Consider the following 82,777-nt stretch of genomic DNA (forward strand, 5'->3'; position numbering starts at 1 on the left):
GTATAAATACTAAGACGTTATGAGTCTTAATGGAGCGCTCTGTGCATCACGATCGAATGAAAGAAATAGGGAAAGTAGCAGTTCCTCGTGAAGGAACCCCTGAGTGGCATATTTTACAAAAGCACATTAAAAAAAATGAGAACAATCCGTTTGTAAAAGAGTATACGAAGAAAATATTCAACGAAGCTGTAGCCACTTGCGAAGTACAAGAGTTAAATGGAGCTGGCTTGCCAGCCGATACTTTATTACGAGAATACAATACCGAATATAACAATAGAGTTTTCAATCATTCTTTACATCAACTCCCTAGCTCATTCAATGTAGTTGAGGCTTTCAATACTTTTATCCCGCCATCAGCAACTTTTATTATTAATAATGAAATTGATTGTATTTTCTCTTTCGATGATTTTCTTGATTTTGTTACTTCGGAAGACTGCCCCAGTGATCTAAGTAACCTAAATGAATTTGTTGAAGATGGTACAATTTATTCATTTAATTCTGTTGATGATCCTTCTAACTCTTTGTTTTCCACTACTGCAGATGAAGAATTTGGCATTTTATCTATATCACTTGTTAAGCATAAAAATGAAGTGTCAGTTGCTATGTTAGCAGGGCAAAAATGCGACCTGAATGAAAAGACTAAATCTTTAGATATTGATATGTCTAAAGCACAGTGTTTTAACGGAATAAACCCTGACGAATCCTTAAAAGTTGAAGCCGTACCTTTGCTTCCAAATAGTAATTTATGGAGAACTATAGTTCTAGTTCGCTTTGATCTGGAGTCATCAACTATCGATGCGCGTTATATATATCAAGATGCGGGTAGAAGTTTTACTGGTTTCAGTGATGATATGGATTGTTATCTAGATCATGATGGAAACTTTCATTCTGAAGAGCTTGAAGATGCGTTTAAAAAACAAAATACCAAAATTGAAGAATACAATCCATTATTCGAATTGTGTAAAACAGCATTATTTCTCCCTGTTTTTAGAAATGAATATGAAGATACAATTTCCATAGAGAGGCACCCGACTGAATTTGGCCAAAAAAGAAATAAACCAAGTTTTAAAAAAACTAATAAACTAGCCAAAATTGATTTGAAGATAGCTTTTAGAAACGTTGAGAGCATTCAGCCTATTAATCGTAATTCTCCTTCACGCAGAGAATTTTTAGCCCCAGAATTAAGAGTTGAAACGTCCGGTTACTGGAAAAAATTACCTTTTCAATCTAAAGGTGAGGATAAAAACAATTCACCAATACAGGGGCGTACTTGGGTTAATAAAACCCTCGAATGGAAAGAAACACCTAATAAACCTATTTCAGTTAAAGTTGTGTCAAATTCATCTAACACAAATAATGAAGGGTTTATATATGTTATGCGCTCCGCAGTACATGATAAAAATGTTTTCAAAGTTGGTTTAACTAGAAGGACTCCCGAAGAAAGATCGAAGGAGCTTTCTCGTAGCACCAGTTCTCCAGATCATTTTCACGTCATGCAAGAATGGGATGTTAATGACTGTGTTCTTGCAGAAAAGCTTATTCATGAGAAGTTAAGCGATTTTAGAGTTAATCCAAAACGAGAGTACTTTAAGGCACCTTATAAAGAAATTTTCAAAGTGATTGACGAGGTTATTGATAGCCTAGAAATCGACTCATATCAAGTCGTTTAAAAGGACAAAAAACAGTTGGCTTTTGCTCCTTCGTCGCTAATTTTAGCCAACAATTTTTTGCCTCTTAACGAGGCGTTGAAGCTGTAGAATTACCCTTTTTAGGAGCGCACTCTACTATTTCTAATTGATTGCTTTTTAACCTTGAATCTACCTATTCGCTGTGATCTAATAGGTATTATTCACCCACGGTAAACTGTTATGGCCAACTACAAGCCAGACTTATCCTGCCAAAACAAATTCATTCCTATCAATTTCGCTGAGCAAATTTTGCCGGGAACATTTGAATATGCCCTTTGTTATATTGTCGAAAATAAACTCGACTTGTCGGGCTTTGACGCGTGGTATAACAACGACAAAACAGGTGCTGCTGCGTATCCGCCTTCAGTGATGCTAAAAATTATTTTACTCGGCTATGCACATGGTTTGATCAGCAGTCGTCGAATTGCGAAGGCGTGTGAGAATAATATTTTGTTTATGAGTGTGTCGGGGGATATTCAGCCGCATTACACATCAATAGCAAGTTTCGTGGCCAAAATGCATGAACAGATTGAACCACTATTTACGCAAGTATTGATGATATGCGATGAAGAAGGTTTGATAGGCTGCAATATGTTTGCCATTGATGGCTGTAAGTTAAAGTCGAATGCGAGCAAAGAATGGAGCGGGACATTCGATGAGCTAGGCCGCAAAAAAGCCAAGTTAGAACGCGCAAGCAAACGTATTATTGAGCGTCACCAATCACAAGATGGGCTGGGCGAGGAGTTCATTGAACAGGACTTAAAGCAAAAAGAGAAACTAGATAAAAGTGCAGCTAAAATAACTGAATTCTTAGCGACCCACGAAGAAAAAACAGGCAGTAAAGGCAAGCCTGTTAAAAGTAATATCACCGACCCCGATAGCGCGAAAATGACCACCTCAAAAGGCACAATCCAAGGCTACAATGGCATTGCGATAAATGACGACAAGCACCAAATTATATTGCAAGCACAAGCGTGGGGCTCAGTGGGTGAACAGCAAACACTACAGCCAGCCGTTGAGCAATTAAAACGACAACTTGATAAATTAAACACCGATAAAATCACAGACGAACACACAATTAAGTTCACCGCAGACAGTGGGTTTAACAGCGAAGCGAATCTAGAATTCATGGCGCAAAGTGGCTTTGATATCTACATTGCTGATAACCAATTTAGAAAACGAAATCCGTTATTTAAAGACAGCGAAACCTACGGAACAGAGCAAGAAAAGCGCCGATTAAAAAGACGGAATGGTAAGCCACGCTTATTTACTTCAGACGACTTCCATTATGATGAAGCAACACAAACCTGCCGCTGTCCCGCAGGCAATGAGATGTGGCGAAGTGGTATCAATGTAAAAAGCCACAACCAGCTATACACGCGATTCTGCGGTTACTTAAAAGATTGCAAAGTATGCCCACTACAACAGCAATGCATGCGAAATCCACCTATAAAAACAGGACGGCAAGTACAGTTTAAAAATGATGAATCACGTAAAAAACTCAGCTATATCGACAAAATGAAGGTCAAAATAGACAGCCCAATGGGACGACGGCAGTACAGCAAAAGACTCGGGTGTATAGAGCCGGTGTTCGGGAATATTACAGTCAATAAAGGCATGAATAAACTGACCTTGCGCGGACAAACGAAAGTGAATGCCCAATGGCAACTGTATTGCTTAGTTCATAATATAGAAAAGCTGCAAAACAGGCTACATTAAAAAAGGGGAGCCTTTTTAAGCCGAAATATAGCGACTCAAGCACCTGTCATACCTTCCAAAACGCCAATTAAAGCAACAGCAAACCCTCTTTTTATATTTTACGTAAAATCGAAGTAACTAATTGAATCAAAATGGGAACTCGGCTATGGTTAATGCATCAATAAAAATAAATTAAAACGAGTTATTCTACAGGCTCGTTATAAGCCTTAGGTAATCATGAGTACTAGATATTTGGATCAAGGGTTTCCGCTTCTACATTGGGCAACAGAAATTGAAGCTATCTGTCCGAAGTGTAACTGTGTTGGTGTTGTCAATGGGAACCCATATTGGCGGGACTGGCGTGCAACATTCTTGTGTTATGGCTGTTCGCACTCATTGAAAACGGACCGCGATGGTTGGCATGGACCTGTCCTAGGGATAGGTCGTCGACCTTGTGGTACTTGTGGATTTCAGTGGGTGCATGTAGAAAAAGTATTTGATGATGCTTCGAAGGTAATGGGAGATTCTGCTAAATCAAAATGTCCTCAGTGTAAATCAGAAAATGAAGTATCGATAAAGTTCACCCGTTCTGAACCCGTAGATCATGCCATTGACCCATTTTTTGGATTAGAGCTAGCGTTAAAAGAAAATACTCGTCACGGTACTGTTTGGGCTTATGGGGCAACGCACTTGCAACAACTTAAACTTTATACCGCTGCCCAGCTAAGAGAGGGGGATGGTACAAAGTGGTCCTATTTTACTAGGCTACCTAAGTGGTTGAAAACATCAAAGAATAGAGAGTTGGTCTTAAAGGCCATCACTAAACTAGAGAAACGGCTTATAACAAAGCCATCAATTTGACCGCCTTACGCTGCGCTTCAGGCGGCAAATTATGGCGGCGTTAGGTGAAAAGGAGGTTCAGTGTCTGCCGAAAAAGTAATGTTCGCTTTAGATATCGAAAACGGTTGGCCTCCAGTAAGTGCCGAAGGTGCTTGGTGTAAGAGAATTAATGGTAACTATAAACTGGTTAATGCGCCTTTCTTTATCCCTGACCTGGCTTATGGCGATATATTTTCAGCTATTCCTGATGAAGTAAATGAACATATATTTGAATTTGAAGTTATAAAAGAATCTGGTCATTCTGTTATCTGGGTAATGAATAATAATGACATAGATACCACCTTTTTCATCGACATGCTTAAAAAGCTAGGTTGTAAAGTTGAGACTCTCAACCAGTTTTCTTTAATGTCAGTCGATGTACCGCCAGAATTAGATCTTGATGCACTAGATCCGCTTTTAGACTTACATGAAAAACAAGGTTTAGAGTATGCTTTTCCTGTCTGGAGGCACGGTGATTAATTTCACCTAACACATATGAGCCTTAACCCTGTCAATAGGCACTAGTTGCATATTCTTTTTGACCGTTTCTTAAATTGACGGTCAATTCAAAATCAATAAACAAACCCGTTTACTTCGTCTGTCGATGCGGCTGTTGTGCAAGTTGCTTACGGCAAAAACTTATTAATCCCTTATTGCGATCACATCGCAGCCAGTGAGAATAAACTAGACACCCATCTTAACACTGGTATTTCTAGTGTGTTTATGACGTTTAATTCGCATGAATATTGAATAAATAGTAGATACAAAAAACTCCGTAACAACGGAGTTTGCTATTTGAATACTTTAAAAGATCAGTCTAGTAAATCGAGGATCTCAAGTCGTTCTTTTGCTAGGGAATACCTTGTGTGAACATCATCAATTTGCTGTTGGGTTAACTTCTTGCCAAAAGTGCGAAGCCCGCCAGTTAGATCATTATGATGAATGCCAAAAGCAAACTTAAGGTATTCTAAAAGTAATGGCTGTGCATCAAGGTAGGATAGGGAGTTCATCGCCTGAGATATTTTATTTGCCTCAGTCCACTCTCCACTATTTACATACTCTTGCATAGTAATACTCGCTTTTGGGAATATGCACCCAACACCTGTAATGCCACCACATGCGCCAGCAAGGCCTGCATGAACAGTCACAGTGTCAACACCGGCCAATACTTTTAAGTCTTTGTTCTCTAGCATCATTGTTTCAATAACTGACACGTCGATAGTCGATATTTTAAGTGCAGTGACTTCCGGCAGGGCGGCAAGTCTTGTAAGTAGATCCGTTGAGAGCGCATGATAGCCGGCTGCGTCAGGGTTGTTATAGGGCATTATTGTTATGCCCGCTGCTTTTGCAGCCGCTGCTGCAAGTGCGTAATACGCATACATTTGTTCATCACAAGGCGCTTCCTTCGTTTTTGGTGGCATCACCATAACGGTATCCACGCCAACAGTCGCAAGCTCTGTAACTATTTTGGCAAGTTCTTCTTTTGTCTCAGCCGCCGCGCCACTGATCAATGGCACATTGTACTCTTTCGCAACGCTTGATAGGGCTTTTAGTAAAGAAAGGCGCTGCTCCGCGCTTAGATAGCTATTTTCACCGAGTGTACCTGAGCCGACTAGTCCACCCATGCGAGTGCCACCCTTTCCTTGCACTTTTAAAATATCTGCAGCGTATTTTTGTGTTGCTTCAAGGTCAATTTCAACAGTGCCGGATTCAGTTTCTTTTAGCCATGTAAATACAGCTGGCATAACAGTGTATCGCCAATCTTTACTATTCGTTTCCATTATCATTCCTCTTATAAATATATATTGTATACATTATACAGTTTGAGTGTATCAGTTAAATTAGCTTTGGCAAAGCCGAGATAAAAATAAATCTGACACCTAGTTTAGAGTTTAGTAAGAATTAACAGAGCAGCAGTGTTCCATAAAGCTTGTGTATAAAAGTACTTAGAAAGTAAAAACGGCAGAGCAAACATGAGCCACGTTAAAGTGACTTAACTCGCATTTTATGTTTAAGGCCGATTTCGCTGTTGTGAAAATATGAATATAAAGATTAATAATGAATGCTTGGCAAGACAAAAGCTGCGCGAGAAACTTGCAGCTATAAATAGGTGCTAGGCTTAGCCAATTTCAAAAGAAGTTATACCAAACACTTTACTTAAAGGGGTCGTGGGGGGTTGCTGTGTATACATTCTGGCTGTTTCAAACGATGGCTGCATACTATAGCGTTGCGCTAAAGCCATTGCGGCTTGGTTTATATTAGGCACATCTAAGTAGATAGTTTCACCTGTAGGAACTGATGCCTTTAATGCGAGAAACAACGACTCAGCTAATTGAGGAGTGTTCGCGTATAGAGGGCCAATTTTAAACCCTTCGCGACACGCTCTGATCACACCGTAACCGGCTAATTTATCGTTGTCTAAAATTCCTAACGCGTGCGAGTTAGCTTGGCTTATCCAACTTTGTAAAAAGTCAGCTCTCGCAGCGGGAAATAAGGGTTTTTCGTAATCGGCTATTGCAGAAAATGGTAACCTTGCAAGCTCAATGATATGGTCGTTTTTTGCTAGTTGACCATCAGCGATTCCGGCAAACCTAATGTTATTGTAGGCGAATGAAAACCCTGATTTTTTATAATTAGTTTGTTGTTCAATTACCCCATCAAGGGCAATGTTGCACCCTTTTAGGTAGCTCAGTCCTGCTTGCCAAATTTGCATTCCATAACCCTTGCCACGGTATTCGGGCTTAACGATATAAAAGCCTAAAAAAGCAAAGTCACTATTATATTTAACTACAGAAATGGTTGCCACAGCCTCATCACCAAGGTAGCCAATTAAGAAGCCATGCGGATCTGCTTGGTAATAGCTATGTGCGTCATGCAGACCTGGGTTCCAGCCCTCTAGCGCGGCCCATTCAACGGCAATATTCACTTCTTCTTTAGACATGACTTTGATGGTTAAGCGCTGCTCTTGCATGTGAGTCCTTTTAATTTTTGCTGATTCTGCACTTTTTGTTGAGCGTATAAGCTTAGAACGAAGCGTGTAAATTGCACAGTTATTTCACACAAGTGTTTAATAACAGGCTTTTTTAATTTTTTTCATGGTGATGTTTCAGCACAGCTTGCGATTAACAACATGGTATTTTAAGACGAGCTTAAAAAATAAATGTATATTTAATATTGTATACAATATGTAATGGGTGTATATTTTTTGCGTCAGAGGTTAGACAGACAACAAAAAATTAACAGGATCAAAGGAACATTTTCATGTTTACATATAATAAAAAGCAAACTCGGGGAGCGGGTGTAAAAACCCTATTAGCAACGGCGGTTACTGCTGCATTAATGATGGCGCCTGCTGCGCAAGCCGTTGATGGCAGTAGTATTGTAAAAGGTCATATTGTGGCGCAATCTGGCAATGATTTGATTGGTGCAAAAATTACCCTTAAACACAAAACGAAAGGTCTTGTGTATACCATTACAAGTAATGCTGAAGGCGATTATTTACTGCGTAATGTGCCAGTGGGTACTTATGATGTCACTATTGTGAAAGATGGTTATCAAACAATGGTTGAAGAAGATGTGGCTGTGACCATTGGTCAATCCATTATTCTTGATGTACAACTTTTTCAAGCCGGAACAGATATGGAGCGTATCGCTGTAACTGGTGCTGCTATACGTCGTGTTGATATGGCCTCTTCTACCTCTGGGCTAACTTTTAGCGATGCTGAACTTAAAGCAATGCCAGTAAACACAGGCTTTGAAAGCATTGCTTTATTAGCGCCGGGTACAGCAGCCCCAGGTGGCTCAAGCTTTAATGGTGCGTCAAGTTTTGGTGGTTCATCTGCGGCTGAAAATGGCTACTATTTTAATGGCTTAAACGTAACGAGTATTCGTACAGGCTTAGGCTCTATTCGCCTACCTTGGGAAGCGATTTCGCAAACACAAGTTAAAACGGGTGGTGTAAGCCCTGAATTTGGTGGCGCGTTAGGTGGTATTGTCAATGCAGTTTCAAAATCAGGTGATAATGATTTTAAATTTGGTGCTGAGGTGCGTTGGGATCCAGACAGCTTGCGCAGTCAGCATGACTCAATATTTCAAGACAGCGGTACTATAAGTACTAATACACAACAAAGCAGTTACGACTTTAAAGAGCTACAACTGTGGGCAAGCGGTGCAATTATTGAAGATACCCTGTTCTTTTATGGTTTATTTGCACCGCGACGTGAAGAATCAACGGGCGCAGGGCAAACGACTTTCTCTGATTTTGAGCGTGATGAAGACCGTTGGTTTACCAAGGTAGATTGGTTTATAAACGAAGACCATTCTGTGGGTTTCTCTGCGATGAATAATAAACGCACTTGGACTGACAAAACATTCGCTTATAACTGGCAAGATAATGTGGTAGGTGACCAACAAGGCGTGGATGCGCCAGGCGAAGATGGCGGCAATGTATATAGTATTAACTATAACGGTTACCTTACAGATACGTTTTCGGTATCAGCGGTGGTTGGTCGTGTAACTGAAAATGTTGAAAATGTTGTCGCTTCACCTAATCCTGGTGTTTGGGATGAGAGAAATGGTTTTGTAACGTTAAGCCAGCACACAAACTCATCTGTCACTGAAGAAGAGTATATCCGTGATCAAGCCCGCATTGACTTCAATTGGGATCTGGATATGCATTCAATTCAGTTTGGTATTGACTACACCAACGTGAAAGTTGATTACTTTGAAGGTCAAAACGGGGTGGGTGATGCACAAGGCTGGTGGACAATAAAAACCGCAGGTGAGAATGATATCTCGGGTGCAGCGCTGGGCAGTGACTTTATCGAGCGACGCGTTCGTAGCCGTGAAGTTGATTCAGATACCACTTCGTTAGCGTTTTATATTAATGACTCATGGCAAGCAACTGATAATTTAGTGCTTAATATGGGCTTGCGTTACAGTCAGTTTGAAAACACCGTATCGGATGGCCGCGCTTTTGTTGATATTGATAACCAAATAGCACCGCGCTTACAAGCTATCTATGATGTAAGTGGTGATGGTAGTGCTAAAGTATTCGCAACTTTTGGGCGCTACTTTCAGCCTGTCTCGGCCAACATGAATATTACTCAAGGATCGGCATCTATTGAGTGGTTTGAGTATTTCGAATTAGATCAATTAGAAGGCAATGGCTCACCTACTTTATTAGCGGATGGTTCACCTAGCAGAGGTGATATGTTACGTGATAGACGCTGGCGTCAACGTGGCATTACAGAGCCTGGACTTATTGCTTCTGCTTCTTTGAAGCCAATGTACAGTGATGAGTTTACGATAGGCTATCAGCAAGAAGTGTTTGATACTATGTCGGCGGGTGTACGTGCAATCTATCGTGATTTAGGTCGCAGTGTTGAAGACACCGATGTGGGTCCTGTACTTGCTAAAAAACTAGCCGAGATGGGGATCACCGATAACGTAGGTCAAGGTTCATATTATGTGCTTAATAACCCAGGTGAAGCGATCCAAATGTCGTATGATTTTGATGGCGATGGGCAAGTTGATAACGTGAATTTAAGTGCTGAAGAGCTAGCATTACCTGAAGCACAGCGTAAATATTTGGCGCTTGAATTTACTTTAGATGGCAATGTAACCGATGATTTACGGATCAACACATCATACACATGGTCACACAGTTACGGTAATACTGAGGGCTTAGTGAAAACCGACAACGATCAAGCTGATCCGGGCTGGACAACTTCTTATGACTATGGCGATTTGATGGATCATGGCTATGGTAATTTACCAAACGATCACCGCCATGCGATTAAATTTAGCGGTGCCTACAATATTACCGACTCATTAACCGTTGGCTTAGTTGCGCGAACAACATCGGGTCGACCAAAAAGTTACTTCTCAGTTCACCCTGAAGGTGTAGATAGCTGCGAGCAAGGCAATCCTTGGGATGCGTGTATTAGTAAATACTACGACCAAGCATCGCATTATGATGAAAACGGTAACCCAGCGCCTCGTGGTAGTAAAGGCAATTTACCTTGGTTAACTAACGTAGATATGTCGCTTACTTATTACACTGACTTTTTTGGCTCTGATATGACACTCAAAGGCACCGTTTATAACTTATTTGATGGTGATAGCGCACTATCAATAAATGAGGAACGCGCTCAGTACGGTGATAATGGCTTAGAGCTTAACCCTGATTATGGTTTAGTTACAGGCCGACAAGGCGCTCGGTATGTATCGTTAACCGCGCGTATAGAATTTTAAGTTCCCTGGTAAGTGGCTGTAAGTTGTCGTTTTAGTACATATCACCTAACAAGCGAAAGCTAAAACTGACAAAATGTTTAAGCACATTCTCATTGTGAGTAACACAGTCCTGATGCTGAGTAGGTAACTACTTGGCATTTTTCTTATTACTAGAGTTGAAACGATTGCAGTATAAATATAAAAGATATACTGTATACAAAAAAATAAAAAGAGTGACATATGACCCATACTTTATTCTCTCACTGGCAACAGCCAAATAATGATTGGTTATCAATAAATACACTTGATATGCACACCGGTGGTGAGCCCCTTCGGATTATTGTTGATGGTTTTAGCGATGTGCAAGGGCAAACTATGCTCCAGAAGCGTGCTGATTGTTTGGCGCGTTTTGATGACTTACGAAAAGCATTGATGTTTGAGCCGCGCGGGCACGCTGATATGTACGGTGCATTAATTACGGCTCCTGAGCGTGAGAGTAGCCACTTTGGCGTACTTTTTCTGCATAACGAAGGTTATAGCACCATGTGCGGGCATGCCATTATAGCCTTAGCAACGGCTGCAAAAGACAGTGCTATTGCTCATTTTAACGATGGAATTAATGAGTTACGTATTGATACCCCAGCAGGGCTGATCACTGCGTATGTTGAGCTTAAAAATGCTCAGTTACAGCAAGTATCTTTTGATAATGTAGCCAGTTTTGTCGATAAGCTCAACGTGAAAATTACATTGCCTATGGTTGGGGAGGTTAGCTGTGATATTGCATTTGGTGGCGCCTATTATGCGTTCGTTGACGCTGATACTGTTGATTTAAGCTTAGCAGCAGATAATCATGAACAGATCATTAGTCTGGGTAAAGCGATTAAACAGCAGGTAACAAAACAATATCAACCAAAGCACCCAACTGATCAGGCACTTGGTTTTTTATACGGGGTTATTTTTTACTCTAATAGTCAGGTATCACAAAGCAATCATTTTAGCCGACATGTATGTATATTTGCAGAAGGTGAGCTTGATAGAAGCCCAACTGGTACAGGCGTCAGTGCCCGCGCTGCACTTGCGTTCGCAAAAGGTGAGTTGGCGGTAGGGCAAAGTGTTAACATTGAAAGTATTTTGGGCTCAGTGTTTAACGTGAGCATTCAACAGTCATGCAATGTTAAAACACATACTGCAATTATTCCACGTGTTACAGGCACAGCTTTTGTTACAGGCAAACATACATTCTTAATTGATCCAACAGATCCCCTAAAGCAAGGATTTATTTTTCGATGAATAATCATTTTTTAGCACGCCAACAATTAATAAAACAATGTATGGCAGAGCAGAATTTAACGGCGTTATTAGTGTTAGGGCATGAGAACATTCGCTACTTGAGCGGGTTTAGTGGTAATGCCGCGTATGCAATTGTGACGCAAGCTAGCTGCATACTTATTACTGATTATCGTTACTTTGAGCGCGCACAATCTGAGTGCCAAGGTTTTGAAGTGATAAGCCGCGACCGTGATAATGAAAGTTTGGGCCATTGTATTAATCGCTTTTTACCTGCTAACAGCCATTTGGGCTTTGATGCCGCATTTATTAATGTGGCGGTGTGGCAGCAAGTGGCTGATGAATTATCGAGTCACACTACGGTGGCGGTGCAAGGCTTGGTTGAGCGCTTAAGAATGATCAAGAATGAGTGGGAAATTGCACAAATTAAAGCGGCTGCTGCAATCGCAGATGAAGCGTTAGCGCAAACCCTGCCATATTTTAAAGAAGGGGTGAGTGAGCGAGATTTGGCACTAGAGCTGGAATTTAGAATGCAAAAACTAGGTTCAGAAGGCATGGCGTTCGCTACAATTTTAATGTTTGCAGAGCGTACATCGCTACCCCATGGCAGCCCAAGTAATCGCGTACTTAAAGAAGGTGATTTTATTACCCTCGATTTTGGCGCTGTTGTTAACGGCTATCGCTCAGATATGACCCGTAGCTACGTTTTAGGTCAGGCATCAACTAAACAAGCGAAAATCTACAATACAGTAGCGACAGCGCAGCAAGCTGCGATTGATTTAATTAAACCTGGCGTTCATTGCATTGACTTACAAAATGCATCACAACGCATACTCGATGGATCTGGTTTTGGGGATTATGCTGGGCAAGGGCTTGGTCACGGAGTAGGGCTTTTCTTACACGAACAGCCATTTATCAATAGCAATTGCAAGCACATATTAGAGGTTGGCAATGTGATCACTATAGAGCCGGGTATTTATATCCCTGATTTTGGTGGTGTGCGTTTAGAAGAAGACATCTTAATTACCAACACGGGCTATGAGATTTTAACACATGCCCCTAAACCTTTTGAGTTGGAGCTATAACAATGCAAGTTATAGAACAAGCACAGATCGATAACGCCCTTAATTTTGAGCGTTTATTAACCGCAATGCAGCAAGGTTTTGCTCGCGATTTTAGTATGCCTAAGCGAAATGTGTATGAGCTTGATAATAGTGATTTAAACCATGATGCGTTTGCGGTATTACCTGCATGGAACGAGCACGTAATTGGTGTTAAAGCCTTTACGTATTTTCCTAAAAATAGCCAAGCTGGCTATGAGTCTTTGTATTCTAAAATTATGTTGTTTTCGCGAGAGCATGGTGAGCCGTTAGCTTTAGTTGATGGTACGCGTATTACTTTATGGCGCACAGCAGCTGTGTCTGCACTGGCCAGCCATTATTTATCCCGTGAAAATAGTAAACATTTAGTCTTTTTTGGCAGTGGTAACTTAGCCGAGTATATGGTGCGAGCGCATTTGACTGTACGCAATTTTAAACGAGTCACTTTAATTGCTCGCAATCAAGAAAAGCTGTTAGCTTTACAAAGTCGCTTGCAAGGGGCATTTACTGAAGTCGAATTTGTAATAGGGCAAAGTAACGAGGCCACAATTTACAGTGCAGATGTGATCAGTTGTGCTACGGGCTGTGCAACCCCATTATTTGATGGCAATTGGTTAAAATCAGGTACCCATATTGATTTAATTGGTAACCACCATAGTGACGCAAGAGAATGCGATACGGCAACAATTACGCGTAGTCGCGTTTACGTTGATAGCAAAGCAAATGTATTAGGCGAAGCCGGTGAGTTACTTATTCCAATAAAGGAAGGGGTATTCAACGAGCAGCAACTATGCGCCGAATTAGCTGAGTTAGCGAAAGCAAACGTCTATGCTCGTATTAATGAAACCGATATTACGGTGTTTAAATCTGTGGGTACGGCGTTGAGTGATTTGATAGCCGCATATCAAGTGTATCAATCTTTACAAGGTTAATAATAATGAGCACCATGCTTTTTATTTTGGGTGGTTGTTTTGTTGGTGCAGGCTTATTGCCTATTTTTAGGTGGTTAAAATGTAAAGTCAGTAAGCAGCGTTGGCGAGTATGTGAAATTGATGATATTACCAATGCAGTTAATGTGCGTATTGGCGCACATGAATTACTGCCACAACAGTCAATGTTAGTTAGTTTTAGATTTAATAGCCACTTACATAGCGTGTTGATAAGTTATGATAAAACGCTATTTTCTCGATTTAAACAAGGTCTGCCCTGTTGCGTATTGGTTGATAAAAACAACCCACAAAAGGTTTATAACAATGCACAGTTGTGGCAAAACTATGCATTGTGCTGGTTGCTCAGTGGTATTAGTTTGTGGATCGGAAGTTATTTTTTTGCGTAAGGTAAGCGGCTGAGTGCTTGCGTTGTGTGGTAGCTATCAAGGCCACTGACGGCTACCGTTTGGATCGACATTAAATCAATAAAACCGTCTTCTTGCACTGCAGCACCGTCGACATGTAAATCGATGATTTCACCAATCACCAGCTCGGTACCATTAATAGCTAGATGTTGATGTTCAACTAACTTAACGGCGTATTTTAAGCGGCTCTGTAAAACAAATGGGGCATCGAAGTCATTCAAATACTCTGTTTTTAAACCGGTTGCATCGAACTCTGACTCATCCCTATCATAGCGGGCTGAGGTTTGGTGGGCTTGGCTGTAAATCTCGCTATTCACTTGATTTATAGTATAAACACCGGTCTCTATAATATTTTCAAAAGTATGACGCGGTACGCTGTGCGGGCGCATGATCATACCCACCAAAGGTGGGTGCGCGCCTAAGTGGAATACCGAACTGACAATAGCTAAGTTGGTGTTACCGAGCTTATCTTGTGTGCCAATGAGGTTAGCACTTTTAAAGCCTGATAACGAGTTGATTAATTGAGTACGAAAACGCGGCGCTAGCTCGTTAAGCTGTTGTTTTGTGAAATGCATAAAAATCCTTACCAATTGATATGTTTGCCTTGCCAATCAATATAAGCAGGTTGGCCTATATCCGTTAGCTGCTCTGGTTGCTGTAAGAGGGTATAAAGCTGCTCAGCCACAAATTCAGGGGGGAAGAGTTTGCCTTTGGCAACATTTCTTTGAAATGGTTTTGATAACTCAGTATCGGTTGTACCCGGATGAAATAACACCAACCTCGTTTGTTTTGCTCTGCGAGCCAGTTCAATCGCCGCTGTTTTAAACAACATATTTAACGCCGCTTTGGAGGCACGGTAGCTATACCAACCGCCTAGTTGGTTGTCGTCGATACTGCCTACACGGGCGCTGAGCGCAGCTATTGTGCAGGGCGTTTGTTGATCAAGTAATGGCAATATGGCTTGTATGCATAAAATTGGGGTTAGTGCGTTACTGCTTTGCAAGGTAGAGAAGTACGTTTCGTCTATGTCTTCTAATTTTTTCTCTGGCATTGCCTGAGCATAGTGGAGTAAACCATTAAAGATAATCACCTGTGAAGGGATAATATGATGAGAGCGTAAGTGCTCACTTATACTCTGTAAGCTGGAACGAGAGTAATCGCTTTGTAACTGGGTAACCTGCAGTGTATTTTGTGATAGCGCAAGTGATGAACGGCTAATACAAATCACGTTTGCGGTGGGCGTATTTTCAGCTATGCGGGCAATGTAAGCTTTAGCAATGGCACTGCTTGCGCCAAATAAAATATAGCTTGCAGGCATTATTTTATACCACATGTAGATTTACACGTTAATCGGGCAATCGGTGAGCGGTATTTTGCAAACACTTTATAAATCTGATCTGCCATAAAACGTATACCAGGTAGCTGCAATATTGTTAACCATTTATGGCGGCCAACCGTTTGCCATGCGGCAAAAGTAACATCTAAGCCATAAATCATTTCACCGTTGTCTTGCTGACCATGTAAAAAAGCCAGTGCATCTTCGTGCTTTATGTAATTAAAACGTTGTTCAAAGTCATTGGTATTAATGTCTTCTAACGTTATTTTATTATATATATCAGCCTCTTTTAACAAGCGCATTTCTTTGGTGCACAATGGGCAGTTACCATCGTAAAAAATGATCATGATTTACCTAAAATTGATCGGTACATTATTTCTTGTTACGAAATAGAATAAGCCTTGGATCTGTTAAATTAGCCGCTAGGATGATATTAATAGGATCTTACAAATATAAAGGTAAGCAAAATGCCGATTTTTAGCACATCTCACACTCCACATTTTAAAAATCGTACATTGCTTATTAAGAATGCCTTTATGGTATAAATATCAACAACGGAGTATCAGGAATGAGTGAACAATATGCCGCCTTGCGTGGGAACGTTAATTTATTGGGTCAATTACTTGGCCAAACAATTAAAGACGCCCAAGGACAAGCGATTTTAGATAAAGTAGAAGAAATTCGTGCTTTAGCAAAATCATCACGCACAGGAAACGAGCAAGACCGCCAAGCCTTAATTGATGTTCTGCATGCTTTAACCGATGAAGAGTTACTACCGGTAGCTCGTGCTTTTAATCATTTTTTAAATTTAGCTAACGTTGCAGAGCAATTTCACACTATCTCACGTTTTAATGATGTTGGTTTTTGCCAATTAAGCCCGCTTACGCAAACCTTAAAAGTATTGGCTAGCCAAGCACAATCAGGGAAAGTGAATCCAAATCAAATAGCAGACACGCTCGCAAAACTGCATATCAATTTAGTGCTTACTGCGCATCCAACAGAAGTAACCCGCCGTACAATTATAAATAAACACGTTGAATTAAGTGACTGTTTAGCGGCGCTTGAGCGTACCGATAATTTACCGTATGAGCGGGAAAATATTTTAAATCGTATTGCTCAGTTGATAAGCCAAGCCTGGCATACTGATGATATTCGCCGCTCACGCCCAACCCCAATAGACGAAGCAAAATGGGGTTTTGCAGTAATTGAAAATAGTTTATGGCACGCTGTGCCGCGTTTTTTACGTGATTTTAGTAAAGAAGTTAAACAGCATCTGGATTTAGAGTTACCTAATGATTATAGCCCAATAGAGTTTACTTCTTGGATGGGCGGCGATCGCGATGGTAACCCATTTGTCACTGCCCAAGTTACTCAGCAAGTACTTGATCATGGGCGTTGGATGGCACTTGATTTGTACAGCCGTGACATCGAGACCCTCAGTACTGAACTTTCAATGTCGCAAGCCAGTGATGAACTTATTGAATTAGCAGGGCAAGATTTTGAACCGTATCGTGCTGTACTAAAAACACTCAAAGCACAAGTGAGCGAGACTGTTGCTCACCTTGGCGCTAAGATCATGAATAAGCGCACCGATGCACAAGATGTCGTGACTGATATTGACCAGTTAAAGCAGCCGCTTGAAACTTGTTATCGCTCATTGCTACAAACCAACATGGGCGTGGTTGCTAATGGTTTACTACTTGACGTATTACGCCGTATCAATAGTTTTGGGATCCGTTTAGCGAAATTAGATGTACGCCAAGATTCATCACGTCACAGCGATGTGTTTTCAGAATTAACCCGTTATTTAGGGTTAGGTGATTACGACCAATGGCAAGAAGAAGATAAGCAAGCATTCTTACTGGCAGAGCTTAACTCGCGACGTCCACTTATTCCTAAACATTGGCAACCAAGTGCAGATGTCAAAGAAGTGCTCGACACGTTTGATGTGATCGCTAAGCAAGATGCCTCAACATTTGGTTTGTACATCATTTCTATGGCGCGCACAGCCTCTGATGTATTAGCTGTACAACTGTTACTAAAAGAAAGTGGGTGTAGCTTTAAACTCCCTGTAGCGCCATTGTTTGAAACTTTGGATGACTTAAACGCTGGTAGCGATGTGATCACGCAGTTATTAGATAATAACTGGTATCGTGGTCAAGCTGAGGGCGTGCAAAACGTGATGATCGGCTATTCTGACTCAGCCAAAGACGCAGGCATGATGGCAGCTGGTTGGGCTCAATATGAAGCGATGGATAAGCTAGTACATTTAGCAGAAGAACGCGGTATCGAGCTGGTATTATTCCATGGTCGTGGTGGTACGGTTGGCCGCGGCGGTGCACCTGCTGCCCAAGCCCTACGTTCACAACCACCGGGTTCACTCAAAGGCGGCTTACGTGTTACTGAGCAAGGTGAAATGATCCGCTTTAAGTTTGGTTTACCAAATGTTGCGCTTGAGAGCTTAAACATTTACGCCGGTGCCGTGCTTGAAAGTAACTTATTACCACCGCCAGAGCCGAAAGAAGAATGGCGTGATGTGATGGCGCTGATCAGCGAAAAATCATGCGAGCATTATCGCAATGTCGTGCGTTTTGACGAAGATTTTGTTCCTTACTTTAGAATGGCTACACCGGAGCAAGAGCTGGGTAAGTTACCTTTAGGTTCGCGCCCAGCTAAGCGTAATCCGCATGGTGGTGTTGAGAGCTTACGTGCAATTCCGTGGATTTTTGCATGGAGTCAAAACCGCCTTATGCTACCTGCATGGTTAGGTGCGTTAACAGGCTTACAAGCTGCACTTGAAAAGTATGGTGTGGAGACTCTAAATGAAATGAGTCAACAATGGCCGTTTTTCCGCGCTCGTTTAGAAATGCTCGAAATGGTATTTAGTAAGGCGGATAGCTGGTTAAGCGCGCATTATGACGATGCTCTTGTTGAGGAGCAATATAAGCCGCTGGGTGACAAACTACGCCAAGAGCTTAAGCAGGCGATTGCACTCGTGCAATCATTAAGCCCGCAGCAAAGCTTACTGGCTGATCAACCTTGGATCAAAGAGTCTATTGGCTTACGTAACCCGTATACCGATCCGCTAAATGTACTGCAAGTAGAGCTGCTTAAACGTTCTCGTGAAGCACAAGAAGGTGCCTCGGGTGATATTGATAATGCACTGATGATCACTATGACAGGCATCGCTGCAGGTATGCGTAATACCGGTTAGTGCCTTTATTTTATGGCTTCATTGTGCTCTTTTGCAGCTTTGGGGCCATCAATTGGTAATGTGATCACAAACCGTGCGCCGTTCTCACAAGGCTCGGCGCATATATTACCAAATAAATTAGATTTTACCGCATTAAACACCACGTTCAGTCCTAACCCTAAATGATTTCCGCCTGGGTTGGTGGAATAAAACGGCGTAAAAATATCTTTTAAGATAGCGTTATCTATCCCGCTGCCATTATCTTGGAAAACAATGATCACTTGGTCATCACGCTGTTGAATATCAATGCTGATTAATGCATTGTCAGTATTATTAAAGCCATGTTCATAAGCATTAATGGCTAAGGTTTTAAATATGTCACCCAGGATCGATGGGTACGTAGTAATGCTTAACTCTGCACCACTAAACTCACATGTAATTTCTTTAGAAAGATAACTTTGTAATGTGCTCATTCGTTCAGTGAGAAAGCTGTTCAGCTCAATCTTGCTCATCGGTTTATCTAACGCAATGGAGACATTTAACGCTTTAAATTCTTCAATCATGGTGGCTAACCGATTAATATTGCTGATCACTAAATCTTTAGCTGTATTACTTTGTTGAATAAAAACATTAAAGTCACTAGGAGAGAGTGTTTTATTATGAAACTTTTGTTCAAGTAGTTGTAAGTTGTCTTGAATAAACGAACTGGCCGTAACAATAGTGCCAATGGGTGTATTTAACTGATGAGCCATACCGGAAACCAGTGCTGTGAGCGAAGCCATTTTTTCAACCTCGATTAAGTGAGATTGTGTGTTGGTGAGCACCTCTAAGGTATTTGCCAGTTCTTTCTTTTGATTATGAACACTGCGAATGGCGTACATGGCACCAAGCAGTAGTACCACTAATGAAATTGTGATGGTTAAAGATAGCTCTTTGAATGCTTTTGCTTCTGTTGCTTTAATTTGTTGCTCTTTGGTTAGATTAGCTATTTTTAACTCTTTACCTGCTATATCCACTTCAGCGATTGCTTTGGCTAAATTTACATTAGATTGGCGCAGTAACAGCGCTTGTTTACTTTGGTTATATTGTTTGTAGGCGATTAAAGCAGTTTCAAAGTCCCCGGTCGACTCTGAGAGTGAGGCTGAAAATTCGCTTACAGTGGCGGTTAAACTTAAATTTTTGAGTTGCTTAGCTTGCTGTTGTATTTCTTGAGTTAACAGCTTTGCTTTCTCTGTTTCGCCCATTTGATGGTAAGTTTTAGCAAGCGATAGCTTAGCGTTGATCAGCTCAACAGGCGTGCCACTATTGGTAAATAATAAAATAGCTTGTTGTATATAATTTACCGAGCTTGGATAGTTTTCAGTTTCTCGTTCAATTTGACCTAATAATTGATAGCTCCACGATAAATGGTAATCAAATTGATTAGCCCGTTGTAATGTTATTGCACGATCAAGTAGCTCTTTTGCTGCTTGGTACTGTTGTTTTGCCACCATCACTTTCGCTAAATTGGTCATTGCAATCGAGAAATCTAACGGCTTATTGAGTGTTTTAGTGTATTCATAGTATTGAGTAAAAACATGTTCAGCTTCATCAAGCTTATGTAATGCAAGGTATACTTCGCCAATGTTATTTTCAGTTTGATGCACTAATTCTTTTTTTCGTAAATTGGCTTGTTCAAGGGCCTGCAAAAAGTAATTAAGTGCTTGTTCGTACAGAGCAAGTTTAGAGTAAATTCCACCGCTAATATTATAATATCCATAGATTAAAGTGGGATCATTTGAACGTAAGGTCATGGCTTTATAAGTGACCAAAGTACGCATTGCTTCTTCAAGTTGATCAGTTTCTAGTTGGAACCAAGCTTTGTAATTGAGTACTTTAATTTGTTGTTCAAGAGTGAGCTCTTTGGTATCTAGAATAGTGTTAGTGAAATCTATTGCAGTGACCGGGTTCTCAGCATAAGCAGTGCGAATATTTTGCCTGAGTTCTTCATATTCAGAGTCAGTAAGAGGCGCTGCAAAAAGTGTTGCGCTAAAAATTAGTAAATATACACATGCGACGATACGAAAAAAGAACGACAGTATCATAATGAGGGGCTTACCTTGTATACAGCATTTACTTAGTATAGCGAAGAATTGTTATTTTTCACCGCGCCATTAGTATCATTTCAGCAACAAAACTAATCCTTTGGGTTGGTTTTGCGCTCTGGTCAGACCTGATTTATTGTTAGATATTGACTGTTTTTATATTTTATCTAGAATGTCGGCTGTTTTGCCATTGGGGCAAGTGTGTTAATTACCGAGTAGTAAAATGTCGAATGTGTCTACTTGCATCACCTATGATGCATCCACGTCGTTGATCATGATGACGCTCAGAGGGACAGCAAGTGCACAGGATGTGATAAATTTTTATCAAATAGCGCAGCAGTATGTGTCTATGTATGGCAGCAATAAATTATTGGTTGATGTGTCCGAGTTGACCCATAAATTTCCCGCAAGTGATTTGATAACGATAATGCCAGCAATTTCAAATTGGTTAGCTCGTTGTTTTGTTGCGCGAGTAGTAAGCTTTGATGGCTTTATGCACGATTTGTTTTTGCAAAAGGCAAAACGTTTCGATATTAAAGCCGAAAACTTTGATTGTTTTAATAGCGCTAAAAATTGGTTAGTAAATCAACCTAGCATTTAAGCGTTGAACATTTTAGACTAGTTAGCCATTAAATTATGAAACTAGTCTATGCCTACAACATCTCTTCAAACAGCCACTGCTTTTAGCTTTAGTGCTGGGCAACAACAACAGTTGTATCTAACAATAAAACGCCATGCGGGTATTTTACCCAGCACTGATGTGGCAGCTCTGTGTCAACAGTATAACCAGCCGGTGGATGTAATTTTACGTGCTTGTCTTCCTATTGCGGCACAGTTTGCCGTTGCACCTATTTCGCAATTTTTTGTAGGTGCAATAGTGTGCGGTCTTGATGCACAAGGTGAGCAACATTTTTATTTTGGCGCGAATGTTGAATTTACCCAGCAGGCATTAAGCCTTGTGGTACACGCGGAGCAATCTGCTATTAATAATGCGTGGCTCAATGGGGCGAAAAAAATTGTAAAAATTGCTATCAGCGATGCACCATGCGGCTATTGCCGCCAATTTATGAATGAATTGGCAGATGCACAGAGCTTTGATATTTTACTGCCAAAACAGCAGTTTAAATTAGCCGAGTTATTACCTTATGCATTTGGCCCACAGGATTTAGGTAATGCATATAGCCTCTTTAATCCTGCACCTCAATTGCATGGGTTTGCTGTAACGACTGAGTTTGATGAGCAGTTACTCAGTTGCGCGTTGGCAGCGTACGTTCCTTACTCGGGAAATTATAGCGCGGTTAAAATTAGCACGTTCGAAAATGGTGATTTTTATGGCTGTTATGCTGAGAATGCAGCGTATAGCCCAAGTTTATCGCCACTACAAAGTGCAGTAAGCCAACTACATTTAGCTGGTTTGACAATGAGTAAAGAGGTTGTCAAAGGGATTGAGTTATTGCAAACGCAAGGCAAGGAAAATCAGTTAACTGCCAGTCAAGCAGTACTGGCAAGTTATAATGACTTACCAGCACTGCAAAGCATCAGTTTACCATTGAAGATTAAACCAACAGTAATTTAGCAGCTTCGAGTACCACGGCGACGGACTTCTTCTCAATCTCGCCGTGATCTACATTTGGGATCTCTTGACGCGTACGATTGACTAATACCCCTGCGACACAAGCGGCTTTTAAACCAAGGGCAGCACACATAGTGAATAGTGTTGCTGATTCCATCTCATAGTTCATGACTCCCAGTTTTTGCCATTCTTCACAGCTACCTTGAAACGCTTTTGGTACATAACCTGAGTAGGTATCGTAACGTTCTTGCCCTGGGTAGAAAGTATCGCTTGATGCAGTAATACCAATATGAAAATCAATCCCTAAATTACCACAAGCTGTAACCATTGCTTGAGTGCTAAAAAAGTCGGATACAGCTGGAAAGCTAAGTGGTGCAAAGTGCTGGCTTGCGCCATCTAAACGCACAGAAGCTTGGCTAATTAAGATATCACCTTCATTTATATGTGGTTGAATAGCGCCTGTTGTGCCAATACGTAAGAACGTATCAACACCTAACTGTGCCAGCTCTTCCACAGCAATAGATGTTGAAGGGCCACCTATACCGGTTGAGCAAATCACCACAGAGTGACCATTGAGTTGCCCTAAATAAACGTGAAACTCACGGGTTTTAGCAAGACATGTGGGGTTTTCAAGAAACGTAGAAATACGGGCTGCACGATCTGGATCGCCTGGCACAATTGCCAATGTCGCGCCTTGTAAGTCGTTACGTGTGAGCCCTAAGTGAAATACCTTTTCCATAGCGAAGCCTTATTATTACTTTTGCTTTTAACGTGATAGCCACGTTAATTTTTAAAGAGTCGTTGTCAATTTAGCATAATTACCAGAATGTTAAATGCTGTACAGGACGGATGTCCGTTTTTATAAAATAGGGGGTGCTCTGTCTGATAACCAACTGCTTAGCTACCCGTTTAATCTTAAAAAATAAATAGACTTTAAGGTTTATTCATTGCATTTGAATAATCAAGCAGTCAGCACAGCGATGCAATAGCCAAGCCGGTTGACTTGTCTGTATAGACACTATATCTATCTTACTGAGTATATAATTTGAATTTATACGCTGTTTGAAAATAAAAGTTAAGCTTATGTTTTATATTAAGTAAATTGTTTTTTAGAAGGTGAGGCTGGTTTGGCTATTTGCACTTTTTTTGGGCCAACAACGCTAAATGAAGCTTTTATTAAATTTATTTTTTAGCAGTTTTCTTTTTGCATAATTACGCAAAAGAGCAAAGTGAGGAATCGTTATGAGCACACAATGGCAAACATTTAAAAGCAAAGTTGAGCACTGTTTATGCCCACCTGGTGATGGTGTTTTTACGGTGAATACCGCAAAAGAACGTAAAGCTGCACTGCGCATGAAACTCTATGGACAAGAAGATAATGTAGATACTTTGTGGCGTGACTCGTTAGACACTTTATCAAAGAGCCCATACAAAGCTGTTACGCTTGGGATCAGCTCTGATTGTGGTGGTGGAATACTACGTGGCGCTAACTGGGGGCCGTTATTTTTACGTTCCACCTTAATTGATCAACAGCCACAGGCTAAATCATTTGATTTAGGCGATGTGCGGGTTATTCCCCATTTATTGCATGATAAATACTTAAATGATGCAACTATCAGCAATTGCCAAAAAGCATTGTACGACAACCCAAACAGTGAGTATTACGTAAGCCCTTTATCTATTACGGAAGATGTCTGCGACAGCTTTTACGCAACCTTTAAAGATAAAGGTATTTTTGGTATTGGAGGCGATCACTCAATTAGTTACCCACTGACAAAAGCTTATTTAAAAGCCAAGCGTGAGCAAGGTAAACGTACTGCGATTATTCATTTTGATGCACATACAGATTTACTTGTTGAGCGTTTAGGTATCGATTTATGTTTTGGCTCATGGTGTACTCATATTTTAGAGTTCTTGCCTGCACCACATCACCTTATTCAATTTGGTATTCGTTCAAGTGGTAAACCTAAGGAGCACTGGGAATCGACATTCGGTATTAAGCAACATTGGGCGCATGAGATCATTGAACGTGGTGCACCAGCGGTTGCGGCTGAGGTGATTGCTCAGTTAAAGGCAGATAATGTGGATGAGCTTTATGTTAGTTTTGATATCGATGCTTTGGATGAAGAGTTTGCATCGGCAACGGGTACACCTGAAGGTAACGGCTTAACACCTAATCATGCATTAGATATATTAGTGGCATTAGCTGATGAGTTTCCGATAACTGGCGCAGATATGATGGAAATCGCACCATTTACAGATAGCTCGCTTGTTGGTCAATCAAGCTCTGAAACCACGCTGAGAGAAGGTGCGAAAATTTCCGCTTTTTTAATTAATGCGATGAATCAAGTAAAATAAAAATAAGCAGCATGCAATGACATGCTGCTTTTTTAATTCACAAATCAGTGATTCCCCGTTATATTTAATTTACGCTCAATCAAAACTTAAAATAATAATTTGTGGGGAAATAGTGGCTAAGTGGTGTTGTTTTTTATTCATAATTATTAGTAGTCAAAGTGTCGCTAAATTAAATATAGTGACTGAGCACTTTCCACCTGCCCAATACCTTGATGAAAATAACCAACTAGTGGGGGATATTGCTGATAAAGTACGCCGAGTGTTAGATGCTTCAGCGCTTGATTATGCAATATCAGTCAATGGCTGGAGTACAGCATTTAACATGGCGCTGCGTGATCCGCAGACATGTATTTTTTCGATGACGCGTTCAATTTCCCGTGAAAATAAATTTGTTTGGATTGCTAAATTAGCCGAGTTAGACGCTTATTTATATGCCTTAAACTCCAAAAATATAGCGATTACTTCCTTGGAGCAAGCAAAGCAATATCGGATTGCGGTATTAAAAGATAATTACAGCCACCATTACTTATTATCACAAGGTTTTGAAGAAGGTAAAAACCTGATGTTAATGAGTAGCTTTGATAATATTTTCCAAATAGTTCAAAACCGTAAAAACAGCATCGATATGGTTGTTTTACCCGAGCAACGTGCGCAATACGAACAAGCAAAAGGTGATATGGCTGATAAGTTATTACCTGTTTTACGATTGGATCTGGAGCAACCAGGGCTTTACTTTGCGTGTAATAAACAATTAGACAATCCTACCAAAACGAGACTCAGCAGCGCATTTAGTACCTATCAATAAGCTTTAAATAACTTTTAGCTTACTGATATTAAAAGCTTTTTAATATTACTTAAATTTCAATTGCCGAACCTTTAAAAGGGGCTATAATCCAGCTGCTTTTGCTTATAAAAGCGCTTATTTTTGGAGTTATAAATGGGTGACTTAATCGGGATTGGTTTGTTGATCTTGATCAGTGCGTTGTTTGCGATGTCGGAAATCGCCATTGCTGCATCGCGTAAAATTAAATTAAGAGTTATGGCTGATGAAGGGAATGCAAAAGCGGCTGCTGTTTTAAAACTGCAAGAGCAACCCGGCGCTTTTTTTGCCATGATTCAAATAGCCTTAAATGCGATCGCCATTTTAGGTGGTATTGTTGGTGAACAGGCACTTTCACCTTATGTAGAAAGTGTGTTGGTGATGGTTTACCAAGGGCCGCTGTTAGCACAAATTAGTTTTTTAATTTCGTTTTTCACGATTACCTCATTATTTATTCTATTTGCTGATTTAATGCCAAAGCGTTTAGCGATGATCATGCCAGAAGCTGTGGCTGTCAGGCTGGTTACCTTAATGCGTTGGGTTACCTTTGCATTAACTCCATTAGTGGTGTTTTTTAACGGCTTAACGAACGTCATTTTAAGAATATTTAAAGTACCCGCCGAGCGTGAAGATATCGTCACCACCGAAGATATTGTTGCGATGATGGACGCTGGTGCTGAATACGGCAGTTTACAGCAGCAAGAGTATGACTTAATTGGTAACGTATTTGACTTAGAAGCGCGCTTTTTATCGAGTGTTATGTCACCTAGAGACCAAATCGTTTATTTTGATATTAATGAAGCGAGTGCGGACATTGCCAGTAAAATTATTGAGCACCCTCATAATCATTTTTTAGTGTGCAATGGTAACTTAGATAAATTAATCGGCTCGGTCGAGTCGAAAGATATCTTACGCCAAGTACTCAAGGGAGATGCAGCAAAGATCAACAGCGAGATGCTTGAGAAAGATATTTTTTATTTACCAGAAACACTCAGTTTATCTGAAGCGCTAAACGCATTTAAAGCGGCAGCTAAACCGTTTGCTGTGGTGGTTAATGAATATGCGCTAGTGGTAGGTATTGTAACAGTAAAAGATTTAATGAAAGGGTTTATGGGCGATTTGATAACTCATACCGGAGATGAACTGATCATTGAGCGAGACGAAAACTCGTGGTTAGTCGATGGCTTAACCCCTGTTGTAGATCTGGCAAAAGTTTTGGAGATCGACGAATTTCCCGATCAAATGCATTACGAAACCGTGGCTGGGTACTTAATTTACTCAATGAAGCGTATTCCAAAACGCGCTGAATACATCCAATATGCGGGTTTTAAGTTTGAAGTGGTTGATGTCGAAGGCATAAGGGTTGAGCAGTTGTTAGTGTCAAAAGTAACTTCGTTGGCGACTAGTAACAATGACGCACAGTGAGAAAAATAAGGTTGGTTATTTAAAACGTTGCTTGTTGTTGCAGATTAGATAGTTAACAATATAAGCCGTGTTTAATTATTTTTTCAAGGTATTTCATGCCGCTTTTTTCGCGTGTATTGCTTTTGTGCTTTAACAGCAGCGCTTTGTTTTTGTTTGCTTTACTAAAATCGCATGTAACGTTTGCCGATAATAAAGAACAAACGTTGATCATTATGGGCAGTGCAATTGAAACCTGCACTAGCTTAACTCCCCAGTTTTGTAATATTGATACTCCATTAGGGAATGAAAAAGGGGCAGTGTACTTATTAACTTCGCACGTAATTGATGATGTACAGAGTCACTGGCCAACGGCAGATAAAAGCCGTTTGGCGCCAACAGTGAGCAGTTTAAAGCGATTGTTAACAACACATCCATCAGCGCTTAGTAAACAAGAATTGCTCTGGGCGTGGCGCGATATAGCAAGTGAGCAGTTAAGCCAGTTATCGCAAGCTGAATTTGAGTACGTTGTTGATATGCTTGAAATTGCTAAGCCGAATGGGCAAAGTAGGGTGTTTAATATTGATATTGAACACAGCAAGCAAGCTCAAGGGTGGTTAACCGACAGCTATAAATTTATTGCGGCGAGTTTAAAAGTTAAATCACAGCAACCCAGCTTATTAGTACTGACGACGGGTGCTCGAGACCCTTATGCTGATGCTAATTATTATGAAACGGTATTATCACAAACAGGAGTGGCAATTGAATGGCTGCCTTTAACTCCTTCGCTTGTATCAGCATTACAAGAAAAGCAATGTGATCAATTAACAACCTACCGAGCACAGGCGAATGTTTATAATCGTGAGCGTGTATATCCAACGCGTATTGCCCAAGAGCAAGCAGCCTGCTCGCAGGGTGTAGCGCACCTTACGGCGCGGATCAAAGCAAGCACGGGCATTATGTTAGTCGGGACTGAATTTGATAATGCTACAGAGCAGCGTTTAACGGCTGCTTTATTTGATTCTCGCGGGAATGCTTACCCGTGGACTGATGCAATTGCTGATGCGCCAGTATTAATAACCTCGGGCTTTAGTGGCAACTTTTTGTCAGGAAAGCAGGAGCAGACAGGCAACAGTGTTACTGTTAAACCAATTTCTAGTTTAGCTGCGTTGCAAGGCCAACAAAGCGTTTTAGGACATGGGTTAGGCAGTGTCCCATTTGCTTTACTGGATACGTATTTTAGCGAGAAGAACCGCAGCGTGGGACTTGCTACTTCTTTATCAGCCAGTAAGCAAACAGATGGATTAGGGATTGACGAACAGACTAGCTTAGTGGTGATAAAATCGGCCCAAGGTAATGTATTAACTGTGTTAGGTGAGCGCGGTGTGGTGCATGTGAAATCAAAAGCGAAACAGCAATTTCAATTTGATTATTGGCCTTCAGGCGCTGTAATTGAAATAAAGAATGATGCCTTTTTATTAAGTCAGCGTAGTATTGATAATGCGTTACCTGCAATTAAAATGCCGCCTTTACCGATGCAGCGTTTTAGTAATATTTTAATGGATGCTAAGTTGCGCTCCCTTACTCAAGCGATGTGTTTAAGCCAAGACAAAACGGCTGTCGGCCAACAGGATCAGTTTTTAGTAACGCTAACGGCGAGTAAAAATACCCAATATCATCGCTTAAATTCAAGTAGCACAGGTTGTGCAATTACCCAGCTTAATGTGAATATTTCAACAATTCAGTAAGTTTCTTCATTTTATAAATGAGCTACTTGTGCAGTAGTCAGTCGCTCATTTTAAATTGATGCCCTTGCGCAATTCATGCTTATCTAAACAGCGCCAATAATGCCATGTCATTTGGCACATAAATAATTTTAAATTACCTTTTAGTGGTTTCTATTCTCTGTATTTAAGTGTTTTCATATACTTAATTTTACAGCACCTAAGAAGTAGCCGTTATGACACAGTGCGGCTATTTAAGCTATTGAGTTGTACTGACTTAGAGCGCACAGTCAAGCATTTTTACAAGCCTTTACACCCCCTTATACCTTTTAAAAATAATTCTCAATTAACGTTGGAAAATGCAATAAATTAATTTAGAATGATCGTTCATTCTAAATTAAGGGTAGTTAACATGCAGCGTTCACGCGTCGTTCTTTTTACTGTTACCGCTTTGGCAAGTGTAGTTGCTTTATCCGGTTGCGATCAAAGTCCTCAAGTCAGTCAGCAAGCTAAACAAGCAATTCCGGTTGGGGTGATCACTTTAAAGAGTCAACCATTAACCTTGACTAAAGAGTTACCGGGCAGAGTTACCGCTTCGCAAGTGGCTGAAATTCGTCCGCAAGTAAACGGGATTATCCAATCGCGTTTATTTACTCAAGGGGCTGAAGTTAAAAAAGGACAGGCGTTATATCAAATAGACCCGTCGACGTTTGAAGCGCAGGTTGCAACGAGTAAAGCGGCGATCACCAAAGCGCAAGCGAGTATCGCTAACGCTAAAGCAAAATCAGAGCGTTATGATGAGCTGTTAAAAATAAAAGCCGTAAGCCAGCAAGACTTTGACGAAGCTGATGCAAGCTATAAAGGTGCTCAAGCTGATTTATTAACTGCACAAGCGCAACTAAAGACTGCACAAATTAACCTAGAGTACAGTAAGGTTAAGTCACCAATCAGTGGTCAAATTGGCAAATCTAATGTGACCGCAGGAGCGTTGGTTAGTGCTAACCAAGCGACGGCACTTGCTACAGTCACGCAGCTTGATCCTATTTATGTTGATTTAACCCAATCAAGCAGTGAATTAACACGTTTGAAAAAAGCCATTGCTAATGGTGAGCTCAACAAAGATCTTGCTATCCATTCAGCGGTTGAATTAAAAATGGAAGATGGCTCAGTGTATCAACACAAAGGTACCTTACAGTTTTCTGAAGTGACGGTTGACCCAAGTACAGGTTCAGTGACGTTGCGTGCTGAATTTCCAAATCCTGAAAAACTATTATTACCAGGCATGTATGTGAGAGCTGTGATTGTTGAAGGCGTCAAAGCTAACGCTATTTTAGCGCCGCAACGTGGCATTAGCCGTAATACCAAAGGTGAGCCAACTGCCATGGTAGTTAGTAAAGACAACACTGTAGAGCCTCGGGTATTAAAAACAGATCGTACTGTCGGTGCTAATTGGTTGATCACCGATGGTTTAAATGATGGTGACAAGTTAATTGTTGAAGGCTTACAAAAAATAGCGCCGGGCGCACCTGTTAATGCAGTGCCAGCCGAAACTGCTAAAACTCAATAACGGAGTATTTTAATGTCACGATTTTTTATCGACAGGCCTATTTTTGCATGGGTATTGGCCATTGTAGTTATGTTGGCGGGTATACTTGCAATCAAAGGGCTACCTATTGCTCAGTATCCTTCTATTGCGCCGCCAGCCATTAGCATTCAAGCAAATTATCCTGGGGCATCAGCGCGTACTTTAGAGGATACGGTAACACAAGTTATTGAACAAAAAATGAAAGGCTTGGATGGCCTGTTATATATGTCATCAACGTCGGAATCAAACGGCTCAGCCACGTTAACGCTGACGTTTGATGCTGATACCGATTCTGATATCGCACAAGTTCAAGTGCAAAACAAACTTGCTTTAGCAACGCCATTATTACCGCAAGAAGTGCAGCGCCAAGGTGTATCGGTGGCTAAATCTGCCCGTAACTTTTTAATGGTGGTTGGTTTTGTATCTGAAGATGGCAGCATGAATAACATCGACATTGGTGATTATGTTGCATCGAACGTGCAAGACATTGTCTCGCGGGTTAATGGGGTAGGCGAAGTACAGCTATTTGGTTCGCAATATGCGATGCGTATCTGGCTTGATCCTAATATGCTGCAAAAATATAAACTGACACCGTCTGATGTTAGTGCTTCGATCAGCGCGCAAAATGCGCAAGTATCAGCTGGCCAATTAGGTGCGTTACCGGCTATTTCGGGTCAGCAGTTAAATGCCACAGTGACGGCACAAAGTCGTTTGCAAACCCCAGATCAATTTAGAGATATTTTTGTAAAGACCAATCCAGATGGCTCGGTTGTGCGTCTAGGCGACGTAGCTAAAGTTGAACTCGGTGGTGAAAATTACGGTGTTGTTGCCCGTTTTAATGGTAAACCCGCCTCTGGATTAGGGGTAAAACTGGCAAGTGGTGCAAATGCGCTTGATACAGCCGCTGGTGTAAAAGCTGCATTAGCTGAGTTAGAGCCATTTTTCCCGGAAGGTTTAGCCAGTGTTGTGCCTTACGATACAACGCCATTCGTATCCTTATCAATTGAAAAAGTAGTCAGTACATTAATTGAAGCCGTTGTGTTGGTATTTTTGGTTATGTATCTGTTTTTACAAAACTTTAGAGCAACGCTAATTCCGACCATTGCCGTACCTGTGGTTTTGCTAGGGACGTTTGCTGTGTTGCAAGTATTGGGCTACTCAATTAATACCTTGACCATGTTTGCCATGGTGTTAGCGATTGGCTTGCTGGTGGATGATGCCATCGTTGTGGTGGAAAACGTAGAGCGGGTAATGACTGAAGAGAAGCTGTCACCGCTTGAAGCAACACGTAAATCAATGGATGAAATCAAAGGGGCATTGGTGGGTATTGCGATGGTGTTGTCGGCAGTATTCGTACCGATGGCGTTCTTTGCGGGTTCAACTGGGGTAATTTACCGTCAGTTTTCGGTGACTTTAGTCACTGCGATGAGTTTATCTGTGTTAGTGGCACTTATTTTAACCCCAGCATTGTGTGCAACTATGTTAAAGCCAAGTCACGTTCATAATGACAAGTCATTGTTTGGTCGTTTCTTTATTGGTTTTAACCGCGGCTTTGATAAAACTAATAGTGGTGCGCAAAGCTTTGTTGGGCGCATGATCAAACACAGCAAACGTTACCTTTTATGTTATGGCTTAATTGTAGGCGGTATGGTGTTTATCTTTTCACAATTACCTTCTGCATTTTTACCAGACGAAGACCAAGGCATTTTGTTTAACCAAGTAAGTTTACCTGCGGGTGCGACAACGGAGCAAACGCTCAAAGTTGTGGAAAAAATGGAAAAGCATTTCCTAGAAGATCAATCTGAAGCGGTACGTTCAGTGTTTAGTGTTACAGGCTTTAGTTTTGCAGGATCTGGTCAAAATGCGGCGATTGGCTTTGTTGGTTTAAAACACTGGGATGAACGTCAACGCGACGATTTATCAGTGGGTGCGGTTGCAGGTAAAGCCATGGGCTATTTCTCAACCATAAAAGAAGCGTTTGTGTTTGCCTTCCCACCACCTGCGGTTGTAGAACTGGGTACTGCTAATGGCTTTACTATGTTTTTACAAGATCGTGTAGGGCTTGGTCACGATAAGCTACTCGAAGCGCGTAATATGTTGTTGGGCATGGCTGCACAAAGCCCAGTGCTCGCTGGTGTACGTCCCAATGGTCAAGAAGATAAACCAGAGCTGGAGCTTGATATTGATTTAGCCAAAGCAGAAGCGCTGGGCCTTAAACAGGTTGATATCAATAATACTCTGTCTACAGCGTGGGGTAGTAGTTATGTCAATGACTTTATTGACCGTGGCCGTGTGAAAAAAGTTTACCTACAAGGCACACCTGAGTCACGTATGGTGCCAGAAGATTTAGATAAATGGTATGTACGTAATAGCAGTGGTGAGATGGTGCCATTTACAGCATTTGCTCAGTCATATTGGACTTATGGTTCTCCTCGTCTTGAACGTTATAATGGTTTTTCAGCAATGGAAATTCAAGGCTCAGCAGCGCCTGGTTACAGTACTGGTCAAGCGATGGATGAAATGGAGAAACTAGTTAAACAGTTGCCATCAGGTATAGCGTTTGAGTGGACGGGTATTTCATACGAAGAACGTTTAAGTGGTGGCCAAGCTCCAATGCTGTATGCGTTATCATTACTGGTGGTGTTTTTATGTTTGGCGGCGCTTTACGAGAGTTGGTCAGTGCCAGCTGCAGTAATGATGATTGTACCTTTAGGGGTGTTTGGTGCTGCAATGGCGGCCTTTGTTGCTAATTTATCGAATGACATCTACTTACAAGTCGGTTTATTAACGACCATCGGGCTTGCATCTAAAAATGCTATTTTGATTGTTGAATTTGCTATTCATAAAATGGATGAAGGAATGGGCCTAGTTGAGGCTGCAATTGCGGCAGTACGGTTACGTCTTCGTCCTATCATGATGACATCGATGGCGTTTATTTGCGGCGTATTGCCACTGGCTATTGCTTCAAGTGCAGGTTCTGGTGCGCAAAATGCGCTGGGTATCTCTGTTATTGGTGGCACACTTGCGTCATCAATTATTGTGGTGGTGTTTGTACCATTGTTCTTTGTATTAGTCAGACGAGTTTTTCCTGGCAAACACAAGGCTGTAGCGCAGGAGCAAGCAAATGAAGTTTAAAGCATTGAGCCTAGCAAGCATGAGTGTGTTGGTACTAAGCGCGTGTCAGATGGCCCCAGAGCTTGAAGACATTCCATTACCAGTACCTGATAATTACGCAGTGGAAGCTGGGCAAGGTAATGTTGCTGATTTAAAATGGCAGCAGTTTTTCAATAATGAAAAACTACAAGCTCTAATTGAACAGACCTTAATCCATAATAAAGATATCAAACTCGCTGCACTTAATGTGCAGCAAGTAAGAGCTTTGTACCAAATTGAAGACTCAGCTTTATACCCTTCGATTGATTTTTCAGCTTCGGGGACGCGTCAGCGCCTGCCTGCGGATTTATCATCAACGGGGAGTGCAAATATAAGCGAAAGTTATTCAGCTACAGTGGGGATGACTGCTTACGAGTTAGATTTGTGGGGTAAGGTTCGTAATCAATCAGATCAAGCTTTACAGACTTTATATGCCTCAGAGCAAACACAAACCAGTGTAAGAATTAGTTTAATTTCTGAGCTGGTGAATGCATGGCTCAATTATGCGGCGGACAAAGAATTGTTAGCCCTTGCCTATGAGACGCTTACAAGTCAGCAAGAGTCATTGGATCTAATGGAAAAAACTTATGCACTTGGTGCGGCGTCTAAACTCAGCCTTGCCCAAGTGCAAAGTACGGTTGCTACTGCCAAAGTGGATATTGCTAATTATCAGCGTTTATTAAAACGCGATAAAAACGCATTGGATTTATTGGTTGGCCAAGTTGTAGAGCCTGATTTACTGCCTGTTGAGAGTTTAGATGAAGTTTTAAACTTTCCCGCAGTGCCGGTTGGTATGCCATCTGAATTATTGGAGCAACGCCCAGACATTAAAGCGGCTGAGTATCGTTTACTAGCAGCAAATGCCAATATAGGTGTAGCAAAAGCCGCGTTTTTTCCTAGCATAAGCCTGACAGCAAATGCCGGTACTGCATCGGCCGAGCTAGATAACTTGTTTTCATCTGGCTCTGGGACTTGGAGTTTTGTGCCATCCATTAATTTGCCTATTTTTAATATGGGTCGAAATCAAGCTAATTTAGATGTGGCGCAAACGCAGCAACAAATCGCTTTAACGACCTATGAGCAGACCATTCAACAGGCTTTTAAAGAAGTTTCAGATTCGTTGGCTGACAGAGAAGGGTATATGCAACAGTTGGCAGCGCTTGAAGAGCTTTATAATAGCAATCAAGTAACGTTTACTCTGTCGCAAGCTCGATTTGAAAAAGGGGCGGACAGTTATCTACAAGTACTCGATGCCCAAAGAAACTGGGTGAGTGCAGGGCAGCAGTTGATTACTGGGAAAAAAGCATTTATTGCCAGTCAAATAAGCTTGTACAAGGCAGTAGGTGGTGGCTGGCAGCGTTCTGAATAACGCTTGTATTGGCTTATTTTAAAGCTAGTTTGCATGGTTTTAGTTGTATAGCAACAGACCAGTAGTTAAGATCATGTAAACTAGTTTAAATTTATCAGGTTAAAAAAGAAAAGCAGCGCTTTTCGAGGACACCATGAATACCAAAACCAAAAGAAAAACAGATCCCGCTTTGGCACATGCTCGTAGGGAGCAAGTTTTAGCAGCTGCCGCAGATTGCTTTAAGCGTAGGGGCTATCATGGCGCAGGCATGGCTGAAATATCAAGAACAGCGGGCATGAGCGCGGGTCATATTTATAATTACTTTGCTAGTAAAGAAGCGATTATTGAGTCTATTATCGAACGAGATATGGAGGAAATGTTTTCTATATTTCAAGAGTTTGAGGATCAACCAGGTGATCTCGTCACCATTTTATTGGATGGACTTGATCATGGTGTAGAGCGCCATACTGATATAAATCAAGGTGCACTTGATTTAGAGATGCTAGCTGAAGCAGCCCGTAATGAAAAAGTAGCTCTATTACTTAGAGAGTCAGACAAGCTGGCGCGAGAGAAGATGCGCAGCTTGCTGATTGGTGAAAGGAGCCCGTTAAAATTAGCCTCAATGGCTGAGATAGACAGCCGTATAGAAGTGATGTTTGCTGTAATGAGCGGGCTGTTATTACGCAAAACACTTAACCCTTCGATTAATAAAGCGGGGTTACTCGTTGCATTACGTCCAGCGATGAAAACATTACTTACGCCCTTTGAGTCACTAGAGCCGCTCAATTGACCATTGCATGGCGATAAGTGCAATCGCGAATGAACCTGCAGGCATTAACCATTTTTGATACCAAGAGTGGTTTCTTGCCCAAATAAGTAGTGGCAGTGCGACAATTAAAATAGCCAATTGGCCTACCTCGACACCTAAATTAAAGGCTAACACACTAAGTAATTGATAGTCATTAGATAAGCCAAACTCCCCCAATACACTGGCAAACCCCATTCCATGTAGCAAGCCAAAACCAAAGGTGATCCAGCCTAATCGCAGTATGAGCGGCCAAATATTATTAAGTGCTGCAAATAATACAGAAACAGCAATACCTAACTCTACCCAGCGGCTACTAGGTGAGAGTAAATCCATGGCTGTTGCAGTTAGCGTAATTGAGTGTGCTAACGTAAATGCAGTCACAATCCAGGCTGTGTGCTTAAAAATAGCGATTTTCGAATCAATACCTTGCCATGTGTTGTTTTTGCGAACCAATACACAGGTTAGTAATAGTGCGATTAAAAATAAAATATGATCAGGGCCCATCCAAATATGCAATATGCCTTGATATACATATTGGGTAAATGTTTCGGCATAACTGCTGCCAGTTAAGTCAAAGGTTTGCGTAGAATATCCCGCACTTAACACCCGAGTTTGGTTTTCTATAGTGGTTATTGCTTTATGGTTTGCATCAAGGTTAAAAAATGCCTTGTAATTAAGGGTGAAAGTACTGTCAGCGGCGCAATTAAAGTTCAGTGGGATCACTACAAACGGTTGATTAAAATGAGAATCAAGCTTTAAAGATGCGCTGCTAGAGATTGTGCATGGCTGCTCATCTAGAGTTGTGGCATTTAATGAGGCTGCGCTAAACGCATCGATAGCCGTTCGCTTTGCGGTTATTTCTTGCCATGTGATATAGCCATCTGCATTTAAGTCAAAAGCAATTTCTTGTTCTAAATCGGCCAGCTCTACTTGCCAACTCCCCGTGAAGTGACGCTTTTCATCGTTTGATTCAACTAAGTCTAAATTTAAGTAACTGGTACTGAGTTGGTGACTATACGCAACATTACTGAGTATAAAACAAACACTATAGAGAAGTATGATAAATAGCTGTTTCATAGCGATGCTCCCTGTGCACGTTTAAGTAATTGTTGGTCAGACTCAAGTTTAGCGTGCTGCCAATTAACTTTTGCCCAGTACAAGGCTTTGTCTGGCTGTTTATTAAGATCTAAATAATAGCGAGCAAGATCACTGGCATGATACTCATCCTGACGTAACTCTCTTAACTCTACACGCTTCGCCATGATTTTTTGCCAGTTGTTTTGTGGGTTTTTTGTATTGTTTTGTTCAGCAATTGCTAGGCGCAGTAACAGTGCATCCTCTAGGTTTTGATTATCATTCGTTAGTGAAGGGATGGTATTAAGTATTTTTTGATAATGACCTAGAGCTAGCTGAATATCCGCCCAAAGCACCACCAGGCTTACCGGTGCGTTAGCTAAAGAAAGTGTATTTATATGGTTTAGTGCGGCCTTTGGGTTATTTAATCGAAGTGCCATTTCGCCTAATACATGGCGTGTAGTATCACTTTGTTTGTGCGGCACACTACTATTTTTCAAGCTTTGGTAACTTTGTGCTAATTGCCCATTTTGGCTTAATACATCAAGCGCACAGGTGTTAACTACATCGATTGTTGTCAGGCCCACAAGTTGCAAGCACTGCTCTTTAGCTGCAGAAAATTTACCTTGTACCATTAACATATTAGCGCGTAGTAGCCGTGTATTAATATGATCAGGGTGTTGCTGTAACACCTCTTGAGTAACTAATAATGCTTTTGGAAATAAGTGCTCGCGCTGTAATACACGTGCATACATGTAACCAATATCCGCTGTTGGTGATTGTATAAAGCGTTCATGCAGTTGTGCCTTTAGCAGTCCTTGGTTGGTTTCTGTTTGTCCTACTTGCTGACTGCGAAGTAGCAGTGCCATGAGTTCATTTGTACTGAGTGTAGCAATATTAGTTGAACGTGCTTTAGTAATTACAGTTTCACCGCTAGGAATATAAGGTTCAGCCCATATATGAAAAGGCACGATTAAAGTTATGTAAATAAGCACACGAGTGATCATAGTGTTCTCCTAAAATGGCCATCCGTGGCCGGCAAGTTTTTTGAAATAAAGCTTAATTATCTGTTAATAGCTCATCAAAGTTAGCTTGTTCATCCGCGTTGGTGAATATCCGCCCATTTACACTCAATGGTTTATCTGTTGCAGTTTGGTTAAATGCAGCACGGCCAAATTGCGCAAAATCCACTTCTAGTGCTTCGATGGTGATATCGACCATTGCTGTTACTTGGCTGTTTACACCATCACTTACTGCAAAGGTAAAGCTGTCTGAACCGGTAGTTTCAAGGTTAGGTGTGTAGGTATAGCTGCCATCATTGTTGACTACCACTGTGCCTAACATTGGTTCCGTCACTAAGCTAAACGTTAGGTTGTCACCTTCAGGATCAGAGCCTTCAAGCATGTCTGTAATTGCGACTTCAGTTTGTGTGGTCACCATAGCAGCGGATGCTGTAGGTGCTTTATTGACTTTAGGTGGTGTAGTGACTTTGTCACTGTCGTCATCGTTACAGGCGCTGAGCGTAAGCGCAGCAAGCAGTAACCCTAGGTGTGATAATTTAAAGTGTTGCATGAGTGTTCTCCTTATTTAGACCCAGCAAGCGGTGTTGCTAAGTAAGGGAAGCTTGCATCCATCATGGTTGCGTTAAGTGGCGCACCATCTGTAAACGGTACATTACCAACACTGGCTTGATCAGAAGTACATAGGCCTAAATCTGTGTCAGTACCGTTAACTGGGATTGGGTAACATAGACGACCCATCACCACACGAAGTGCAATATCAACCACGTCATCACCAGGGCGACGACCATTTGGGAAACCTGCTAAATCATCACCTGCTACACCAAAGGCAGATTGATCTGCCTGCGCTTTTGCTGCGATTGCAGTATTCAAACGTAACATTTCCGCACCGGTTACCGTCGCTAACTGATTTACACCCGGGAAGCCCGTTAAAAACGCAGTAACTAAATCATTACGTGGGAAATTAGTCGGTGCTAGCGTTTCGAGGTTGGCACCTAAGGTGCTGTTAACTGCATCTTTGAATAAAATGTTTAACAGCTCAGGTAAAGATGGGTGGGTGACGTAGTCAATAAATTGTCCGTCATCTTTAGGTGCAGAGGTAGAGAACGTATCTTTATCTTTCAAGCCAATAACTAACTCATTAACAAGCGGATTTCCTAAGCGAGAGACTTGAGTTAATGCACCACCATTAGCAGCATTGCTAGCAAATTTAGCATTTGGGTTTAAAATACGCGCTTGAGGCAGGCTGGCTGTAGTCCATGTACCAATCGTGCCATTACCTTCACCAGTTACACAGGTTTTAGGTACTTCGACTGCAATAGCCGTGACATTTTTATCCGCTAAGTCATCGTTTGCTACATCTTGGGTGATGCCACCAGGGAAACCTTCACCATCACCGGCGCCTGGCGCACTGTCGCCTTCAACAGGTACATAGTTTACCAAATCGAAGGTTTTGCCAAGGTTCACCACAAATGGGTCTTTGCGCTGGCCAACAAACACTTTTGCCATACCCTCACAACCAGGAATGGCAACTTGATAAACAAATTGCGCTGCGTAGCTTTTATAACCATCCATTGATGAGAATGTTTTATCGCCAATATAATCTAGCGGCTTATGAAACTCATTAGTGCTGGTCATTGTATTAGTCAGCATGGTTTTACTGCCTGTGCGCTGCTCACCGGTGATCATGGTCATAGTGTATGATTCACTAAAGTTCACCGCTGCATTGTTACCCGCAGCAACCCCACCAACATTTTTCAATGGCACTGCCACTGTACGTTGATTATCTTCAGGGCCTACAGTTAATGCCACCCCTTGGTTTTCATTTGGCAGCATACTTTTAAAGTTAAATGCGAAAGTGATATCTTCAACAGCATCACCATCATTATCAATATGAATGCTATAAGTGGCATCAGGGTCCATTGCAAAGTAGTTTGGCCCGCCATAGCCATCTTGTAATGGAATATAGTTGGCGATAAGCGTAACGTAGTCGCCACGGCCTTGTTCATAGCTATTAAATGCATAAAAATCGGTTGAATCTAACGTTGGAAAGCGACTGATATTCGGTGCTTCACGGTGGCTTGACGCCTCAGTTGGGGCGCTTACAAAGGTACTGCATACTACAACTGCTAATATTGATGGAGTTAAAGCTTTCATGACTTTTTCCTTTAGTTTTAGAGAGTGGTCATAGCTATAACGGTTAGCAAATTCGATTGGATGCAAAGAAACGTAAATTAGTTTAATTAAATGTAAAACTCAATGTGCAGATTTGAGTGGTTTTAGAGTATTTTTTATTTTCTTGTTATTTAACCGCGTTATAAAAAAGCCAGCTTGCGCTGGCTAAAGTGTAGGAATGTATTCAGTTATGGCTTCACAATAATATTAGTTCAGTTGTGAAAACAACTTCAGTAGGTAGGCCATTGGGTGAGCCACCTATCGGCTCTAAACTGATAGCTAAAAGTGCAATGTCTTGAGCATTAAAGCGACTATCTTTTAATAGCGATTTAACACCACTTTTCGGCAGTAAACCAAGCGATATAGGTGTGTCTTGACCTTTTAAAATCATCCATAATTCGTAATCTTTGTCTGTTCGGGCAATCAGTTTGTCGCTGGCTTTAATGGATAAATTCTGCTCATCAATATCAATAAACCAAAGGGGCTGCTCTGATGCATCTTTAAACAAAGCTATTTGCTGAGTTTGCTGTTGTAGCGGCGCTTGCGGTTGCCAAATAATTAATGCTAATACAATACTCGCCGCAGTTGCAATTAACGACCATGCTTGCCAAATACTCGCTTTTGGTTTGATCACATTAGATTCAGGTACGACTTTTTCTATGCTTGGCTTAGCGTCAATCCGTTGAGAAATAATTTGCCAAACAGCATCACTTGGTGGCTCTGATTTTATCGAACTGGCTAAATTATTTAAGTGCTGCTCCCACATCCATGTTGCTTCTCTGACTCGATTAGAAGTGAGCATTAAGCGTTGAAAGCGTTTGCGCGCAGGCCCTTTAAGGGTGCCTAATACATACTCTGCAGCAAGCATATCGATGAGTTTTTGGTTGTCATAATTCATAGCGTTAAGCACCTTTGCAACTGTTGCAAGCCACGTCTGATCCAGCTTTTAACTGTACCAAGCGGGGTCTCAATATGATCAACTAACTCGCTGTGAGTTAAGCCTTTGTAATAGGCTAAGTGGATCGCTTGTTTTTGCTGTTCATCTAGTTGCTCTATGCAATCAACGAGTTTACTGCCATCTTCATAATCAACTTCTAATGGCAGATCACTGATATCGTCGGCGCTAGCATAGTCGTCATCTAAAGCCTGCTCTTTGCGTACCTTGTGATAGCGCAATGAGTCTAAGCTTCGGTATCGAACAATGCTGATCATCCAACTGATCACAGTCCCTTTAGTCACTTGATATTCTGATGCGTTATGCCAAATCTTTACAAATGCATCTTGTAATGCTTCCTCTGCATGAGCACGATTACTGAGCATTTTTAAACTAATCGCAAAAAGTTTTGGACTAGTCGCATTATATAGTTTGGCAAATGCTTGTTTATTGCCCTGAGCGGTTGCGCTTAGCAAAGGTAACAATTCGTCGGTTTCCATAGAGTTCCTATTTTTCTTTTCATTAAGTAAACGTTTGATAACGTCAAGTGGATGCAAAAAACGAATATGATGAGGGCTTAACTTTATTTTTCATCATTTAGCCTAGCAGCTAAATACGGCTTAGCAAGTTGCTAGGATCAACTTTAAGTTGACATTAATATTGCTTACTATTTATCCATTCAGGCGTGTTGCATACTGCAATTTCAGCAAGAAACACTATTTCTTCGAGCAAACCATAAAAAAATCACCTTTTCATAGTAAATGCCTTGTTTTAGTGATGGTTAAACGGTGCATGAATGTCATACAATGGAGGAAAAATAGACCACATAAGAGAGATTAAAATGGCCGCATTCGGTACAGTATTTATGCCGCAGATGATTCAAGCTCATTTTACTGATAATGCATGGAGCGCAAGCTCAGTTGTTCCTTCAGATAAAATTGAACTGCATGCTGGGGCACATGTTCTGCATTATTCAAGTACGTGTTTTGAAGGTTTAAAAGCATTTCGCCATGAAGACGGTTCAGTCTATATTTTCCGCATGGATGCTAATATTGCACGTATGAAGCAAAGTTCGCATTTATTAAGCTTGCCAGAAGTTGATGGCGCAATGCTTGAAAAGATGATTATTGATATTGTGCGTCAGTATGCCGATGAAACACCCTTGCCACCTGGCTCTATGTATATTCGTCCGACTCATATCGGCACCGAAGCTGCGATTGGTAAAGCGGCTGTTCCTTCACTTAGCTCATTGTTGTATGTATTATTATCGCCAGTAGGTGATTACTTTGCTGGTGGGGCGACTGCTCTGCGAGTATTGTTAGAAGAAGATGGAATGCGCTGTGCACCTCATATGGGGATGATCAAAAGTGGTGGCAACTATGCGAGTGCATTAGCGCCGATCACAGCAGCTCGTATACAACATCAAGCCGATCAAATCTTATTTTGCCCAGGTGGCGATGTACAAGAGACCGGTGCTGCAAACTTTATCTTAATTGATGGTAATGAGATCATTACCAAAGCACTCGACAGTACATTTTTACACGGTGTTACCCGCAGCAGTATTCTAACAATTGCTAAAGATTTAGGGATGACAGTATCGGAGCGTAACTTTACCGTGACTGAGTTATTAGAGCGTGCTGCAAAACCTGGCACCGAAGCTGCGTTATCAGGCACGGCGGCGGTACTCACTCCTGTTGGTACTTTTATCCATAATAATAAAGAGTATAAAGTTGGCACTGGTGAAGCAGGTCCAACAACGATGCGTTTACGCCAAGCGTTGAATGATATTCAGTGGGGCAAAGCAGAAGATAAGCATGGTTGGTTGACTAAAATCGACGTTTAACGGCGCAGCCCTAATACCATAAAAAAACCTAGGTTATTTATAAGCTAGGTTTTTTTATGGCTGGTAGCAATTTATGCTCTATGCTTTTAACTATGTAAGTTTGTTGTATAAGCGTGTAAAAATAACTTATGTTAACAAAGTAAGCAATCACAGTATTAAATAGGTGATAGTTTAAAGTTATGAAAAGTAAGATAAATTTACTTTTCTCTGTTAGTGGCGTACAGATTGCATTGTCTATACGCTAAAACTAATAAAAAAAGGAATAGGTATGTGGGCAGCAATCAGCTATTTAGTATTGGCAATTGTATTTATTGTTATGGGCTGGCAGGTGAGTCCTAGTTACTTTGCCGTTTTGTTTTATTGGGCTGCACTGTCTTTATTACTGGTTAGCGGTGCCTATATTTTTAATCTCGCAAAAATCTTCCGTAAACGTGAAAATGGCGTTATTCCGTTTTATATTCGCTGGGCATTTATTCCATTTTTACTGGGCGCACAAGTCTACAATGCGTGGAGCCGAAAACAGGATAAAGTACCGCCGTTACAGCAAATTAATGAGCATTTATTTCTTGCTTGTCGTTTGTTCCCTTCAGATATTGATAGTTTAAAAGATAACGGTATTACGGCTATTTTAGACGTAACTTGTGAATTTGATGGACTGGAATGGTCATCAACGCAAGAAAATATAAATTATTTAAATATCCCTGTACTTGATCACCGTGCGCCAACGTCTTCACAGTTAAATCAAGCAATTAATTGGATTGCCCATCATATCAAAAATGACCGCCGAGTTGTGGTGCACTGTGCTCTTGGGCGTGGGCGCTCAGTGTTTGTAATGGCCGCTTATTTATTGAGCCAGGATAAAAATGCTGATGTACATCAAGTACTGGCGCAAATAAAAGAAACGCGAGCAACAGCAAATTTAAATAAACATCAATTGCGTCAACTTGTTAAGCGTCATAGAAATGGTGAGTTATTAATAAAAAATAAAGCGGTGTTAATTGCAAACCCAGTCTCTGGGACTAAATTATGGCAACAAAAAGAGCATCTAATTGTTGCACGCTTATCTGCTTACTATGATTTAAAAGTACTTTGCACATCACAAGAACAAAACGGTATTGTGCTGGCCAAACAGGCTATCGCTGAATCCCCTGATATGGTCATTGCTTGTGGTGGGGATGGTACAGTGGCAGAAGTTGCTAGTGTACTCGTTAATAGTGACTGCAAGCTCGGTATTATTCCGCTGGGAACGGCCAATGCGTTGGCACATGTATTAATGGGTATTAAGTCTAAGCTGATCCCTGTTGAAGTAGCTTGTGACTTGATTATAGACGGACAGACTAAGCTAATGGATACAGCATACTGTAATGGTGAGCTGATGTTGCTGTTAGCTGGCATTGGTTTTGAACAGCATATGATTGAAAAAGCTGATCGTGATACTAAAAATGAACTTGGTCAGTTCGCATATTTACAAGGGTTTTGGCAGGCTTTAGGTGAACAAAAAGCTCAAGACTTTACTGTACAGCTTGATGATAATCAGCCACAGCAAATACATACCAATAGCTTAATTGTCGCTAATGCAGCTCCTTTTACTACATTACTAGCACAAGGCGGGGGACAGCCCGATCACTATGATGGTTTACTCGATGTAAATTGGCTTACACCAAACCAAGACGCATCAGCCAATGTGTTAAGTATTGCCGAATTAGTCTTTAGTAGTATCACTCAGGCGCACTTTGCTATTAATTCACATCATACTAACGCGCGTCGTGTTGAAATATCGGCAGCGGAGGAAATAAAATACGTGCTTGATGGCGAAGTTAAAAGCGCCGATAAGCTCATAATTGAAATTACTCCGCAATCACTGGCAGTGATCTGCACAGAGCAGATAGAATAACGCGCGAGTTATTTCTTTTTAATACTTGGCCAAACAAAACCACCGCTTGGTGCCTGTGAGTCTACGCAGTGATCTAAGTATAACTGCTCAACTTTGCTGCGGGCCCAAGGGGTTTTACGTAAAAATTTAAGGCTTGATTTAACGCTCGGATCTGATTTAAAACAGCGAATATCAACGTGCTCACCCATTGTTCTCCAGCCAAGAGTCTGCTCGAGTTTTACGACTATTTGTTCAAGTGTAATACCATGTAATGGGTTGTTTGCTTGTTGATTCATAATTCACTATTGTTTGTTAAAAGTCGCGCTATTGTAGCGTAACCCGGCGTTGATACCAATTAGTTCTGCGCGTGGTTATTAGTTCACTCGAATTGTTTTAGGCATACTTGGGTAAATGATTTCATTTTGCTCATTGAGCATGAGCCAAGTCAATGGACTATTATTATGGCTTGGGGTTTTTGCTGTGCAGATCACACGTACATTAGCCATTAAAATAATAGCCCCTTCACTGTAGCGTTTATCTTCATACCAACAAATTGAATGTTGATCTATCGCTTGTTGCGGATTGAGTAGCAATGTTGTTTTTGGCGTATTGCTAAAACTGCTTACTGAGTAAATAAAACAAATAAAACAAACACCTATAATACTTGAAATTCTCATATTCAGCCTTTGCATAAAAAAATAACTACACTAAGCTTAAAGCGTGTTAGGGTAAATAACCAACAAAATAATAATTTTCTAAAAGCAAGGTGAACACATGCAATTTAAGCAAACAATGATTGACGAATTTACACTGCTCGCTAAGTTTCCTCTGACGAGTAAAATGCAAGGAATAAAGCTTCACAGTGATGCTGATGAGAGCTTGCGCAGTGCAGCGCAAAGGTTATTTGATAAAGGTATTATTGATAGCCCAGATGGCGGTTATTTAACTGATCTGGGCTTGGATTTAATAGAGCATGTTACTGTGCTACACAGTGCTTTAAGTGGTTAAGTTGCATCCGGTTGGTTTTGAGGAGCAGCATCAATAAATGCGTCTAGCTTATTACAGCGCTCATAAATGGCTGCTATTTTAGGATACGCAGTCATATCGACGTTAAAACGATAGGCATTAAATACTTGCGGTACTAAACACACATCAGCAAGGCTTGGTTTATCACCTACGCAGAAGTCATTGTCACTATCGAGTAGTCGCTCTAGCTTTTCAAAACCCACTTCAACCCAGTGACGATACCAGGCATTTTTAGCGTCATCATCAACACCTAATTCATTACTTAAATATTTCAGTACACGTAGGTTATCAATAGGGTGAATATCACACGCTATGGCGTAACATAGGTTGCGGATCTGCGCTTTTTGCCACGCATCACCAAACAATAACGGGATTTGTGGGTAGGTTTCTTCAAGGTACTCTAATATTGCCATTGATTGTGCCAACACGCCTTGATCTGTCTCAAGCGCAGGCAATAAACCTTGTGGGTTTTTATCAAGGTACTGTTCACTTTGCTGCTCTGATTTTAATAAATTAACAGTGACCAGCTGATGTTCAATCTCTTTTAAGTTAAGAGCAATACGAACACGGTAAGCGGCAGATGAGCGAAAATAAGTATAAAGTTTCATTAAAATGGCCTTTTAAGCTTTAAAGTGTTTTTTAATTGTGCGCCAGCAATCAGTATAGTTAGGTTGGCGCTCTTTGCCTTCAAGGGCATATTTGGTTGGCGAAATTATATAACGAGACTCAAACATAAATGCGAGGGTGTTCTCGTAGCGTTGCGGCTCAAGTGCTGCGTTAGAGGCTTTTTCAAATACATCGGCCTCAGGACCATGGGGCGACATACAGTTGTGTAAGCTCATGCCGCCGGGAACAAAACCATGCTCTTTAGCATCGTATACGCCTTCAATTAAGCCCATAAACTCACTCATGATATTGCGATGATAATAAGGTGGGCGGAAGGTGTTTTCTGCAACCATCCAACGCGGTGGGAAAATAGCAAAGTCAATATTAGCAACCCCCTCAGTCCCGGATGGTGATGTGAGTACAGTAAATATTGATGGATCTGGGTGATCGTAACTTACCGTATTCATCACATTAAAGCGTGCGAGGTCATATTTATAAGGTGCGCTGTTACCTGTCCACGCAACAACATCAAGAGGGGAGTGGCCAATATCGCAACTGAACATGTTGCCATTAAACTTAGCGATTAATTCAAAGTTACCTTCTTTATCTTCATAGGCGGCGACCGGGTAGTGGAAATCACGGTCATTGGCGTAGCCATTTGCACCCACAGGGCCACGCTCAGGTAAAACATAGGCATGACCATAGTTTTCGCAAATATAACCACGTGCTGTGTCAGTTAATAGTACTACTTGGAATTTAATCCCCCGTGGAATGACCGCAATTTCGCCGGCTTTAATGCTTAAATGACCACATTCAGTTTTAAGTAATAGCTCACCTTGTTGTGGCACAAACAGCATTTCACCGTCTGCATTGTAGAAATAGCGATCAGTCATCGACTTATTTGCTACGTAAACGTGGATGCCAATACCAGTTTGACTATTAGCACACCCATTTGCAGCCATGGTAATTAAACCATCAATAAAATCGGTCGGTGCGCTGGGAATATCAATAGGATCCCAACGTAACATGGTAGGTGGTGTTGGCACTTCTGTGATGGGTGCCGTACGAATTAACCCATTATCAATAGCCTTATAATCACCTTGTACCACTGACGGGCGAATACGGTACATCCACGTACGGCGGTTATCTGCACGGGGCGCGGTAAATGCCGTAGTGCTAAATTGCTCAGCATACAGATCATATTTGACTTTTTGTGGGCTAAATTGGCCAATCGGCAGGGCACCTGGCAAGGCTTCGGTTTCAAACTCATTGCCAAATCCGGTCATGTATTTTAATTCGCTCGTCATCACTCGACTCCTTTGTGTTTTACTGTAAGATACTCTCAAGTGAGACTAAATTCAATCATCATGCTTTTTGCAAGTGTACATATTTATGGACAGGCAAAGCATACTTGTAAATAAAGAAAAGAGGCATGCGATGGCGCTCGATCTAGATACTTTTTTACCTTACCGTTTGGCTAATTTAGCCAATCAAATGAGTGAGGAGTTTGCACCTGTTTACCAACAGCAAAGTGATTTAACAATTCCGCAATGGCGTATTTTGTTTAATTTAGCCCAGTTTGGGCAGAGCAACGCCAAAGCATTATGTGTGCAAGCGGCTATGGACAAGTCAACCGTATCAAGGGCGATAAAAGCGCTGATCGATAAGCAATTAGTGGTGAGCTTAGTTAACCCAAATGACAAGCGCGCCAGCTTATTACAACTCAGTGAGCAAGGAAGGCTGTTATATCAAAAATTAGCACCAGATGCCTTAGCATGGGAGCAAGAGTTATTAACGGTCTTAAATAAAGCGGAATATCAAGCCTTGCTCAGCTGTTTAGATAAGTTAACGAGTAAATTAGCGGAGTAGAACAAAAAGCCCATCAAATGATGGGCTTTATTTTAACTAAGTAAGTTATGAAACGCTTAGATTAGAAAGTGTATTTAACACCTACACGCATTTCCCATACAGAAGCACTTGATTGTACAGATGTATTAGACGCAGTTGAGAAACCTGAATATGTGTAGTTACCTTGTGCATCAACAGATGTTGAGATGACAGGATTGCCTACAAAACCACCTTTCTTTAATACGCCCCAGTCATCGTTTAACATATTAGTTAAGTTATCGATAACAAAGTAAGCTTCACCTTTGTGGCCTTCCATGAAGCCAGGTACTTCTTGGCTAACTTTAAAGTTAAACTTCACAAACCAATCTGCATTTTGGCTATTACGGCCAGTAATTTGACCGCGCTCAAGACCATTATCACCAATCCATTTATTGAAGTCTGCAATTTCAGCAGCAGTCATGTCATACGTTACATTAGGATCGTTTTCAAGAGGTACATAAAGTAATTGGCGAGAACCATTTGAATTGTAATCACCGAACCCATCTTCATCACTATCATTAAACGTATAGCTGTATGGTAGACCTTTGTATGCTTCGCCGAATAAGTTAAAGCGCGTGCTATAACCATCGAAGAATTCATTAGTGTAACCAAGAGTCATGGTAAAGCGATGTGGGATTTCATAATCTGATGTTGCTACACCAGGGTTTCCAGGATTTGAGGTTGCTAAGTTACCATAGTTTGAACTTGCCGTTGAACTCGTCATCGGGTTTACATCATCAGAATCTGTGTATGCATAAGCAAATTGGATGCTAATACCATTGTCGTAAGCTTTACTGATTGCTGCCGAAATGATCGAAGAGTCGCCGCTATCACCATCGACGTTGGTAAGCATTAAATCACCATCGCGGTATTTATCAGGATTTAGAACGTCTTCTTTTCTTTGGTAGATAGGACGACCATCAAAAGTAGTCTTACCTGAATCTTCAAGCGCTAAATCAATTAAAGTAGCTGAGTTTTTACGGTTTGTATAAAGGTAATCAAGTGCAATTACATAATCATTTTCAGTTGTATATGTTGCACCAACAGAGTATTTCCACTCTGAAGGCATTTCAAAATCCGGATCAACTGAGTTTACAGGACCGTCTCCAGTACTGTTAGCCACTTCATCATACATGTCTTGCGGAACTTCATAGCCAGGTGCGCCGCCATTTACATTAGGTGTTGTTGTTAAATCAGCGCCATCAGGACGTCTAACATATATATTTGTAATACCATCATTAGAATAAGAGTTAGATAACCAAACATTTGGGTTACCGCCTGAATATAAACCTAAACCAGCACGTACTTCTAGTGCATCAGTGGCATACCATTCGAAGCCTACTCGCGGTTGAATTAAGTCAACACCATCAAGCGTTGATTGATTGCTAAAGCCATATCGAGCATCAAAATTAGAGTTATAGTTAGGTGCATCATCACTTGTGTATTTGTCATAACGAAGACCAATGGTTAATGATGCATCTATATCAGAAAAGCTATATTCATCTTGAATATAAAAAGTATTTTGCGCGTATGAGAAACTTGCTGCAAGATCATTAGGGTTATTCGTACCTGCTGCATTAGTATATTCAATATAAGATGCTTGACCGCCTTCAAAGTCCTCAACACTGTCGAAGCGCCATTCACCTTGTGTTTGTTGAGCAAATAAGTTAAATATTTCTAGCTCTTCAAATTCATAACCCGCTGTAATTGTATGTTGGTCAAGGTAGTAAGTACCGGCTAATTTTGCGGTGGTGGTATCATAGTTTAAATCATTTGAATGACGAGAGTCATCTGGACCGATATAAATTGTGCCGTTATTTGCGGTTTTAATTTGCATTTCACCGAAACTACTAGCAGCATCAATAGATTCAGTGCGCTTGTCTAATTCTGATTTACCAAAACGAATTTCAGTTGAGAAATTATCGCTCCAGTCAGAGTATACAGATGCGATGATTGAGGTAAATTCAGCACCTTCTTCAAAAAAGTGATTGCTAAGACTTAGTCTGCTGTTGCCTGTATCTGATTGACTAAATGTAAATGCGTCGTTGTAATTATAGATTAAGTTAGCACGGTGATTATCGTTTATATTCCAATCAAGTTTAACAAAGATTTTTTCATCTTCTACAGGTGCACTCGATGGCATGCCACCTGCGTCATAACCATACACTTCTTGAGCAATACGTTGAACATCAGTAATATCACTGCTGGTTACTGCACCTGAATTTAAAGCACCGTAGTTAAACTCAGTGATGCTTTCATTTTTTTCATATGAAGTGAACAAGAAAAGCGTGTCTTTAATTAACGGGAGGCCTACGTTGAAACCATAACGTTTATCGTTATAGTTACCGTTATCAATTTTTTCCCCTTCGATAGAATCACCTTTCATTGAGTCATTCGTATAGTCGAAGAATACGCCACCGTGGATTTCATTGCCACCAGACTTAGTTACCGCATTGATGTTACATGAAGTGAAACCACCGTATTGCACATCAAATGGGGCTAGTTCTACCGCAACTTGCTCGATTGAATCAAAAGAGAAAGGTGCGTTAATTGTAGGGTAGCCACTAGCATTTAGGCCAAAGTTATCGTTCATACGAACGCCGTCTAAAGTTAAGCTATTAAAACGAGAGTTACCGCCACCGCAGTTAATAGAACCGCGGCTATCATCAATTGTTACTCGAGGATCGATTCGGATGATATCTTTAATATCGCGGTTAATAGCTGGCGTATTTTCAAGATCTGTTAAAGTAAACGTTGATGCTGGGCCTGTACCACCTGACATTGTGCTAATAGCGCGACCAGTTACCACGATTTGTTCAATACTAGACTGTGGCTCTAAAGTTACATTTACTGGGTAGTCAGCACCTACTTGTAGGTTGATGTTATTAAATGACTGGTCAGCGAATACATCTGAGTCAACTACAACACTATAAGGTCCGCCAACACGTAGGCCTTTTGCAGTGAAGTAACCCGCATCGTTGGTTTCAGTTTCTTTGGTTGAACCTGATGGAACGTGCACGATAGTAATTTTAGTACCTGCAGCAGGATTACCGTTAGGCCCCTTGATTTGACCTTTAATTGCAGAGGTCGTCTCATTTGCAAACGCTGCACCACTTACGCCAACACAAGCTGCGATAGCGAGTGAAAGTGCTGTTTTGCGTAGTTGAATTTTCATTATGTTGTTTTCCCGTGTTAAGGTTGTGTTTAATCTAATGATTTTAATTAATATTAGCTGGCATCTTCAGTGCCTTCACTAATGGTTGTGCAGAATTGTCAAAAATTAAGTTTAACAATCCGGCAAGTCTTACTCCGCTTTGTTGTAAGCGGGTTTTTATAACTGGCATATTTTTATAGATGTATTGGTAACTAATCTTTGTTTCATGCTGATTATAAATAGAATTAGCTATGTTATGTGATTCTTGTAACCATTGAACTGGCGTACTTTGTAAGTACTCAGCAATTAGTTGTTTATTATTTGTATTTATAAAGTATGCAAATTCAGTGTAGGATAAATTTTCATTTTCGATAAGTTTAGAATCCCACAAACTATGTAAATTGGTATCCTGCCCGAAGAATGTGACAGAAATATTATTGCCACCACGATCATCTTTTCTACCTGCGTGAAATGGTTGATGGCTGTCCCCAACTAAATGAACAATAAAGCGTAAACTGAATTTTTTCGCGTCAATTGAACTATTGGTATCTTTTAATACGGCAATATTAAAAAGTAGGGCATCAAGAATATTAGAGACTGATTCTTTTGAAGAGTGAGGGAGAGGTGGATTCTTTAACGTTGCAGCATCAGCATTGATATAATGCCAGCGCGATGATTTTTTTTGCCAAAAGTCGCCAGGCGCGGAACGCATTTCATCAGCCCAAGTGGCAATTTGTGGTAAACTTTCGCCTTCAAGTAAAGGCTCTAATGCTTTAACTGTGGCAGGTGTTAAATGGTAATTGGCTACTTGCGCAACAATTCTGTGTCCATTTTGTCCCCACGCCAAAACACTATTACTGGTGAATAACAAAATCAAGCTACTCGCACTGATCAATAAGTTACCTATTCTTTGTAACATCTGTCATTTTCCAAACTGTAGTTTATAACTGAGTCAATATTTCTAAAATCAATTGTCCTGATTTTCTAGCAAGATAGAAAGGACTCAATAAAATTCATAATTTCTTATTTCAATTTAATAAAAAACAATGCTTTAAGTTTGTTGAGTAAAATTACTTGTTGTAATAAGTAATTTAAATTGGTCAAATAGAGAGGGAATAATTAACACTGGTAGTAAACTTTGAATCGAGTACGATTAATTTCTTTAAAAACACTGATTGTTACAGTTTTGTTTCTGTTTGTAGGTTTTTTTTGGTGGGCAGGAAATATTAGTGCGCCTAGTGGTAATACGAAGATCACAACTTTTATAGACACATCAGTACGTTGTCAAACAACCTCTTCGGCTAATAAAAATGTACTCATTGTTTATGTACCAATTAAAGCAATGGCGAATGATGTCACAAATGTTTTGTGTGATGATGCTGTAGTGGCAAAACAATATGGCGAAGTAACAACTTATTGGGGAAATAAATCATCAGATACTATCGATTTTTTAGGTAAAGGAATAGCTGATCTGATCCTTGCGAAAGAAAACCTAATGGATGCATTTATGGCGCAAACCACTTACAACTATAAAGCAGTAGTTGGGTTTCCTAGTTATACGGCATTTATTATTTCCAGCAAAGAAAAGCCAAAAATAGAAAAACAGTACTTTTTAGATAAGCGGATCGGTTTGTTAGATTATCCCACGAGCCGCTCTGGGCATATATTACCCAAACAAATGTTTAAGCAATTAGACATTAATATGGATAACTTAACGATAGTTTATGCAAGCTCTCATCAAGAATTAAGGGAGTTGTTAGCAACTGGGAGTGTAGATTTAATCTCATCTTACTGGCAAGACAGCGATCAAACATTGTTTTCAAGAAATTACATTACACCTATTAGCGATAATATTAGTGGCAGCCGTTGGTACTTAAAGATGCAATCGGAAAATACCGATCTTTTGTGCGCTGTACAAGAGCGATTAATATCATTATTAAAAGAACAAAACTCGCAATATTTCAATCATGTTGAATCCTATTGGCAATGTGACGGCCAATCAGCGCATTTTGTTGGTCAGCAAAAATGAAAAAATATATCAGTATATTTTGCAGTGTACTCAGTATGTTGCTAGCTGTATTTTTTACTGCAAATACATTACAAACGCAACAACAAGAAAGAATAGCTCAGCTACAGATTCTAAATCGAATCGCATTAGATTTACCGCATATCAATTTGGCGAATGCGTTTTTGAGTCACTCAGGTAATGAAGATGATATTAAGCAATATATAGTACAACTTAATCAGCAACTAGCGGTTATAAACCTAGTTGAAGTGATTGCCATAGATGGTATTGCTAATAAAGCTATCGATGAAGGGATGACGACCATTGAGCTTGTTGCTCCAAGTCGAAATATAGCTGTGGTTTTTTCGCCTGCACATCAATATAGCGCTGCTTTTTTTATTGTGGTGTTATTGTTCGCTGCTTTGGCATCAGTATCGATTGTTGCGTTAGTTAGAATACGTGATATAAAAATGAATAAATTGTCAGCAGTCGTTAGTCAAAATAATTCGGAGCAAGCTGAACAGGTCGTTTCAGTTATTAGAATTGATTTAAATAATAAAACCTTAGGGTTGAATACTAACAACGAATTGGCAGTTGCTCTGGCGAATAAGCCGCTGTGTTTTTATTTAGCTTTGATCGAGTTTTGTGTTGCGCATCCAAATGTAACACTTAATCAAAATAAAGATTTGCCAGATGAGTTAATTGAATTGGCGAATAAGTACTTTTACCGATTAACCCAACTTGGGCATACGATACGCAAACGGCCTAATTTTTCTAATAGCTTGGAAAAAACGTTAAGTGAGATCAGAGCTGCACTGGATGAGCTACTCATCGAAAACCCAGAGTTAAAAGATATTTATTACCCGCCTAAAGCACATGGTGAAGGTTCGCGTTCGCGGTTGCATAGCTATGGACTATCAAATATTAAAAGTGTCGATATTGAAGTGATTGGTAAGTAGAGAAGGGCTGATCTCAAGTCATAATGAGATCAGCCGGAATATTATTGTGCAGAAAATTTGCTCGCATTGACTGGGCTATTTTCAATAAAGAAACGCTTCAGCGCTTGCGCGTCAGTTTCATCTGTACTGACGTAACTTTTATGCTTCATTAATACAGGATAGCCATCACCACCAGATGCATTATAGCTATTAATGCTCATACGATAGGTTTTAGTTTTATCGAGTGCTTGACCATTAATCATCACTTTGGTGAGTGCGTTATCGCTGCGTTCAAAACTTAATTTATGGTACTGCAAGTAAGCCCCTGAATCAGGTGGAAAGCGGGTAACAACTTCTAGGTATTCCCATAACTCTTGGCCTTGCCAATCTATATACGCAATACGATTTTTGAAAGGGTGAACTTTTAAAATATCTTTATAGCTAACGTCGCCCGCAGCAATACTGTCGCGTACTCCTCCACCGCTTATGATCCCAAAATCTGCACCAACCACATTCATTTGTGCCTGAATAATAACACGAGCTAAGTTGGTTTGTTGATAGCGTACTTTATTGCGGTCACCCTCAAGTTTGGCATCAACATAACCTATTTTCCCTTCAATTTGCTTTGCCCCTTTTGCTTGATATTCAGCCAAAAATGCTTTTAGTTCAGGATTAGGAGTTATATATTCGTTTGCTAGCACAGGTTGTGTTGTGCCGTCGGCTTGTTCTTCATGAATATATAAATTTACGGGGAGTAATTTATAATCAAGTAACGTTAATTGGCCATTTTCCAGTTTAAACTCAGCTTTACCAACGTATTTTCCCCATTCATGGGCTTGCATGATCCAGGTGCCATTTTGTTGATCAGGCTTACATGCTTTACCGGGCTTGAAGTTGTCATCGTTAATATTTTCACTAGCCATACAAATAGGTTCCTGAGAATGGCCGCCAATAATCATATCAAGGGTATTTTTTGAAAGAGAGCGAGCAAGAGTTACATCACCAGGGGCGTTAATACCATAGTTTGCGTCAACATAATGGCCCATATGGGTTACTGCAATAGTAACATCAGGTTGATACTGTGTTTTAATTTTATCAGCTAATGCTTGAGTTACTGCAATTGGCTCTTTAAATTCGAGACCACCTATGTATTGGGGGTTACCAATTTTAGCTGTGTCAGTTGTTGTTAAGCCAATAACGGCTATTTTTAGGCCTTGCTTATTAAAAATCTTATAGGCCTGAAATGCATTTTTACCCGTTTCTTTATCAAAGATATTAGCGGATAACAGCGGAAAGTTAGCCCATTGCTGTTGCTGCTTTAAAACACTTAATGGATTGTCAAATTCATGATTACCAATTGCCATGGCATCGTAACCAATTAACGACATACCTTTAAAGTCAGGCTCTGCATATTGCAGGTCAGACTCAGGGATCCCGGTGTTGATATCACCCCCAGAAAGTAATAATACTGCGTGGCCCTGCTGTATAGCATTATTGCGTAATTGATCAATTAAGGTCTTACGTGCGGCCATCCCATATTCACCTTTTTCATTATGCCAAAAGCGGCCATGGTTATCATTGGTATGTAAAACGGTGAGATAGTGAATATTATTAGTTTTTGAGAGTGTGTCAGGAGCTGATTGGTTGTTACTGCATGCACTGATGCTTAGCAATAGAAAGAGTGAAATTAATATGCGCATAATGTGACCCGTGTTGTCAGTGTTCCGCTGTTCATTAAGCGCATAGTTTAAACTAGTTTTATTGCAAAATAACGTAATTATTCTATTTTCGTATCGTCTTGGTAATTTAATTTTCCGGTTGCGGCTAATTGGCGTCGATGTAATTCCTGCTCTGCTAGTGCTGATTTTTCATGATTACTGCCCACCATCCAGTTCAAAAAACTTGCAGGTAACTTAGTGTATGCCTGACCTTGATGTAAGCCGAAATCGCATATCTGTTGTTCATTATGTGACATGGTGGTAAATCCTGTTGTGTGTGTTTTAGTGTTAAAAATAATACTAACAAAATAAAGCAGCCTGTTGAGACGATTTCGTTTTAAATAAAATTTATTTATAACGTAGGTGAATAATAACCAAATGTAACCATATGTAATTTAAGTGTAATCAATTTGGTCTGATTTGTTTAAAGGTACGTTTTGCTATCGCGTTGAGCGCATTAATTCTTTAGTATTTTCATTAATTTTACATAAACACAACATTCTTCAGGACTCGAAATAATGAAAAAACAATTACTGTGCACTTTGCTAGCTACTGCTGCGTTCGCAAGTAACGCGACTGTGGTTGAAATGCAAACATCACAAGGGACTATTAAAATAGATTTATTTGATCAACATACTCCAAAGACGGTGGCGAACTTTCTAAGCTATGTTGAGAGTGAAGCGTACAATCAAACAGTGATCCATCGTTCAATAGAGAACTTCATCATTCAAGGGGGCGGGTTTGCGTTTACAGATGATTTTGAAGCGATTGAAACATCTCCCGCAGTGTCGAATGAGCCCGTGTTATCGAATGTAAAGGGCACTATTGCGATGGCTAAACTAGGCAGTAATGAAAATAGCGCTACTAGCCAATGGTTTTTTAACTTAAAAGATAATAGCGCTAATTTAGATGTGCAAAATGGTGGTTTTACTGTTTTTGGTCAAATTACGGCTGACAGTTACGCTGTATTGGATACTATAGAAGCGCTAGTGCATTGCGGTGAAATTCCTGTAGTTGATATCACTGAAGAACAGTGTGCAAATGCAGATACGAGTATTGCAATTACTAACCTAGTGGCGATTAACAGTGTGGTTGTATTGGACGATGACCCTAATTCATCAGTAAATCTATCACCAAAAGAAAATACTCTGGTAGATACTGTTGAGCCAACTCAACCAAGTGATAGTTCAAGCGGTAGTATGGGATGGTTATTTCTGCCATTAATGCTATTGGGCTTTAAACGTCGACGTGTAGCTTAAAAGTATGTGCTATCGGGTTAGCGGCCCGATAGCAGTTGGCAGCTAAAGCGCAAATACTCGCATTATTAATAATACCCACATAGTTAAAACCAATATACAGCCAAGCAAAAAGCTATAATAACGCGGTTTTACGCTATTGCTACCTAAATGAATAATACTGTGAATGATCCGCGAAATCACAAACCCCCACGCTAAAGCGACAAACACGTAACCCGCGGCATTGAGTTGCAAGCCTGTCACACAGGCAACAAAAAACAGCACCGGTATCTCGAATTGGTTAATAAAGTTGCGACCCGCAATATGGACCTCATCGCCAGCTTTATCTAATTGCATAGTCGCAAAATCTTGCATTGAGATTGTTTTATTCCTTGCGGCAGCAAAACGCCTACGGCCCATCACTATCATCACTGTAAAAGTGAGCAGTACTTGAGTAAACATGGCGAGCAAAACATATTTTTCCATTATTATGACCTTTTTCATTACAGAGGGTTAAGACTAGCAGTATGTCTTTATAATTCACAATGTGTTACAAAATATTTAGAAAAATGATTGCAAGTGGTATCAATTTTACCGAACATTCAAACAACACACTAAGTATGGATATACTTCTCATTATGAAAAAAATAATAACGCTAAGCGCAATTGCCCTAGCAGTACTAACTGGCTGTGGCACTACAACTACGTCAGTTTCGCACCAAACCGCACTATTGTCAGATACGTTAATAGTTAGTCCAAATGATACTCGTCAATATAAAACCCTTAAATTGGCAAATGAAATTGAAGTTATTTTAGTCTCAGATCCCAGCGCCGAAAAATCTGCGGCAGCGTTGAGTGTAGGTGTAGGCTTATTACACGACCCAATGAGCCAGCAAGGTATGGCGCATTATTTAGAACACATGTTATTTCTAGGTACGGAGCGCTATCCTGATACCAAAGGCTACTCTGATTTTATGACCAAAAATGGCGGTGCACACAATGCTTACACATGGTTAGATATCACTAATTACATGTTTAAAGTAAATAATGACGCCTATGATGAAGCGCTTGATCGCTTTGCTGACTTTTTCAAATCACCTAAGCTTTACCCGGAATACACAGATAAAGAAAAAAACGCGGTCAATGCTGAGTGGTCTATGCGCCGTGAAATGGACTTTTTTGGCCAGTTTAAATTGGCCCGTAAAATGATGGGCGATCACCCTGCTAATCGCTTTTTGATTGGTAACCTTGAAACGCTTGGTGATAAAGAGGGCAGTTCATTACATAAAGAAACAGTTGATTTTTATAATAAATATTATTCTTCTAATATCATGAAATTAGCAATGATTTCAAACTTGCCATTAAGTGAAATGGAAGCAAAAGCGCAGCAATATTTTGCTGATATAGAAGATAAAAAAATTGAAAAACCTACGGTTACTAAAAAGTTAGACTTTGAAAATGTCGGCGGCAAGCGTGTCCATTATGCGCCAAATGAAGATGTAAAACAGTTACAACTTGATTTTACTATCACTGATAACAGTGATGAATTTGCCGTTAAACCTAATCGCTTTGTAGCCTACTTACTAAGTAATGAAATGCAGGGTAGCCCAGCACAAATCCTGCGTGATAAAGGCTGGGTGTCGCAACTTTCTGCAAGTGCAACACCGACTCATTACGGTAACTATGGTGCGCTGACAGTTGATGTGCAATTAACAGACGAAGGTATGCAAAACCGCGAATTAATCGTTGCGACTATCATGCAATATATTGACCTGATCAAAAAAGAAGGGGTTGATAGTAAATACTTTAATGAAATTCGTACGTCACTTAATAACGAATTTCAATTCTTAGAAAAAGGTGATGAGTTTGGTTATGTAAGCAACCTTGCAGGTAGTATGCAAGAGTACCCAATCAATCATGCTATCAATGCGCCGTATCATTATGCAAAATTCGATGCCGATGCAATCAACCGCGTACTAGCGCAGTTAAATGCCGATACATTACGTATTTGGTATACATCTAAACAAGAAGAAACAGATTCACAGCTGCATTTTTACGATGGTAAATACCGTATTGAAGATATTAGCGCAGCAGAAATTGCAAGCTGGAGTAAGCCAAGTGAGTTTGACCTAGCACTGCCTACAGTAAACCGCCTACTCCCTGAAAGTTTTGCTATTAAAACAGCTGATTTTGAACAACAAAAACATCCGCAGCTCGTATACGATAAAAATGGAGTTAAGGTATGGCGCCAAGCGAGCCAAAGCTTTGCCGAGCAACCAAAAGGGTTAGTTGAAGTGTATGTTAATACACCTGATGCACTGACAGATATCAAAGCAAAAGTGCTGTACTCTGTATGGGCTGATTTATACAACTTACAGCAAAGTAAATTGAGCACAGAAGCGGCTGTAGCGGGTATGAGTGTTGGCATAGAAGCAAGTAATGGCTTAATTTTATCTTTAAGCGGTTTTACTGATAAGCAAGATGTATTGCTTGCGCAAGCGTTGGAGAATATTAATGTACCCGTCACAGAGCAAGGCTTTGCGCAAGCACTTGATCGTTACCAGCGTGGCTTACTAAATGCCCAAAAGCAATTCCCGTTTTATCAAGCGTTTGATGAGTATTCAAAGCTGATCAGAACCGGCAGCTTTGATACGGACGAATTAATTAAAACCGCCCAATCAATTACCCTTGCTGATTTTGAGCAACTTAAGCAGCATACCTTCAACAATAACGAGCTACGTGTGTTTACCTTCGGTAATTACAATCAGCAAGATGTTGAGGCGATTGCGGCAGAGCTGAGCGCAGTGTTACCTAAAGAGCATAAAACAACAGCATTTGCGCGTAGTAAAGCATGGTTGCCTCAGCCTGGTGAAACCATTGTATTGCAAAAAGATATTGATGTAGCAGATGTTGCGATTATTGATATGACAGTGCATCCAGTACCAGGCTATAAACAAAAAGCGCAAGCGCAAGTACTGCAAGATCACTTTAGAACCATCGCGTTTGACAAAATGCGTACTGAAGAACAGCTAGCTTATGCCGTTGGAGCTCTTGCTCGTCCTATTGAAGATTACTCTGCAATTGGTTTGTTTATTCAAACGCCAGTGAAAGGGCCTAAAGAGATGCAGGCTCGTTTCGAGACGTTTAAAAAACAATACGCTGTAGAGCTTGATAACATGAGTGAAGAAACATTTGCTCAGCTTAAAAATGCCACGCTTGTATCACTGAGAGAGCAACCTAAAAACTTAAGTGATGAAATGGGCCCGCTAATTGGTGATTGGTATCGTGAAAACTTTGATTTTGATTCAAAAGAAAAGTTAATCGCAGAAGTTGAAAAGGTAACCCTTGCAGATATCAAAGATTACTACAAACAAACCATGCTTAATCCACAAGCGGCACGTTTAAATGTGCAATTACGTGGTAGTAAATTTGCAGATAAACCATTTGCAGATTTACCAAAGCAAACAAAAGTCACAGACTTACAAATGCACTTTGATAGTATTAAATTGCAAAAGTAACGAAGTGCTTTAAGCGTAAATTTATAATGAGCCCAAGCAATTGCTTGGGCTTTTTTATGAAAAAAAATAATTGCGAACCTTTTGCTCAGCTAAATCGTCTTGTAGAAAAGAACTTAGGGAAATACATGAATTCGACGCAAATAACATTAACTGTAATTAGTGCACAGCAAGGAGATAAGTCTGCATTTAATTTGCTATGCAGGCATTTATACCGACCCAGCTTTCTCTTTGCGATGAAGTTATGTAAGCAGACGGATTTAGCCAAAGATATTACGCAAGAAGCGTGGTCTGTGGTGGCAAAAGATATTCGTAAACTAAAAGAACCAAGTGTATTTAAAGCATGGTTATTTAGGGTGGTGTATCACAAGTTTATAGATACAACCCGTAAAAATAGGCATTTGGAGCGTTTTCAGCCTGACAAACACGAACAAGCAAGAGATATGACGAGCAGTAATGAGCAATCTATAGATTTAGTAAAGTTAATAAATAGCCTGCCGGATACTGAGCGGCACAGTGTTTATTTGTTTTATCTTGAGCAAATGTCAATTAGTGACATTGCTTTAATAACGGATGTAGCGGTTGGTACAGTGAAATCACGCTTACATAGAGCAAGAGCACAATTGGCAATAGGCTTAAATGAATAATTGGAGAGAATAATGAATTTAGATGAGAAAATTAAACAAAGTTTACAGGCGGAGCAACACAATTTAGAGTCAGTGCTAGAGTCTGATTCTGGCTTATTTAAGCAACTTAATGGCATATATCAGGGAAGCATGCGCCGCTGGACTATTTTAGGTACTATGCTAGCTTTTATACTCACAGCTGCCTTTATAATATCAGCGTATCAATTTTTTAATTCCGATCAGCAATTACTTTGGGCTGTGTGTTTTGTGAGTAGTTTAATGATGCAAATTGCAGTTAAACTTTGGCTGTTTATGGAAATGAATCGACAATCAATTATAAAAGAGATTAAGCGAAGTGAACTTGAAATAAAGGAGATGCTCAGTGAGCATTTTGCTTCAAATAGCCAAACCTAAATTGAAATGTAAAAGGAAAATACAATGCAGTTAAGATCTTTAAGTGTTAATACTAATAGCTTTTTGCTACTCACTCTATTTTTATTGTTTGCTGCAAATGCTAAAGCCGCATTTGTGAAGGTAGATGGCTTTGACTTGGAATATGAAGTTGCTGGAGCTGGCAATCAAGTTGTATTGCTTGAGGCTGGAGGGAGTGCAGGTTTAGGTGACTGGGATCCAGTTTTTAACAGCATAGCGAAGCATACGAAAGTGATTCGCTACTCGCGTGTTGGTAATGGTAACTCAACCGCAATTAAACGCCATTTTACGTCAATGGATTATGCTGATCATCTTAGTGAGTTTTTGTTGGCGTTGGACATTTCAAAACCAGTAATACTTGTTGCGCATTCTTATGGGGGGAGTGTCGCGCGAGATTTTGCCGCCAAATACCCGCAGCAACTAAATGCTTTACTTATGCTCGATCCGTCTTCAGAGCATGATGTAGACATATTACGTGCTATAAACTTAGAACAGGGAAATAAAGAAATCGCGCAAATAAAACTAAGTGATATGGCTAATGGAATGTCGAATCAATATTTAGATTTTTGGAGTAAACGGCCATTACCAGATTATCCGCAGATTAAAGATATACCTGTCACCGTTATTGCGTCAGTACGCAAAGTGGCTGAACCGAGTAATTTGTTTTTTACAGACAAGGGCCGATTGATGTGGGGGGAGATGTGGCAGAGTTGGGCAGCTGAGTTCCCCCAAGGGCGCAGTGTATTAACAGAAAAAAGCGGTCATTACATTCAAAATGATGAACCTATGCTGGTGCTTCGAGAGTTAAAGCGACTAATGAATATATTGGATGAGAATAAGCAGTCATGACTGTATAGCTATTGAAGTTTAAAGAACGTTAGAATTTACAAGGAATGACTATGACTTATGTACTTTGGTTTTTGCTGTTATTGTTTTCTGCTTTTAGTTATAGCAATGCATTTACTTTTGGATTGGTAAATGCGGCAAATGATAGAACAACTCAAAACGTACGTTACGATGGAAGTTATCATCGCATTGCTTATCCAAACGGTGACGTACCTGCGAATATTGGCGTTTGCACCGATGTCATTATTCGAAGTTACCGAGCACTTGGCATTGATTTACAACAGTTAGTACAAGAGGAACGGATCATTTTCTGTATGCAGTAGGGTCTTTAGAATAGTGTACAAATAAAAATGCCAGCGACATAACGCACTGGCATTGGTGACAACTAAATTATTAAATACTTAATTGACTGCGCTGCTACAATCACAGCGCAGTTGATAAGCTTACTTGTTAAATTTACGACGTAGTACGGCTGGAATGGCCAGTAACATAAGTAGCAAACCAGAGCTTGAGCCTGAATCTTTGTCTTCTTCAGGTTCAACGGCTTCATCCACCATTACAGTGACACTTTGTTGGCTTTGTAATTCACCATCACTGACAGTGACGATAAATTGATACTCACCAGCTTGTGTCGCATTGAATGTGGCGATTGCTGTATTGCTATTCGCAAGCGTTACAGTATTGCCTGTTGTTTGTTCCCAGTTGTAAGTTAATTCATCAGATTCAGCATCTTTTGATTGACTTGCATCGAGCGTCACAAAGTTACCAACTGTGGTATTGGTTCCTTTAGCGATGATCACAGGTGCTGTATTTTCGATTTCAACCGGTGGCTGCTCTTTTTCAACAACGGTGAGTTTTAGCTCTTTGGCAACGGTAAAGGTGCCATCAGTTACGGTTACATTGAATACATATTCACCTAGTTCCGTTGCACTGAAATTTGCTATTGCTTGATCAGAATTACTTAAGGTTACACTCGGACCAGAAACCTGTGTCCAGCTGAAGCTTAATTCATCATGGGTATCGGTTGATCTGCTTGCATCAAGGATTACAACTTCACCTAAGAACGAGTTTTCAGCTTGAACTATTACGGTAGGAGCTGTGTTTACCTTATTCACTGAAAGTACGAATGGCTGGCTTGCTACATCGCCTGTAGCAACGCTATCACGTACATGCAGAATAAGATCAAGTTCGCCTACCGCCCCAATATCTGGAGTGATAGTCACTGTACTGCCAGTTTCATTACCAGAGACCTCATAAGTAATGTGCTCACCTTCAATCTCTATTAGGTTGCTTACTTTATTTTTGTCTGTGTAATTTACAGTAAAGCTGACTGGTTGGCCTGCATCAGTTTCCATATCGGCAACTGGTAGCAGTTCAATATTACCAGCTACTTCTAGTTCCACTGTTAAGGTTTCTTGTTCAGCACCCTCTAGACCATTTTTGAGTTCTATAGTGGTTGTTTGACCTGCAGCAGCTTGAGTGACATATCCTTGGAATGCTACATTGAATTGTGACTCTTCAGGACCTGTATAATCCATACATACTACGAGTTCGTCATTTAATACGTCTGTTAAATCATTAAATGCAATACCGTCACCGTAGTAATGCTCAACAGGTGAACCGTTAATGACAGTGCGCCCTGCGTATGACTTAAAGCCGATACTGCCTTTTTCATCTGCCATGCTAAGGTTGTCGTAGGCAAACATCATTTCGTATTCGCCAGGCTCATAATTGATGTTGGTACGTAAGAACACTTCAAAGTCGACAGATTGGCCATCAGTATTACGGCGCTCTACATTATCCCATTCAAGTACTAGCCACTCACGATCACTGGTATAACTAGGTGTAACACCTGCATTGAGGTCATATTGGCCTGATAGAGCATCAAAACGAGTTAATGTGTTATCGCCAACCCAGTATGGTGCAATCATGTGTTCCGGTGTAGGAATACTTGAGCCTGTAGGAAACGGTGTATGCGCTGATGGCAGACGACGAGAGCTCCAATAGATAGCGCCTGCAGGGCTTATTTTTAATGATGTATAGTTCTCAAGGTTAAAGAACGGGAAGCTGACATCTTGCTCTGTATTCATTAGTTCCTGTAATGAAAATTCAAAGCTGTTTGAGTACGTACCTTCAACTTCTACAAGTGTACGCCAGCCATATTGACGTAGATCTAGATAGCCTGGAGTCGGTGACCCTGCCACACGTAAAGAACACATTTCATCTGTGATATTGGTGGTAATTTTATAGTTACGGTCAACATCTTTGGTTGATTCTTGCGTTCCTTCTACATGCCATGTTTGATCATTTACTAGCACTTCACCCGGTGTTGAATGTGATGCAATTACTGATTCTGCTATTAACTCAATACCTTGTGGTAGCGCTAGATCAAGTGCAAAGTTTCGAGCATGTTCAGTATTATTGGCAATCACTTTAACATTGAAATCAACGATATCACCCACTTTTGCTTTATTTTTACTGGCTGTGAAGCTGACATCTTCGTCAATTTGCGACAAGATTAATGGGATAAAGCCAACATTTCCTATGTCACTAGGGTTTGAGCCAATATCTATGCCGCCAAAGTAGATTTCGCCTATTTCCATCTCTGGAATGCTGTAACCAACGTCTATGGTGTAATCTTGATAACCTGATACTTTCTCTGGCGCACTTACTGTGATGTTACCTGCATCAGTGCTTAAAACGGCACTAGCAACGCTCACTTCACGAGGATCAGAATTATACACATTTGAGACTAATGTCCAATATTGACCTTCCTCTGGATCGTGGATCGCACAGGTGTTTGTTACAGTGTAAGCTGTGGACATACAAAGTATTTCATCCCATGAAGGAATGCCATCACCATTACTGTCTTGTCCCATAAAAATAAGTTTACGTTGAGTATCATCACCAATTATTTGGGAAATGATAAGCGGCGTATTCTCTGGTACTGTACTGAATGTAACTAATACTTCATCTAGATTATCAAACGGATCATTTTCAGTTGAATCTTTTGGTAAAACTTTTGTAGCGATATCAGCTTTTTGAAAACCATAACTCTTGCTTGCAAAATCAGTTATATCACCTGTTATCATAGGGCCAATTGTTTCTACACCTGATGTACGATGTGCTTCAATCGTGACAAAGTCAGGAAGACCCGTATCGCCATTGTAAGTCCAAACAGGTAATTCAAGTTTTGGTGATTCAGCCTTTTCTGGCGTGAGTACAAGCTGCCCTTGATTACCGATATAATCAACTTGGCCAGTGATACCTGGTGCGCGAATAGTTTTTGCCGTTACTATTAGAGAAACGGTTTCTCCCTTTTTAACGGTAAATTCGCTTGGCGTAACCTCAATTTCAAATCCATCAGTAAAGGCGTCAGTTGTTACTGCCCAGCTACCATCTTCAGTAGCTTTAAAAGTACGTATCCACTTACATTCATCAACACAGTCAGTGTTAACCATATAAGCCGTATTTAAGTTTTCAACAAAGCCGCCTAGATTTGGATTAGCTTCTTTCATGTTTTCCATGCTTTCATCAAGCACAAGGCCCACTTTATCAGCAAGATCAACATGCATTCTACCTGCACCAGATTCACCCATTGATGAGTTATAGCCACTCGACTCAAAACTAGCTAAGAATTTAGACGAATACAGATCATTGCTGGCAGTCATTAATAATGCTGATTGGATTTCAAGTGGCGACCAATCTGGGTGAGACTGCTTTAATAGCGCTGCGGCACCTGCAACATGCGGGCTTGCCATTGAAGTACCTGACATCATCATCCATTCGGCAGTCCCAGGGTTCGCAGTGAAGGGTTGATCGGTTGAACCAGGCGCGTAGATATCGACTCCTGGTGCGGCAATGTCGACAAATAAGGTGTTTAGGCCAAAGTATGAAGGCCCTTGGCTTGAAAAATAAGCAAGGTTATGGCCATCAACGTCTTCGATTTCTGCAGCCGTTGGTGTGATAGTGGCAATATGACTATCACCTGTTGAGAGCCAAGTAAGTATGTCTTGGGCGTCTGTGTTTTTGATGTGTATCGCCGGGATTGGGTGCGGGACATCTGGTAAAGCTGCGGAGTCATAAAAACTTGATTGATTATAGATTATTAATCCTTCAGCTCCCCCTTTAGCAACGTTAACACCTTTGTAATACAATGGATTAGAGCTACGTTTACAGACTACAATTACAGCTTGCTCAGACTCGTCAATCTCTGGAGTGGCTGGATCATCAGGAAAATCAAATGTACCTTCTGGGTATTCTTTATCACAGTTAGCGACCCAAGGCTTAATTGTTTCATTTGGATTGTCAAAGTCAGCAGCATTAACGACTAATCCTGTTAACTCATCAAAGGTGATTGAACGTCCGCTAATATCAGATGGAGCAGCCGTATCTCCACCTGTCATGTTGGTTAAAGATTTATCAGCATAAGCTATACGGCTACTAGGTGTACTTGCTGCTACAGTCGTTAACCAAGGAGAAGAGTGATCAGCACTCATTATTTCAGGGCCGTTGTTACCAGCTGCTGCTGCAATGAATATCCCGCTCTTTGCTGCGTTGAAGAAAGCTTGCTCGATTGGATCTGTCCACGGGTCTTGCTCTAGACCACCAATTGAAAAGTTGATCACATCTACATTATCTATTGCTGCTTGCTCAATGGCAGATATGATTGCAGTTTCAGGACAACCAGAGTATGGATCACCCGCACTACCAGCAAAACATGCTTGGTAGGAAATTAGGTTAGCGTGTGGAGCCATTCCAGACACTTGCTCAAATTCTAAATTAGTTGGAATACCATTACTTTGTGTTACAGCTTCCGTGAGCAAGTATTTTTGGTTATATAGAATATTACCTGCTGAAGTACCTGCAACGTGTGAACCATGACTATGGTAATCCTCCCCATTTTCTGGACGAGACTCTTCATAAACTGGATCTGAGTAAGTTGAGGTGATTTCAGGGTAAGAGTATACGCCAATGAGTTTGCTATTACATAACGAAGCGTTAGCTTGGCAGTCCCCCAAATAATTGTCAGCACCGAGCGGATTGATGTGCTGATAACCGTCACCTCCAACGGCAGAAAATGAAGGGTGATCGGTATTAATACCTGTGTCAATGATACCTACAACTATTCCTTCACCTAAGTTTTTACCTGTGCCAGATGCTGGCATAGCCCATACGTCATGTGCCCCTGTTTCTTCAATCGTATTAAACGTTTGTAACTGTTTTAGTTCTGAGCGCTTAATATGTTTTACGCCAGGAACTTTAGCAAGCTGCTGTGCTTGCTCTTGGGTCATTCGAGTTGTAAAACCATTGAGTGCCACGGTAAAAGAGCGCTCAGATTGAACACTTAAACCTTGTAGCTTTTGCGCGTTATTAAGCACAGTTGTTTGTTGCTGTTGTAAATAGGTTTGGTATTGAGCCAGCGCTGTTTGATTTAAGTCCAGTGGGCGATTTGAAGAGCGGGCTGCTTGTACAAGGCTTTTAGTCGCTGTATGACCTGCTATACCACCGTCATAAGAGGTGATAGGGGCGTCTTCCAATTGTACTATATAGGTATGTGTTCCTGTGATATCTTTTTCGGCTTTAAAAATCGTGTTTTGTTTTTTTACTTGTTGATTGAGTTTATTTGGCCAGTTTAATTCAGGTTGCGCTTTAATTTCAGTTTGACTTGTAGGGGCTGCCCACTGCTCATTATTGTTATTAACATCACTCGCAGTTGCAGCTGAGGCAGCATAAAGTGCGCTCGTAACGACTACGGCAATTTTAGTTTTGTTAAACATAGAAACTCCAAAATGATAAAAGGATGCTATGAAATAATTCAAAAAATAATCTGTTGATGAAGCGTGGTTATGTATTTGATGAATATTCCAGCGACGTTATTATCACTAAAAGTTTTCAATCTGGCATCAGTGTGATAACAAATGATACATAATGATACATTTGTTTCGATTGGTGTTTGCTCTGGCTACGAAGGATACTTATTAATGGATAAACGGGTAAAACAAAAATTCACCACTTACCCAGCAGCGGTTGCTGTGATATTGGATGAAGTAAGAACGTTGATTTTTCAGGTCGCGAAAGAGCAGGGTATTACTGAACTTGAAGAAACACTGAAATGGGGTGAGCCAAGTTATATTTCAAAAACTGGTTCCACAATCAGGTTTGATTATAAAGATAAAGCACCGCAGCAATTTTGTATTTACTTTAACTGTAACACTACGCTGGTGGAGACATTTAAAGAGTTGTATGGTGACACCTTTGTCTATCAAGGTAATCGTGCTTTGGTGTTTGAGTTACAGCACGCATTACCGATAACAGCGCTTGCGCATTGTTTGTCGCTGGCTTTGCGCTACAAAAAAATAAAGCACCTGCCAATGCTCGGTGCTTAAATTTATATAGAGTTTTAATAGCGAATGCAGGCGCGAGTTTATCTCGCGCTCACACTGTTATTTAGCGCTTGCTGCGCGTGCGGCGTGTAGTTTTTTGTAGCTATCAATTAAGCGCTGATGACGCTCTAACCCTTCAAGTTGCATATTGGTCGGTGTTAAACCGTAGAACAATACATCGCCATTGATTGAACCTACCACAGCATCCATGACTTCTTGACCAAACATGCGAGTGAAGCTATGAATATAGTCTTCAATTTCTAAGTCTTCGCTCAGTGCCACTTCGAGTGTGGCGTGCATTGCTTGATAAAATAACCCGCGTTCAACGGTGTTGTCGTTAAACTGTAAAAAGGTTTCAACCAGTTCCATTGTGGCTTCTAAATCACCCAGTGCTAAATAGATAAGCAATTTAAGCTCAAGAATCGTTAGCTGGCCCCAAACTGTATTTTCGTCAAACTCAACACCAATTAAGGTGATGATATCGATGTAGTTATCAAGCTGGCTGTCTTCTAAGCGCTCTACTAAATCTGCCAGTTGATCTTCATCTAAACTGTGCAGATTTAAAATGTCTGCACGGTATTTTAGGGCTTTGTTGGTGTTATCCCAAATTAAGTCTTCGACAGGGTACACTTCTGAATAGTCAGGTACTAAAATACGACAAGCGGTGCCAATATCTGAAAACTCAGCAATGTAGGCTTCTTTCCCTAAGTCTTTTAAAATACCGAACAAGCTTGCGGTTTCTTCTTCATTAGTACCTGAAAAATCCCACTCAACAAAGTCATAATCGTGTTTAGCACTAAAGAAACGCCATGAAATTTTACCCGTTGAATCAATAAAGTGTTCAACAAAGTTCTCAGGCTCAGACACAGCCATACTGTTAAAGGTTGGCTTTGGTACGTCATTTAACCCTTCAAAGCTGCGACCTTGTAAAAGCTCTGTTAAGCTGCGTTCAAGGGCTACTTCAAAGCTTGGGTGCGCACCAAATGAAGCAAACACACCACCGGTTTTTGGGTTCATTAAGGTAACGCACATCACCGGGAATTGACCACCTAACGAGGCGTCTTTTACTACAACTGGAAAGCCTTGCTCTTCTAGCCCTTTAATACCGGCAACAATGCCAGGGTATTTAGCAAGTACCGAGTCAGGCACATCGGGTAAGACAATTTCTTGCTCGATAATTTGGCGCTTAACGGCACGCTCAAAAATTTCAGACAAACATTGTACTTTTGCCTCAGCAAAGTTATTACCTGCACTCATGCCGTTACTTAAAAATAAGTTTTCAATCAAGTTTGACGGAAAATACACGGTTTCGCCATCAGAGTGACGCACATACGGGATAGAGCAAATACCGCGCTCAACATTGCCTGAATTAGTGTCGATAAGATGTGAGCCACACAGCTCATCTTCAGGGTTATAAATGCTTAGCGTGTAGTCGTCTAAAATACCTTCAGGCAGTGAATCGTCATCGGTGAGCTTAAACCATTTTTCATTTGGGTAATGCACAAACTCACTGTTGGCAATTTCTTCACCAAGGAATTGATCATTGTAGAAAAAGTTACAGTTTAAACGCTCGATAAATTCGCCAAGGGCAGAGCATAATGCGCTTTCTTTAGTGGCACCTTTTCCATTGGTAAAACACATAGGAGAGGCCGCATCACGAATATGCAGTGACCATACATTTGGTACTATATTACGCCACGATGAAATTTCAATTTTCATGCCTAAGTCGGCTAAAATCGCGGTCATATCAGCAATAGTTTGCTCAAGGGGTAAATCTTTACCTAGGATAAAGGTGCTTTCGCTACCTTCTGGCTTTGCCATTAACATGGCTTGTGCATCGTTATCGAGGCTTTCTACTGCATCAATTTTAAACTCAGGCACAGTTTGAATAACACGCTTAACGGTACAGCGGTCAACCGAGCGCAAGATACCGGTACGGTCTTTTTCAGAAATGCTTTCAGGCAGTTCAACTTGAATTTGGAAAATTTGGTTGTAACGATCTTCCGGATCAACAATGTTGTTTTGCGCAACACGAATGCCATCGGTCGAGATATCACGGGCATTACAATACACTTTTATAAAGTACGCAGCACATAAAGCCGACGATGCTAAAAAATAGTCAAAAGGACTCGGCGCAGAGCCATCGCCTTTATAACGGATTGGTTGATCCGCAATGACTGAGAAATCGTCAAACTTAGCTTCTAACCTAAGATTATCGAGAAAATTAACTTTAATTTCCATTGAGTTGGTCCACCTTAGTGCGCACTAATAAGCTAGGCTTGCAGGTGTTTGCGCTAGACTTAGTCAGTGTATTTTCATTTAGCTGCAATTATCCGCTTTTTAGGGGAGTACATACAAGTAATAGTCGGGTTAATTTTTAAAACAGCAAAGCTTGCGATGAGAAAGTAGGCAAGGTGAAAGGATTAAGTTGTTAGTGTTTTGAGTTTTACTCGTAAGCTTTTAACCAGATTGAAGCTATCACTAAATTTTTAGCCTCGCTATTAGAATTCGATTGTTTCCTTCATAAAAAATAGCGCGGGTATTTATTACCCGCGCTAGATAAGGCTAACTTTGTTTTTTTTAACCTTGCCAACATTCCTCTTGAAGCTATCGGCCTAAGCTATCACTAAAAATCCAACAAACGCGCAGGCAGCTGCAATGAGTGTATACGGCAATTGAGTAATTGCGTGGCTCATTAAATTACAGCCTGAGCCTTGGGCTGCAAGGACCGTTGAGTCTGAGTAAAAGCATGCTTGGCTACCAAATGATGATGCTGATAAGAGTGCACCAATCACCAGTGGTATATTTGCATCAACCGCGATGGCAAGTGGCATTACAATAGGAATAGTTACCGCAAAAATTCCCCAGCTTGAACCCGTTGCAAACGCTAAAATAGCCATTGCCAAAAATACCACTGCAGGTAAATAGCCTGCGGTCATAAATGGGCTAAGTGACTCAATCACAAACTGCGGTAGCAATAGTTGATCGCACACATCTTTAAAAATAAATGCGGCGATCACTGTGCCAATGGCAGGTAGCATGCTTTTAAAGCCATCCAGCATTTTTTCGATCATTTCAGCAAAAGGCATGAGCTTTTGCAGCATATAAAAAGGGATTGTCACGGCAAATGTGGCTAATAACCCTTTGTATACGTCGATTTCAAAATACACCGTAAACGCAACGAGTAAAAAAATAGGCAGTAAAAAGTTATACAATTTGCCGTGGCTATCTGCACTTTCAAAGCTTTCTTCTACCGCTTTTACTGCGTATTCATCAGCAGTTTGCACTTCGTTGTATTGTGCAGGGTCAACTTGTGGCTGCTCCTGCATTGCTTGTAGTTGGGCTTTTTTCATCGGCCCAAATAATGGGATCACCCCAAATACCACTAATGGCACAATCAGTACTGCAAACCAAGCATACAACATGTAGGGAATGGCTTGCATATACACGGCAATACCTTGTCCTTCACCTGCGATATTGTTATCAACCAATAAGCCGCCAAAAAATACTGCCCAAGTTGATAAAGGGACTAATACACAAATTGGTGCCGCGGTAGAGTCGACCACATAAGCGAGCATTTCACGACTGATTTTAAATTTATCGGTAATGCGCTTCATGGTTTCACCTACGGTGAGCGCATTGAGGTAATCGTCGATAAATATAACGATACCCAGTACGTAGGTCATGAGTAATGACGAACGAGGCCCTTTACAAAAGCGCAGTGCAAAACTACCAAATGCAGAGGCGCCGCCAGTGCGCACTAATAATGCTATTAGCGCACCAAAACCACCACACACAAGTATTAACCAGCCAATTGTTTCATCGACCATCACTTTTAGTGAAGCCGCGGCAAAATTGCTTAGCATTTCAACAGGGTTAAGCATAGCCAGGCCCACTAAGGCACCGATCAGCAAAGATAAAATTGGGCGACGTAGTACGATCGCCAATACCACCACTACAATCGGCGGCACAAGACTTAACGCAGAAGGTTCAAGCATTTAAGTATTCACAACATAAAAAGTACTTGAGTGATTCGCTCAAGCTACTTAACAAAAACAAAGAATGTTAGCCCAAGGGCTGATATTCCAAGTCACTGCTTTTGCACGCAGAAGTCACTGTTGGGTTTCGCGGTGGGTTTAGCACAATGCGACACAGTGAAGTGCGTTGGCTTGGCGCCAGACGGTGCAGGGGATGCATGCCGCTATTGTTATGCCGATAAAAACATCGACGGGAAAATAATCTGCAATTGCGTTTGAGTCAATAAAAATTTTTAAATTAGCTAAAAATTCTTATTATCTGAATATTAATGCTTGTAGTGCTTGGGAGGAGCACCAAACATTTGTTTAAACAAGCGGCTAAAGTGACTGGGGTTGCTAAAGCCTAGCTGATAACAAATTTGACTCACTTGCAGGCCCGATTGTAGCAATTTGCGTGCTTTTTTCAGTCGCAGTTGTTGTTGATATGCCGCGGGGCTTAATCCAAATGCGAGTTTAAATTGTTGATAAAACTTACTGCGGCTCATGCAGGCTATTTTGCATAATATGTCAATATCAAGAGGTTGATTGAGGTTGTCTGCTATGTGATTAACTACATAGCTAAAAGCAGAGTTAATAACGGGGGTTTGGCAATTTGCGAGCATTAAATCACGGCTTTGCTGCTGCAAAAGGCGAGTAATTAACTCATTAATTGACAGCTCAATTAAATAGGGACGATCTTGCTCGTTTTCACTAAATAAACCCACCATACGCTCCAGTAGTTGCTGGGTTTGTTGATTATGCACACCATGCACAAGTTTAGGAATATAGTGAAAAAAATCATCATCGCTTATGTGTTGCTGCATGTTAAGTGCATCAGCCACTTGGCTAACTTTATCACGGCTTATTTCAATCGCTAAACAGGTGGTTGGTTGCTTAATTGATGCTTCTGGAAAGTCAATCAACACACTTTGCTCTGGCGCTAAGACAAACGATTGTTGCGGCAAAAACTCTTTGTGATAGTCACAGTCGCCTACGTGCATGATTTTTTTACCGCTGATCATGCCGCAAAACAAGAGCTCGCTGGAGTGTAGTGCTACTTTTTGTGCATCCTGATAGGTGTCGTAAATACTGAGTTCGGCATTTTCTGCAGCAAAAGTCACTTTATTTTCAATAAGTACATCAACCGCTTGGCGCTGCTTTTTGAGGTTTTTTGTTGCTAGATAGGCTGCCATAGTATTTCCTTTTTTAGGTCTGGACACATAGACACGTTTTTTGGACCGATAAGCATGTTTGTATGCCTGTTATGCGCTAATGTCAATTAATGGCGGATAAATAACCAATAAGTTCCCGCTTGAACTTAACAACAACTTGAACATAGGACACACACAATGATTTATGCAAACCCAGGCAGCGATGGCGCGCTTATAAATTTTAAATCTCAGTATGGTAATTATATTGGTGGGCAATGGCTTGAGCCTGTAAACGGGCAATACTTTGATAATATAAGCCCAGTTAACGGTAAAGTATTTTGTAAAATACCACGCTCAGACAAAGCAGATATTGAACTTGCGCTTGATAAAGCACACGCAGCAAAAACAGCATGGGGCACAACTTCAGTCACTGAGCGCAGCAATATTTTATTAAAAATTGCGGATCGCATTGAGCAAAACCTTGAGTTACTCGCTGTGGCTGAAACTTGGGATAACGGTAAAGCCATTCGCGAAACTTTAGCGGCGGATATTCCATTAGCAGCAGATCACTTTCGTTACTTTGCTGGCTGTATTCGCGCCCAAGAAGGGACAATAGGTGAGATAGATGAGACCACAGTTGCTTATCATTTCCATGAGCCGTTAGGTGTTGTTGGGCAAATTATTCCGTGGAATTTCCCTATTCTAATGGCCGCTTGGAAACTCGCGCCAGCCCTTGCCGCTGGTAACTGTGTGGTATTAAAACCAGCAGAGCAAACACCTGCCTCTATTTTAGTGTTAATGGAAATCATCGGCGATTTGCTTCCTGCTGGGGTTTTAAATGTTGTGAATGGCTTTGGTAAAGAAGCTGGTGAAGCACTGGCAACCAGTACTCGTATTGCAAAAATTGCCTTTACTGGCTCAACACCCGTTGGCTCGCATATTTTAAAATGTGCGGCTGATAATATTATTCCTTCTACTGTTGAACTTGGGGGGAAATCTCCTAATATATTCTTTAACGATGTTATGGACAAAGATGATTCATTTTTAAGTAAAGCCATTGAAGGTGCGGTGCTTGCCTATTTTAACCAAGGCGAAGTTTGTACTTGCCCGTCGCGCTTATTTATTCAAGAAGACATTTATGAGCAGTTTATTGAGCGGATATTAGCGCGTACTTTACAAATTAAACGCGGTAATCCGCTTGATAGTGAAACTATGGTGGGCGCACAGGCATCACAAGCGCAATTTGATAAAATTCTTAGTTACATTGAAATTGGTAAAAAAGAAGGAGCGCAAGTGCTCACCGGTGGCAATGTCGAGCAGTTAAGTGATGAGTTAAATGGTGGTTACTATATTCAACCAACACTGTTAAAAGGCACTAACGATATGCGGGTGTTCCAAGAAGAGATTTTTGGTCCAGTTATTTCCATGTCGACTTTTAAAGATGAAGCAGAAGCACTTGAACTTGCAAATAGCTCTGAGTTTGGTTTAGGTGCTGGCGTGTGGAGCCGCAATATGAACCGCGCGTATCACTTTGGCCGTAAGATAGAAGCGGGCCGAGTGTGGACTAACTGTTATCATATGTACCCAGCCCATGCTGCATTTGGCGGCTATAAAAAATCAGGTATCGGTCGTGAAACTCATAAACTCGCTCTCGATCACTATCAGCAAACTAAAAACCTGCTGGTTAGCTACAGCGAAGATCCACTCGGCTTTTTTTAAACAAGATTTAAGCGAAGCTGTAATTTAATTGAGTAATGCAAAGCGTGGCCACTGGCTACGCTTTTGCTTTTCAAAAGGCAGGGAATACTCGCCTAGAGGGATTACGTCGAAACACTATTAGCATACGTTACTGACCTGAACTCGAAGTAACTGATTGAATCCAAACAGCAACTCAGTTATGGTTTGTTGATTAATAAAAATAAATTAAACCGAAGACACTACATACTGGTATGCAGTGTAGGGAATTCACATGAAAGTAGGCATATTATTCTTTATTTTGCTCATTTGTTTTTCTGCACAATCTAATAACGATATTGCAGTGAAAAATGAAGTTAATTTATTTCTGGAAGTTTCGGAGTGTTTAAGGAATATTCCCAGTAATAACATTAATGATTCAGAGTACGATGAATTGACTTTGCTCACGAGTGTAATCGAGAACCTAACTGTTGAATTAGGGACTAATAAAAATGAACAAAAAGAGTTTAGAGAATTATATAAAATTGCGGCTCAATACTGTGAGAAAGAAATAAGTAACTTTAAAGCTGAGTATAAAAGTAAGGTTAGTAATTAATAACTGCATTTCTATTTACTTTGGTATCAGTGAGTTAGATTATAATAAAAAAGGATTTATATGAGACATATAATTAAGTCGTATGCAAAGGTGTTCGTTATTGGTACACCTCTTTTGACAGCAAATGTTTACGCACAAGATAATGTAAGCTCTTTAGAGAACCTACCCACTACAGCAGCGCAATGGCAAGTAACAGCTGAGCGTGATGTTGAAGCGGCTTATCAACAATCAGTTGAAAACCACCCCGGTATGTTTGATAGTCAGAACCCTGATTTTCCTAAGCTACTTGAGAGCGCAAAGCGCCAAGGTCTTGCGCTTGCAAAGCAGGTTACGAATGCTCAAGGGTATGCTGCAGCAATTGCGCGTTTTAGTACTGTCTTACAAGATGGTCATGCCGGAGCCGTAGCTATTTTACCAGAACAACTAAAACAACCAAGGCGATGGCCCGGGTTTTCGGCTGTTTGGCGAGGTGATGGCTTAAAAGTGTATTACAGCGAGCATAGTCAAATTACTAAAGGCGATAAAGTAATACGCTGTAATAATACGCCAATTGAGCCATTAATGCGGCAAACCCTTTTTACTTTTCATGGTCAGGTTGAGCAACCCGGTCATTGGTGGAATCAAGGCCGGCGGTTACTTATTGATGACGGCAATCCATTTTTACCCCAACTTAAAAGCTGTGACTTTACAAAAGCCAATGGCAGCACTTATAGCGTTAAATTACAGTGGGTTGAACGCCCTAAAAGCGTCCGTCAACATTTAATGAACGCGTATAATGGGGATGAACTCGCCGTCGGTCTACATTGGCCAACTAAAGATATTGCTTGGGTAGCCATGCCCACATTTGCGCCTAATGAGCAACAAAAGGCTGACTATAAACAACTGTTTGCTGATTTAGCTACACAACGTGCGCAGTTATTGACTGCTAAAGCCGTGATACTTGATTTGCGCCATAACCAAGGTGGTTCATCTTATTGGAATGTAAAAGTCGCAGAGCAGTTATGGGGGCAACAAATTGTGAGTTATCGAAAAGAACAAGCAAGCGCAAAAACCCAAGTGTGGTGGCGAGCCTCAAAAGATAATACTCAGCACGTTGAGGTGTTGAAGGTAGTACTAAAAGATCAGCCTGAAATGTATGAAATGGTTAAAGAAGTCTCAGCAGGTATGCAAGTATCGTTAGATAAAGGCATGCCTTTTTATGTAGAGCAAAACCTGCCTGCTGAGCAAAGTGCAGGAGAGGTTACAGACAGTGATTTTAAAAACAAAGCTATGGTGATAGTACCTGGGCAGTGTGCTAGCGCTTGTCTTGATGCTATTGATACCTTTAAGCTTTTTTCGAATACTGTGTTATTTGGTGCGCCAAGTAGTGCAGACTCAATGTATATGGACGTCAGGCTTGTTGATACCCCATCAGGGTTGAGTAAAGTGATTATTCCTAATAAAGTGTACGTAGATAGGCCTCGAGGAGAAGGCTATTTTTACCAGCCCGATATTCCATATTACGGACTTGAGTGGACAACCGACGCTTTACTTGAGCAAATAATAAACATCTTGTAATAAATGTTTTTATATTAAAGAGTTTGGATGTTACTTTAAGTGAGTGAAAAACACGGGCATTTTTTGTGCGATACCCAAACAACAGATGGAGTTGTAAGTTATGAAATTTTTAGTTTTTTTAGGCACTGTACGTGACAGCACACCACCGAGACCTGCTCGCTTAGGTGAGCGTGTTGCACTAGCGTGTTTAGCATGTCTTAACAGCCAATATCCAGATCATCAAATAGAACTGATAGATGCGCTGGAATACCCACTTGATACTGTATTTAAGCCACACTTCTCTTATCCGCAGGGTAAAGCACCAACAAAGCTAAATGAGCTGGCAGAGAAAATTGCCGCAGCAGATGGCTACATTATGATCAGCCCTGAATATAATCATTCAATGAGTCCCGCATTAGCTAACTTGTTAAATCACTTTGGTAGTTCTTTGTTTTCGTATAAACCAAGCGCCATTGTGACTTATTCGGCAGGGCAGTGGGGAGGCATGCGTGCGGCGGTTGGTATGCGAACTTATTTATCGGAACTGGGTTGTTTACCTGTATCGGCAATGATCCATGTACCAAAAGCGCAAGACGTTTTTGCAGCCGATGGGACGCTGCTACAAGAGGCAGAGCAGGCATCGTGGTTTAATTATTTTGGCCGTACGTTTAGTCAGATGGTTTGGTGGGCTCAAGCAACCCGCGAGTTTAAAACGCAAGTTGATCCCAATGAGTTAGTTAAAAGCTTCAATAAAGATCCATCACAAAGAAATGCACCTTGATGTTGCTGTAATGGACATAGTGACTCAATACGCGAGGTATAAGCAATGAATCAACTAACTGAAGCAACGATAGCATGCCCGTATTGTGGTGAAAGTATAGACGTGTTGCTTGATCCATCTGATGTCGATCAACAGTACATTGAAGACTGCCAAGTGTGTTGTAAGCCGATTAACTTTTTGGTTTTTGAAAATATGGATGAAGAATTAACGGTTACTGTTACCAGCGATGAAGAGGGATTTTGAATAAATACGATCTATTTACGAAACCTGGTAAGTTTTTGCTCTAGGTAGCTTAGTATCAATTAAATTGATAATAAGCTACGCAATAAATTCCTGAGTACTTTAAAGACTTCTTGGCCGCTGTGGCGTTGATGTTGCAACATATCAACATTGGCCGTCCAGCCCATTTCTTCAAATTCCAGAGGTAGTTTAACCAACTCGCCACTGTGTATTGCATTTTCGGCTACATGGTGTGGCAATAAACACCAACCATGCCCCTGGATTGCCAGTTCAAGTAATACAAAGTAATTGTCGGCATACCAAATGTCGGGGCTTATTTTTAGTTGAAAGCTACTGGTTTGCGTATTACGAGAGCGGATCAGGAGTTGCCGGTGTAAACGCAAGCCATCCATATTTTTACAAATCTGCCCTGCGAGAGGGTGAGATTTGGCAACATATAAATCAAACTTTACAGCACCCAAACATTCGTAATCTAAATAACTAGGAATGTTCAATTCACTAAAAATAATACCTGTTAATGGCTTTTCGCTTTTTAGCATATCGATGATGTCGAGACTGGATGCATTTAAAAATTCAAGCGATACATTAGGGTATTTCTCTCGTAACTCTGTAATGGTATTGGCGATGATTTTAAATGGGATCCCTTCGTCAAGCGCAATGGTGATTTCACGTGGTGTTTGGTCATTTAATGCTAAGGCTGAGTTTACTAACCGTTGATGTTGATTGATCAGTGCCATTGCCTGCGGTAGTAGTTTTTTACCTGCCTCGGTGAGTTGTGGGTAACGCCCAGCGCGTTCAAATAAAGTGGCGTTACAGTCTATTTCTAAGTTAATGATATGTTGGCTCACGACTGACTGGGCTTTATTTAAACGACGAGCGGCTGCCGAAAACGATCCGGTTTCGACGGTGGTGACAAATGCGTGAAGTTGTTCGATGCTAAACATATCGTTTTTATAGATGCTATATAACTACTTAATATCTAAATAATGGATGAAAATAGCGGCCAAGTCACTATATACAGGCATTTTTTAATAATGAGTACTATTGAACGGATTTTTCAGGCGCTGCTTTTTGAGGTAATCGCACTTTCAATTGTTATACCCACGTCGGTTATGGTTGGCGACTTTGATGCGGGAAAAATGACAATTGTTGGCATTGGCTTATCGTTATTTGCGATGCTGTGGAATTACATTTACAACATTATATTCGACAAGTTAGCGGGCTTTAATCGCATAGAAAGAGGGTTAGCGACACGTATTGCTCATGCAATAGGTTTTGAACTGGGAATGGTAATAATTACATTGCCTGCATTGGCGTGGTATTTAGATATAACTTGGTTAGCCGCGACAATCTTAGAAGCAGGCTTTTTAGTGTTTATTCTGGTGTATACATTGATATTTAATTGGCTATATGACCGCTATCAACCTTACCAAAAATGCTTTTGTAAGCATGAACTTGTGTAGTTAACTGCTTTGGCACTCGTTAGGCAATTAATGAGTGTTTCTATGTAAACGCATCGCTGTATTTCGATATTGCTTTGATCTGTTTAGAGGTGTTTAGTCATACTTTGTTGTATGTCACTTTGTGCATTCAAGGCAATTTCGACAAACGCATTTACTGTTGCACTGGGGTGATTATGCTTATATTGGATTTGTAACGGTATCTGCGTGGTTACATTGTTTAAGGCAAGAAAATGACAGCCTGCATTGTATAGTTTGCTCACACAGTAAGGGGCAATAGCGACGCCTAATCCTGCGGCTACCTCAGTTAAGAGTGTTTGCATGTGTCGCGGGCGGCTGACAAGGTTGGGAGAAAACCCCGCTTGTTTACACAGCGTAATTGTTTCGTCAAATAAGCCCAATGCTTCATCACGGTTAAAAATAATAAATTGCTCAGTTTTCAGCTGCGCTAAATTGATTGCTTTTTTACCTGCAAATTTGTGACTTTGATTAACAATAGCAACGAGCTTATCAATATAGATATTATGACTGGAATATTGAGTATTAATCGAGGTCGGTAGCTCTCGCGAGAATGCAACATCTATTCGTTCATTATTCAGTGCGTCAATCTGTTCGGTTGCTGTCATTTCAAATAATGTGACATGTACTTTTGGAAACTGTAATTTATAGCGTCTGACCAAACTGGCCATAAACGATAAACAGGCAGGCCCTAAATAGCCGATATTAAGCGTGCCTATTTGCCCGTTGTGTGCCAGTTGTGCGTGTGTTTTAGCTTGCTCAGCAAGTGCCAAAATTGCGCTCGCATCTTTTAAAAGCTGTTCACCTGCTTGTGTTATTGCCACATCACGAGAGTTGCGATTAAACAAACTAACGCCAAGCTCAGCCTCTAATGCTGATATATGGCGACTAATAGCAGGCTGTACCGTATGTAGTTCGTTTGCCGCTTGTGAAAAGCTTTTATGCTTAGCGACACTAACAAAGCTTTTTAGCCTTTTTATATCCACAGGCACTATTTAGTTTCTAACGCTTTTGAAAATACGGCTTTAAAGCGTTCAAAGTCTTCTATATGCGGTAAATGACCTAAGTCTTCTAGCTCAAATAATTGTGCGTTGGGTATCAATGCTGCCGCTGATTTACCGAGTTTATCGTAACGGCCAAGTTCATAATCAACACCTTGCTTTTTCCAGTTACGGCCAGGGCCTGTTCTGTCGCGCGTACCAATTATAAGCTTCACAGGCATAGTGAAGTTGCTAAACTCGGTGATAACTGGCTGGGTAAAAATCATGTCATAGGTTTTAGCGTTTACCCATGCAACTTGTTCTTTATCTGGGCCTTGAATTTGCCCTGTTATAAAGTGTGTCAGTGCTTCGAATTGGCTATTCCAGTTACCGTCATAGTAATTTTTTTGCTGATACTTTTTCACTCCTGCGGGTGTTTTTGCAAGCTCACTTTTATAGAAAAAGTCAGTGTCTTTGTAATCCACATAATCAAGGTAGTTTTCAAGCCCGATGGGGTTAAGCAGAATCAATTTTGTCGTGGCACTTGGGTACATTAATGCAAAGCGACTTGCCAGCATACCACCCATTGAATGGCCTAATACAATTGATTTTTCAATCTTTAAAGAAGCCATTAAGGCGTGGGTGTGTGAAGCTAGTGAGGCAAAAGAATATTGATAATTTGTAGGTTTTGACGATTTACCAAAGCCAATTTGGTCTGGTATGAGTACGCCATAGCCTTGTTCTTGCAGGTAGTTTGCAGTTGTTGTCCAGTAATGGCCATTAAAGTTTTTTCCGTGAAGTAAAGTTACAACCGGTTTATCGCCTTTGGCAGGTAGGTAGCTGTAAGCCATTTTAAGTTGTTGGCCCTGAGATGAAAAATTAAAGTATTCAACGTCAAAGTCATAGCTATAATTGCTCAGCACCGCATCATAAGCGGGTGTTTTTTGGGGGGTTGCGAATACACTTGATGTAAAAAATATGATGTACAGTAATATCAGCACTTGCTTCATTGTTATACTCCTTTAATAGCCATTATCAGCTGTTAGCTTAGCACGATAGTTTTTTATTTTGTAATATCATTAACCTTGAAAAGTTACTTATTCATAAAAGAGTTATACCAATCGTGTTAAGTTACTGACCATTTATAGCGACAGATAAATACAGTGATAACAAGGCATAAATTTTGACATGTAGTTGTTCTCGGCAATTGCTCCTGCATTGCTCTACCTCCTGCATCCATGCAGTCGTACATGAAAAATTTATAACGCAGTTAGCGCTTTATTTAGCCCGCTAGAATGGTTAAATATTTAAGTCGATTGGTATTAGTATAGCAAGCAGGATAAACAAAAAATGACTCGAAGTTGCGGCATTTTTTTTATGAGTTGATTAT

The 82,777-nt window shown here is 40.7% G+C and carries 67 protein-coding genes and 1 pseudogene; 39 read left to right on the forward strand and 29 right to left on the reverse strand.

What is annotated here, in order from left to right:
- The first annotated feature begins 41 nt into the window (after window positions 1-41).
- From CWB85_RS06185 to CWB85_RS06205, 4 genes are all read left to right on the forward strand, one after another.
- Entirely contained in the window at window positions 42-1,670 is a 1,629-nt protein-coding gene (locus CWB85_RS06185) for a GIY-YIG nuclease family protein (RefSeq protein ID WP_171038991.1), read from the forward strand.
- A 198-nt stretch (window positions 1,671-1,868) separates the two neighbouring features.
- Window positions 1,869-3,407: a transposase gene (locus CWB85_RS06190; protein ID WP_138554409.1), complete on the forward strand. Its 1,539-nt coding sequence runs from the start codon at window positions 1,869-1,871 to the stop codon at window positions 3,405-3,407.
- 456 nt (window positions 3,408-3,863) lie between these two features.
- On the forward strand, window positions 3,864-4,247 hold the full coding sequence (locus tag CWB85_RS06200) for a hypothetical protein (RefSeq protein ID WP_212748233.1): 384 nt from the start codon (window positions 3,864-3,866) through the stop codon (window positions 4,245-4,247).
- A 60-nt stretch (window positions 4,248-4,307) separates the two neighbouring features.
- Window positions 4,308-4,745 carry a DUF4265 domain-containing protein gene (locus CWB85_RS06205; protein ID WP_138554410.1) on the forward strand — a complete coding sequence of 146 codons (438 nt, stop codon included), beginning with the start codon at window positions 4,308-4,310 and terminating at the stop codon, window positions 4,743-4,745.
- Window positions 4,746-5,077: 332 nt separating this feature from the next.
- Here CWB85_RS06205 and CWB85_RS06210 read toward each other — a convergent pair whose 3' ends face one another.
- The gene (locus tag CWB85_RS06210; protein ID WP_138554411.1) at window positions 5,078-6,046 is read right to left on the reverse strand and encodes a dihydrodipicolinate synthase family protein; all 969 of its coding nucleotides are present in this window, start codon (window positions 6,044-6,046) and stop codon (window positions 5,078-5,080) included.
- A 338-nt stretch (window positions 6,047-6,384) separates the two neighbouring features.
- Window positions 6,385-7,236 (reverse strand): GNAT family N-acetyltransferase, encoded by an 852-nt coding sequence (locus CWB85_RS06215; protein ID WP_138554412.1) that lies wholly within the window; start codon window positions 7,234-7,236, stop codon window positions 6,385-6,387.
- A gap of 290 nt (window positions 7,237-7,526) precedes the next feature.
- Between CWB85_RS06215 and CWB85_RS06220 the strand changes: the two genes are divergently transcribed.
- The 5 genes from CWB85_RS06220 to CWB85_RS06240 all read left to right on the forward strand — a co-directional run bounded on the left by CWB85_RS06220 (window position 7,527) and on the right by CWB85_RS06240 (window position 14,222).
- Entirely contained in the window at window positions 7,527-10,520 is a 2,994-nt protein-coding gene (locus CWB85_RS06220; protein WP_138554413.1) for a TonB-dependent receptor, read from the forward strand.
- A 219-nt stretch (window positions 10,521-10,739) separates the two neighbouring features.
- A complete protein-coding gene (locus CWB85_RS06225) occupies window positions 10,740-11,789 on the forward strand; it encodes a proline racemase family protein (protein WP_138554414.1) in 1,050 nt (349 codons plus the stop codon).
- Window positions 11,786-12,871: a M24 family metallopeptidase gene (locus CWB85_RS06230; RefSeq protein ID WP_138554415.1), complete on the forward strand. Its 1,086-nt coding sequence runs from the start codon at window positions 11,786-11,788 to the stop codon at window positions 12,869-12,871. Before CWB85_RS06225 ends, CWB85_RS06230 begins: the two co-directional genes overlap by 4 nt.
- Before the next feature lie 2 nt (window positions 12,872-12,873).
- Window positions 12,874-13,818, forward strand: a complete 945-nt coding sequence (gene lhpI, locus CWB85_RS06235; RefSeq protein WP_138554416.1) for a bifunctional Delta(1)-pyrroline-2-carboxylate/Delta(1)-piperideine-2-carboxylate reductase — start codon at window positions 12,874-12,876, stop codon at window positions 13,816-13,818.
- 5 nt (window positions 13,819-13,823) lie between these two features.
- Window positions 13,824-14,222, forward strand: a complete 399-nt coding sequence (locus CWB85_RS06240) for a hypothetical protein (RefSeq protein ID WP_138554417.1) — start codon at window positions 13,824-13,826, stop codon at window positions 14,220-14,222.
- Here the strand turns inward: CWB85_RS06240 and CWB85_RS06245 are convergent.
- From CWB85_RS06245 to CWB85_RS06255, 3 genes are read right to left on the reverse strand one after another with little or no spacing between them, the layout of a single operon-like run.
- On the reverse strand, window positions 14,207-14,815 hold the full coding sequence (locus tag CWB85_RS06245; protein WP_138554418.1) for a flavin reductase family protein: 609 nt from the start codon (window positions 14,813-14,815) through the stop codon (window positions 14,207-14,209). The two genes, CWB85_RS06240 and CWB85_RS06245, sit on opposite strands and share 16 nt — an antisense overlap.
- Window positions 14,816-14,823: 8 nt before the next feature.
- Window positions 14,824-15,573: an SDR family NAD(P)-dependent oxidoreductase gene (locus CWB85_RS06250; RefSeq protein WP_232321821.1), complete on the reverse strand. Its 750-nt coding sequence runs from the start codon at window positions 15,571-15,573 to the stop codon at window positions 14,824-14,826.
- Complete coding sequence (locus CWB85_RS06255; protein ID WP_138554419.1) at window positions 15,558-15,923, reverse strand: thiol-disulfide oxidoreductase DCC family protein; 366 nt, start codon at window positions 15,921-15,923, stop codon at window positions 15,558-15,560. Before CWB85_RS06255 ends, CWB85_RS06250 begins: the two co-directional genes overlap by 16 nt.
- A 221-nt stretch (window positions 15,924-16,144) precedes the next feature.
- On the opposite strand from CWB85_RS06255, the gene ppc reads away from it, so the two are divergent.
- Window positions 16,145-18,790 (forward strand): phosphoenolpyruvate carboxylase, encoded by a 2,646-nt coding sequence (gene ppc / locus CWB85_RS06260; protein ID WP_016707018.1) that lies wholly within the window; start codon window positions 16,145-16,147, stop codon window positions 18,788-18,790.
- Window positions 18,791-18,795: 5 nt separating this feature from the next.
- Here ppc and CWB85_RS06265 read toward each other — a convergent pair whose 3' ends face one another.
- Entirely contained in the window at window positions 18,796-20,853 is a 2,058-nt protein-coding gene (locus CWB85_RS06265) for a tetratricopeptide repeat-containing sensor histidine kinase (protein ID WP_138554420.1), read from the reverse strand.
- A gap of 223 nt (window positions 20,854-21,076) precedes the next feature.
- Here CWB85_RS06265 and CWB85_RS06270 point away from each other — a divergent pair, with 223 nt between their 5' ends.
- Both CWB85_RS06270 and cdd read left to right on the forward strand, forming a co-directional pair.
- Complete coding sequence (locus tag CWB85_RS06270) at window positions 21,077-21,454, forward strand: hypothetical protein (protein ID WP_029216005.1); 378 nt, start codon at window positions 21,077-21,079, stop codon at window positions 21,452-21,454.
- A 48-nt stretch (window positions 21,455-21,502) separates the two neighbouring features.
- Window positions 21,503-22,429, forward strand: a complete 927-nt coding sequence (cdd, locus tag CWB85_RS06275; RefSeq protein ID WP_138554421.1) for a cytidine deaminase — start codon at window positions 21,503-21,505, stop codon at window positions 22,427-22,429.
- On the opposite strand, the gene udp is transcribed toward cdd, so the two are convergent.
- Window positions 22,410-23,165 (reverse strand): uridine phosphorylase, encoded by a 756-nt coding sequence (udp, locus tag CWB85_RS06280; protein ID WP_016707014.1) that lies wholly within the window; start codon window positions 23,163-23,165, stop codon window positions 22,410-22,412. The genes cdd and udp overlap by 20 nt on opposite strands.
- A 503-nt stretch (window positions 23,166-23,668) precedes the next feature.
- On the opposite strand from udp, the gene CWB85_RS06285 reads away from it, so the two are divergent.
- The 8 genes from CWB85_RS06285 (at window position 23,669) to CWB85_RS06320 (ending at window position 35,605) form a co-directional block, all read left to right on the forward strand.
- Complete coding sequence (locus tag CWB85_RS06285) at window positions 23,669-24,784, forward strand: arginase family protein (RefSeq protein ID WP_138554422.1); 1,116 nt, start codon at window positions 23,669-23,671, stop codon at window positions 24,782-24,784.
- Between the two features lie 112 nt (window positions 24,785-24,896).
- Window positions 24,897-25,589, forward strand: a complete 693-nt coding sequence (locus CWB85_RS06290) for a substrate-binding periplasmic protein (protein WP_029216004.1) — start codon at window positions 24,897-24,899, stop codon at window positions 25,587-25,589.
- A 132-nt stretch (window positions 25,590-25,721) separates the two neighbouring features.
- Entirely contained in the window at window positions 25,722-27,029 is a 1,308-nt protein-coding gene (gene paeA / locus CWB85_RS06295) for a polyamine export protein PaeA (RefSeq protein WP_016707011.1), read from the forward strand.
- 95 nt (window positions 27,030-27,124) lie between these two features.
- A complete protein-coding gene (locus tag CWB85_RS06300) occupies window positions 27,125-28,753 on the forward strand; it encodes a type 1 glutamine amidotransferase family protein (protein ID WP_138554423.1) in 1,629 nt (542 codons plus the stop codon).
- A gap of 388 nt (window positions 28,754-29,141) precedes the next feature.
- Window positions 29,142-30,296, forward strand: coding sequence for an efflux RND transporter periplasmic adaptor subunit (locus CWB85_RS06305; protein ID WP_016707009.1), 1,155 nt, complete (start codon window positions 29,142-29,144; stop codon window positions 30,294-30,296).
- Window positions 30,297-30,308: 12 nt separating this feature from the next.
- Window positions 30,309-33,449, forward strand: coding sequence for an efflux RND transporter permease subunit (locus tag CWB85_RS06310; protein WP_138554424.1), 3,141 nt, complete (start codon window positions 30,309-30,311; stop codon window positions 33,447-33,449).
- Window positions 33,439-34,836 (forward strand): efflux transporter outer membrane subunit, encoded by a 1,398-nt coding sequence (locus CWB85_RS06315; protein ID WP_016707007.1) that lies wholly within the window; start codon window positions 33,439-33,441, stop codon window positions 34,834-34,836. Before CWB85_RS06310 ends, CWB85_RS06315 begins: the two co-directional genes overlap by 11 nt.
- A 133-nt stretch (window positions 34,837-34,969) precedes the next feature.
- A complete protein-coding gene (locus CWB85_RS06320) occupies window positions 34,970-35,605 on the forward strand; it encodes a TetR/AcrR family transcriptional regulator (protein WP_138554425.1) in 636 nt (211 codons plus the stop codon).
- Here CWB85_RS06320 and CWB85_RS06325 read toward each other — a convergent pair.
- From CWB85_RS06325 to CWB85_RS06350, 6 genes are all read right to left on the reverse strand, one after another.
- Window positions 35,588-36,700 (reverse strand): HupE/UreJ family protein, encoded by a 1,113-nt coding sequence (locus CWB85_RS06325; RefSeq protein ID WP_138554426.1) that lies wholly within the window; start codon window positions 36,698-36,700, stop codon window positions 35,588-35,590. The two genes, CWB85_RS06320 and CWB85_RS06325, sit on opposite strands and share 18 nt — an antisense overlap.
- On the reverse strand, window positions 36,697-37,704 hold the full coding sequence (locus tag CWB85_RS06330) for a tetratricopeptide repeat protein (RefSeq protein WP_016707004.1): 1,008 nt from the start codon (window positions 37,702-37,704) through the stop codon (window positions 36,697-36,699). The genes CWB85_RS06325 and CWB85_RS06330 overlap by 4 nt, the downstream gene beginning before the upstream one ends.
- A 52-nt stretch (window positions 37,705-37,756) precedes the next feature.
- On the reverse strand, window positions 37,757-38,269 hold the full coding sequence (locus tag CWB85_RS06335) for a cadherin-like domain-containing protein (protein ID WP_138554427.1): 513 nt from the start codon (window positions 38,267-38,269) through the stop codon (window positions 37,757-37,759).
- An 11-nt stretch (window positions 38,270-38,280) separates the two neighbouring features.
- Entirely contained in the window at window positions 38,281-39,873 is a 1,593-nt protein-coding gene (locus CWB85_RS06340; RefSeq protein ID WP_138554428.1) for a DUF4331 domain-containing protein, read from the reverse strand.
- A 214-nt stretch (window positions 39,874-40,087) separates the two neighbouring features.
- A complete protein-coding gene (locus CWB85_RS06345; protein WP_016707001.1) occupies window positions 40,088-40,789 on the reverse strand; it encodes an anti-sigma factor in 702 nt (233 codons plus the stop codon).
- Window positions 40,786-41,325, reverse strand: a complete 540-nt coding sequence (locus CWB85_RS06350) for a sigma-70 family RNA polymerase sigma factor (RefSeq protein ID WP_016707000.1) — start codon at window positions 41,323-41,325, stop codon at window positions 40,786-40,788. Before CWB85_RS06350 ends, CWB85_RS06345 begins: the two co-directional genes overlap by 4 nt.
- Before the next feature lie 341 nt (window positions 41,326-41,666).
- Here CWB85_RS06350 and CWB85_RS06355 point away from each other — a divergent pair, with 341 nt between their 5' ends.
- Together CWB85_RS06355 and CWB85_RS06360 are read left to right on the forward strand one after the other, a co-directional pair.
- A complete protein-coding gene (locus CWB85_RS06355) occupies window positions 41,667-42,668 on the forward strand; it encodes a branched-chain amino acid aminotransferase (protein ID WP_138554429.1) in 1,002 nt (333 codons plus the stop codon).
- Window positions 42,669-42,936: 268 nt separating this feature from the next.
- The gene (locus CWB85_RS06360) at window positions 42,937-44,562 is read left to right on the forward strand and encodes a diacylglycerol kinase family protein (RefSeq protein ID WP_138554430.1); all 1,626 of its coding nucleotides are present in this window, start codon (window positions 42,937-42,939) and stop codon (window positions 44,560-44,562) included.
- Between the two features lie 8 nt (window positions 44,563-44,570).
- Here the strand turns inward: CWB85_RS06360 and CWB85_RS06365 are convergent, their stop codons facing one another.
- Both CWB85_RS06365 and CWB85_RS06370 read right to left on the reverse strand, forming a co-directional pair.
- A complete protein-coding gene (locus CWB85_RS06365) occupies window positions 44,571-44,837 on the reverse strand; it encodes a VF530 family protein (protein ID WP_138554431.1) in 267 nt (88 codons plus the stop codon).
- A 78-nt stretch (window positions 44,838-44,915) separates the two neighbouring features.
- Window positions 44,916-45,218 (reverse strand): DUF1496 domain-containing protein, encoded by a 303-nt coding sequence (locus tag CWB85_RS06370; RefSeq protein ID WP_016706996.1) that lies wholly within the window; start codon window positions 45,216-45,218, stop codon window positions 44,916-44,918.
- A gap of 97 nt (window positions 45,219-45,315) precedes the next feature.
- Here CWB85_RS06370 and CWB85_RS06375 point away from each other — a divergent pair, with 97 nt between their 5' ends.
- On the forward strand, window positions 45,316-45,549 hold the full coding sequence (locus CWB85_RS06375) for a TIGR02647 family protein (protein WP_016706995.1): 234 nt from the start codon (window positions 45,316-45,318) through the stop codon (window positions 45,547-45,549).
- Here CWB85_RS06375 and maiA read toward each other — a convergent pair.
- The gene (gene maiA / locus CWB85_RS06380; RefSeq protein ID WP_138554433.1) at window positions 45,546-46,175 is read right to left on the reverse strand and encodes a maleylacetoacetate isomerase; all 630 of its coding nucleotides are present in this window, start codon (window positions 46,173-46,175) and stop codon (window positions 45,546-45,548) included. The genes CWB85_RS06375 and maiA overlap by 4 nt on opposite strands.
- A 12-nt stretch (window positions 46,176-46,187) precedes the next feature.
- The gene (gene hmgA, locus CWB85_RS06385) at window positions 46,188-47,480 is read right to left on the reverse strand and encodes a homogentisate 1,2-dioxygenase (protein WP_016706993.1); all 1,293 of its coding nucleotides are present in this window, start codon (window positions 47,478-47,480) and stop codon (window positions 46,188-46,190) included.
- Window positions 47,481-47,610: 130 nt separating this feature from the next.
- On the opposite strand from hmgA, the gene CWB85_RS06390 reads away from it, so the two are divergent.
- A complete protein-coding gene (locus CWB85_RS06390) occupies window positions 47,611-48,042 on the forward strand; it encodes a MarR family winged helix-turn-helix transcriptional regulator (RefSeq protein ID WP_016706992.1) in 432 nt (143 codons plus the stop codon).
- Window positions 48,043-48,103: 61 nt separating this feature from the next.
- On the opposite strand, the gene CWB85_RS06395 is transcribed toward CWB85_RS06390, so the two are convergent.
- Window positions 48,104-51,235 (reverse strand): TonB-dependent receptor, encoded by a 3,132-nt coding sequence (locus CWB85_RS06395; RefSeq protein ID WP_138554434.1) that lies wholly within the window; start codon window positions 51,233-51,235, stop codon window positions 48,104-48,106.
- Window positions 51,236-51,278: 43 nt separating this feature from the next.
- On the reverse strand, window positions 51,279-52,133 hold the full coding sequence (locus CWB85_RS06400) for a S1/P1 nuclease (RefSeq protein WP_138554435.1): 855 nt from the start codon (window positions 52,131-52,133) through the stop codon (window positions 51,279-51,281).
- A gap of 219 nt (window positions 52,134-52,352) precedes the next feature.
- Here CWB85_RS06400 and CWB85_RS06405 point away from each other — a divergent pair, with 219 nt between their 5' ends.
- The gene (locus tag CWB85_RS06405) at window positions 52,353-53,243 is read left to right on the forward strand and encodes a type 2 periplasmic-binding domain-containing protein (protein ID WP_016706989.1); all 891 of its coding nucleotides are present in this window, start codon (window positions 52,353-52,355) and stop codon (window positions 53,241-53,243) included.
- The gene (locus tag CWB85_RS06410) at window positions 53,240-54,178 is read left to right on the forward strand and encodes a hypothetical protein (RefSeq protein ID WP_016706988.1); all 939 of its coding nucleotides are present in this window, start codon (window positions 53,240-53,242) and stop codon (window positions 54,176-54,178) included. The genes CWB85_RS06405 and CWB85_RS06410 overlap by 4 nt, the downstream gene beginning before the upstream one ends.
- Before the next feature lie 41 nt (window positions 54,179-54,219).
- Here the strand turns inward: CWB85_RS06410 and ushA are convergent, their stop codons facing one another.
- Together ushA and CWB85_RS06420 are read right to left on the reverse strand one after the other, a co-directional pair.
- Window positions 54,220-55,857, reverse strand: coding sequence for a bifunctional UDP-sugar hydrolase/5'-nucleotidase UshA (gene ushA / locus CWB85_RS06415; protein ID WP_138554436.1), 1,638 nt, complete (start codon window positions 55,855-55,857; stop codon window positions 54,220-54,222).
- Window positions 55,858-55,934: 77 nt separating this feature from the next.
- Window positions 55,935-56,132, reverse strand: a complete 198-nt coding sequence (locus CWB85_RS06420) for a hypothetical protein (RefSeq protein ID WP_016706986.1) — start codon at window positions 56,130-56,132, stop codon at window positions 55,935-55,937.
- A gap of 261 nt (window positions 56,133-56,393) precedes the next feature.
- On the opposite strand from CWB85_RS06420, the gene CWB85_RS06425 reads away from it, so the two are divergent.
- On the forward strand, window positions 56,394-57,134 hold the full coding sequence (locus CWB85_RS06425) for a peptidylprolyl isomerase (RefSeq protein ID WP_016706985.1): 741 nt from the start codon (window positions 56,394-56,396) through the stop codon (window positions 57,132-57,134).
- A gap of 42 nt (window positions 57,135-57,176) precedes the next feature.
- On the opposite strand, the gene CWB85_RS06430 is transcribed toward CWB85_RS06425, so the two are convergent.
- Window positions 57,177-57,596 carry an MAPEG family protein gene (locus tag CWB85_RS06430; protein WP_138554437.1) on the reverse strand — a complete coding sequence of 140 codons (420 nt, stop codon included), beginning with the start codon at window positions 57,594-57,596 and terminating at the stop codon, window positions 57,177-57,179.
- A gap of 152 nt (window positions 57,597-57,748) precedes the next feature.
- Here CWB85_RS06430 and CWB85_RS06435 point away from each other — a divergent pair, with 152 nt between their 5' ends.
- From CWB85_RS06435 to CWB85_RS06455, 5 genes and pseudogenes are all read left to right on the forward strand, one after another.
- Window positions 57,749-60,628, forward strand: a complete 2,880-nt coding sequence (locus tag CWB85_RS06435; RefSeq protein ID WP_138554438.1) for an insulinase family protein — start codon at window positions 57,749-57,751, stop codon at window positions 60,626-60,628.
- 56 nt (window positions 60,629-60,684) lie between these two features.
- Complete coding sequence (locus CWB85_RS06440) at window positions 60,685-61,272, forward strand: RNA polymerase sigma factor (protein WP_249314798.1); 588 nt, start codon at window positions 60,685-60,687, stop codon at window positions 61,270-61,272.
- 12 nt (window positions 61,273-61,284) lie between these two features.
- The gene (locus CWB85_RS06445) at window positions 61,285-61,665 is read left to right on the forward strand and encodes a DUF6768 family protein (protein ID WP_138554439.1); all 381 of its coding nucleotides are present in this window, start codon (window positions 61,285-61,287) and stop codon (window positions 61,663-61,665) included.
- A gap of 24 nt (window positions 61,666-61,689) precedes the next feature.
- Window positions 61,690-62,532 carry an alpha/beta fold hydrolase gene (locus tag CWB85_RS06450; RefSeq protein WP_016706980.1) on the forward strand — a complete coding sequence of 281 codons (843 nt, stop codon included), beginning with the start codon at window positions 61,690-61,692 and terminating at the stop codon, window positions 62,530-62,532.
- Between the two features lie 50 nt (window positions 62,533-62,582).
- Window positions 62,583-62,828 (forward strand): annotated as a pseudogene (locus CWB85_RS06455) (DUF1287 domain-containing protein); the annotation flags it as partial.
- Between the two features lie 144 nt (window positions 62,829-62,972).
- Here the strand turns inward: CWB85_RS06455 and CWB85_RS22950 are convergent.
- A complete protein-coding gene (locus tag CWB85_RS22950; protein ID WP_138554440.1) occupies window positions 62,973-68,309 on the reverse strand; it encodes a S8 family serine peptidase in 5,337 nt (1,778 codons plus the stop codon).
- 204 nt (window positions 68,310-68,513) lie between these two features.
- Between CWB85_RS22950 and CWB85_RS06465 the strand changes: the two genes are divergently transcribed.
- Window positions 68,514-68,918: a DUF1801 domain-containing protein gene (locus CWB85_RS06465; RefSeq protein WP_138554441.1), complete on the forward strand. Its 405-nt coding sequence runs from the start codon at window positions 68,514-68,516 to the stop codon at window positions 68,916-68,918.
- A 57-nt stretch (window positions 68,919-68,975) separates the two neighbouring features.
- Here CWB85_RS06465 and CWB85_RS06470 read toward each other — a convergent pair whose 3' ends face one another.
- From CWB85_RS06470 to CWB85_RS06480, 3 genes are all read right to left on the reverse strand, one after another.
- On the reverse strand, window positions 68,976-71,156 hold the full coding sequence (locus tag CWB85_RS06470) for an OsmC domain/YcaO domain-containing protein (protein ID WP_138554442.1): 2,181 nt from the start codon (window positions 71,154-71,156) through the stop codon (window positions 68,976-68,978).
- A gap of 374 nt (window positions 71,157-71,530) precedes the next feature.
- Window positions 71,531-72,913, reverse strand: coding sequence for a Na+/H+ antiporter NhaC family protein (locus CWB85_RS06475; protein ID WP_138554443.1), 1,383 nt, complete (start codon window positions 72,911-72,913; stop codon window positions 71,531-71,533).
- Window positions 72,914-73,218: 305 nt separating this feature from the next.
- Window positions 73,219-74,124, reverse strand: a complete 906-nt coding sequence (locus CWB85_RS06480) for an AraC family transcriptional regulator (protein WP_138554444.1) — start codon at window positions 74,122-74,124, stop codon at window positions 73,219-73,221.
- A 156-nt stretch (window positions 74,125-74,280) separates the two neighbouring features.
- On the opposite strand from CWB85_RS06480, the gene exaC reads away from it, so the two are divergent.
- From exaC to CWB85_RS06505, 5 genes are all read left to right on the forward strand, one after another.
- The gene (gene exaC / locus CWB85_RS06485) at window positions 74,281-75,801 is read left to right on the forward strand and encodes an acetaldehyde dehydrogenase ExaC (RefSeq protein WP_138554445.1); all 1,521 of its coding nucleotides are present in this window, start codon (window positions 74,281-74,283) and stop codon (window positions 75,799-75,801) included.
- A gap of 250 nt (window positions 75,802-76,051) precedes the next feature.
- Window positions 76,052-76,372, forward strand: coding sequence for a hypothetical protein (locus CWB85_RS06490; RefSeq protein ID WP_138554446.1), 321 nt, complete (start codon window positions 76,052-76,054; stop codon window positions 76,370-76,372).
- A gap of 60 nt (window positions 76,373-76,432) precedes the next feature.
- Entirely contained in the window at window positions 76,433-77,929 is a 1,497-nt protein-coding gene (locus tag CWB85_RS06495) for a S41 family peptidase (protein WP_138554447.1), read from the forward strand.
- 100 nt (window positions 77,930-78,029) lie between these two features.
- A complete protein-coding gene (locus CWB85_RS06500) occupies window positions 78,030-78,689 on the forward strand; it encodes an NADPH-dependent FMN reductase (RefSeq protein WP_138554448.1) in 660 nt (219 codons plus the stop codon).
- A 45-nt stretch (window positions 78,690-78,734) separates the two neighbouring features.
- A complete protein-coding gene (locus CWB85_RS06505; RefSeq protein ID WP_016706968.1) occupies window positions 78,735-78,932 on the forward strand; it encodes a CPXCG motif-containing cysteine-rich protein in 198 nt (65 codons plus the stop codon).
- A 59-nt stretch (window positions 78,933-78,991) separates the two neighbouring features.
- On the opposite strand, the gene CWB85_RS06510 is transcribed toward CWB85_RS06505, so the two are convergent.
- Complete coding sequence (locus tag CWB85_RS06510; protein ID WP_016706967.1) at window positions 78,992-79,873, reverse strand: LysR family transcriptional regulator; 882 nt, start codon at window positions 79,871-79,873, stop codon at window positions 78,992-78,994.
- Between the two features lie 90 nt (window positions 79,874-79,963).
- On the opposite strand from CWB85_RS06510, the gene CWB85_RS06515 reads away from it, so the two are divergent.
- The gene (locus tag CWB85_RS06515; RefSeq protein WP_016706966.1) at window positions 79,964-80,392 is read left to right on the forward strand and encodes a PACE efflux transporter; all 429 of its coding nucleotides are present in this window, start codon (window positions 79,964-79,966) and stop codon (window positions 80,390-80,392) included.
- A gap of 83 nt (window positions 80,393-80,475) precedes the next feature.
- Here CWB85_RS06515 and CWB85_RS06520 read toward each other — a convergent pair whose 3' ends face one another.
- Together CWB85_RS06520 and CWB85_RS06525 are read right to left on the reverse strand one after the other, a co-directional pair.
- Window positions 80,476-81,393 carry a LysR family transcriptional regulator gene (locus CWB85_RS06520; RefSeq protein ID WP_029215997.1) on the reverse strand — a complete coding sequence of 306 codons (918 nt, stop codon included), beginning with the start codon at window positions 81,391-81,393 and terminating at the stop codon, window positions 80,476-80,478.
- 5 nt (window positions 81,394-81,398) lie between these two features.
- Window positions 81,399-82,397 carry an alpha/beta fold hydrolase gene (locus CWB85_RS06525; protein WP_138554449.1) on the reverse strand — a complete coding sequence of 333 codons (999 nt, stop codon included), beginning with the start codon at window positions 82,395-82,397 and terminating at the stop codon, window positions 81,399-81,401.
- Window positions 82,398-82,777: the final 380 nt, after the last annotated feature.

It is taken from the genome of Pseudoalteromonas sp. S1727, from assembly GCF_005886375.1.
In the GTDB taxonomy this organism is placed as follows: domain Bacteria; phylum Pseudomonadota; class Gammaproteobacteria; order Enterobacterales; family Alteromonadaceae; genus Pseudoalteromonas; species Pseudoalteromonas haloplanktis.

Bases quoted from the DNA above. Each gene is read 5' to 3' on its own strand.
- CWB85_RS06515 (WP_016706966.1), top strand. From the start codon at position 79,964: ATGAGTACTATTGAACGGATTTTTCAGGCGCTGCTTTTTGAGGTAATC.
- CWB85_RS06470 (WP_138554442.1), bottom strand. From the start codon at position 71,156: ATGGAAATTAAAGTTAATTTTCTCGATAATCTTAGGTTAGAAGCTAAG.
- CWB85_RS06210 (WP_138554411.1), bottom strand. From the start codon at position 6,046: ATGGAAACGAATAGTAAAGATTGGCGATACACTGTTATGCCAGCTGTA.
- CWB85_RS06285 (WP_138554422.1), top strand. From the start codon at position 23,669: ATGAGCACACAATGGCAAACATTTAAAAGCAAAGTTGAGCACTGTTTA.
- CWB85_RS06305 (WP_016707009.1), top strand. From the start codon at position 29,142: ATGCAGCGTTCACGCGTCGTTCTTTTTACTGTTACCGCTTTGGCAAGT.
- CWB85_RS22950 (WP_138554440.1), bottom strand. From the start codon at position 68,309: ATGTTTAACAAAACTAAAATTGCCGTAGTCGTTACGAGCGCACTTTAT.
- cdd (WP_138554421.1), top strand. From the start codon at position 21,503: ATGCCTACAACATCTCTTCAAACAGCCACTGCTTTTAGCTTTAGTGCT.
- ushA (WP_138554436.1), bottom strand. From the start codon at position 55,857: ATGCGCATATTAATTTCACTCTTTCTATTGCTAAGCATCAGTGCATGC.
- CWB85_RS06250 (WP_232321821.1), bottom strand. From the start codon at position 15,573: ATGTGGTATAAAATAATGCCTGCAAGCTATATTTTATTTGGCGCAAGC.
- CWB85_RS06375 (WP_016706995.1), top strand. From the start codon at position 45,316: ATGCAATTTAAGCAAACAATGATTGACGAATTTACACTGCTCGCTAAG.
- CWB85_RS06215 (WP_138554412.1), bottom strand. From the start codon at position 7,236: ATGCAAGAGCAGCGCTTAACCATCAAAGTCATGTCTAAAGAAGAAGTG.
- CWB85_RS06230 (WP_138554415.1), top strand. From the start codon at position 11,786: ATGAATAATCATTTTTTAGCACGCCAACAATTAATAAAACAATGTATG.
- CWB85_RS06265 (WP_138554420.1), bottom strand. From the start codon at position 20,853: ATGATACTGTCGTTCTTTTTTCGTATCGTCGCATGTGTATATTTACTA.
- CWB85_RS06400 (WP_138554435.1), bottom strand. From the start codon at position 52,133: ATGTTACAAAGAATAGGTAACTTATTGATCAGTGCGAGTAGCTTGATT.
- lhpI (WP_138554416.1), top strand. From the start codon at position 12,874: ATGCAAGTTATAGAACAAGCACAGATCGATAACGCCCTTAATTTTGAG.
- hmgA (WP_016706993.1), bottom strand. From the start codon at position 47,480: ATGACGAGCGAATTAAAATACATGACCGGATTTGGCAATGAGTTTGAA.
- CWB85_RS06270 (WP_029216005.1), top strand. From the start codon at position 21,077: ATGTCGAATGTGTCTACTTGCATCACCTATGATGCATCCACGTCGTTG.
- CWB85_RS06440 (WP_249314798.1), top strand. From the start codon at position 60,685: ATGAAAAAAAATAATTGCGAACCTTTTGCTCAGCTAAATCGTCTTGTA.
- CWB85_RS06335 (WP_138554427.1), bottom strand. From the start codon at position 38,269: ATGCAACACTTTAAATTATCACACCTAGGGTTACTGCTTGCTGCGCTT.
- CWB85_RS06220 (WP_138554413.1), top strand. From the start codon at position 7,527: ATGTTTACATATAATAAAAAGCAAACTCGGGGAGCGGGTGTAAAAACC.
- CWB85_RS06330 (WP_016707004.1), bottom strand. From the start codon at position 37,704: ATGATCACTCGTGTGCTTATTTACATAACTTTAATCGTGCCTTTTCAT.
- CWB85_RS06300 (WP_138554423.1), top strand. From the start codon at position 27,125: ATGCCGCTTTTTTCGCGTGTATTGCTTTTGTGCTTTAACAGCAGCGCT.
- CWB85_RS06525 (WP_138554449.1), bottom strand. From the start codon at position 82,397: ATGAAGCAAGTGCTGATATTACTGTACATCATATTTTTTACATCAAGT.
- CWB85_RS06190 (WP_138554409.1), top strand. From the start codon at position 1,869: ATGGCCAACTACAAGCCAGACTTATCCTGCCAAAACAAATTCATTCCT.
- CWB85_RS06510 (WP_016706967.1), bottom strand. From the start codon at position 79,873: ATGTTTAGCATCGAACAACTTCACGCATTTGTCACCACCGTCGAAACC.
- maiA (WP_138554433.1), bottom strand. From the start codon at position 46,175: ATGAAACTTTATACTTATTTTCGCTCATCTGCCGCTTACCGTGTTCGT.
- CWB85_RS06365 (WP_138554431.1), bottom strand. From the start codon at position 44,837: ATGAATCAACAAGCAAACAACCCATTACATGGTATTACACTTGAACAA.
- CWB85_RS06325 (WP_138554426.1), bottom strand. From the start codon at position 36,700: ATGAAACAGCTATTTATCATACTTCTCTATAGTGTTTGTTTTATACTC.
- CWB85_RS06345 (WP_016707001.1), bottom strand. From the start codon at position 40,789: ATGAATTATGACAACCAAAAACTCATCGATATGCTTGCTGCAGAGTAT.
- paeA (WP_016707011.1), top strand. From the start codon at position 25,722: ATGGGTGACTTAATCGGGATTGGTTTGTTGATCTTGATCAGTGCGTTG.
- CWB85_RS06420 (WP_016706986.1), bottom strand. From the start codon at position 56,132: ATGTCACATAATGAACAACAGATATGCGATTTCGGCTTACATCAAGGT.
- CWB85_RS06450 (WP_016706980.1), top strand. From the start codon at position 61,690: ATGCAGTTAAGATCTTTAAGTGTTAATACTAATAGCTTTTTGCTACTC.
- CWB85_RS06445 (WP_138554439.1), top strand. From the start codon at position 61,285: ATGAATTTAGATGAGAAAATTAAACAAAGTTTACAGGCGGAGCAACAC.
- CWB85_RS06395 (WP_138554434.1), bottom strand. From the start codon at position 51,235: ATGAAAATTCAACTACGCAAAACAGCACTTTCACTCGCTATCGCAGCT.
- CWB85_RS06490 (WP_138554446.1), top strand. From the start codon at position 76,052: ATGAAAGTAGGCATATTATTCTTTATTTTGCTCATTTGTTTTTCTGCA.
- exaC (WP_138554445.1), top strand. From the start codon at position 74,281: ATGATTTATGCAAACCCAGGCAGCGATGGCGCGCTTATAAATTTTAAA.
- CWB85_RS06320 (WP_138554425.1), top strand. From the start codon at position 34,970: ATGAATACCAAAACCAAAAGAAAAACAGATCCCGCTTTGGCACATGCT.
- CWB85_RS06410 (WP_016706988.1), top strand. From the start codon at position 53,240: ATGAAAAAATATATCAGTATATTTTGCAGTGTACTCAGTATGTTGCTA.
- CWB85_RS06310 (WP_138554424.1), top strand. From the start codon at position 30,309: ATGTCACGATTTTTTATCGACAGGCCTATTTTTGCATGGGTATTGGCC.
- CWB85_RS06255 (WP_138554419.1), bottom strand. From the start codon at position 15,923: ATGATCATTTTTTACGATGGTAACTGCCCATTGTGCACCAAAGAAATG.
- CWB85_RS06505 (WP_016706968.1), top strand. From the start codon at position 78,735: ATGAATCAACTAACTGAAGCAACGATAGCATGCCCGTATTGTGGTGAA.
- CWB85_RS06475 (WP_138554443.1), bottom strand. From the start codon at position 72,913: ATGCTTGAACCTTCTGCGTTAAGTCTTGTGCCGCCGATTGTAGTGGTG.
- ppc (WP_016707018.1), top strand. From the start codon at position 16,145: ATGAGTGAACAATATGCCGCCTTGCGTGGGAACGTTAATTTATTGGGT.
- CWB85_RS06480 (WP_138554444.1), bottom strand. From the start codon at position 74,124: ATGGCAGCCTATCTAGCAACAAAAAACCTCAAAAAGCAGCGCCAAGCG.
- CWB85_RS06390 (WP_016706992.1), top strand. From the start codon at position 47,611: ATGGCGCTCGATCTAGATACTTTTTTACCTTACCGTTTGGCTAATTTA.
- CWB85_RS06495 (WP_138554447.1), top strand. From the start codon at position 76,433: ATGAGACATATAATTAAGTCGTATGCAAAGGTGTTCGTTATTGGTACA.
- CWB85_RS06360 (WP_138554430.1), top strand. From the start codon at position 42,937: ATGTGGGCAGCAATCAGCTATTTAGTATTGGCAATTGTATTTATTGTT.
- CWB85_RS06370 (WP_016706996.1), bottom strand. From the start codon at position 45,218: ATGAGAATTTCAAGTATTATAGGTGTTTGTTTTATTTGTTTTATTTAC.
- CWB85_RS06315 (WP_016707007.1), top strand. From the start codon at position 33,439: ATGAAGTTTAAAGCATTGAGCCTAGCAAGCATGAGTGTGTTGGTACTA.
- CWB85_RS06245 (WP_138554418.1), bottom strand. From the start codon at position 14,815: ATGCATTTCACAAAACAACAGCTTAACGAGCTAGCGCCGCGTTTTCGT.
- CWB85_RS06430 (WP_138554437.1), bottom strand. From the start codon at position 57,596: ATGGAAAAATATGTTTTGCTCGCCATGTTTACTCAAGTACTGCTCACT.
- CWB85_RS06425 (WP_016706985.1), top strand. From the start codon at position 56,394: ATGAAAAAACAATTACTGTGCACTTTGCTAGCTACTGCTGCGTTCGCA.
- CWB85_RS06355 (WP_138554429.1), top strand. From the start codon at position 41,667: ATGGCCGCATTCGGTACAGTATTTATGCCGCAGATGATTCAAGCTCAT.
- CWB85_RS06465 (WP_138554441.1), top strand. From the start codon at position 68,514: ATGGATAAACGGGTAAAACAAAAATTCACCACTTACCCAGCAGCGGTT.
- CWB85_RS06240 (WP_138554417.1), top strand. From the start codon at position 13,824: ATGAGCACCATGCTTTTTATTTTGGGTGGTTGTTTTGTTGGTGCAGGC.
- CWB85_RS06500 (WP_138554448.1), top strand. From the start codon at position 78,030: ATGAAATTTTTAGTTTTTTTAGGCACTGTACGTGACAGCACACCACCG.
- CWB85_RS06340 (WP_138554428.1), bottom strand. From the start codon at position 39,873: ATGAAAGCTTTAACTCCATCAATATTAGCAGTTGTAGTATGCAGTACC.
- CWB85_RS06435 (WP_138554438.1), top strand. From the start codon at position 57,749: ATGAAAAAAATAATAACGCTAAGCGCAATTGCCCTAGCAGTACTAACT.
- CWB85_RS06350 (WP_016707000.1), bottom strand. From the start codon at position 41,325: ATGGAAACCGACGAATTGTTACCTTTGCTAAGCGCAACCGCTCAGGGC.
- CWB85_RS06225 (WP_138554414.1), top strand. From the start codon at position 10,740: ATGACCCATACTTTATTCTCTCACTGGCAACAGCCAAATAATGATTGG.
- udp (WP_016707014.1), bottom strand. From the start codon at position 23,165: ATGGAAAAGGTATTTCACTTAGGGCTCACACGTAACGACTTACAAGGC.